This window comes from Amycolatopsis sp. NPDC006125, from assembly GCF_040614195.1.
In the GTDB taxonomy this organism is placed as follows: Bacteria; Actinomycetota; Actinomycetes; order Mycobacteriales; family Pseudonocardiaceae; genus Amycolatopsis_E; species Amycolatopsis_E tucumanensis.
In genome coordinates this window covers 1-105125 of sequence record NZ_JBEXTZ010000016.1, presented here as the reverse complement: position 1 = coordinate 105125, position 105125 = coordinate 1, and the positions used below count along the sequence as shown (strand labels likewise).

Here is a 105125-nt window from a genome sequence, read left to right as displayed (position 1 = left end):
GCCCGCCCCCCCCCCCCCACCCCCCCGGCGCCCCGCGGGGCTCACCAAACACAGACCCCGCGGGGGGGCCGGCTGCTGGCCCACAGCAACCGGCACCGCCGCTCAAAACCTCTGTTCACTTCTCCAGGATCGCCGTGATGCCCTGGCCGCCCGCGGCGCAGATCGAGATCAGGCCCCGCCCGGAGCCCTTCTCGTGCAGCAGCTTCGCCAGCGTCGCCACGATGCGGCCGCCCGTCGCCGCGAAGGGGTGGCCCGCGGCCAGCGACGAGCCGTTCACGTTCAGCTTCGACCGGTCGATCGGCCCGAGCGGCGCGTCCAGCCCCAGCTTCTCCTTGGCGAACGCCGGGCTCTCCCACGCCTTCAACGTCGCGAGCACCTGGGAGGCGAACGCCTCGTGGATCTCGTAGAAGTCGAAGTCCTGCAGCGTCAGCCCGGCCTTCGCCAGCATCCGCGGCACCGCATACGCCGGGGCCATCAGCAGGCCCTCGCCGCCGTGCACGTAGTCCACAGCCGCGGTCTCCGAGAACGTCAGGTACGCCAGGACCGGCAGCTTCCGCGCGGCGGCCCACTCCTCGGTGGCCAGCAGGACCGTCGACGCGCCGTCGGTCAGCGGGGTCGAGTTGCCCGCGGTCATCGTGCCGTCCGGGCCGCCGAACACCGGCTTGAGCTTGGCCAGCTTCTCCGCGGTCGAGTCCGGCCGCAGGTTCTGGTCGCGGGACAGGCCGAGGTACGGCGTCACCAGGTCGTCGAAGAACCCGCGCTCGTAGGCCGCGGCGAGGCGCTGGTGGCTGGTCGCGGCGAGGACGTCCTGCTCCTCGCGCGAGATCTCCCACTCCTTGGCCGTCAGCGACGCGTGCTCGCCCATCGACAGCCCGGTGCGCGGCTCGGCGTTGCGCGGAATCTCCGGCACGATCTGGCCGGGCCGCAGCTTGGTCAGCAGCTTGAGCCGCTGGCCCACGGTCTTCGCGGAGTTGAGCTGCACCAGGATGCGGCGCAGGTCGTCGTTCACCGCCAGCGGGGCGTCGGAGGTGGTGTCCACGCCGCCGGCGATCGCCGAGTCGATCTGGCCGAGCGCGATCTTGTTCGCGACGTTGACGATCGCCTGCAACCCGGTGCCGCACGCCATCTGGACGTCCGCGGCCGGGGTCTCCGGCGAGAGCTTGCTGCCCAGCACGCTCTCCCTGGCCAGGTTGAAGTCCCGGGCGTGCTTGAGCACGGCGCCCGCGGCGACCTCACCGATGCGCTCGCCCTGCAGCGCGAAGCGGCTCACCAGGCCGTCCAGCGCGGCGGTGAGCATGTCCTGGTTGGACGCGTTGGCGTAGCGGCCGTTCGACCGCGCGAACGGGATGCGGTTGCCGCCGACGATGGCGACGCGACGAACGTCCATCAATTCCTCCCACTGCGGTGGTGAGCCTCGGATGACAGTGTAACCTACTCACGAGTAGGTAAGCTCGGTAAGGAGGCACGTGATGGCCGACCGGTATCAGCAGTTCACCAAGACGCCGATCGGGAAGTTCCTGGTGCCCAAGCTCGGGCTGCCCAACCCGCCGGTGCTGCGCCGCTACCGCCCCGGACAGCCCGCCCTCGATGGTCCCGCACTTTTCGGCGCCGCGCCCGGTGGGCGGCTCGAAAAGACCGTGCAGAACCAGCTCGCGGCGGCCGGCATCACGGTGCTGACCGAGCCCGCGGGCGGCGACCAGCGCTACGGCGGCCTGGTGTTCGACGCCACCGGCATCACCGACCCCGCACAGCTGCGCGAGGTGTACCTGTTCTTCCACCCGGTGATCCGCAAGATCGGCTACTGCGGCCGGGTCGTCGTGCTCGGCACCCCGCCGGAGCTGGCCGATGGCCGGGAGCGGATCGCCCAGCGTGCGCTCGAAGGGTTCGTCCGCTCGGTCGGCAAGGAGCTCAAGCGTGGCGCGACCGCCCAGCTCGTCTACGTCGCGCCCGGCGCCGAGGAGGCCGCCGAGTCGACGCTGCGGTTCGTGCTGTCGGCCAAGTCGGCGTTCGTGGACGCCCAGGTGATCCGCGTCGGCGCCACCGGCACACCGTCGGTGCCCGCGATCGAGAACTGGGAGAAGCCGCTCGACGGCAAGGTCGCCCTGGTCACCGGCGCCTCCCGGGGCATCGGCGCGGCGATCGCCGAGGTGCTCGCCCGCGACGGCGCGCACGTGATCGGCCTGGACATCCCGGCGCAGGGCGGCGAGCTGTCCGAGGTCGCCAACGAGGTCGGCGGCTCCGCGCTGCAGATGGACATCACCGCGGCGGACGCGCCGGACAAGCTGGCCGCCTACCTCAAGGAGCGGCACGGCGGGGTCGACATCGTCGTGCACAACGCCGGCATCACGCGCGACAAGACCCTCGGCAACCTCACCGAGGGCGCCTGGGACGCGGTGATCACCGTGAACCTGGCCGCGCAGCTGGCGGTCAACGACAAGCTGCTGAGCGAGAAGGTGCTCCGCGAGAACGGCCGCATCATCGGCGTTTCGTCGATCGCCGGCATCGCGGGCAACGTGGGCCAGACCAACTACGGCACCAGCAAGGCCGGCGTGATCGGCATGGTCCAGGACGGCGCGCCGAAGCTCGCCGAGTACGGCGCCACCATCAACGCCGTCGCGCCCGGCTTCATCGAGACGAAGATGACCGCGGCGGTCCCGCTGTTCATCCGCGAGGCCGGGCGGCGCCTGTCCAGCCTCGGTCAGGGCGGGCTGCCGGTGGACGTCGCCGAGACGATCGCCTGGTACGCCAACCCCGCGTCGGCCGCGGTGAACGGCAACGTGGTCCGCGTGTGCGGCCAGGCTCTGCTGGGGGCGTGATGGGCACGAAGGAACTCCGCGAGGCGCCGAAGCTGGCGCCGTTGTACGCCAAGGCGTTGCTGCCACACAGCGGTGGCGGCGGCCTGCCGGACACCGAGTACGTGCGCGCGGGTGTCGACTTCGACCCCGCGCACGTGGCGGCCTACAACCAGGTCTGCGGGTTCCGGCTGGGCGACGAACTGCCGGTGACCTACCCGCACATGCTCGCGTTTCCGCTGCAGATGGCGCTGATGACGCAGCCGGACTTCCCGTTCCCGCTGCTGGGCATGGTGCACGTCGCCAACCGCATCACGCAGCGCCGCCCGGTGCGGCTGACCGACACCGGCACGGTGCGGGTGCGAGCGGAGAACCTGCGGCCACACGAAAAGGGCCGCCAGTTCGACGTGATCAGCGAGTTCACCACCGCCGACGGTCCGATTTGGACAGAGGTGAGCACGTACCTGCGGCGCGGCGGCGGTGAGGGCGGCGGGAAGCGCGAGCAGCTCGCGGCGCCCGCGCCGAAGGCGATCTGGCGCGTGCCCGCCGACATCGGCCGGCGCTACGCCGAGGTCTCCGGCGACCGCAACCCGATCCACCTGCACCCGCTGACCGCGAAGCTGTTCGGGTTCCCGTCGGCGATCGCGCACGGCATGTGGACGAAGGCGCGTGTGCTGGCCGCGTTCGAGGGCAGACTGCCGGACGCCTACACGGTCGACGTGAAGTTCAAGCTGCCCGTGTTGCTGCCGGCGAAGGTGGCGTTCACGTCGTGGCAGACGGGTGAAGGGTGGGCTTTCGAGCTGTGGGCGGCGAAGAAGCCGAAGCCGCACCTGGAGGGGACGATCACTCCTCCGGACGCCACACCGAACCCTCGATGAGGTCGTTGAACCCCAGCCACACCAGGTTCATCAGCCACGACGCGAGCACGCCGTCCGACACCTCGGAGTGATCGAGCCACCAGTCGGCCAGTGATTCGGCGGCTCCGACGAGCGCCACGGCGAGGGCCGGGCCGGAGAACTCGGCCCGGTCCCCCAGGCCCTTCTTCATGCCCGCGGTGACCACGAGCGCGGTGACCACCTCGATGGCGCGCGAGCGCAGCATGGTGATCTCGTCGGCGAACCGGCCGCCGACGGTCAGCGCCTGGCGGTGCAGCACCGTCCAGGAGTCCCGGTACTCGGCGACGAAGCGGTAGAACGACCGCAGCCCGTGCCACAACTGCATGTCCGGCGGCAGTTCCGAGCGCAGTCCGTCGCGGACCGCCTCCAGCAGGCGGCCTGCCTCGCGGCGGATGCACTTGGCGAACAGGTCTTCCTTGGCGCCGAGGTAGGAGTAGATCATCGGCTTGGAGACGCCGGCGACCTCGGAGATCTCGTCCATCGACGCGGAGTGGTAGCCGTGCCGGGAGAACACCTCCACGGCGGCGTCCAGGATCTGCCGTTCTCGCACGGCTCTGGGCAACCGCCGCGAGCGCGGGGTCTTCACGTCTTCCGTCACGCCGACCTCCTTCACGCCGAAACGCTACCTCCTCACCCCTTCGCCGGTAGAATCTCCGCCTGTGTCCGGCACAGTGGTCGACGCGTTCGCCCGCCAGATCGATCTGAGCAGGCTGTCCGCGGAGCAGTTCATCCAGCTGCTCGAAACTCTGCACATGCTGGGGTCGGCCGGGACCGGCGTGCACCTGAGCGGGATGTCCACGGAAACGCTCGCCGACGTCGTGCGGCGCGCGTCGAAGGAGCAGCTCAGGGCGATCGGTGAGCACCCCGAGCTGCGGATGGTGTTCCTGGAGGAGATCTTCCGCCGGATGTCGGACCACTTCCTGGCGGAGAAGGCGCGGTATTCGAGCGTCGTGGTGTGCTGGCGGTTCCCGGGCGGCTCCGGCATCGGCGGGTACGACCGGTTCCAGACGGTCATCGAGGACGGCCGGTGCCACTCGGGGAAGGACCTGGGGCGCGAGCCGGACACGACGATCACGATCGCGCCGGACGACTTCTTCCGCGTCGCGACGGGCAACGCCGCGGTGGCGGCGATGTTCGTGACCGGCAAGGTCAAGGTGAAGGGCGAGTACGCGCCCGCGGTGCGGCTGTCGGGTTATTTCGATATACCGAAGCCGGCTTAGCCTTCGATGATCGGGCGGTTGGTGGTCTCCTTGTCGACCACCTCGCTGTCGACGACGATGAGCCGGTTCGGCATGCGGCGTTCGGCGCGTTTGAGCCAGGCCCGGCGGACGATGCCGCGGGTGGGCGGCAGCAGCAGCGCCAGCCCGGCGAGGTCGGAGAGGAAGCCCGGGATCATGATGAGCAACCCGCCGAACGCGACGAGCATGCCGTCGGTGATCTCTGCGTGCGGCGAGCGGCCGGCGCGAGCGGTGGCGAGGAACGCCTGAGCGGCGCGCGCCCCTTCCCGCCGGGCCAGCCAGGAGCCCAGGAACGCCCCGACGACGAGCAGCCCGAGCGTGCCCAGGAAGCCGATGAGCGAGCTGACCGCCCAAACGGCAGCCACCTCGGCGACGATGTACAGCAGCAACACGACAGCCATACCGGTTCAACGTCCGGAACCGGCGGATTTCTCCCGGGCCAGGCCGGAGAGGAACAGCCCGGCCTCGCGCGGGGTGGTCAGCAGGTACTGCCGGGCGCCGCAGCCGTGCTCGGCGATCGCGCGCAGGGCCCGGGGCCGCGAGCGGCGGCGGAAGGCCCAGATCCAGGCCAGGAACTCGAGGGACAGACGTTCCGGGCAGCCCGGCGCCTGCCCGTCCCGCCCCCAGCCCCGCAGGACACGCAGGACGGCCCGGCGCAGGCAGACCCTCCGCGGCGGGTCGAGAAGGATCACGGTGTCGGCGGCGGCGAGCCGGATCTCCAGCGTGCCGCCGTAGTTCCCGTCGAGGAGCCACCGCTCGCCGGCGACCAGGGCCCGCTGCCGCGCGGCGAACTCCCCGGCGGGCAGCGGCACCCAGCCCGGCTGCCAGTAGACGTGGTCGAGGTGGGTGACCGGGAGGTCGAGCAGCGCGCCCAGCCGCCGGGAGAAGGTCGACTTCCCCGCCCCACCGCAGCCGAGCACCATGACGCGCCGCACGGCCGCCGACCCTAGCCCACCTGTCTCAGCACGGCCGCGAGTTCCGCCGGCCGCGTCAGGAACGGGTGGTGCCCGCACGTCATCTCGACCACCGAGCCAGCCCGTTTCGCCTGCTCGCGTTGCACGTCCGGCGGTGTCGCCGGATCGTCGGCGCACACCACGTACGTCGAGGGCAGCGAGCGCCACGCGGCGGCCCGCACCCGCTGGGTGAACGCCGCCGCGGTCTGCGGGACCAGCCGCGTCATGGCGCCGGCCGCAACGTCCGGGTCGCAGTCGTGCACGTAGCGCGGCGCGAGCGAGGGGCGCAGCGACACCAGCCCCTCCCCGGCGGGCTCCACCGGCGCCACGCCGCCGGTCACGTCGGACAGGGACTCGCCAACGTCGGGCAGGTACGAGTCGACGTAGACCAGGTGCCGCGCCGCCGGGTGATCCGCCGCGGCCTCGGTCATCACCACTCCGCCGTAGGAGTGCCCGCACAGCACCGCGGGGCCGTCGTCCAGCGCCGCCCGCACCGCCGCGACGTCCGCGTACAGGTCACCCCCGCCACCGCAGCTGGGCAGCTCCACCGCCACGCTCTCCGGCAGCAGCGGCGCCATCCGGCTCCACCACCAGGCGCCGTCGCGGACCAGGGCACCGTGCACGAACACCACCCGCATGTCCCCAACCTGGCACCGCCCGGCGGCCGCCGGAAGCGTGTTCGCTCAGGGCTTGCGGGCCACGCCGCCGAGGACGCGGGACTCCGAGGGCGTCCGGCGGAACAGGGTGCGCCGGTCCGGGTGCCACGACGGCGCGTACACCAGCCCGGGCTCGAGCAGCTCCCAGTCGCCGAAGAAGCGGGCGAACTCGGCGCTCGTGCGCAGCTGCCCGGGGTTCGTGGTGCCCTCGTAGTACTCCACCAGGTCGGCCAGCGCCTGCCGCTCCTCGTCGCTGCGCGGGTTTTCGTTCGTCATCTGCGACAGGACCAGCAGCGAGCCCGGCGCGAGCCGGTTCCGGAAGTAGGCCACGCGGCTGTCCGGGTCGTCGGCGTCCTTGATGAAGTGCAGCACCGCGTTGATCACGAGCGCGACCGGCTGCCGCGCGTCGACCATGCCGGTGTCCAGCACCCGTTCCCACAGGTCCTCGGCGTGCATGAAGTCGGCGGCGATCGCCACGTGCCGCGCCGGGTCGGCGCTGTCGGCCAGCAGCAGCTGCGAGTGCGCCAGCGCGACCGGCTCGTTGTCCACGTACACGACCCGGCTGTCGCGCTGGGGCCGCGCCTCGTCGGCGACGTCGTGCACGTTGCCCGCCGTCGGCAGCCCCGACCCGATGTCCACGAACTGCCGCACCCCCAGCCGCGCGCACTCCCGCACCGCGCGGCCGAGGAACTGCCTGCTGGTCTTCATGTACTCGCCGATGAGCGGCAGCCTGCGCCGGATCTTCTGCGCGAACTCCCGGTCGATGGCGTAGTTCGTCGTGCCGCCGATGAAGTAGTCGTAGACCCGCGCCGCGGACGGGCGGTCCAGACTGTTCTCCACAGCGCGCAACGCCTCGTCCATGTGCCCCATGGTAGTGATCAACGAAGTCCGGATGTGATCCGAAATGAATTGCCCGATTGGAGCGTGATGGCCGAATTCGTCCTGGTCCACAGCCCGCTCGTGGGTCCGCAGACCTGGCAGCGGGTCGCCGACGAACTCCGTTCGCGTGGCCACCGCGTGGCCACCCCGTCCCTGGTCGCCGCGCTCGACGGGCCCGGCCCCTACTACCCGCGGCTCTTCGACGCGGTCCGCGAACCCGGCACCTTGGTGGTGCACAGCGGCGCGGGTGCGCTGGCCGCCGGGATCGCCGCCCGCACCGGCGCTCCGCGGGCCGTCTTCGTCGACGCCCTCCTGCCGCACCCGGGTCGCAGCTGGTTCGACACCGCGCCGCCCGAGCTGGCCCAGCGCCTGCGCGACCTGGCCGCCGACGGCAGGCTCCCGCCGTGGCACGAGTGGTTCCCGCCCGGCACGGTCGAGGACCTGCTGCCCGACCAGCGGATCCGCGACGAGTTCCTGGCCGGGTTGCCCCGCGTCCCGCTCGCCTACTTCACCGAACCCGCGCCCGCCGAGACCGAACCGCCGAGCGCCTACCTCCAGCTCAGCGGCGCCTACGACGAGGAAGCCCGCGAAGCCGCCGGACGCGGCTGGCCCGTGCAGCGCCTGGACACCCACCACCTCGCGCCGCTCACCGACCCCGCCATCATCGCGGACGCGCTGGAACGGCTGTGAGATTCCACATCGTGAGCTGCGGGAACAAGCGGATTCCCGCGTCTCGTTGAACCGTTCCGTGGCATCAGAGCAACGGCAGGCGCGCGTGCGCGCGCCCGAACTCGCCGGCGACGTGTGGCTGAACACCGGCGGTGAGACCGTCACGCTGGCCCAGCTGCGCGGCAAGATCGTGCTGCTCGACTTCTGGACGTCGGGCTGCATCAACTGCCTGCACGTCCTGGACGAGCTGCGCCCGCTGGAGGAGGAGTTCGCCGACGTGCTCGTCACGATCGGTGTGCACTCGCCGAAGTTCCTGCACGAGGGCGAGGCCGCGGCCATCGAGGCGGCCGTGCGCCGCTACGAAGTGCACCACCCGGTCCTCAACGACCCCGACATGACGACCTGGTCGCAGTACGCCGTGAAGGCCTGGCCGACGCTGGTGATCGTCGACCCGCAGGGCTACGTCGTGCACACCGCCGCCGGCGAGGGGCACGCCGAGGCGCTGCGCCGGGTCATCGCCGAGCTCGTCGAGACCCACGACGCGGAGGGCACCCTGCGCCGCGGCGGCAACCCGTACGTGCCGGTCGACGAGCAGCCCGCCGACCTGCGCTTCCCCAGCAAGGCGGTGGTCACCGCCGAGGGCCGCATCCTGGTCGCCGACACCGGCAACCACTCGATCGCCGAGTTCGCCTCCGACGGCGAGACCCTGATCCGCCGCTTCGGCAGCGGCGCCCGCGGCCGCGCCGACGGCGCGTTCGACGTCGCGAGCTTGGCCGAGCCGTCCGGTCTCGCGCTGCTGCCCGCCGAGGTCGCCGACCAGGCCGGCTACCACCTGCTCGTCGCCGACACGGCCAACCACCTGCTGCGTGGCGTGGACCTCGTCACCGGCGAGGTGACCACGGTCGCCGGCACCGGCAACCAGTGGCGTGACGGCGAGACCGACGGCGACGCGCTGTCCATCGACCTCACCAGCCCGTGGGACGTGATCTGGTGGGAGCCCGCGGGCGGCGCGGTCGTCGCGATGGCGGGCAACCACACGCTGGGCCTGTTCGATCCGCGCACCGGCCGGATCTCCCGGTTCGCCGGCACGACCGTCGAGGGCCTGCGTGACGGCGCGGCCGCCGAGGCGTTCTTCGCGCAGACCTCCGGCCTCGCCGTCCAGGGCGACCGGTTGTGGCTCGCCGACGCCGAGACCTCCGCGCTGCGCTACCTGGAGGACGGCGCCGTGCACACCGCGATCGGCACCGACCTGTTCTCCTTCGGCCACCGCGACGGCGACGCCGCGGACGCGCTGCTGCAGCACCCGCTGGGCGTCGCGGTGCTGGCCGACGGCACCATCGCGATCGCGGACACCTACAACGGCGCCGTCCGCCACTACGACCCTGCGAGCGGCAAGGTGTCCACGCTGGCGAAGGACCTCGCCGAGCCGTCGGGCCTGCTGGTCACCGGGGACGCGCTGCTGGTCGTCGAGTCGGCCGCGCACCGCCTCACCGCGCTGCCGCTGAGCGCGGACGGGCAGCAGGTCGCCGGGGACGCGCTCGCCGTGCGCCGCCCGCCGACCGAGCTGGCCGCGGGCACGGTCGAGTTCTCCGTCGTCTTCACCCCGCCGCCGGGCGAGAAGCTCGACGACCGGTTCGGCCCGTCGACCCGCCTGCAGGTGACCGCCGCGCCGCCGGAGCTGCTGGCCGAGGGCGAGGGCACCGGCACCGAGCTGACCCGGACGCTCAAGATCGCCGAGGGCCACACCGAGGGCGTGCTGCAGGTCGTGGCGCAGGCCGCGAGCTGCGACGCCGACGCCGAGCACCCGGTCTGCCGGGTGACCCGCCAGGACTGGGGCGTGCCGATCCGGATCACGCCGGACGGGCCGGACCGCCTCCAGCTGATCCTCGCGGGGGCGTGAAGGCGCTCTCCAGCACGTCCATGGCCTGGTGGAACAACGTGACCAGGTCCGGATCCGAACCGGGCTGCCACCGTCCGATGGCGGCCCGGTTCGCGCCGATCGCGGCCGCGGCCGTGGTCCGCACGTAGAGGTCGTCCGCCGGTAGTCCGGTGCGCGCGGCCAGGGCTTCGGCCACCGCCTCTTCGAGCGCGCGGTTGGCCTGTGCCACTCGCGGCATCAGCTCCGGGTGTTCCCGCAGCAGCAGCGTCCGCTCGGTCCACACGTCCGTGGCGGCCAGTTCGGCGAAGCGCCCGGCGAACACCTCCCGCAACGCCGTCAGCGGCGGCTCGTCCGCGGGCCGGTCCGCGATGCGCTGCCCCAGCGTGGCGGCCGCGATGTCCAGCGACAGCACAGCCTCGTCCTTGGTCGCGAAGTAGTTGAAGAACGTCCGCGGCGAGACCCCGGCGGCCGCGCAGATGTCCTCGACCGTCACCGCGTCCGGCCCGTGCCGGCGGTACAGCGTGACGGCCGCGTGGCGCAGTGCTTCGCGGGTGGCTTCCTTCTTGCGCTCGCGCAGACCGGTGGGCGGGCTCACGATTCTTACAGTACTGCATTTTTGCAGCGCCTGCAAAAAGTGATAAGCTGACAGCATGGCGGAACATGTCGAAACCCAGGAACAAGAACCCGGAAAGCTCCGCACCCTGGCCGAAAGCCTGTGGTTCCCGGTCTTCTTCGCCCTCGGCTTCGTCTTCTGCTACCTGCTCGCGTTCCACGCGCCGTCGCCGCACCACATCGAGGTCGCGGTCGCCGACGAGACCGCCGCGGCGCGCATCGAGGCGGCCCTGGGCCAGGCGAGCCCCGACGCGTTCGACATCCAGCCGGTCGCCACCGCCGACCAGGCCCGCCAGGCGGTGCTCGACCGCGACGCCACCGCCGCCTACTCGGCCGATCCGGCGCGCCCGACGCTCTTCGTCGCCAAGGCCGACGGCTACCTGCTCGAATCGGTCCTCAACCAGGCCTTCGCCCCGGTGGCCGCCCAGACCGGGCACGCGCTCACCGTCGTCGACCTCGCGCCGACCGAACCCGGCGACGCGATGGGCACCGGTCTGTTCTACCTCGTGCTGATCTGGAACATCCCCAGCTACATCGTCGTGATGATGTTGCTGCGGGCGGTCACGCTGAGCCGCCGCGCCAAGGTCGCCACGCTGGTCGGCTTCGGCGCCCTGCTCACCCTCATCGGCTACGCCGGCGGCGTCGCGATGGACGTCATCCCGAACGACCCGGTCGCGATCCCCGTCGCATTCCTGCTCACGCAGGCCGTCTCGCTGACCTCGTTCGGCCTGGTGCCGCTGGTCAAGCAGTGGTTCCCCGGGGTGGCGATGGGTCTGTTCGTGCTGCTGTCGATGCCGTCCAGCGGCGGCGCGGTGCCGGTCCAGATGGTCCCCGGGTTCTTCCGCGCGCTGCACCCGTTCTTCCCGATGGGCAACCTGATCGAGGCCCTGCGCGGCATCTTCTACTTCGACGGCCGGGGCGTGCTGCGGCCGGTGCTGGTGCTGTGCGGGTGGGTCCTGCTCGGCGTCGTGCTGATCGCCGGTCACGCCCTCGTGCAGCGCCGCAAGGGCGGCGCGGTCGAGGAGCCGCCGGTCGAGGACCCTGCCTTCGAGATGCCGCAGCCGACCGCGGTGCCGGCGGACCGCCGCCACTTCGGTGAGCCGGTGCCGACGCTGACCGGCGCGGTCCACGCGGCCGACGGCTCACCGGTGCCGGGCGCCGCGGTGACGGTGATGGACGGCCGCGGGCACCAGCTCGTCCGCACGACGGCCGACGACGAGGGCCGCTACGCGGTCGCCGGGCTGCCCGGTCAGTTCGTCGACCTGGTCGTGTCCGCGCCCGGGTTCGAGGCGACCGCGAGCCGCGCGCTGGTGCGCGAGGGCGGGACCACGCACCGGGACTTCACCCTGCGCGGACGGCAACCGCTGGTCTCCGCGGCACGCTGAGGACACGTAGCATTACCGGCGTGTCGGAAGCCAAGAACCTGCCGGACGCCGCGGCGAAGCTGGAAATCCAGATGCTGCACGACCGCGTCCTCGTCCGGGTCTCCGCGGAGGAGGGAGAGCGCCGCAGCAGCGGCGGCATCGTGATTCCGGCGACCGCTCAGGTGGCGCGCCGTCTCGCGTGGGGCGACGTACTGGGGGTAGGCAGTAATGTACGCAACGTGAAGGTCGGCGACCGCGTGCTGTTCAACCCCGAGGACCAGCTCGAGGTCGAGGTCCAGGGCGAGGCGTACCTGGTGATGCGGGAGCGCGACATCCACGCGGTGGCCACCGAGCGCACGGAGCACGGGACGGGCCTGTACTTGTAACGCGTCCGGGAGGAAGCGTGGGGCGGGAGGACCAGTACTGGCCGGAGCGGGACCCTGATTCCCTCCGGAACGCCGAGACCGCGGTCGGACCGCGTCCGCCCGCCGAGTTCCTGCTGGACGAACCGCTCGACGCGACCGAGGACGCCCTGGTCGGGGAACTCCTTGAGGTCGGCGACGCGCCCGCGGCGCCACCGTCGCCCGGCAAGCGCTTCCTGGCCCGCGCGTTCATGGTCGCCGGCTGCCTGCTGGGCGTCGGGGTCATCCTCTACGGCGCGGACCTGATCGTCAGCGCCGGTGACGTGCCGCGCGGCGTCACGGTCGCCGGTGTCGAGGTCGGCGGGCTCAGCCGGGAGGACGCCGAGGCGAAGCTGCGCCGCGAGCTGGGCCCGCGCCTGAACGCGCCGGTCCCGGTCGAGGCCGGGGACGTGCGCACCACGCTCGACCCGGCGCGGTCCGGCCTGACCGTCGACTGGTCGTCGACCGTCGCGCAGGCCGGGCGCCAGCCGCTGGACCCGCTCGACCGGATCACGTCGTTCTTTCGCACCCGCGAGGTCGGGGTCGTCACGTCCACCGATCCGGACAAGCTGCACCAGTCCATCGCGCGGCTGGCGGCCGAGCGCATCAACCACCCACCCACCGAGGGCAGCATCGGGTTCGTGACGGTCCCGGGCACCGACGGCGGGGTGAACCCGTACCCGATCGAGCCGAGAAACGGGCAGGACCTGGTCGACGTCAAGGGCGCCGGGGACATCCTGCGGGCCACCTGGCTGGACAAGAGCGGCGTGCGGCTGCCGGTCGTGCTGACGCCGGTCAAGGTCACCTCGGCCGGGGTGCACTCGGCGCTGGAGCGGCTGGTCGCGCCCGCGGTCGCCAAGCCGGTCACGCTGCACGGCGACGGCGCCGACGCGGTGCTCAAGCCCAGCGCGATCGCCGCCGCCCTGAAGTTCAGCCCGGCCGACGGCGGCGCGCTGCGGGTCGAGGCCGATCCGGGGAAGCTGCAGCAGGCGGTGCGGGACCCGCTGGTGTCCACCGAGAAGCGCGGCAAGGACGCGCAGATCGTGTTCGCCGGTGGCGCGCCCGCCGTCCAGCCGTCCGAGGACGCGCGCAAGATCGACTGGAACCGGACGTTCCAGCCGCTGATGGACGTCCTCGCCAAGCCGGACGGCCGCGACCTGGCGGTGCGCTACCAGACGACCCGCCCGCAGACCACCACCGAGGAGGCGAACGCGCTGGGCATCAAGGAGGTCGTCGGCGAGTTCACCACCAGCGGGCTGTCCGGCCCGGCCGCGACGAACGCGCGGATCATGGCGGACAAGGTGAACGGCACGATCCTGCGGCCCGGTGAGACGTTCAGCCTCAACGCGCGGGTGGGCGCCCGCAGCCAGTCGCAGGGGTACGTCCCGGCGCCGGTCAACGAGGACGGGTTCGGCCCGGAGGTCATCGGCGGCGGCTCGTCGCAGCTGGCGACGACCCTCTACAACGCGGCGTACTTCGCGGGCCTGACCGACGCGGGCCACACCGAGCACAGCTACCACCTGGACCGCTACCCGGCGGGCCGGGACGCCGTCGCGATCACCGCCGACGGGGCGGCGGTGGACCTGAAGTTCACCGACAGCCTCAAGAGCGGGGTGGCGATCCAGGCGTCGGTGTCCGGCGGCAGCGTCACGGTGAAGATCTGGGGCACCAAGCAGTACCGCGTGGAGTCCTCGACCGGTTCGTTCTCGGACTTCCGGCCGCCACCGCTGCAGCCCGGCGGCCCCGGTCCGGACTGCCGCCCGTCCGGCGGCCGCCCCGGCTTCACCACCACCGACACCCGGGTGCTCTACGACGTGACCACCGGAGCGGAGGTCCGCCGCGACACCAGGACCGTCACCTACGCCCCGAAGCCGGCCGTGCTGTGTGGTTTCGGGGTGAGCTCCGACCCGGGGCACGGCACGGAAATCCGGTAGCGGAGCCGCCGGGGCCGCTGTCAGCATCCGGTGGTGGAGATCTTCGGACCGGTGCTGGACGTGCGGCCGCTGTTCGGCCGGGAGCGTCGCGAACTGCTGCGGTTGCTGGGCTCGCTGAGCGCGGCGGAGTGGTCGGCGCCGACGGTGTGCCCTGGCTGGACGGTGCACGACCTCGCCGGGCACATCCTGAACGACTACATGCGCCGGTTGTCCGGCGGCCGGGACGGCTTCGCCGGGGCGAAGTTCGCCAACGACGAGACCCTGCCCGCCTACCTGACCCGGGTCAACGACGAGTTCGTCCGTGCGATGCGGCAGGTCAGCCCCGAGCTGATCGTCCAGTTGCTCACCGTTCTCGGCCCCGAGCTCGACCGGCTGTGGGAGTCCTTCGACCTGACCGCGCCGGCGATGCTGGACGTGTCGTGGGCCGGTCCCGGCACCAGCCCGGCGTGGTTGGACATCGCGCGCGAGTACACCGAGTTCTGGGTGCACCAGCAACAGATCCGGGACGCGGTGGGGCGGCCCGGCGCGGACGAGCCCGAGCTGGTGCGCCCGGTGCTGGACGCGTTCATGCGCGCGCTGCCCCACACGCTGCGAGACGTGGTTCGCCCGGAGGGCACCGTGGTGCGGGTGGTCGTCCCCGACGGCGGGACGTGGCACGCCCGGTCGGACGGGCAGCGCTGGCGGATGGCCGCCGGGGGCGAACCCGCCGCCACCGTCACCATGCGGCCCGGCGACTTCTGGCGCCTGGCCACGCGGGGCATCTCCGTCGACGAGGCCCGCCGCCGCGCGGACCTCGACGGCGACCGCGAACTCGCCGGGGCGGTGACCACCCTGCTGGCCGTGGTCGCCTGATCTCAGCGCAGCACGAGGCAGTCGTCGAGGTCGTCGAGCCAGTCCGGGGTCTCCAGCCACCGGTTCCAGCGCAGGTCGAGTTTCACCAGCGGCAGCTCGGCGAGCCCGTCCGGCAGCGTGCGCAGCTCGTTCTCCCGCAGGTCCAGGTACCGCAGGTCGCGCAGCTTCCCGACGGACGCGGGCAGCTCGGTGAGGTGGTTGCCGCGCAGGTGCAGCTCCCGCAGCTTGCTCAGCTCGCCGATGCTGTCCGGCAGCTCGTGCAGGTCGTTGCGGTACAGGCGCAGTTCGCGCAGCTCACGCAGGCCGGAGAGGTCCGAGGGCAGCGACTTCAGCCCGTTGTCCGTCGCGCTCAGGTAGCGCAGACGGCCGAGGCGGGTCAGCGAGTCCGGCAGCGTCGTCAGGCGGTTGTCCGAGAGGTACAGGTACTCGGTCAGGTTCGGCAGGTCGCCCAGCTCGCTGGGTAGTTCGGTGAGCTGGTTGTGGCCGAGGTCGAGGGTGTGCAGCGAGGTCAGCCGCGCGATGCCGGCAGGGATCGAGGTCAGCCGGTTCGCGGCCAGGTTCAGCACGGCCAGCCGGTCGAGGTCCCACAACTCGTCCGGCAGCTCGGTCAGCTCGTTGTCGTAGGCGCTCAGGTACTCCAGGCCGGCGGGCAGTTCGGGCAGCCGGGTGAGCCCCTGGTGGTCGAGGTCCATCGGGCGAACATACCGGCGCGATCACTCCGCGTACGTTCCGATACCCTCCGTCACCGTTCTCGAGAGAGGGAGGATCCACGTGAAGAAGTCCCTTGCCCTGCTGGCGGCGGCCGCGGCGGTGGTGGTGCTGCCCGGGACGGCCACGGCCGCGGAGGGCGAGCCGGCCCTGGTGCACGCTTCGCCGCAGAACGGCTGCAAGCTGAACATCCGGGCGGCCGCGGACGTCGGCTCGGCGCTGCTGCACACGCTGACCTGCACCAACTACACGACCTGCGTGCACGCGCCGGAGCGGGACCTGCCGTGCGGGCAGGTCGTCACGGGCGGGCAGTACACCTGTGTCGGAGCCGAGGGCAAGCAGCTGACCGACAACCGGTGGGCCGAGGTGCTGTGGCGCTCGCCGCAGCAGTCGTTCGTGGCCGTCGGCTGCGCCGCGTTCCGGTCCTGAACGCGAACGTGCCCGGGAAGGCGGACCTTCCCGGGCACCACGTCCGAATGCGTTACCTGGTCAGTTTTCGCCGGCCGTACATGCCGCTGACCAGCGAGACCCCGATCGCCGCGATGACCACCTGGGTGATCAGCTCCAGCCAGTCGAAGCCCTTGGTGTCCGCGTAGCCGATGCCCCGCGCGATCGCGGTGCCGATGAACGCCGCGACGATACCGACGATGATCGTGAGCCAGATCGGAATCCCCTGCTTGCCGGGTGCGATCAGCCGACCGAGCGCGCCGATGATCAAACCAACGACGATCGCGCTGATGATTCCACCGATTGTCATCGCAACTCCTTCAGCTTCGGTGTGCTTCCGGGGTACCTTCCCGCGCCGCTTTCAAACCCGCATATTTGCTGGCGCTTATATACGTCTTGTGTGATACTTCGCGGGTGGACGTCTTCGAAGCGGTGGCCGAGCCCAGCCGGCGCACCCTGCTGGACCTTCTGGCCCAGGGCGAGCTGCCCGCGGGCGATCTGGTCGCGGCGCTGCCCGGTCTCACCCAGCCGGCCGTGTCCCGCCACCTGCGGATCCTGCGGGAGGTCGGGCTGGTCGAAGTTCGCCCGGACGGGCAACGCCGGATCTACGCGTTGCGCCCGGACGGCCTGGCCGAGATCGACAAGTGGCTGGGCCGGTACCGCCGCTACTGGGCGCGCCACCTCGATTCCCTCGAGCGCCACCTGGCGCGCAACCAGGAAGGACACCAGGAGTGAGCTCCGAGAACGGCACGATCGAAACCGACGGCGAGGCGGCGGTCATCCGCTTCGAGCGCCACCTGCCCTTCCCGATCGAGACGGTGTGGGCCGCGATCACCGATCCCGCGCGGCGGCGGGCGTGGTTCGGCGAAACGGTCCTGGACACCGAGGCGGGCACCATCGAGATGCTGCCCGAGGACCCGCCCGCGCCCGACGACGCCAAGCGCATGACCGGGCGGATCCTCGTGTGGCAGCCGCCGCACGTGTTCGAGCACGAGTGGCGCCAGCGCATCGTCGAGGACGGGGTGGTGCGCTACGAGCTGTCCGAGACGCCGGACGGCACCCTGCTGAAGTTCACCCACCGGGGACTGTCAGTGCGCAACGCGCGGGGCTTCATCCCGGGCACGCACGCCTTCTTCGACCGGCTGGCCGCCCACCTGGCCGGCGCGGAGCCGCCCGCGTGGCCGGAGCGCTACGCGGCCGTCGCCGAGCGCTACCCGGCCTGGTCCTGACGCCCTGTCAGCGATCATCCGTGGCAGTGGGCCACGTCGGGCGGCTCGGCGAGGAAGGGGCGCAGCTCGAGCCATTCGTGGATCGGCTTCCCACCCGCCCCGGGCGCGGCCGACAACTCCCCGGCCAGCTCCACCGCACGCTCGTGGCTGTCCACGTCGATCACCATCCACCCGGCGATCAGGTCCTTGGTCTCCGGGAACGGGCCATCGGTCACCGGCGGACGCCCCTCCCCGTCGTAGCGCACCCACGTGCCCTCCGGCGCCAGCGCCTGACCGTCGACGAACTCGCCGGTCTCCTCCAACCGGGCCGCGAAATCCCGCATGTACTGCACGTGCGCCGTGATCTCCTCCGGCGCCCACTGGTCCATCGGCACGTCGTTGACCGCCGCCGGAGCGCCCCGGTAGTGCTTGAGCAGCAGGTACTTGGCCATGATTGTCTCCTCGGTGTGGTGCGCCCATTGTGGCCGCGTTCGCACCGGGGACGGAGCCGATCGCGGGTTCTCGACACCGACGCCGATTTTTTCGGCGAACACGCGAAAGGCCCCCTCGCGCTGGGCGAGGAGGCCTTCCACAGGGGATCTACGGGGAGATCAGAACGCCGACTCCGGGACCTCCATGAGGTCGTTGTCGGCGGCCTCGACGACCGCGCGGCGCGCGGTCAGCTCGGGCAGCACCTGCTTGGCGAAGAACGACGCCACCGCGATCTTGCCCTGGTAGAACGCCTGGTCCTTGGCCGAGGCGCCGTCCAGCTTGGTCAGCGCGATCTCGGCCTGGCGCAGCAGCTGCCAGCCCACCAGCAGGTCGCCGGCCGACATCAGGAACCGGACGGTGTGCTGGCCGACCTTGTACAGGTTCTTGACGTCCTCCTGCGACGAGGTCAGGTAGCCGATCATCGAGCCGAGCATGCCCTGCACGTCCTCCAGGGCGCGCTTGAGCAGCTCACGCTCGTTCTTCAGCCTGCCGTTGCCCGCCTCGGACTCGATGAACTTGGTGATCTCGTTCGCGATGTAGCCCAGCGCCTGGCCCTTGTCGCGGACGATCTTCCGGAAGAAGAAGTCCTGCGACTGGATGGCCGTGGTGCCCTCGTACAGCGAGTCGATCTTCGCGTCGCGGATGTACTGCTCGATGGGGTAGTCCTGCAGGAAGCCGGAGCCGCCCAGGGTCTGCAGCGACTGCACGAGCTGCTCGGTGGCGCGCTCGGAGCCGACGCCCTTGACGATCGGCAGCAGCAGGTCGTTGACCCGCTCGGCCAGCTTCTGCGACTGCTCGTCGCCTTCGCCGGTCCACACCTGGTCCTGGAAGGACGCGGTGTAGAGGTACACGGCGCGCAGGCCCTCGGCGTAGGCCTTCTGCAGCATCAGCGACCGGCGCACGTCCGGGTGGTGCGTGATGGTGACCCGCGGCGCCGTCTTGTCGGTCATCTGGGTCAGGTCGGCGCCCTGGACGCGCTCCTTGGCGTACTCCAGCGCGTTCAGGTAACCGGTGGACAGCGTGGCGATGGCCTTGGTGCCGACCATCATCCGGGCGTACTCGATGACCTGGAACATCTGCGCGATGCCGTCGTGCACCTCGCCGAGCAGCCAGCCCTTGGCCGGGATGCCGTGCTGGCCGAAGGTCAGCTCGCAGGTGGTGGAGACCTTCAGGCCCATCTTGTGCTCGACGTTGGTGACGAAGGCGCCGTTGCGCTCGCCCAGCTCACCGGTGTTGGTGTCGAAGTGGAACTTCGGCACGAGGAACAGCGACAGGCCCTTGGTGCCCGGCTTGGCCTCGATGCCCGGACCCTCGGGACGGGCCAGCACCAGGTGCATGATGTTCTCGGTCATGTCCTGGTCGGCGGAGGTGATGAACCGCTTCACGCCGTCCAGGTGCCAGCTGCCGTCCTCCTGCAGCACGGCCTTGGTGCGGCCGGCGCCGACGTCGGAACCGGCGTCCGGCTCGGTGAGGACCATCGTGGCGCCCCACGCGCGGTCGATCATGATCCGCGCCCAGCGCTTCTGCTCCTCGGTGCCGTTGCGGTCGAGGATCATCGCGAAGTTCGGGCCCGCCATGTACATGAACAGGGCCGGGTTGGCGCCGAGGATCAGCTCGGCCGCCGCCCACTGCACGGTCGGGGGCAGGCCGAGGCCGCCGAGGTCGTTGGTGAGGCCCAGCCGCCACCACTCGCCGTCCCAGAGCTGCTGGTAGCTCTTCTTGAACGACTCCGGCAGGGTGGCCGAGAACGTCTTGGGGTCGTACACCGGCGGGTTGCGGTCGGCGTCGGCGAAGGACTCGGCCAGCGGGCCGACCGCGAGGTTGTTGAGTTCCTGCAGCGCGCCGCGCGCGGTCTCCTCGTCGGAGTCCGCGAGGACCCCCTTGCCGAGGCGCTCCTGGACGTTCAGGACCTCGAACAGGTTGAACTCGAGGTCTCGCACGTTGGACTTGTAGTGGCCCATGTCGTCGCTCCGTTGTCGATCGGGTTTCCGGCTGGGCGCATGCTGGTCCCCTACTGGCCGGTAACATCAGGATATTACCTGTGGGTAACCGCGGCAAGCGAAACCAGCCTGTTGTGACGCACGGATCGGCTAGCGGGAGCGGTACTCGACCACCCCGGGAGCCGTCGAACCGGGCGAAACCCGCTGCTCCGGGCCGTCGTCGGGCTGGGCCACCAGTATCCCGGCGCGGAAGGCGATCGTGACGGCGTGCGTCCGGTCACGGGCGGAGAGCTTGCGCAGGATGCTCTTCACGTGCGTGCGCACGGTCTCCACGGACAGGTAGAGGACCTTCGCGATGCCCGCGTTCTCCAGTCCCTCCGCGACGAGCTGCAGGACCTGGTACTCGCGGCGGGACAACGGCATCTGGGCGCGGCGCACCGCGGCGGCGCTGGCGGACTGGCGCGCCGCGGACACGAGGGTCGCCAGCGACGGGTCGACGTAGCGGCGGTCGAGGTAGGCGCGGCGGATGCCCTCGACCAGCCGGCGCGACTCGGCCGAGCGCGGGATGGCGGCGTGCACGCCGGCCGCGATGGCGTCGTGCAGGAACGCCGGGGTGCGGTTGGCCTCCCGGACCAGCGCGATCACGATCAGCGCCGGGTCGCCTGCGATCAGCAGCTTGCTGAGGTGCCCGTGGGGGTCGAGTCCGGAGTCCACGAGGATGACGTCGGGGTGGATCTGCTCGGCGAGCTGCAGCGCGCCGTGCGGGTTGATGGCCTGTCCCGCCCAGTGCATCCCCTGCGTGCGCTGCACGAGCCCGGACAGGCCCTCGCGGTAGATGGGCACCGGGTCCACAGCGGCGACACCCACGCTGCGGCCGGCCGGCGGTCCCTGCGGCACCCTGCTGGGGTCGTTACTGCGCGTCATCACGAAAAGAACCTCGTCTCGGCAAGGCCGGCCGTGGGAGCAGCACCGCCAGGACGGTCCGCCCCCCTCGACGTCCGCCCGGGCTTCCGTGGCGCCTTGACCCGATCCTCCCTGCTGGAACCGGCCACGACCGACACCCGTCAATTGTCTGACCCGTCAGGGCCGTCCGCGTGACGCGGGTTCACCCGCTTGTGTCGCGCACTACTCTGAGTAAACCGAGTTCCGCAGGTCGGCGAATGCTTCGGCGAGTGTCGTCGGGGTCCAGTGTGCGTTGAGACCACTCGGATTGGGCAGCACCCACACGCGTGTTTCACCGAGCAAGTCCGGCTGGCGGCCCACGGTCGCCTTCGGACGGTCGAACGCCGTCCGGAACGCGGTGATGCCGACGACCGCGAGCCAGCGCGGCCGGTACTCCGCGACCTTCGCGGCGAGCCGGACGCCGCCGGCGCGGAGCTCGTCGCCGGTCAGCTCGTCGGCGCGGGCGGTGGCGCGGTTGACGACGTTGGTGATGCCGAGACCGAGGTCGAGCAGTTCGTCCTGCTCACTGGGGTCGAACCGGCGCGGGGTGAAGCCGGAGGCGTGCAGCGCCGGCCAGAAGCGGTTACCGGGGCGGGCGAAGTGGTAACCGGTGGCGCCGGAGTAGAGGCCGGGATTGATCCCGCAGAACAGCACGTCCAGGCCGGGCCGGAGGACGTCCGGGATGGTCGTCCCCGCCGCTGCGGCGAGCTGTTCTCTGGTGGGTCGGGAGGAAGCCATGCGAAGCCGGATACTAGCCGTCGCCGTCGACTGCCACGACGCCGAAGCGCTCGCGCGGTTCTGGTCGCGCGCGCTCGGCTACGAGGAGATCCGGCGCTGGCGGGACGACAAGGGCGTCGAGTACGTGAACGTCGGCTCGGACGACCAGGAGATGCTGGTGTTCCAGCCGGTCGGCGAGGACAAGGTCGTCAAGAACCGCCTGCACCTGGACCTGGCGCCGGAGGGCGGCAGCCAGGCCGACGAGGTCGCGCGGCTGGTGGAGCTGGGCGCGCGGGTGCTGTCGGACGACGACGGCCTGCCGTGGGTGGTGCTGGCGGACCCGGAGGGCAACGAATTCTGCGTGCTCCCGCCGCGCGAGGCGGGCTAGGCTGTCCGGGTGTTCTGCGTGTGCGTGGCCTTGGACTGGTGGGCGCCGTCCGTGTGACGGCCGTTGTGACACCCACTTCGAGCCGTCTTCGGACGGCCGTGCCCCCGAAGGCGGCTCCCTGCCCTGGAGCCTTCCGTGGAACCCCCGATCGAAGTCGGCGCCGACCTGCGCCCTGACGTAGCCGTCCGGCTGGCGTCCCAAGGCGTCCGCCTGCTGTGGCGCGACGATTTCCCGGCCGCCCGCCGCCTGCTCGCCGCCATGGGCAAGCGCTTGCCCGCGCGCTCGGCGGATTTCTACCGCTACCGCCAGTCCAGGCGGAACCGGGCGCGGGTGCTCGGCATGCTGCTGGTCGAACTCGGCCCCGACCTGCGGATCGACCTGCCGCGCGCGCCGGACGTGCGGGACGCGGTCCGGGCGGCCGGTGGCGCGCCGGGACTGGTGCCGCTGACCGAGCTGCTCGGCATGCTGAGCGCGCACGAGTGGCGGGTGAAGGGCGTGCCCGTGCCGGAGCTGGGCGCGCGGATCCACCCGCACTACGGCGTGTTCTCGCCGACCCGCCAGGACTACGTCTCGCTGGTGGCCCGCGCGCCGCTGCCCGCGGTCCGCACAGTGTTCGACATCGGCACGGGCACCGGGGTGCTCGCGGCGGTCCTGGCGCGCCGCGGGGTGCCGGAGGTGGTGGCGACGGACATCTCCCCGGTTGCCGTGGCGTGCGCCGAGGAGAACGTGCGGCGGCTCGGGCTGCCCCAGGTCCGCGTGGTGGAGGCGGACCTGTTCCCGGCGGGCCGCGCGGACCTCGTGGTCTGCAACCCGCCCTGGCTGCCCGGCGCGGCGCACTCCCCGCTGGACGCCGCCGTGTTCGACCCCGGATCGCGGATGCTGACGGGCTTCCTCGGCGGTGCGGCCGCGCACCTGGAGCCCGGTGGCGAGGCGTGGCTGGTCCTGTCCGACCTGGCGGAGCTGGTCGGCCTGCGCACCCGCGCCGAGCTGCTGACCCGGTTCGCCGCCGCGGGCCTCACCGTGGTGGACCGGCTGGACGCGCCGCGCCGGCGGTTCCCTGGCGAGGACCCGCTCGCGAAGGCGCGGTCCCGGGAGGTGGTGTCGCTCTGGCGCCTGCGGCCCTGACCGGCCGACACTGGCCGCATGGACGCCACCACCGCCGACGGCTCCCCGGTCGAGGTCTACCGCCTGCTGCCCCCGGCAGGCGAAGCGGAGATCGTGCACCGGGCGGCCCCGCCGGGCGCCGCGGTGCTCGACCTGGGCTGCGGCACCGGCCGCATCGCCCACCGGCTGGCCGAGCTGGGCCACCCGGTCACCGCGGTCGACGACTCGCCGGAGATGCTGGCGCACGTCCGCGGCGCCGAGACGGTCCAGGCGAGCATCGAGGACCTCGACCTCGGGCGGCGCTTCCCGGTCGTCCTGCTGGCCAGCCACCTCGTGAACCAGCCGGACAGCGCCGCCCTGCTCGCGACGGTGGCGCGGCACCTGGCCGGTGACGGCGTCGCGCTCGTCGAGTGGCACCCGCCCTCCTGGTTCGACACGGTCACCGAGGGCGGCGGCCGGCTCGGCGAGGTGCTGGTCAGCCTCTCCGGCATCAGCCGCGACGGGCCGCTCCTGAGCGCGACTGTCCGCTACCAAGCGCGCGGGCGGTCGTGGGAGCAGCCGTTCACCGCTCGCCGGCTGACCGAGTCCGAGCTGCGGGTCCGCCTCGCCGAAGCCGGTCTTCGCTTCTCCCACTGGTGCACCCCGGACCACCGCTGGTTCGCCGCGAAACGGACGGAGGTGGCGGATTCACCACGACCCGAGTACGGTATGTGATCTGCCACACAAGCACGACGCCAAAGGAGGCGGCGTGGAATTCGCGATCGTCCTCGGGCTCGTAGTCCTGGTCTTCCTGGCGGCCGGCGTGGTCGTCACCTGGGAGGACCGCCGGGCGGCCAGGCGCAAGGCCCACCAGCGGGCCGCGGCCCTAGCGCGCCTCGGTGAGGTGGACCCGCTCGCGCCGCGCAGGCTCGCGGACCGGCTGGACGGCTGACCGCAGCACCAGGAACAGCGTGGCGGCGATCCAGCCGAGCGCGGCGCCGGTGGTGTTGGTGATCAGGTCGTCGACGTCGAAGATCCGGTACTGGAACGGCGCGGTCCCGAAGTTCGCGGTCAGCTGCGTGATCTCCACGGCAAGCGAGATCGCGAAGCCGAGCAGCACGCCCCCGGTGAACCCCCGCTTCCACAGCAGCCGCGCGAACAACCCCAGCGGCACGAACAGCAGCACGTTGAGGGTCATCTGCTCGAAGGCCGTCGTGGACAGCGCGTTGATCCCGTCCTCGACGGCCTCCCGCCGCGCGTCCGCGATCCACTGGAACGGCACCAGCTGGATGGTCTGGGCCAGCCGCCGCCCGCCTGCGCTCGGCAGCGGAAGGAACGTCACGGCGAGCGCGAACGACGCGTAGGCGATCAGCGTGGCGGTCGTCACGACGCGGCCCGGCACGATCCGCCCGAACCGGACGTGGTGCAGCACCAGTTGCGGGACCAGCACGGTCCCCCAGATGGCGAGGAACCCGATCAGTCCGAAGTGGAGTGCGTTGACCTGCGCTGTCGTCATGCTTCGACGTTATGGCGACCACCTGGCCCGCCGAATCGGCCGAGAAGCCCGGCGACGATCACCGGCATCGGCCGAACGGCCGACATTTCACCGGCCTTCCACCTTTCGGGCCTGGTGGTCGTTGCGCCGCGGAGGTTAGATCGCGCCGGTACGCCCCTGACCGGAGGAAAGATGTCCCCTTCACCTCGCGTGCTGCGACGCTGCGTAGCGGCCACCGCCGCGGCGCTGGCCGCCGTCGCGGTTTCGGCCGCGCCCGCATCCGCGGCCCAGCCGTCCGGCACCACCGACGTCCGGCTGATCACCTTCAACGACTTCCACGGCAACCTCGAACCGCCGTCCGGCTCGTCCGGCCGGGTCACCCTGCCCGACGGCTCCACGGTCAACGCCGGCGGCGCGGCCTACCTGGCCACGCACGTCAAGCAGCTGGAGAGCGAGGTCAAGAACTCGATCCTGCTGTCCGCGGGCGACAACGTCGGCGCCTCGCCGGTGGCCTCCGCGCTGTTCCACGACGAGCCGACCATCGAGTTCCTCAACGAGATGGGCGTGCGGGCCTCCGTCGTCGGCAACCACGAGTTCGACGAGGGCTACCAGGAACTGCAGCGCATGCAGTTCGGCGGCTGCCACCCGGCCGACGGCTGCCAGTTCCGCGACAGCTACGGCGGCGCGGACTTCCCGTTCCTCGGCTCCAACGTGTACTTCGACAACGGCGCGCCCGCGCTGCTGCCGTTCACCGTCGAGTTCTCCGGCGGCCAGCCGATCGGCGTCATCGGCGCCACGCTGAAGGACCTGCCGACGGTCGTCTCGGCCGAGGCCATCAAGGGCCTGGAGTTCGGCGACGAGGTCGAGGCCATCAACCGGACCTCCGGCTGGCTCGACCGGCTCGGCATCAAGGCCCAGGTCGTGCTGCTGCACCAGGGCGACAACACGCAGGGCGGCGGACCGGACTCCTGCACCGTGAGTCCCGGCCCGGCCAGCCAGATCGCGAAGGGCGTCTCGGCGAGCGTCGACGCGATCTTCACCGGCCACAGCCACCAGCAGTACAACTGCTCGATCGCGGACCCGGCCGGCAACCCGCGCCCGGTGATCCAGGGCCTGTCGTTCGGCCGCCTGCTGTCGGTCGTCGACCTCAAGATCGACAAGCGGACCCGGGACGTCGTGCGCGGCGCGACCGTGGCGCACAACGAGATCGTCACCCGCGACGTCACGCCCGACCCGGCCGTGGCCAAGCTGGTCGACGAGGCCGTGACCAAGGCGGCGCCGATCGCGAACGAGCAGATCGGCGCCATCACCGGCGACCTGAAGGCGGCCGGCGCCGCCTCCGGCGAGTCGGCACTCGGCGACGTGATCGCCGACGCGCAGCTCGAGGCCACCGCCGCCAACGGCGCGCAGATCGCCATCACGAACCCGGGTGGCATCCGCGCCGACCTCAACTACGCGTCCTCGCCCGCGGGCGAGGGCGACGGCGTGGTGACCTACGGCGAGGCGTTCACCGTGCAGCCGTTCGGGAACATCATGCAGACCATCACGCTGACCGGCGCGAACCTGAAGAACGTGCTCGAGCAGCAGTGGACCGCCACCACCACGCGGATCCTGCAGATCTCGTCGTCGCTGCACTACACCTACTCGGCGTCCGCGCCGGTCGGGTCGAAGGTGCGGGACATCACGGTGAACGGCACGCCGGTCGACCCGGCGGCCACCTACCGGGTGTCGGTGAACAACTTCCTCGCCGGCGGCGGGGACGGCTTCACCGAGTTCACCAAGGGCACCGACCTCGCCGGCGGCCCGGTGGACCTGGACGCGCTGATCGCGTACTTCGGCGCGCACTCGCCGGTCACGCCGCCCCCGGCCGACCGGATCACCGTCGTCGCGTAGTCCCGTTGCCGGTGTGCGGCTCGGGTTGCCCGGGCCGCACACCGGTTTTCGCCCGGTCGACATCCGGGCTGCGGTACAGGACCTCCGGGATCTGGGCCAGTTCCGAGCGGCGCAGTTTCCCGCCGAGCCCGTAGAACTCCTGGAAGCTCATGATCAGCGGCCGCCACCGGTCCGGGTCGATCCGGTCGGTCGTGCCGGGCAAGCGGATCTCGTCGTGCACGTGGACCTTCTGCACCCGCAGTTCGAAGCACAGGATGCTGCCGAGTTGCGCTTCGTCGTCCGCCGCGACCGGGTGGATCGCCTCCACGACCGCCTCCATGGCCACCGGGCACTCCGCGACGCGCGGCGGCGCCACGGTCGACGACGGCACCGCGGTCAGCCCGGCCACTCCGAACTTGTCCGCCTCGTAGCGGTATCCCCGGCGCAGCTTGGATTCCGGGACCTCGGCGGTGCCGGTGGTGCGGGCGAGCCGGTCGACCGCGTCGACTTCGCGCACGGACGGCAGGTTCAGCACGCACTCCCTGGTGCGCCGCAGGTTCCGGGCGGTCTGCGACCGGGCGCCGATGCCGATGATCGCGCGCCAGCCCAGCCAGAACGCCGACGAGATCGGGGCGAGGTTGGGGGTGTCGCCGGCCGTGCTGACGAGCACCACCGGCGTGCCGAAGTACAGGATGTTCGGCTCGATCTCCACGTGTGTCACGGTTTCAGCTTCACGATCCACCGATGGCGCCGCTGGCGGGAAACGGACGCGTCGTTCGCCACGGAGAGCGATGCCCGGTCGTCCCATTGAGCGATATTCGTGTTGGCCCGTATCGATTGCTCAAGCCGCGCGTCTAACCAGACGACATGACTTGAATGACGGAGGTGGAACGGGTGACCTCGGAGCGGGCACGGCCGGACGAGACCGACCTGCTGAGCCTGCACGAGGCTATCGCGGAACTGCACGCCTCGCAGGGCGACTTCCGCACGGCCTACGAGCACCTGAGGACCGCGCTGGGCATCGCGCGCACCGCCCGTCCGCAGATCCCGGAGCAGTTGCGCCGTGAGTTCGACCGCCTCCGCCGCGAGCGCGCCCAGGCCCGTGAGGAAAGCCTGCGGGACGCGCTGACCGCGGTCTACAACCGCCGTTACCTGGACAACCGGCTCGCCGACCTGCTCGGGGACGCGCGGACTCCGTTGGCGGTCGCGTTGATCGACATCGATCTGTTCAAGAGCGTCAATGACACGTTCGGTCACTTGATCGGTGACCAGGTGTTGCGACGGGTGGCCGAGTTGTTGCGCGAAGGCGTGCCCGCGCCGGGGTTTTGCGCGCGTTACGGCGGCGAGGAGTTCATGCTCGTGCTGCCGGAGGTCCAGCCGGGGACGGCGCTGCGGATAGCCGAGCACGCCCGGCGCCGGGTGGCGCAACACGCCTGGTCAGAGATTTGCCCCGGGCTCGGCGTGACGATCAGCGTGGGTGTTTCGCACGAGCCGGTGAGCGGCCCGGAGCAGCTGCGGATGGCCGACGACCTCCTTTACGCCGCGAAGCACGCCGGGCGCAACCGGGTCGCGTACCGCGAACGCGGCGGAGTCCGCGTGCTTGAGCACTGTCAGTAATTGACGGCGGTCGTTTCCCCGTTTTGCCGGTGTGCGGCATCACCCCGTTTGTCGCACTCGGCCCGCTTTGGCGCACGCTATGTAAAAAAATCAGCAGGAGGGTGTCGTCAGGACCCGCGAGTATCTCTACGATAACGATGCTCGCCGTCCCGGCGATGATCACTGAGACGGTCCCCTCCCGGCGGGCCGGCGCGACCGAGGGAGAGGAGACCGGGTGCCAGACGACCACGCCGCAGGCCCCGGTCACAGAGCCGACGACGACGCCCCCAACGGCCGGCGACGCAGGCGTTCCCTGGACACGCACGGCGGCATCAACGTTTCGGATTTGGTAGCCCAGCACACCGGATACCGCCCGAGGTTCGATGGTGCCCGGTCGAACGCGCACATGGCGCCCGCGGACCAGGCGCCGGCGGTGGCGCGGCGAAGCGCACCCCCGGCCCGCCCGGAGCCGCGCGCGCCGGAGCCCCCACCACAACGCCGCTCCCCGGCAACCGGCCGCACGGCAGGCGCGCCCCTGCCGCCCGCCCAGCAGCCCCGCCGTGCCGTACCCCCACGCCGTGGCGCGGCACCGGCTGGCGAGCCGTCACCCGAGACCCCGAACGGCTTCACCCCGAAGCCGCTACCCGGTGCCGCGGACGTGCCGGAGCCCTCGGGCCGGGCTGCTGCGCCGGGCCGCCACGCGGGTGGTTTCACGGAGGCGCCGGAGCCATCGAGCCGGGCTGGGGCGCCGGGCCGCCACACCGGGGGCTTCGCCGAAGCGCCGGAGTCCTCGAACGGTGCCGCGCACCCGAGCGGCTTCACGAAGACCCCGCCGCGCTCCGACGCACGGCACGCGAGTGGTTTCGCGGAGGCGCCGGAGCCGTCGAACGGTGCCGCGCACCCGAGCGGCTTCACGAAAACCCCACCCCGCGCCGACGCACGGCACACGAGTGGTTTCGCCGACGCGCCGGAGCCGTCGAGCAGGGCTGCTGCACCGGGCCGCCACGCGAACGGTTTCGCGGAGCCACCGAAGCCGAACGGCGTCGCGGCACCTGCCCGCCGCGCGCCCCAGCCCGAGCGCGCCGAGGTGCGGCATCCGAGTGGTTTCGCTGAAGCGCCGCAGCCTTCCGTTCGTGCGGAGGCCCCGCGCCGCCCGAGCGTGCCGAAGCCTTCCGGCGGTGCCGCTGCCCCGGTGCATCCGAGCGGCTTCGTCGAGGCCCCGAACGGCGCGGCGGCCCCTGCCCGCCGCGCACCCCAGCCCGACCGCGCCGACGCCCGGCACCCGAGTGGCTTCGCCGAAGCACCCCAGCCCTCCGGCCGCGCCGATGCCCCGGCCCACCCGAGTGGCTTCGTGGAGGCCGCGAACGGCGCGGCGGCCCCCGCCCGCCGCGCAAGCGCGCCCCAGCCCGACCGCGCCGACACCCGGCACCCCAGCGGCTTCGCGGAAGCACCCCAGCCCTCCGGCCGCGCGGACGCCCCGCCCCGGCCGAGCTCTCCGCAGCCCTCGGCGCGTGCCGACGCTCCGCCGCGGCCGAGCGCGCCGCAGGGCGGCAACGCCGAGGCGCCCCGCCCCAGCCCCACCCCTCCGCCCGCCAACTGGCGAGCCACCCCGGCTGACGAAGCGGAATCCGACGCCACCCAGCTCCGCGAGCCGGTCGAGCGGCCCGGTGGTCCGCGGCGCCCGGGGCGGGGGCGGTCGGTGAGCCCGGCGGACCGCCTGACGATGACCGACGAGCTGGAGCCCGTCGGCGATCACACCAAGGTCCGCCGCAAGATCGACAACACCCTGGCGCGCTTCGCGGCCGCCCACGAGGAGCTCGCCGCCGAGGAGGCCAAGCGCCAGGAGCGCCGCGAGCGCTTCATCGCGCGCCCGGTCGCGCTCATCGAGCAGACCCGCACCCGGCTGCAGCGCGTCGTCGCGCCGGTGAAGTCCGACGGGGACGACGAGAAGGCCGCGCCGCAGACCCGCCTGCAGGAAAAGAAACAACGCCGCAGCGACCGGTCGATCCGCATCACCCGCATCGCCTGCGCGGTGCTGGCCGGGCTGATCTTCCTCGCCACCGGCGCGCTGTGGGGCACCAAGACCTGGTTCAACAGCAAGTTCACCGAGATCGCCGCCCTCGACGAGAACTCCTCGGACATCCAGAACGCGGCAGGCCAGACCGGTGACGAGAACTTCCTCATCGTCGGCTCCGACACCCGCGCCGGCGCCACCGCCGAGGAGAACGTCGGCGACGCGGACACCGTCGGCGGCGCCCGCTCGGACACGATCATGCTGGCGCACGTCCCGGCCGACCGGAAGCGCGCGGTGATCGTGTCCTTCCCCCGCGACCTGGAGATCTCCCGGCCCGCCTGCGAACGCTACGACGCGGCCGCGGGCACCTACTCCAGCGAGATCGTCGCCGCGGCCACCAAGGTCAAGCTGAACACCGCGTACGCGGTCGGCGGCCCCAAGTGCCTCACCAAGTGGGTCCAGCAGCTCACCGGGCTGCGCGTCAACCACTTCGTCGGCATCGACTTCGGCGGCTTCAAGGAGATGGTCGACGCGGTGCACGGCGTGACCGTCCACGTCGACAGCCCGATCCGGGACACCACCCTCGGGATGGTGATCGCCGAGACCGGCGACGTGACGATCTCCGGCGACCAGGCGCTCAGCTTCGTCCGCGCCCGCCACGTGGTCGGCGACCCCACCTCGGACTACGGCCGCATCAAGCGGCAGCAGCAGTTCCTCACCGCGCTGCTGCAGAAGGCGATGTCGCAGGGCGTCATCACCGACCCGACGCAGCTCACGAACTTCGTGACCGCGTTCGCCCGCGCGACCTTCGGCGACAACATCGGCGTCGACCAGATGCTCACGCTGGCCCAGTCGATGAAGGGCCTGGACACCAGCAAGCTGAAGTTCCTCACCGTCCCGACCGTCGGCGAGCCGAACACCCGCGGCAACGAGGTGCTCCTGGAGACCAAGTCCAAGGAGCTGTTCCAGGCCATGATCGACAACACCCCGCTGCCCGGCACCCCCGAGTACGAGGCGGCGAAGGCGGCCGCGAGCGCGACGCAGACCCCGCCGCCCAGCTCGTCGAAGTCGTCGAAGTCGTCGAGTTCGACCTCGTCGGACTCGTGACAACTCGTTAGCGCCGGTTCATTCCGGGTTCACTTCGCGATGCGGCGATTGCCCCGAACGGGTCGTAGAGTGTGGCCATGCGCGAGGCTTACCACGTCGAACTCGAAGACCTGGCCGCGAACCTGGCGGACATGTCGCTCCAGGCCGCCGCGGCCATGAAGAAGGCGACCCAGGCACTGCTCGAAGCGGACCTGTCCCTGGCCGAGCAGGTGATCGGCGACGACCAGAAGATCGACGACGCTCGTGCCGAGAACGAGGAGAAGGCGTACGCCCTCCTGGCGCTGCAGGCGCCGGTCGCGACCGACCTGCGCACCGTGCTGGCCGTGATCCACGCCGCGGAGAGCCTGGAGCGGATGGGCGACCTCGCCCTGCACGTCGCGAAGGCGGCCCGCCGCCGCCACCCGCAGGCCACCCTGCCCGAGCCGGTCCGGAACTACTTCGCCGAGATGGGCGAGCTGGACGTCCGGCTGGCGGAGAAGGTCGCCGACGTCATCAAGAGCCGGGACGTCGAGGCGGCCCGCGCCCTCGAGGAAGAGGACGACCGCGTCGACGAGATCCACCGCCACCTGTTCACGGTGATCATGGACAAGGGCTGGGAGCACGGGGTCGCGGCCGCCGTCGACATCACGCTGCTCGGCCGGTTCTACGAGCGGTTCGCCGACCACGCGGTGTCCGTCGGCAAGCGGATGGTGTTCGTGGCGACCGGCAAGATGCCCGGCTACGCCCACGACGAGGACCTCTGACGAACTAGGACGGGCCGCCCTGCAGCCGCTGGTGCAGGGCGGTCATCCGCGCGTCCAGGTCGGCCGCGGTTTCCGCGGCGGCGCGCAGCTCGTCGGCGAAGTCGGCCGGCGCGGTGCCGGCGTACTTGTAGAACAGCTTGTGCTCGACCGCGGCCCAGAAGTCCATGCCGACCGTGCGCATCTGGATCTCCACCTTGACCCGTTCGACCCGGTCGGACAGGAACACCGGGATCCGCACGATCAGGTGCAGGCTGCGGTACCCGTTCGGCTTCGGCTCGGCGATGTAGTCCTTGGTCCGCACGACCTCGACGTCGTCCTGGCGGCCCAGCATCTCGGCGACCAGGTAGACGTCCGGCACGAACGGGCACACCACGCGGATCCCGGCGATGTCCTCGATGTGCTCGCGGATCGCCTCGATGCTCGGCTCCAGGCCCTTGCGGGCCAGCTTGTCGAGGATCGCCTCCGGCGACTTGACGCGGCTCGCCAGGTGCTCGATCGGGTCGTGCTGGTTGGCGAAGTCGAACTCCTCGGACAGGATCCGCAGCTTGGTCATCAGCTCGTCGATGCCGAACTTGTAGACCATGAGTTCCCGCTGGAGCGCTCGAAGCAGCGCAGCTGAGTGGCCGACTTCGTCGAGCACGGTCATGCGACCAGCCTACCGAGGTCGATCAGGGCGCATCCCGCACCGAGCGGGTCGCCCCGATCGAGGCCGCGACGACGCAGCAGATCGCCAGCCACTGCAGCGGGTGCAGCGCCTCCCCGAGCACCAGCAGCCCGGACAGCGCCGCGACGGCCGGTTCGAGGCTCATCAGGATGCCGAACACGCGCGGCGGGATCTTGCGCAGCGCCTCCAGTTCGAGCGAGTACGGGACGACCGACGACAGCAGCGCCACCGCGAGCCCGATCAGCAGCACCCACGGCGACAGCAGGTTCGTGCCGCTCTCGACCACACCGGCCGGCATCGCCGCGACCGCGGCCACGGCCATGCCCAGCGCGAGGCCCTTGCCCTCCTCGGTGCGCTTGCCCAGTGACGCGCTGAGCAGGATGTAGAGCCCCCAGCACGCGCCCGCGATGAGCGCGAACACGATGCCGAGCATCGACAGGTCGCCCCGCGTCTCGGCGAGCAGCACGACGCCGCCCGCCGCCAGCAGCGCCCACAGCACGTCGAGCCAGCGCCGGGACCCGGCCAGCGCCACCGCGAGCGGCCCGAGGAACTCGATGGTGACCGCGATGCCCTGCGGGATGCGCGCCAGCGCCTGGTAGAAGGTCAGGTTCATGGTGCCCAGCACCACGCCGTAGGCGAGGACCACCGGCAGCGCCCGCCGGCCCATGCGCAGCACCGGGCGCCACACGAGCAGCAGCACCACCGCGGCGAAGAACAACCGCAGCGCGACCGTCCCGGCAGGCCCGGCGACCGCGAACAGCTGCTTGGCGAGCGACGCGCCCACCTGCACGCTGACGATCCCGATCAGCACCTGCAGCGGCGGCGGGATGGCGCCGAGCGCCCGCCCGGCCGCCGCGACCGCCCGGGGCTTCGGCAGCCGCCCGCCGACACCGTCCACGTAAACCTGAACCACGTCCCCGACGCTAGCGGCACCCACCGACAGTTCCCACCGGATTTGCCTCACTGCCCGCTTGACCTCCACCAACGTGGAGGTTGCAGGCTCGTGATCACCGAGTCGGTGAGCGAAAAGGGAGCCAGCGGTGCGCGTGGTCCAGGTGGTCGGTTTCGGTGGTCCCGAGGTGCTGGTTCCCGGGGAGGCTGCGGACCCGGTGCCGGGAACGGGCCAGGTCGTGGTCGAGGTGGCGGTCGCGGGCCTGTCGTTCGTCGAGACCCAGATCCGCCGCGGCACCGACCGCTGGCACGAGCGGCCGCGGTTGCCGTACGTGCCCGGCAGCCTGGTCGCCGGTCGGGTGGACGCGGTCGGCGACCAGGTCGACCCGGCCTGGCTGGGCCGCCGGGTCGTGGCCGGCACCGGCGAGGCCGGCGGCTTCGCCGAGCGGGCCGTCGCGGCGGTGGCCGACCTGTTCCCGGTGCCCGACGCCCTGGGGCTGCCGGAGGCCACCGCGCTCCACAGCGACGGCAGCACGGCGCTGGGCCTGGTCGAGAACGCCGGGATCGCCGCGGGCGAGTGGGTGCTGGTCGAAGCGGCGGCCGGCGGGGTGGGCAGCCTGCTGGTGCAACTCGCCCGCGCCGCGGGCGCCAGGGTCGTCGGCGCCGCCGGTGGCTCCCGGAAGCTCGAACTGGTCCGGGAGCTCGGCGCGGACGTCGTGGTCGACTACACGCAACCGGGCTGGGCCAAGGAGGTGCTCGACGCGACCGGCGGCGCGGGTGCCGACCTGGTGTTCGACGGCGTCGGCGGTGCGATCGGGCAGGCCGCGTTCGAGGTCACGCGCCGCGGCGGCCGGTTCTCCGTGCACGGTGCCGCGAGCGGCGAGCCCACGTCCGTCGATCCGGACGACGCGCGGGAGCGGGGCGTGACCGTGATCGGCATCGAGCAGCTCTTCGAGTTCCCGCCGAACGTGGCGCGGTGGGCCGGGCAGATGATGTCCCGCGCGGCCGCGGGGCTCGTCCGGCCGGTCATCGGGCAGACGTTCCCGCTGGAACGGGCCGCCGACGCGCACGCCGCGGTCGAGAACCGCACCACCGTGGGCAAGACCCTGGTGGTGCTCTGAAACGAAGCGACCCCCTCGGCGCGGGGCCGAGGGGGTCGCCGGGGAACGACGATCAGCCGAACCGGCCCGAGATGTAGTCCTCGGTCGCCTTCTCGTTCGGGTTGGAGAAGATCTTCTCCGTGTCGTTGATCTCGACGAGCCGTCCCGGCTGGCCGACACCGGCCAGGTTGAAGAACGCCGTCTGGTCCGACACCCGCGCCGCCTGCTGCATGTTGTGCGTGACGATCACGATGGTGTAGTCCTTCTTCAGCTCGGCGATCAGGTCCTCGATCGCGAGCGTCGAGATCGGGTCCAGCGCCGAGCACGGCTCGTCCATCAGCAGGACGTCCGGCCGCACGGCGATGGCCCGCGCGATGCAGAGCCGCTGCTGCTGACCACCGGAGAGGCTGCCGCCCGGCTTGTTGAGCCGGTCCTTGACCTCGTTCCACAGGTTCGCGCCACGCAGCGCCCGCTCGGCGATCTCGTCGAGCTTCTTCTTGTTCTTCGTACCCGCCAGCTTCAGCCCGGCCACCACGTTGTCCCGGATGGACATCGTCGGGAACGGGTTGGGTCGCTGGAACACCATGCCGATCGTGCGGCGGACCTGCACCGGGTCGACCGAGGACGCGTAGATGTCCTCGCCGTCGAGCAGGACCTCACCGTCGACCCGCGCGCCCGGGATGACCTCGTGCATCCGGTTCAGCGTGCGCAGCACGGTCGACTTGCCGCAGCCCGACGGGCCGATGAAGGCCGTGACGTTCCGCGGCGGCACGGACAGCGTGACGCTGTCGACGGCGTGGAACTTGCCGTAGTAGATGTCGAGGTCCTTGACGTCGATTCGCTTGGCCATAGCGGAACGCTCACTTCTTCTTCGGGGCGACCAGGCGGGAGACCACCGTGGCGATCAGGTTGATGAGGGCGATGATGATGACGAGGGTCAGCGCGGCGCCCCAGATCCGGTCGAATCCGACGCTACCCGGTTCCATGGAGTTCGTGGCCCGCTCGGTGTTCATCAGCAGCGGCAACGACGCCTGGTTGTCAGCGAACAGGTCCCAGTTGACGTAGGCGGAGTAACCGACGAGCACCAGCAGCGGCGCGGTCTCGCCCATGACGCGGGCCAGCGCCATCATGACACCGCTGATGATGCCGGACAGGGCCGTCGGCAGGACGATCTTCATGATCGTCTTCCACTTCGGCACACCCAGCGCGTAGGAGGCCTCGCGCAGGTCGTCCGGCACGATCCGCAGCATCTCCTCGGCGGAGCGCACGACGACCGGGATCATCAGCAGCACCAGGGCCAGCGACACGGCGAACCCGCTGCGCGGCAGGCCGAAGGTGGTGATCCACAGCGCGTAGATGAACAGCGCCGCCACGATCGAGGGGACACCGGAGAGGATGTCCACCATGAACGTGGTGACCTTGGCCAGCCTGCTGTCCCGCCCGTACTCCACCAGGTAGATGGAGACCAGCAGGCCGAGCGGCACCGAGATGACCGCGCACATCAGGCCCTGTTCGAGCGTGCCGATGATGGCGTGCAGGACACCACCGCCGACCTCGTCGGACAGCACCGAGCCGAAGTCCTGGGCCCACCAGTTGCTGTACGGGATGCGCTTGATGCCGTTCGCGATCACCGTGTAGAGCACCCACACCAGCGGGGCGACGGCGATCAGGAACGACAGCCACACCAGCACCGTGGCGAGCGCGTTCTTGGCCTTGCGGGCCGTGCTGACCTGCTGGAACGCCGGCGGCGACGCCAGCCGCTCGGTCTCGGACAGTGTCGAGGTCATCAGTCCGCCTTCCGCTCGCCGATGATCGTCCGGGCCGCGAAGTTCACCGCGAAGGTCAGGACGAACAGCACCAGACCGGCCGCGATGTAGGCGCCGGCCGACGTGGGGTTGTTGAACTCCGCGTAGTTCGCGGCGATCTGCGACGCGAACGTCGCGCCACCGTCGAACACGCTCCAGTCGAAGAAGTGCCCGCGGGGGATGTACAGGATGACGGCCAGCGCGATCGTCTCACCGAGGGCGCGGCCGAGGCCGAGCATCGACGCGCCGACGTAGCCGGCCTTCCCGAACGGCAGCACCGTCGTCCGGATGACCTCCCAGCGGGTGGCGCCGAGCGCGAGCGCGCCCTCGATGTGGGCGGTCGGCGTGCGCTCGAACACCTCGCGGGACAGCGAGGTGATGATCGGCAGCAGCATCACCGCGAGCACCACACCCGCCGTGAAGATCGTGCCCGAGTAGTTCGGGAACACGTTGCCGGTGCCGAAGATCGGGATGAAGCCCAGGGTCTCGTTCAGCCACTGCGAAACCGGCGCCATCTTCGGCGCGAGCACGAGGATGCCCCACAGACCGAAGATGATCGAGGGCACCGCGGCGAGCAGGTCGACGACGTAGGCGAACGGACGCGCCAGCCGGCGCGGGGCGTACTGGGTCAGGAACAACGCGATGCCCAGCGAGATCGGCATCGCGATGATCAGGGCCACCAGCGAGGTGTAGATCGTGACCAGCAGCAGGTCCAGGATGCCGAACCGCAGGTGGGTGGGGTCGCCGGTCTCCCAGATGCGGGAGGTGAGAAAGTTGATCTCGTTCGCGCTCAGTGCCGGAATCGCCTGCACCAGCAGGAAGATCCCGATCAGCGCGATGAGTGCGACGACGAAGATGCCCGCGCCGGTGCTCAGGTTCTTGAAGATGCGGTCACCCGGCCGCACCTTCGCGGTCTTGTTCGGTGAGGCCAGTGAGGGAGTTCGCTCAGTGGCCGGTGGTTGCGCCGTAATCGGGGGCCTCCGGGAGTGGTCTAGACGCAAGCGGACGCCCACCGGTGTCGCCGGTGGGCGTCCGCCTCGCGAGTGACTCGCTCATCAGTTACTCAGTGCAACCCGTTCTGGGGTGGCAGTCGATCGTCAGGAGATCGCGTTGATCGAGGTCAGCACCTTGTCCTGCAGGGACTGCGGGAGCGGCACGAAACCCTTCTCGGCGATCGGCTGCTGGGCGGTGGTGGCAGCCACGGTCAGGAACGCCTTCATCGCCTTGGCGGTGTCGGCGTCGTAGCCCTTCGAGCAGACGATCTCGTAGGTGGTCAGCAGCAGCGGGTACGCGCCCGGGGTGTTGCTGGCGTAGATGGCCTTGAGGTCCATGGCCAGGTCGTTGCTGCCCGGGGTGCGGAAGGTCGCGGCGTCGAGCGCCTTGGCCACGTTCTCCGGGGTCAGCTCGACGGCGCCGGAGCCGCTGTCCAGCTTGGCGGCGCTCAGGCCGTCCTTGACGTAGGACGACTCGATGTAGCCGATGGCGCCGTCGGCGGCGCGGATGCCGGAGGCGACACCGTTGGAGCCCTGGGCGCCGTTGCCGACGCCGCCCTTGAAGGCCTTGCCGGTGCCCTGCGTCCAGGCGCCCTTCGAGGCGGCCTCGAGGTAGGTCTGGAAGTTGTCGGTGGTGCCCGACTCGTCCGACCGCGAGAACACCTGGATCGGCTTGTCCGGCAGGTTGACGCCCGCGTTGAGGGCGGCGATGGCCGGGTCGTTCCACTTGGTGATCTGGCCGTTGAAGATCTTGGCCGTGACCTCGCCGTTCAGCGTGAGCGAGGAGACGCCGTCCAGCTTGTAGGCGATGGCCACCGGGCCGACGACCAGCGGCAGGTTCCAGGCCTCGCCGCCGGCGCAGCGCTCGTTGGCCTTGGTCTGCTCGTCGCCGGTCTTCAGCGGCGAGTCCGAGCCGCCGAAGTCGACCTGCTTCGCGGTGAACTGCTTGACGCCCGAGCCGGAGCCGGTCGCGTTGTAGTTCACGATCTGGCCGGCGCAAGCCTTGGTGTACTGCTGGGCGAAGATGTCCACCGCGGTCTTCTGGGCCGTCGAACCCTCGCCGGTGAGCGGAGACTTGCCACCGCACTCGACGTTCGCGGTCGCGGTCGGCGCGGTCGCCGCACCCGAGAGCTGGGTGTTGCCCGTCGACGCCGGGTCGGTGCCACAGGCCGCGAGCACGAGGGCAGCGCTCGCCGCGATGCCGAGAGCACCCATCGGCCGCATGATCTTCACTTCATGTCCTCCAGCTAGTGATAGCCATTCGTCGCAACCGGACATTAGGCAGCACGGGTGGACGCGCCCCTCTGTACAGGTGAACGCAAAGTGAACAAGGCCGCCAATGTGAGCGGGACTACTTCACCCGACCGGGTGCCGTGTCCGGGCCGTGACCTGCAGGTTCGCGATCCGTGATGAACCATTGGCGGAGGGTTAACGTAACGGAACGGTGATCACCGTTCGTACTGGACGTCGACCTCGTGGCGGGCGAAGCCGAGTCGCGAATAAACGGCGATCGCGGGCGCGTTGTCGCCTTCCACGTACAAGATCACCTGGGGCAGGCCGCGGTCCCGGAGGTACCGCAGGCCGGCCAGCGTCAGGGCCTTGCCCAGCCCGCCGCCCTGCGCGCCCGGGTCGACGCCGACGACGTACACCTCGCCGGTCTCCCGGCCGCCGAACCGGCGCGGGTTGGCCGGGTGCACCTTCGTCCAGTGGAAGCCGAGCAGCTTGCCCGTGCTGTCCTCGGCGAGGAAGAACCCGTCCGCGTCGAACCAGTCCGCCGACTCCTCGGCGCGCAGGTCGTCGACCGTGAGCCTGCCCTGCTCGGGGTGCCAGTCGAAGGCGCGGGCGTTGACCTCGATGACGGCCTGCTCGTCCCGGCTGGGCACGAAGGTGCGCAGCGAGACGCCCTCGGGCAGCCGGGGCTCGGGCCAGTCCGGGTCGACCGGGGTGTGCATGACCAGCAGCTCGCGGGCGCGCGAGAAGCCCGCTCGTTCGGCAAGGGCGGCGGCGCCGGGGTGGTCGCCGTGCGCCCAGATGCGCAGCGGAGCGTCGCCGGCGCGGTCGACGAGCGCGGACAGCACCTCGGTGCCCACACCCTGGCGCCGGTGGTCCGGCCGCACGATCAGCTCGGCCACCTGGCGGCCGAACGCGTCACCGGAGGTGTCCAGGTGCGCGTAGCCGGCGAGCACGCCGTCGGCGCGGGCCAGCAGGTGCGGCCCGGACGCGAACTCGCCCGGCAACGGCTCGCCGGGCGAGATGTCCGGTCGCCCGTCCACCTCGCGGGCGGTGAGCAGCAGCTCACGCACCTCGCGGGTGGTCGTCTCGTCCAGTTCGTCGACCCACACCACAGTCAGCACGGATTCACGCTATCCCTGATCAGGGGGTGGAGAACTCCGTGGACAGCTCGCCGGGCTCGAAGTTGAGCGAAGTCACGCCGGGCTTGGCGCCCGCCTTGGCGGGGCGCTCGAACTTGTAGCCGACGTTGCGCACGGTGCCGATCATCTGCTCGTGCTCGGGGCCGAGCTTGGCGCGCAGGCGCCGGACGTGCACGTCGACGGTGCGGGTGCCACCGAAGAAGTCGTAGCCCCAGACCTCCTGCAGCAGCTGGGCGCGGGTGAACACCCGGCCCGCGTGCTGCGCGAGGTACTTGAGCAGCTCGAACTCCTTGTAGGTGAGTTCGAGGGTGCGGCGGCGCAGCCGTGCGGTGTACGTCGCCTCGTCGATCACGAGGTCGCCGACCCGCAGCTCGGTGTCCACCTGGGTGGCGCCGCCGTCGCGGGTGGTCGCCAGCCGCAGCCGGGCGTCGACCTCGGCCGGGCCCGCGGTGGGGAGCAGGATGTCGTCGGTGCGCCACTCGGCGCTCACCGCGACGAGGCCGCCCTCGCCGATGACCGCGATGATCGGCGTGCTGCCCTCGTCCTCGCCGGTGCCCTTCAGCAGGCGGCAGAGGCTCTTGGCCGACGCGAGATCGGTGCGCGCGTCCAGCAGGATGACGTCCCGGTGGCCGGCGTCGAGCAGCGCGGTGACCTCCGGCGCCCGGACGCGTACCGTGTGCGGCAGCAGGTCGAGAGCTGGGAGGACTGCGGTGGCTTCCGCCTCGGAAGTGAGTACGAGCAGGTCCAGGCTCATCGCCACACCGCCTTCTTGCTAGTCCGTAGCCTTGAGCGCCCCTGGTCTTAGCGGACAAGACTAGCGGGTGAACAGGCGGAAACCACCTGCTCTGCAGCCACCGTCACACTGACGTCACACTGGTGACCCATAGCCTCGGGCTGTCCAGAAGCCGGACACGAGACAGATCGGACACGAAGAGTGAGCAGACCTGCGACCCAGGACCGAGCCGTGCCACCAGCGGGATCGCGCCGCCGTGGACGCCGAGCCCGCCGCATCGTCATCAGTCTCGTCGTGCTGCTCGCGCTCCTGGTCGGGGCCGATTTCGGGCTCGCCGCGTACGCCGAGCACACGGTGTCGCAGAAGGCCCGCGAGCAGCTGAAGCTGAGCGACGACCCGTCCGTGACGATCCACGGTTTCCCGTTCACCACGCAGGCGATCGGCGGCGACTACGGGCACATCTCACTGTCCGCGTCCGGGGTGCCGATCAAGGACCTGCAGGACGTCGGTGTGACGGCCGACCTCTACGACGTCACCGCGCCGCTGTCGGACCTGGTGAACGGCAACACCGACGCGATCGACATCGGACGCCTGGAGGCCCAGGTCACGATCAAGGCCAGCGACATCAACAAGGTGGACCCGCTGACCAAGGTCGACGACCTGCGGATCGAGCCGTCGAGCATCGAGTACGTGGAGACCGGCCAGGACGCCGAGAGCGGCACGGACAGCGGCTCCGGCGGCGACCAGCAGGGCCAGGACGGCACGACGGAGGAGGAGCAGGACAAGTCCAGGGCCGGCATCCGCATCTCCGGGTACGTGCAGATCGCGGGCCAGCAGCTGGAGATCTTCTGCTTCGCGATGATCGAACTGCACGGCACGGCGATCGACATCGTGCCCAAGCGGCTGCAGTACGGGAATGACAAGGAGACGACCGTTGTTCCCGAAGCTGTGCAGCAGGCCCTGCTGCCGAACTTCAAGGCCACGATCGACACCGGCAACCTCCCGTTCGAGGTCACCCCGACGGCGGTACAGGTGAACAGCGGTTCGGTCACCATCAAGGGCGAGGCCAAGAACGTGACGTTCAGCGGGGCGACCAGCTCTACCGGAGGGTGAGGCGCGGATGACGGGCGTGTGGGTCGTGCTCGGCACGCTGGTGGTCGCGGCGGTCGCCGGCGGGCTGCTCAAGGCGCGCAACGGTCGCGTCCGGGCGGCTCGCCGGGCGCCCGCGGCCGGGCTGCCCGAGCCGGTCGCGGCGGTGCTCGACACCGGCGCCCGCGTCACCCTGGTGCAGATCTCCACCACGTTCTGCACCCCGTGCCGGCACACCCGCGCCCTGCTCGGCCCGCTGGCCGAGCGCACCGACGGCCTGAACCACGTCGAGCTGGACGTGACGAACCAGCCGGAGGTCGCGCAGGCGCTGGGTGTGCTGCGCACGCCGACCACGATCGCCTACGACTCCGACGGCACCGAGCTGCTGCGAGTCGGCGGCGTGCCGAAGGCGCCCGCGCTGCTGGAGGCCCTCGCGCCGCACCTCCCGGCGCGGGTGACGGACTGACACGCCGCTGAGCTGGGCTGAGTGGGCCCTCGCGCCTTCCGGCGGGTGTGATCGGCTGACACGCCGCCGGCTGCGCTGAGAACGCCCACATGCCGCGCCGTCCGGCGCGGTTGGTGGAGAGACATGCCGCTGGGTGCGCTGAGGGTGCCCTCGCGCCGCATCTCCCGGCGAGGGTGGCGAGAGACATATCGCTGGCTGCGTTGAGGGTGTCCTCGCGCCGCACCTCCCGGCGGGTGTGGCGGATTGACTTGCCGCTGGCCGCGCTGCCGGTGGCCCTGGTACTGCACCTTCCGGCCCGCGTCGCGGAGCCACCTGCCGCTGGTCGGGCTGTTGGTGACCCTCGCGCCGCACCTCCCAGCGCGGTAACGGACTGCCACGCCACTGGCCTGCGCTGAGAACGCCCACGTGCCGCGCCGTCCGGCGCGGGTGGCGGAGTGACCTACCGCTGGCTGCGCTGAGGGGCCCTCGCGCCGCGCCTTCCGGCGGGTGTGACTGGATTGACACGCCCGCTGGCCGCGCTGTTGGAGGCCCTCGCGTCGCGCCGCATCTCCCGGCGCGGGTGGCTGAGAGACATGCCGCTGGCTGCGCTGAGGGTGCCCTCGCGCCGCGCCTTCCGGCGGGTGTGACGGATTGACACGCCCGCTGGCCGCGCTGTTGGAGGCCCTCGCGCCGCACCTCCCATCGCGGTAACGGACTGACACGCCACTGGCCTGCGCTGAGAACGCCCACGTGCCGCGCCGCCCGGCGCGGGTGGCGGAGTGACCTACCGCTGGCTGCGTTGAGGGTGCCCTCGCGCCGCGCCTTCCGGCGGGTGTGGCGGATTGACTTGCCGCTGGCCGCGCTGCTGGTGGCCCTGGTGCTGCACCTTCCGGCCCGCGTCGCGGAGCCACACGCCGCTGGCCGGGCTGTTGGTGACCCTCGCGCCGCACCTTCCGGCCCGCGCGACGGAGCGACAAGCCCCTGACCGCGCTGCTCCCGGCCCCCACACCGCCCCTCCCGGCGCGCGTGACCCAGTCACACACCGCTGACCTGGGCCGAATTTCTTTCTTGGATCGTGGGAATGCTCTCACTGGGTGGACGCCACTCCCACTTTCAGGGACGTCCGGGTAGCCTGACGCTCGTGTGCAGGCTGCCCCTCACTCTGCTGACGCAACGTCGCGCGGTCGACTTCTGCCGCGTGCGCAGCAGCCTGTGTCTGCCCTAGCGGGTCCGCCTCAGCCGTACCCGCTTCTCCCCCCGCCGGAAAAACCCATTCCGACGCGCGCTCACGCGCGCCCCGCCAGGGAGGTGACATGTCAGCAGGCCCAGCCGTAGACCCCCGTGGACCGCGCTTCGCGGCCGTCATCACGACCGTCGTGCTCGCGGTGGTCCTGATCACGGGCTGGTGGCCGTTGCTGGCCGTCCAGACGGTCGTGTTCGCGATCGGCGCGTTCATCGGGCTCAAGCCGGCCCCGTACTCGCTGCTCTACCGCTACCTCGTGGCGCCCCGGCTCGCGCCGACGTCCGAGCGGGAGGACGCGGCGCCGCTGCGGTTCGCCCAGGCGGTCGGGTTCGTGTTCGCGCTGGTCGGCACCGTCGGCTACGCCACCGGGGTCACCGCGCTCGGCATCGTCGCGACGGCGTTCGCACTGTTCGCGGCGTTCCTCAACGCGGCCTTCAACTTCTGCCTCGGCTGCGAGATGTACCTCCTGATCCGGCGCGTGGCGCCGAGCCAGGCTTCCTGACAGTCCACCCACGAGAAGAAGAAAGCGAGTAGTGCTCTCATGAGCCGTGAAGACGTCCTGGTCACCACGCAGTGGGCCGAGGAGAACCTGAACACCCCCGGCGTGGTCTTCGCCGAGGTGGACGAGGACACCACCGCCTACGACGGCGGCCACATCCGCGGCGCGGTCAAGATCGACTGGAAGACCGAGCTGCAGGACCCGGTCCGCCGCGACTTCGTCGACAAGGCGGGCTTCGAGGCCCTCCTGTCGGAGAAGGGCATCTCCAACGACGACCTGGTCGTCCTGTACGGCGGCAACAACAACTGGTTCGCCGCCTACGCGTACTGGTACTTCAAGCTGTACGGCCACGACAAGGTCAAGCTGCTCGACGGCGGCCGCAAGAAGTGGGAGCTGGACGGCCGCGAGCTGACCTCCGACGAGGTCAAGCGCGAGCGCACCAACTACGTCGCCAAGGAGCCGGACACCTCGATCCGCGCCTTCCGCGACGAGGTCGTCGACGCGATCGGCACCAAGAACCTGGTCGACGTCCGCTCGCCCGACGAGTTCTCCGGCAAGCTGCTGGCCCCGGCGCACCTGCCGCAGGAGTCGGCGCAGCGCGGCGGCCACATCCCGACGGCGCTGAACGTGCCGTGGGCCAAGACCGCGAACGAGGACGGCACCTTCAAGACCGCCGAGGAGCTCAAGGAGCTCTACAACGAGGCGGGGCTGGACACGTCCAAGGCGACCATCGCCTACTGCCGCATCGGTGAGCGCTCCAGCCACACCTGGTTCGCGCTGCACGAGCTGATCGGGCTCGAGGACGTGAAGAACTACGACGGTTCGTGGACCGAGTACGGCTCGCTGGTCGGCGTGCCGATCGAAACCGGAACGGGGAAGTGACGATGAGTGCTGACGGTTGCGGCGCGCCGGTCCAGACGGCGACGCCCGCGGACATCGACACCAACGGTCAGGTCGTGGTGGCCGGCAAGGTCGTCGGCGGCGACGGCCCGGTCGGCGGCGCCTACGTGCGCCTGCTGAACGGTGACGGCGACTTCGCCGGCGAGGTCCAGGCCTCCCCGGAGGGCGACTTCCGGTTCTACGCCGCGCCCGGCGCCTGGACGGTGCGTGCCCTGCACCGCTCGGGCAACGGCGAAGCCTCGGTGACCGCCGAAGGCCCCGGCCTGCACCAGGTCGCGATCTCGGTCGGCTGATTCCACCCTCGACGGCCACCCCCGCGCACGCCGCGGGGGTGGCCGTCGTCGTACCCGGACGAACCCGGCGCCGGGCGTGGTGCTCACCACGCGGGTGCGGGGCGAATGAACCCCCTGCCGGCGGCTATCCTGCTGGACGTGGAGATCCTGTTTACGACGCTGCTGGTGCTCGCCGGCATCGCGATCCTCTGGTTCACCGTGTACGTCGTCTACCGGCTGTACGCCGACCAGCGCTGACCGATGACATCCGGCGATGACGCCGTCGCAGCCGCCGCCGAACGGGCCGAGTCGACGCGCGGGCGCAACCTGCCGCAGTTCGACGACCTGCCGATCCCGGTGGACACCGCGAACCTGCGCGAGGGCGCGAACCTGAACGACGCCTGCCTGGCGCTGCTGCCGCTCGTCGGCGTGTGGCGCGGGGAGGGCGAGGTCAACTACCCGACCATCGAGGGTCCGCGGCGGATCGCGCAGCAGCTCACCATCGCGCACGACGGCCGCCCGTTCCTCTACCACGAGGCCCGGTCCTGGCTGCTCGACGACGACGGCAACGTGGTCCGCGCCGCCGCCCGCGAGGTCGGCTGGTGGCGCCCGCAGGCCGACGACACGATCGAACTGCTGCTGGCCCACAACACCGGCATCATCGAGGTCTTCTACGGCAAGCCGCGCACCCAGACGTCCTGGGAGCTGGGCACCGACGCGGTCGTGCGCACTTCCACGGCCAAGGAGGTCACCGGCGCGCAGCGGCTCTACGGCCTGGTGAACAACGGCGACCTCGGTTACGTCGAGGAGCGCGCGATGGTCGGCGAGCCCATGCAGCCGCACGTGTCCCTCTACCTGAAGCGCGTGGTCGGCTGACCTCGTGCGCTGGCTGCGCTACGGCCCGGACGCCGCGCTCGTCGAGTGCGAGTCGCTCGCCGAGATGAGCGCCGTCCGCGCCGCCGTGGTCGCCGCGGGACTGCCCGATCTGGTCGAGGTCGTGCCGGGTGCGCGCACCGTGCTGATCGCCGCCCGGCCGGGCGCACGCGCGCTGGAGCAGGCCCGCAGGCTCGTGGAATCGGCCGACCTGGACGGCGGGGACGGCGGCGAGCCGCGGGAGATCACCATCGACGTCCGCTACGACGGCGAGGACCTCGACCTGGTCGCGCGCACCGCGGGCATCACCGCCGCGGAGGTCGTCGAACTGCACACCGGCGCCACCTACACCGTCGCGTTCACCGGGTTCGCCCCCGGCTTCGGCTACCTCACCGGCCTGCCCGAACCGCTCCGCCAGTCGCGTTTGGACACTCCACGCACGCGCGTCCCGGCCGGGTCGGTCGCCATCGCGGGCGAGTTCACCGGCGTCTACCCGCGCTCGTCGCCCGGCGGGTGGCGCCTGCTCGGGCACACCGACGCCGTCCTGTTCGACAGCCGCGCCGAGCGGCCCGCCCTGCTCGCGCCCGGCGACCGCGTGCGGTTCCGGAGGATCGGGTGAGCCGCGCGCTGGAGGTCGTCGCGACCGGTCCGCTCGCGCTCGTGCAGGACCTCGGCCGCCCCGGGCACGCGCACCTCGGTGTGCCGCCGTCCGGCGCCCTCGACGTCCCGGCGCTGCGGCTGGCGAACCGGCTCGTCGGCAACCCGGAGGGCGCGGCCGGGATCGAGGCGCTGCTCGGCGGGCTAACCGTCACGGCCCGCGCGTCCTGCACGGTCGCGGTCACCGGCCCGCCGGTCGCGGTCGCCGTCGACGGCCGCCCGGCGGGCTCGCACGTGCCGGTCCACCTCGCCGCCGGGCAGACCTTGACCATCGGGCGGCCGGACACCGGCCTGCGCTGCTACCTCGCCGTCTCCGGCGGCATCGACGTCGAACCCGAGCTGGGCAGCCGCTCGCGCGACGTGCTGTCCGAGATCGGGCCGCCGCCGCTGGAGCCGGGTGACGTGCTGCCGCTGGGCGCGCCGTCTGGGATCCCGGACGGCGCGGACACCGTCACCGCCCCGCCGAACCCGCCCGCCCTGGTCGTCCCGGTCGTGCTCGGCCCGCGTGACGACTGGTTCGGCGACGCCGCCCACCAGCTGTCCGTGCCGTGGACCGTGACCAGCGAGTCCAACCGCGTCGGCCTGCGCCTGGACGGTCCCGCGCTCCGGCGCACCGGCGCGCGCGAGGGCGAGGAGCTGCCCAGCGAGGGTGTGATCACCGGCGCGATCCAGGTGCCGCCGAACGGCCTGCCGGTGGTGTTCCTCGCCGACCACCCGACCACCGGCGGCTACCCGGTGATCGCCGTCGTCGTGCCGCGGGCGCTGCCCGCGCTCGCGCAGGCCCGGCCGGGCACTACGATCCGCTTCCGCCCCTACGCGTAGAGGGCTTCGTAGGCCTGCGCCAGCTCGGCGTGGATCGCCGAGGAGTCGCGCAGCGGCTGGTGGTCCAGGGTGTGCACGCGGGTCAGCTTCCGCACCGACGACGCGAGGAACACCCCGTCGGCGGTGTGCAGGTCGGGCGTCCGGATCATCTCGATCTTGGTCGACCAGCCCGCCCGCTCGGCGGCGCGGAACACCGCCGCCTGCGTGGTGCCGGGCAGGATGCCGATGCCGGCCGGCGGCGTGTAGAGCGTCCCGCCGCGCGCCACGATCACGTTCGACGTCGGGCCCTCCAGGACGGAGTTCAAGTCGCTGGCGGTGAAGATCACGTCGTCCGCGCCGCGGCGGGCGGCCTCCCGCACGGCGGCCATGTTGACCGCGTAGGACAGCGACTTCGCGCCCAGCAGCAGCCACGGCGCGCGCTCGGCCAGCCCCGCGTCGATGCCGCGTTCCAGGGTCACCACGGCGACCCCCTCGTCGCGGGCGCGCAACACCTTCGGGTCGATTTCGATCCCGAGCGCGAAGGCCGTCGGCTCCCCCTCGGGGTCGGTGCCGCGGGTGTAGACGAGCTTCAGCGCGAACTCACGGCCGCCGGCCCAGTTGTCGATCACCGCCTGCGCGGCCCGCTGCCACGCCGCGTCGTCCGGCTCCGGCAGATCCAGCATGGACGCCGACCGCGCCATCCGGTCCAGGTGCGGGCGCAGCTCGCGTGCCTTGCCGTCGGCTACCAGGACCGTTTCGAAGACGCCGTCGCCGCGCATCAGGCCGAGGTCTTCGACCCGGATGTGCGGTTCGTCCGGATCGGCCAGGTTCCCGTTCAGGAAAGCGAGTACGCGCATGCGGTCACCGTACTCACCTAACATCGGGGTATGCCGCTCGTTTCTCCGCTCCTCGCCGCGCCGGGCGCCATCGCGCCGCCGGACGACCACCCCGAGCAGGGCGTGCCCTGGCACTGGGGCGACCCGTTCGCCGAGCAGCGCACCGCCGCGCGCAGCGTCGCCGTCGTCGACCGCTCGCACCGCGAGGTGCTGGAGGTGACCGGCCCGGAGCGGTTGTCCTGGCTGCACCTGGTGATCTCGCAGCACGTCACCGAGCTGGCCGAGGGCACCGGCACCGAGGCGCTGGTGCTGGACAGCCAGGGGCACGTCGACACCCACATGGTCCTCGCGCACGTCGGGGAGGCCGTGTACCTGGACACCGACCCGGGGCCGGAGGCGACCAGCGCGCTGCCCAAGGGCGGCAAGCAGACCCTGCGCGAGTACCTCGAAGCGATGAAGTTCTGGTCCCAGGTGGAGATCAAGGACGTCAGCGACGAGCTGGCGATCCTAACCGTGCTCGGCCCGGAGGCGGGCCGGGTGCTGTCCGCTTTGGACATCGAGCTGGGCGCCGAGCCGTACTCCGTCGTGCCGGTCGGCCGCGGCTTCGCCCGGCGCATGCCCTGGCCCGGACGGTCCAGCGTGGACCTGGCCGTGCCGCGCGACGAGCTGGCCGACTGGTGGCGCCGCATCACCGACGCGGGCGCGCGCCCGGCGGGCACGTGGGCGTTCGACGCGTTGCGGGTCGAGTCGCTGCGGCCGCGGCTGGGTGTGGACACCGACGCGAAGACGATCCCGCACGAGGTGAACTGGATCGGCAGCGCCGCGCACGTCGCCAAGGGCTGCTACCGCGGGCAGGAGACCGTGGCGAAGGTGTTCAACGTCGGCCGCCCGCCGCGCCGGATGGTGCTGCTGCACCTGGACGGCTCGCCGGAGATCTACCCGGAGACCGGGGACCCGGTGAAACTCGGCGACCGGGTCGTCGGGCGGGTCGGCAGCGTCGCGCAGCACCACGAGCTGGGCCCGATCGCGCTGGCCCTGGTCAAGCGGTCCGCGCCGGTGGACGCCGAGCTGCTCGCCGGGGACGAGGACCGGGTCGTGCAGGCCGCGGTCGACCCCGATTCGGTGCCCGCCGAGGGCGCCGCGCCGGGCCGGGAGGCCGCCGCTCGCCTGCGCGGGTGATAACGCACCCGCCCTGGCGCCGGGGCCCGGCATGGAGCACTATGTCCCGGTGATCGAAGTCCGGCCGGGCGGACGCCGTCGCATCGACCGTGTCCTGGACCCCGCCTACGTGCGGGGTCTCGCCGACCTGTCGCTCGGGCAGCTGCGTGAGCGCCGGGACGAGGCTGCCCAGGAGGAGACCGATCTCTCCTACCTGCGGCGGCTGCTGCACGCGCGGATCGACATCGTGCGGGCCGAGCAGGAGCGGCGGCGCTCCGGCGGCGAGAGCATCGTGGACCAGCTCGCCACGATCCTGTCCGACAACGCGCTGCGCCCGGCGCGCGGCTCGGGGCGGTACCAGCAGCTGGAGCCCTCCCGCGCCGGCGAGTACCGGCGCCAGGCCGAGGCGCTGGTGGGCAACGCCGACCTGACCGACGTGGGCGCGCTCTCGGACGAGAAGCTGGCCGCGACCCTCGACGACTACCGGGGCGAGGAGGCGTCGGTGTCGCAGCGCCGTCGCGAGGTGCAGGCCGTGGTGGACCAGCTGAACGCCGAGATCGCCGCCCGCTACGCGAAGGGCTCGGCCAACGTGGACGACCTGCTGGCCGCCGAACGCGCCGACGACGCCTGACGATCGCCCCGGTTCACCGGGGCGTCCCGCGGCCCGCAGCGACCACGACGGCGCCGGCAAGGTGGTCGCCGAGATCACCCGGGCCGGTGGCCGCACCGCCGCCGACGTGACCGACCCCGCCGGGGCCGACCGGCGGCAGATCACCGTGCACACCGTGGGCGACGTCGCCTACCGGGCCGGGGTGCCGCTGGGGCGGCCCGGCGAGCCCGACGACGTGGCCGCCTGGTTTCCGGCGACGTCCGGTTCGTCACCGCGGTGCGGTCGTCCTAGTTGAAGTGCTCCCGGGCCGCCAGCTCGCTCCAGTAGTCACGCAGGTCGGTGAACAGCTCGGCGATCTGCTCGACGTCGCCGGAGCGCAGGGCGTCCATGATGCTGTGCACCTCCTCCGCGCTGGTGTCCGACTCCAGCACCGGGTCGGCGATCAGCTGCACCAGCCCGCCGTAGTCCAGCTCGACCGCCGACGCCGGGTCGAAGTTCGTCAGCCACCGGGCGGTCTCCGCCAGGATCCGCGCCGGGCCGGAGTCGCCGAGGGTCTCCTCCACCAGCTCCCGCGCCTCGGCCACCCGCTGGGTCGCGTCGCCCATCGCCACGCGCCAGGAGACCTCGCGCTCCGGGTCGTCCGGGCCCGAGCCCAGGTTCAGCCTGCGGTGCTTGGGGTCGACCAGCGCGAACCACGGCAGCGGCACGGTCCAGGTGGTGGACAGGACGTGCACGGCGGCCTGCGGCAGATCACCGAGCGCCGAGCTGGCCCTGGCCTTCAGCTTCTCCTCGCTCACCCCGGTCGAGTCGATCACCGCGGCGTGCAGCGACGGGTGCGCGTCGCCGAGGAAGCTCACCAGCGCCGCGGCGGAGCGGGCCCGCACCTCCAGCGGGCACACGAGCGGGCCGGGCCCGACCTTCGCGCCGGTGTCGGTGGGCACCTCGGCCGGGTCGAGCACCAGCACGTCGGAACTCGGCAGCGCGCGCCCGCCGGGCAACTCGCCCGGCAGCAAACGGACGGGACTCGTGGTCTGTGACTTCAGCCACATGAGCTGTTCCCGCTCGGCGGCGGCCGCGCGGCTCAGCTGGGCCTGTTCGACGGCTTTGCGCAGCCCCGCGGGGGGAGGGTCGCCGAACGCGGACAGGGGCTCGTACACCCGGAGGTAGGCCACGAACGGTCGGAGCACCGTTGAATCGTGGCACGTCGCCGCCCGGTCGCGACCACCGACCGGCGCAATCCCCGACACTGTCGTGACAAGCACACGAAGCCACGTCGCATTGGACCCCTCGGACAGGGTACGGTGTCACCAGGAACCAATTGTCGAGACGATGCGGGGCCGCCGATTCCCCCGGCCGCCCCGTTCCCTGTGCGAGGGGGTCGAGCCATGGGGCGCGGCCGGGCCAAGGCCAAGCAGACGAAGGTGGCGCGAGAGCTCAAGTACAGCACTCCCGACACAGATTTCGCTGCGCTTCAGCGCGAGCTGTCAGGACAGTCCTCCAATTCTCATCCTCGTGAAGAGGACGAGAAGTACGAGGACCCGTACGACCCGTACGCCGACGAGTACGACGACTACCGTCGTTGACGTCTGACCAGCACACGAGGGTGGGTCCGGTCGTGACCGGAACCCGCCCTCGTGTGCTGTGTCATGCGTCGTCGGGCGCCGGAACTGGAGAGGTGCGATGGCGGACATCCAGCGAGTAGGCGTGGTCGGAGCCGGTTTGATGGGCTCCGGGATCGCCGAGGTGCACGCGCGTGCGGGTGCGGACGTGACGATCACCGAGGTGAACCAGCCGGCGCTCGACGCCGGTCGCGCGCGCATCGAGAAGTCGCTGCAACGCGCGGTAAAGGCGGGCAAGCTGAGCGCCGAGGACGCCGACGCGGCGCTCGGGCGGCTCACCTTCACCACCGACATCGCCTCCTTCGCCGACCGCGACCTCGTGATCGAGGCCGTGATCGAGCAGGAGCAGGCGAAGGTCGAGGTGTTCCGCTCGCTCGACAAGATCGTCGAGCGGCCGGACGCGGTGTTCGCCTCCAACACCTCATCCATCCCGATCATGAAGCTGGGCATGGCGACGAGCCGTCCGCAGCAGGTGATCGGCATCCACTTCTTCAACCCGGTCCCGGTGCTGCCGCTGGTCGAGCTGGTGCCGTCGCTGCTGACCGGTGAGGACACCGTGAAGCGCGCGGACGAGCACGTCACCGGCTCGCTCGGCAAGACCGTGATCCGGTCGCAGGACCGCGCCGGGTTCATCGTGAACGCGCTGCTCGTGCCGTACCTGCTGTCGGCGATCCGGATGATCGAGTCGGGCTTCGCCTCGGCCGAGGACATCGACCGCGGCATGGAGCTGGGCACCGCGCACCCGATGGGGCCGCTGCGCCTGTCCGACCTGATCGGTCTGGACACGATCAAGGCGATCGCGGAGTCGATGTACGAGGAGTTCAAGGAGCCCCTCTACTCGCCGCCGCCGCTGCTGCTGCGCATGGTCGACGCCGGGCTGCTGGGCAAGAAGAGCGGCCGCGGCTTCTACTCCTACTCCTGATCGTGGACGAACCGCTGCGCGTCGGGCTGGTCGGCGCGGGTCCATGGGCCCGCACCGTGCACGCGCCCGGCCTGGCCGACCACCCGTCGACGCGGTTGAGCGCGGTGTTCACGCGCCGCGAGGAGGCCGCGCGGGAGCTGGCGCAGCCGTACGACGCCGAGGTGTGCACCAGCCTGGACGACCTGCTCGGCCAGGTCGACGCCGTCGCCTTCGCGGTGCCGCCGTCGACGCAGGCCGAGCTGGCGGTCGAGGCGGCCAAGGCGGGCAAGCACGTCATCCTGGAGAAGCCGATCGCCGCGGACGTCGCGGGCGCCGAACGGCTGGCCGACGCCGTGGACGGCGCGGGCGTGGCGAGCCTGGTGATGCTGACCCTGCGCTACGCCACCGCGACGCGGGACTGGCTGGCCGGTCTCGCCGCGGCTGGCGGTTGGAGCGGCGGTGGCGTGCGGTGGTTGTCCGGCGGTCTGCTTGGCGGCGCGTACGCGGCTTCGCCGTGGCGGCAGGCGGACGGCGGCACGCTGGCCGACGTCGGGCCGCACGCCTTCGACCTGCTCGACGCCGCGCTCGGCACGATCGAGCGGGTGCGCTCGGCGCATCGCGGGCCGAGCGACCTGTGGCACGTGGTGTTCGAGCACGCGGGTGGCGCGCTGAGCTCGGCGACGTTGTCGTTGCGGTTGCCGATGCGGCCGACGGTCGTCGAGTTCGCGGTCTACGGCGAGCACGGCTACCGCACGCTGGGCCGCAAGGAGGGCGGCGCCGCCCAGTCCTACACCGCGATGCTGGACGACTTCGCGGCGATGGTCGACACCGGCACCACCTCCCACCCGTGCGACGTGCACCGCGGCCTGCACATCCAGCGGCTGCTGGAAAGCGCCCTGTCACTCGCGCGCTGACACACGATCCGGACCTGCCGTTTTCCCGTCACGATCATCGGCGGTCCGTCCGCCCTGTTCGCGTGGCGGTTCCCGGCCTGCCGGCGGAGCCCGCCGCGTCAGTCCGCGCCCGGCAAGCGCCCGGTGGGGGTCTGAGGCTCCCCGGCCATCGCGGCGACGCGTTCGGCGAGCCGGGCCGCGGCCTCGCGCAGCTGCGGCGGTTCGAGGATCTCCGCCTCGTAGCCCAGCCGGGCCACGTGCACGGCCAGCCAGTCCAGCTGGTCACCGCCCGCGACGAGCAGGCACCACCCGTCCCGGTCCTCCTCGACGCGCCCGACCTGCGGCGGCACCAGGTCCCGCACCTCCTCGGCGCTGGCCCGCAGCCGCACCTTGGCGAGGTAGCGGTACGGCGCGGCGCTGACCGACCGCTGCACGTACGCCACCGGGTCGGGGTGCTCCCGCGGTCGGAAGCGCCAGGTCGTCGCCGTCACCTCGCGCATCCGGTCCAGCCGGAAGGTGCGCCAGTCGTCGCGGTCGAGGTCCCAGGCCATCAGGTACCAGCGGCGGTTTGTGGCGACCATGCGCACCGGCTCGACCGTGCGCTCCAGGTCCTCGCTGCCCCGGCTGGAGTACCGGAACCGCACCCGCACCGCGTCCCGGCACGCGCGGGCGAGCGTGACCAGCAGTTCCGCGTCGATCTCGATGCCGGCCACCAGCGTTTCGGTGGCGCCGTGCACCGCCCGCACCTCGGCACGCAGCCGGGGTGGCATGACCTGGTCGAGCTTCGCGAGCGCCCGCAGTGCCGCGTCACCTGCCCCGGCGACCGTGCCGCCGGAGGCCAGCCGGAGCGACACGGCGGTCGCGATGGCCTCTTCGTCGTCGAGGAGCAGCGGCGGCAGCCGGGTGCCCGCGCCGAGCTGGTAACCGCCGCCGACACCCGCGGTGGCGTGCACCGGGTAGCCGACCGCGCGCAGCCGTTCGACGTCACGCCGCACCGAGCGATCGGTGACGCCCAGCTCGGCCGCGAGTTCGGCGGCGGTCCAGGACGGCCGCCGCTGCAGCAGCGCCAGCAGCCGCAACACCCGCTCGACGGTGGCTTCCACGCTCATGCCGGAATGGTTCCACAGATCGCGGAAGGAACCTGTCCGCTATTGGTTGCATGCTGTCGCCATGAACCTCAACCGACTGCTCCGCGACCAGATCGACTGGCACTGGACCCACCAGCTGCGTGACCGCCTCGCCGGCCTCACCGACGACGAGTACTTCTGGGAGCCCGCGCCGGACAGCTGGAACGTGCGCCCGCGTGGCACCGGCACCGCGCCGCTGCAGGCCGGGTCCGGGTCGGTGACCATCGACTTCGCGTTCCCGGAACCCGACCCGGCCCCGATCACGACGATCGCCTGGCGCCTCGGGCACGTGATCGTCGGCGTGCTCGCGATGCGCAACGCCGCCCACTTCGGCCGCACCCCCACCGATTACCAGTCGTTCAAGTACGCGCCGACCGCCGCCGAGGCGCTCGCCCAGCTCGACGCCGAGTACGCGATGTGGATGAAGGGTGTGGAGTCGCTCGGCGAAGAGGGCCTCGCGCGCCCGTGCGGCGAGGCCGAGGGGCCGTACGCCGAGTGGCCGATGGCCGCGCTGGTCCTGCACATCAACCGCGAGCTGATCCACCACCTGTCCGAAGTGTCGCTGCTGCGCGACCTGTACCTGCACACCCGGATCCGCCAGGAGGCGAACTGACATGGCCCGCGAAATCCAGGTCACCTTCGACTGCGCCGACCCGGCCGCGGTCTCCGCGTTCTGGGCCGAGGCGCTCGGCTACGAGCTGCAGGCCCCGCCCGCCGGGTTCGACTCGTGGGAACAGGCGCTGGAGGCGATGGGCGTGCCACCGGAGCGGCGCAACGACGCGTCCGCTGTGGTTGACCCGGACGGCAAGGGCCCGCGGCTGTTCTTCCAGAAGGTGCCGGAGGGCAAGACGGTGAAGAACCGGGTGCACCTCGACGTGCGCGCGGCCCCCGGCCTCCAGGGCGACGAGCGGATGGCAGCGCTGGAAGCGGAAGCCGAACGACTGACCACCCACGGCGCGAAGCGGATCCACCGCCACGAGCCCGCGCCGCCGATTGCGTTCGGGCACATCGTCATGGCCGACATCGAGGGCAACGAGTTCTGCCTGGACTGAGTGCTGGACGAGTTCGCCCGGGCAGCGGGTGCTCGCGGTCGCCGGGCGCCGGCCGTGACGCGGGACGGGCGAGCCGGACCCTAATACTCGAACCTTCCGCGACGGCCGCGCTTGACGTCGCCCCGGCGCTTCTTCTCCGCCAGCCGTCGCTCCTTGGCACCACGCGACGGCTTGGTGGGGCGGCGCGGCGGCGGGGGTGGCGCGGCCGCCGCGCGCAGGACCGCCACCAGCCGCTCACGCGCGGCTTCGCGGTTGGCCAGCTGCGCGCGGTGCTCGCTGGCCGCGATCGTCAGCACCCCGTCGACCAGGCGCGACCGCAACCGCTCCAGCAGCCGCGGCCGCAGATCGTCCGGGATGGACGGCGACCGGGCCACGTCAAACGACAGCTCGACCCGCGAGTCCGTGGTGTTCACGCCCTGACCGCCGGGCCCGGACGAGCGGGAGAACCGTTCGCGCAGCTCGGCGGCCGGGATCACCAGCCGCCGGGAAACCTGCAGGTCAGAACCGGGGGTGGTCACCGGTCAGCACCGCGCGCGGGGCCTCGGTGTCCTCGGTCGTGCGGATCTCGCCCAGCACCCACGCCGGCACGTGCCGCGCGGTCAGCACGGCCAGCGCCCGGTCGACGTCCTCGGACCCGACCACCGCGACCATGCCGACGCCCATGTTGAACGTCTTCTCCATCTCGGCCCGCTCGACCTTGCCGCGCTGCTGGATCAGGGCGAACACCGGCGCCGGCGTCCAGGTGCTGCGTTCCAGCTCGGCGCGCAGCCCGGCCGGGATGACCCGCGCCAGGTTGGCCTCCAGCCCGCCGCCGGTGATGTGCGCGAACGTGCGCACGTCGGCCTCGGCGGCCAGCGCCAGGCAGTCCTTCGCGTAGATCCGGGTGGGCTCGAGCATCTCCTCGCCGAGGGTGCGGCCGAACTCCTCGACGTGCCCCTCCAGCGGCATCCGCGCGATCTCCAGCAGCACGTGCCTGGCCAGCGAGTAACCGTTGGAGTGCAGCCCGGACGCGCCCATGCCGATGACCACGTCACCGGGGCGCACCCGCTCCGGCCCGAGCACCTCGGACGCCTCGACCACGCCGACCCCAGTGGCCGAGATGTCGTAGTCGTGCTCGCCCATCAGGCCGGGGTGCTCGGCGGTCTCGCCGCCCAGCAGCGCGCAGCCCGCCTGGACGCAGCCCTCGGCGATGCCCGCGACCAGCGCGGCGATCTTCTCCGGCACGACCCGGCCGACGGCGATGTAGTCCTGCAGGAACAGCGGCTCGGCGCCGGTGACGACCAGGTCGTCCACGACCATCGCGACGAGGTCGATGCCGACCGTGTCGTGCTTGTCGAGCGCCTGCGCGACCGCGATCTTCGTGCCGACGCCGTCGGTGGACGACGCGAGCACCGGCTCCTTCCACCGGTCCAGCTTGAGGGAGAACAACCCGGCGAACCCGCCGACCCCGCCAAGCACCTCGGGCCTGCTCGCGCGCTCCGCGTGCGGTTTCAGCAGCTCGACCGCCTGGTCACCGGCTTCGATGTCGACGCCGGCTGCGGCATAGGTTGCGCTCGTGGACTCGCTCACGGCAAGCGGACTCCTGAACTCGACTGGACTCACGGACGCCGGACGGCATCCTCAGCACCGTACCCGGCCTGGGTGACGGTCCTGGCATCCGCCGGGTCGAGCCCTTCCAGCACGTACTTGCCGATCAGCGCGTCGTCGGGCAGCGGGATCGGGTACTGGCCGTCGAAGCAGGCCGTGCACAGCCGGGTCTTCGGCTGCTCGGACGCGGCGACCAGGCTGTCCAGCGAGACGTAGCCCAGCGAGTCCGCCCCGATGAGGCGGCGGATGCCCTCCAGGTCGGCGCCGTTGGCCACCAGCTCGGCCCGGGAGGCGAAGTCGATGCCGTAGAAGCACGGCCAGCGCACCGGCGGCGACGCGATCCGGACGTGCACCTCGAGCGCGCCGGCCTCGCGCAGCATCCGCACCAGGGCGCGCTGGGTGTTGCCGCGGACGATCGAGTCGTCCACGACGACCAGCCGCTTGCCGCGGATCACGTCGCGCAGCGGGTTGAGCTTGAGGCGGATGCCCAGCTGGCGGATGGTCTGCGAGGGCTGGATGAACGTGCGGCCGACATAGCCGTTCTTGACCAGGCCCTGGCCGTACGGGATGCCGCTGGCCTGCGCGTACCCGATCGCCGCGGGCGTGCCGGACTCCGGCACCGGGATGACCAGGTCGGCCTCGACCGGGTTCTCCGCGGCCAGCCGCTTCCCGATGTCCACGCGCGTGGCGTGCACGCTGCGGCCGGCGATGGAGGTGTCCGGGCGGGCCAGGTAGACGTACTCGAACACGCAGCCCTTGGGCTCCGGGCTCGCGAAGCGCGAGGACCGCAGGCCCTCGGCGTCGATGGCGATCAGCTCGCCCGGCTCGACCTCGCGCACGAACGACGCGCCGACGATGTCCAGCGCCGCGGTCTCGCTCGCGACGACCCAGCCGCGCTCCAGCCTGCCGAGCACCAGCGGGCGCACGCCGTGCGGGTCGCGGGCGGCGTACAGCGTCGACTCGTCGGCGAAGACCAGGCAGAACGCGCCGCGCAGGGTGGGCAGCAGGTCCAGCGCGGCGGCCTCGGTGCCCTTGTCCGCGGCGGCGTCCGCGAGCAGGCCGACGACCAGGTCGGAGTCGCTGGAGGAGCCGGTCAGCTCGCGGTGCGGCTTGAGGCCCGCGGCGCGGGTGCGGTCCCGCAGCTCGGCGGTGTTGACCAGGTTGCCGTTGTGGGCGAAGGAGATGCCGCTGCCGGTCGCCGTGTGGCGGAACATCGGCTGGGCGTTCTCCCAGGTCGAGGACCCGGTGGTGGAGTAGCGGCAGTGGCCGACCGCGATGTGCCCCTGCAGCGAGGAGAGCACCTGCTCGTCGAACACCTGGCTGACCAGTCCGAGGTCCTTGAAGACCACGATCTGCTTGCCGTCCGAGACCGAGATGCCGGCGGCTTCTTGCCCACGGTGCTGGAGCGCGTACAGGCCGTAATAGGCCATCTTCGCGACTTCTTCACCGGGGGCCCAGACACCGAAGACACCGCACTCTTCTCGCGGTTCGCGCTCGGGCTGGTCGTCGATGTGGTGGGAAACCACGAAAGTGCTCCCTGGAGACGAGGGCAGGCCTACTCAAGTGTAGGTCGTGGACGATCGAAGTGACGCCCAGTGGTCAGTGGCGCTGGCCACTGACCACCGGGCGCCGACTCCCCCTCACGGGAGCGGTTCGCGGGTCAGCTCGCGGCGAGCCAGGTGGAGCGGCCGGTGCCGGTGGGCACCCAGCAGCCGCCGCGACCGGCCGAATCGTCCGGCGGCGCCGCGGCGTCGTCCGGCAGGGCGAGCAGTTCGTCCAGCACCGGAGCGGCCTCGCCCGTGGTGCGCCACAGCACCGTCCGCGGGGCGAGTACGTCGTCCTCGTCGCCGGGGATGCGGGTGGCGACCACGTCGTCCTCGGCGTTGAGGCGGACGACGTCGATCACCGCGTCGTGCGCGCGGACACCGACCACCGCGATCACGGCGCCCTTCGCGTCGCGCGGGTGCACGAACTGGTAACCGCGGGCGATCAGGTCCTGCAGCAGGTCGTCGACGGACTTGGCCGTGTCAGTTGAGGACATCGTCGAACTCGCCGTCCTTCGCCCCCGCGACGAACGCGGCCCATTCGTCGCGGGTGTAGATGAGCGCGGGGCCTTCGGGGTAGCGGGAGTTTCTGACCGCGTACCGGTCCGTGGACAGCTGGGCGAACTCGACGCAGTTGCCGTTGGCTCCGCTGCGTGCGCTCTTGCGCCAGGACGCGCCGGTGAGGGCGCCGGCGGGCATGCCGTTCACGAACTGCTCAGCCATACTTCCCCAACCTTCCGGGTCAGTGCATCTGCGCGGTGCAAATGCACGTGCACTGGCCTTGTGGCGATCACGCTACCACTGGTTACTGCACGGGTAAATGCACGTGCACGGCCGAGAGTAATCCCAGATCGGAGGGTGAGGAATGGTGCGGGGCGTGTAATTCGATCGGGTGACAAAAACTGGCCTGGATGGCCTCGTTGCGACTACTCGTCGTCACCCATTTCGCCTAAAGCTCTTCCCGCTTCTTCAACAGCATCTGCCGCGTCCGATCGGGTGTTTCCGCGTCGACGGCGAGCCGGTCGAAGGCGCGGCCGTAGACCTCCAGGTCCTCCGGCTTCTCCAGGTACTGCGCGCCGTTGAGGTGCTCGACGTAGGCGATGTTCGGCAGGTCCGGCTCGGCGAACTGCAGCAGCGAGAAGGCGCTTTCCGCGGCGAACCCGCTCATGTCGAACGGGATGACCTGGATGGTCACGTTGGGCAGCTCGATGAGCTCCAGCAGGTGGCTGATCTGCTGCTTCAGGACGCCGGCGCCGCCGAACGGGCGCTCCAGCACGGCCTCGTCGAGCACCGCCCACAGCCGCGGCGGCTTCGGCCCGGTGAGCAGCTTCTGGCGGCGCATCCGCAGGCCCACCTTGCGCTCGACGCCCTCGTCCCTGCTGTCCGGGTCGCCGTGGCTGATCACCGCACGCGCGTAGCGCTCCGTCTGCAGCAGGCCGGGCACGAACATCAGCTCGTACGTGCGGATCCGGGAGGCCGCCTCCTCCAGGCCGATGTAGTTGTCGAACCAGCCGGGCACGAGGTCGTTGTAGGGGTGCCACCAGCCGGGCTGGTTGGACTCCTTGACCATCTTGACGGCCCACTCCCGCTCGGTGGGGTCGTGGACGCCGTACATGGTCAGCAGGTCGGTGACGTCGCGTTCCTTGAAGCCGACGCGGCCCAGCTCCATCCGGCTGATCTTCGACTCGGACGCGCGGATCTCCCACGCCGCCTTGGCGCGCGTGATGCCGGCTTTTTCGCGCAGGCGGCGGAGCTGGGTGCCGAGGATCATCCGCCGAGCCGTCGGGCCGGTGGCCTGTTCGGAGCCGGGGAGGTCGATGGGAGCCATCAAAGACCCTTCCTCGCAGAAATCACCAGTCATCCAACTTACAGCGCGGTGGGCCGCAGTCAAGCGCGGTGTGGATTTACCGGGCGCGGCACGCCCCTTACCCTACGTGGGTCCGACAATTCCATTCACATTCGATACGCCCGGGAGACCGCGATGTCCGGTGCCACCGCTCCCTATCCGAGTGCAGTTCCCGTAGGTGTGGACCCGACCAGGGCGAGCATCGCGCGCGTGTACGACGCCGCGCTCAACGGCAAGGACAACTACGAGATCGACCGGCAGGTGCTGGCGCAGGTCCGCACCGTCGCCCCGCAGGTCAACGACCTGGCCTGGGCCAACCGGGACTTCCTGATCCGCTCCTGCCGGTTCCTGGCCATGCAGGCGGGCATCGACCAGTTCCTCGACCTCGGCTCCGGGCTGCCGACGGCCGAGAACACCCACCAGGTCGTGCAGCGGGTGCACCCGGAGGCGAAGGTCCTCTACGTCGACAACGACCCGGTGGTGCTCGCGCACGGCCGCGCGCTGCTCGAAGAGAACGACCGCACCCACTTCGTCGCCGCGGACATCTTCCAGCCGGAGCAGATCCTGGAGCACCCGGAGATCCGCGAGTTCCTCGACTTCTCCCGGCCGATCGCGCTGCTGCAGATCGGCACCTGGCACCACTACCTCGGCGACGACGGCGGCGAGAAGATGGCCACCTACATCGACGCGCTGGCCCCCGGCTCGTACGTCTCCATCGCCCACTTCTACAACCCGGGCACGCCGGAGCACGCCGAGCTGGCCGCGAAGATGGAGGAGAAGTTCGTCCACAGCCCGATGGGCAGCGGCCGTTTCCGGACCAGGGAGGAGATCCAGGCCCTGTTCCCCGGCCTGGAGATGGTGGAGCCGGGCCTCGTCCTGTGCGACGACTGGTGGCCGGACGGCCCGCGGTTGCAGCCCCTGAACCTCGTCCGCCAGTGCATCGCGGGCGGTGTCGGCCGCAAGCCGTAAGCGAGAGTGGCGGCTTGCTTGGCGGTGCGGGTGGCGGTGCGAGCTGCGTCGGTGGTCCTACAGACGCACGAGCGGCAGCCAGTGCGAGAGGTCGGCCCGGGTCCCGGACGCGGTGACCCGGCCCTCCCGCACCGCGTCCGTCCATTCGAGACGGCCCGTGGCCAGTTCCAGCCACGTCCGCGGGTCCGTCTCGACCACGTTCGGCGGCGTGCCGCGGGTGTGCCGCAGCCCCTCGACGCACTGCACCGCCGCGAAGGGCGGCACCCGCACCTCGACGCTCCTGCCGGGGGCGTCCCGGGCGAGCGTGCGCAGGCTCAGCCGGACGGCCGCGGCGAGCTCCGGGCGCGCCGGCCGGTCGGCTTCTCCGCTCAACCAAGCCGAAACGACCTGCAGCGCGGCTCTCAACTCAGCGGGGTCAACCGGACGCGGTGCGGGCATGGTCAAACAGTAGAGTGCACAGCAGCAGACGTGAGCAAGGTGACGCGGAAACACGGGGTTCGCACATGGCGCAGCGGGACGAGGCGGATCGCCTTCTACCCAATCCTCAGCCTGAGCACAAGACGGGCAAGCCCAAGATCACCGAGGAGATGCGCGCCAACGCCAGGGCGAACCCGAACAGCTGGCTCTACGTGATCGACGAGGCGTTCGACCCCAACGGGCCGGTGCCGTCGTGGGCCGTCGTCGGCGCGTACCCGGTCAACGGCAGCGGCAACATCGTGGAGGACTTCCACCCCAACGACCGCTACCGGCCGTCGCCCAAGGCGCTCGGGTTCCCGGAGCCGCGCAACGACCTGGAGCGGCTGCTGCAGCTGGTCCGGACCAACCACCGGCCGGCGAGCGACCTGCCGCCGGTGATCCTCGACTCGACGCTGTTCGTCTACGCGCTCGCGCCCATGCAGCGCACCGTCATCGGGTTCCACAACACCGACGGGCGCGTCCTGGTGCCGGCCTACACGTCGAAGTCGCTGGTGCCGCCGGAGTGGCCGCACGCGCGGGCGGTTCTCGGCCGCGACATGGTGCCGCTGCTCGCGGGTCACGCGGTGGCGATCAACCCGCACGACGTGGTGACCGCGGTGGTGCCGGCCGAGCACCTGGTGGCCGCGCTCGAGCAGGAGCAAAAAGACTAAACATTCCGCACGGTTAAGCCAGTCGCATCACGCTTTCGAGCTAAGCCGACTCGCAAAAAGGGCTCCATCGAGGCATGGTGACGACCATCGGAGGATGGGAGTCGCCGTGCAATTCTGGAGTTCGAAACTGCGCCTGGGCACGCTGCTCGTGTCCGTGGCGCTGGGGACGACCGCCGTCTGCGGAGCGGGGTCGTCCGCCGCGTCCACACCGGACTACTCGAAGGCGGAAAGCACTTTCGCCGGTTCGCAGATCGCCGCCGTCGAGGGCAAGGGCGATCCGCCCCGGTACAACGCGGATTCCGGCGCGCTGGGGCACGACGTCAGCGGGCACCAGGGTGACGTGAACTGGCCGAGCGCCTGGGGCGCCGGCGGCCGGTTCGTCTACGTCAAGGCCACCGAGGGCACCGGGTTCATCAACAAGCGTTTCACCCAGCAGTACAACGGTTCCTACAACATCGGGATGATCCGCGGCGCCTACCACTTCGCGCGCCCGGACGTCTCCGGCGGCCGCGAGCAGGCCGAGTACTTCCTCGCACACGGCGGCGGCTGGACCCCGGACGGGCGGACGCTGCCCGGGGCGCTCGACGTGGAGTACAACCCGTACGGCGAGGCCTGCTACGGCCTCGACCCGAAGCGCATGGGCGAGTGGATCCGGGACTTCTCGGACGCCTACCACGCCCGCACCGGCCGCTTCCCGGTCATCTACACCTCGACGAACTGGTGGAACAAGTGCACCGGGAACAACGCGGGGTTCGGGCAGAACAATCCGTTGTGGATAGCCCGCTACCAGCCGACCGTCGGCCCGCTGCCCGCCGGGTGGTCGCGCCAGTTCATCTGGCAGTTCGCCGACTCGGGGGTGCTGCCGGGCGACCAGAACCTGTTCAACGGGCCGCTGGACCAGGTCAAGGGTTTCGCCACCAACAACTGACGTCGTAATCCGGTCGAGTTACTACGAAAGTCGGTCCGTCGCCGACGACATGCGGGAATCACCCACCTGTCATCCGAAATTCACGGGATTTGGTGACAAAGCGGCAAGTCGTCATCAAGAATCACGGCCTGGACGGTCTCCCTGCAACCAAGACCGTCCTCCGCGAGGGCAATGGAAAGGACTCGGGTATGTCTGCTCCACGCAAGAGATGGTGGCGGTTCGCCACGTCCGCCGCCGCCGCGTCGGTCGCCGTGCTCGTGCTCGGCGCCCTGGCCCCGGCCGGCGCGGCTCCGGCCACCGTCGACGGGATGCCGGTCGACGACTACGTCGCTCGTTACGATCACCCGATGGGTTCGCAGATCGCGCGCGTCGAGGGCGATCACTCGACTGCGGAGACGCAGGCCGCCGCCGCCGGCGACACCGCCGCGGCGGCGACGGTGGAGGGCATCGACGTCAGCGGCCACCAGGGCAACGTCGACTGGGCGAACTACTGGGGCCAGGGCAAGCGGTTCGCCTACGTCAAGGCGACCGAGGGCACGTACTACACCAACCCGTACTTCGCGCAGCAGTACAACGGCTCCTACAACATCGGCATGATCCGCGGCGCCTACCACTTCGCCACCCCGGACACGGCGTCCGGCGCCGCGCAGGCCAACTACTTCGTCGACCACGGCGGGGGCTGGTCGGCGGACGGCAAGACGCTGCCGGGCGCGCTGGACATGGAGTACAACCCGTACGGCTCGACCTGTTACGGGTTGTCGAAGAGCGCGATGACCGCGTGGATCAAGGACTTCAGTGACACCTACCACGCCCGCACCGGGCGGTACCCGGTGATCTACACCAGCACGAACTGGTGGAGCCAGTGCGTCGACGGGGCGTTCGCGGCGACGAACCCGCTGTGGATCGCGCGCTACGCCTCGACGGTGGGAACCCTGCCGCACAACTGGAGTTTCCACACGTTCTGGCAGTACTCGTCGAGCCCGATCGACCAGAACACCTTCAACGGCGCGTACGACCGGCTGCAGGTGCTCGCCACCTCGAAGGGCTGACCGCGAGGGGGCTCCCGCCCGTCCGTGGTGGGAGTCTCCTTCGCTTTTGTCGGAGTCGCCAGGCACAATGCCCGTGATCAGTGCGATGTCCGGGCGTGGGGGAACCAGGTTCGGCGCCGATACGTCCGAGCAGGGCGTAGCGATCCAGGAAGGGCGACGTCGATGACCTACCCACCGCAGCCGGGACAGCCGGATTACGGTCAGCAACCAGATCCGTACGGCCAGCAGCAGGGCGGCTACCCGCAGTCCGGGGGCTTTCCGCAGCAGGGTGGGCAGTACGGCGGCCAGCAGTACCCGGGCCAGCAGCCCTACGGCCAGCCCGAGTACGGCCAGCAGCCCGGTTACGGGCAGCAGCCGGGCTACGGCCAGCAGTACCCGGGCTACGACCCGAACTACCCGCAGACCGCGCAGTTCGGCTACGGCGGCCCGCCGCCCGGTGGTGGCGGCAGCAAGAAGGGCCTGTGGATCGGCCTGTCGGTCGGTCTCGTCGTCGTGCTGGCGGCGCTGGGCATCACCGGGTTCTGGGTGCCGGGCTTCTTCCTCGGCGACAAGGAGGAGGGTCCCCAGGCGGTCGCCCAGCAGGTGATCGACGGGATCAAGAACCACGACAAGAACGCGCTCAACGCGTTGAAGTGCGCGGACGCGGACCGGTCGGTCACGGCGGCGATCGAGGACGTCAACGACGTCGACAGCATCACGATGGGCAAGGTCACCGAGAACGGCGACACCGCGACCGTCGAGTTCACCGCGACCGCGGGCGGCGAGGACGGCACCGGCACCGGCACGCTGGCCAAGGTCAACGGCAAGTGGTGCTGGAAGGACCTGGAGACCAGGGCGTCCGGCAGCGGCGGTTCGACCCGCACGTCCACCTCGCGCTCGTCGAGCAGCCGCACCCCGACGTCGTCCAGCAGCTCGTCGTCGACCGGGGGCACCGGCGGCAGCAACGGCAAGGCGATGGTCGAGGACTTCCTGGCCAAGATGGCCGCCGGTGACGTCAACGGCGTGACCTCGCTGGTCTGCTCCGACGCGACGCAGGACAACAAGGACGACGCGCGGGAGGCCGCCGAGAAGCGCGCCAACGTGACGCCGACCTACGACAGCGCCACGGACACCATGGTGTCCGGCGACCTGACCGGCACGCAGCAGGGCGAGCAGGTCACCGGCCTGTTCTTCGCGGAGAACTTCGACGGCGAGGGCTTCTGCGTCTCGGTGTTCGGCGTGTTCTAGCCGGATCGGCGGCCGAGGCCGGGGCGCCTCGGCCGCATGATCAGCGCCGCGACGTAGTACGTGCAGGGCGTCGCGGCGTGGTTGGCGTAGGAGAGGGTGACGTCTGCCGGCAGGTAGAGGCTGTCACCCTCTTCCAGTTCCAGGGTGTCCTGGTCGATCGTCAGCGTGAGGACGCCGGACTGCACGTAGATGAACTCGTGCGAGCCCGCCGCGTAGGGCGGGTAGGTGCCGGCCTCGCAGCCGGCGGGCAGCGTCGAGCGGATCCACTCGAAGTTCACCCCCGGCACGACGGGGGTGAGGATGGTCCGCTGCCACCCGCCCGGCTCGTCGACCACGTCCTGGTCCGCGGCCCGGCGCACGATCATCCGCGGCGGCTCGGTGAGCAGGTCCGGCAGCGGCAGCCCGAGCCCCTGCGCGATCCGGTCCAGCACCACGACGGTCGGCGCCTTCGAGCCGCGTTCGACCGCGGACAACATGCTGACGCTGACCCCCGACCGGTCGGCGAGCCCCTGCAGGGTCATCCCGCGGCCGGTGCGGGCGGTCTGGATGCGCGTGCCCAGCGCGCCGAGATCCATGTACCCTATAGTAGTGCTCGATTCTCCTATAGTGAAAGCGGCGGGGGTGGCCGACCTGCCGGCGATCGCCGCGATCTACGAGGGTTACGTGCGCACCAGCACCGCGACGTTCGAGCTGGAGCCGCCGGACCTGGCCGAGTGGACCCGCCGCTTCACCGCGATCGCCGACGCGGGCCTGCCGTTCCTGGTGGCCGAAGTGGACGGCCGCGTCGCCGGTTACGCGTACTGCTCGCCGTGGAAGACCCGCCCGGCCTACCGCCGCACGGCGGAGAACTCGATCTACCTCGCCCCGTGGTCGACGGGCCGCGGCGTGGGCGGCACACTGTTGGACGCGCTCCTGTCCCGCTGCCGGGAGAACGGAATCCGCGAGGTGATCGCGGTGATCGCCGACCCGGAGCGCAACCCGGCCTCACCCGCGCTGCACCGCCGCCGCGGCTTCGCCCACGTCGGGGTGCTGCGCAACGTCGGCTACAAGCACGACCGCTGGCTCGACACGCTCCTGCTGCAGAAGAGCCTGATCTAGAGTTCCGATGCTGGGGGCCGCTGCGCTGGCGTGGTTCTGCCGCCCGTGGCGAACGCGGTGCGGCTGAACGACACGCGGGTCGGGGAACGGTCTGGGGGGCCGACGCGGCGCCGGTTGGAGCTGCGCCGAACGCCGTCATGGTTTCGTCGAGTCGGTGAAACTCCGCGGCGACGAAACCGACGAGGCCGAGGCCCGACGGGAGGAGGTGGTCCGGGTCGCCGCGCAGCGGCTCATCCGGGACCTGCTCCCGAAGCGCGCCGACGCGGCGCCGACGTTCGACCTGGACCTGTCCGGGGCCAGGACGAACCGCCTCGACCTGTCCGGTCGGGTCATCGGGCGGCTGCTGATGCAGCGCGCACAACTACTGCACCGCACGGACTTCAGCGGCACCGAGTTCCGCGGCCGCGTCTACTTCACCGGCGCGGAACCGCGCGGCCCGGTCACCTTCGCCAGCGCGGTCTTCCGTGAACGCGCCGGGTTCGACGGCATGCGCTCGGCGAACGAGGTGGACTTCACGCACGCCGAGTTCCGGCGCGGCGCGACCGTCGACCGTGCCGAGTTCGCGGGCGCCACCGCCTTGCGGCAGTAGCGCCCGCTGAACCGTCAGTCGAACAGCTTCGGGAGCGTGCTCTCGAACGCGTCGCGCAGTTCTTCCATCCCGAAGGTCGCCACGCCCTGGATCTCCAGGCCGCCCGCCTCCGGGTCCACGACGCCCGCCTTGCGCCAGGGGAGCCCGCGGGCCGTGCACATCTCCGTGAACCGCAGCTCCTCGGTCCGCGGCACCGCCACCAGGACCCGCCCGGTGGACTCCGAGAACAGCTGCACGAACGGGTCAGCGTCTTCGTCGAGCAGGGCCCGCGCGCCGCACTGGCCGATCAGCACCATCTCCACCAGGGCCTGCGCCAGGCCGCCGTCGGAGAGGTCGTGTGCGGCCGAGATCATCCCGTCCCGCGAACCGGCGACCAGGATCTCCGCCAGCAGCCGCTCGCGCTCCAGGTCCACCTTCGGCGGCAGCCCGCCCAGGTGCCCGTGGATCACGTGCGCCCACGCCGAACCGCCGAACTCGTCGTGCGTCTCGCCGAGCAGCAGCAGCGTCTCACCCGCCTCGGCGCCGATCCCGGTCGGGATGCGCCGCCGCACGTCGTCGATCACGCCGAGCACGCCGACCACCGGCGTCGGCAGGATCGCCGTCTCACCGGTCTGGTTGTAGAAGCTCACGTTGCCGCCGGTGACCGGGATGCCGAGCTGCGCGCAACCGTCGGCGATGCCGTGCACGGCCTGCTCGAACTGCCACATCACACCCGGGTCCGTGGGCGCGCCGAAGTTCAGGCAGTCCGTCACCGCCAGCGGGGTGGCGCCCGTCGTCGCCACGTTGCGGTACGCCTCGGCCAGCGCGATCTGCGCCCCCGCGTACGGGTCGAGGTACACGAACCGGCTGTTGCAGTCCGTCGACACCGCGACGCCGCGCCCGGTCTCCTCGTCGATGCGGATCATGCCGCCGTCCGACGGCTGCGACAGCACCGTGTTGCCGCGCACGTACCGGTCGTACTGGTCGGTCACCCACTCCTTCGACGCCTGGTTCGGCGACGAGACCACCTTCAGCAGCGTCTCCCGCAGCTCGTCCGGAGTGGACGGACGGTGCAGCTTCTCCGGCGTGTCCGCCTGCAGCTCGTCCTGAGTGGACGGACGTGCGACCGGCCGGTCGTACACCGGGCCCTGGTGCGCCACGGTGCGCGGCGGCACGTCCACCACGGTCTCGCCGTGCCAGGTCACCACGAGGTGGTCACCGTCGGTGACCTCGCCGATGACGGTGGCGATGACGTCCCACTTCGCGCACACCGCGAGGAAGGCGTCCACCTTGGACGGTTCGACGACCGCGCACATCCGCTCCTGCGACTCGCTGGAGAGGATCTCCGCCGGGGTCATGCCCTCGGCGCGCAGCGGCACCTTGTCCAGCTCGACGTGCATGCCGCCGTCGCCGGCCGCGGCCAGCTCCGACGTCGCGCAGGACAGGCCCGCGCCGCCGAGGTCCTGAATACCCACCACGAGCTTCTGCTGGAACAGCTCCAGGCAGCACTCGATGAGCACCTTCTCGGTGAACGGGTCGCCGACCTGGACGCTCGGCAGCTTCTTGCGGCCGCCGGAGTTCTCGTCGCCGGAGAAGGTGTCGCTGGCCAGCACCGACACGCCGCCGATGCCGTCCAGACCGGTCCGCGCGCCGAACAGGATGATCTTGTTGCCGGCGCCCGAAGCGAACGCCAGGTGCAGGTCCTCGGTGCGCATCGCGCCCACGCACAGCGCGTTCACCAGCGGGTTGCCCGCGTAGCTGGCGTCGAAGGCGACCTCGCCGCCGATGTTGGGCAGGCCGAGGCAGTTGCCGTACCCGGCGACGCCGGCCACGACACCCGGCAGCACGCGGCGGGTGTCCGGCGCGTCGGCCGGGCCGAAGCGCAGCGAGTCGGCCACCGCGAGCGGCCGCGCGCCCATCGCCAGGATGTCGCGCACGATGCCGCCGACACCCGTCGCGGCGCCCTGGTAGGGCTCCACATAGGACGGATGGTTGTGGCTCTCGACCTTGAAGGTGACCGCCCAGCCGTCACCGATGTCGACGACACCGGCGTTCTCGCCGATCCCGGCGAGCATCTTCGAGCGCATCTCCTCGGTGGTGGTCTCGCCGAAGTAGCGCAGGTGCTTCTTCGACGACTTGTACGAGCAGTGCTCGCTCCACATCACCGAGTACATGGCCAGTTCGGCGTCCGTCGGCCGCCTGCCCAGGATCTCGCGGATGCGCGCGTACTCGTCGTCGGCGAGCCCGAGCTCGCGGTAGGGCTGCGGGAGGTCCGGCGTTTCCGCGGCCCGCTCGGTCGTGTCGATGGCCAGGGTGTCGGTCACGGCCTCCAGGGTACTTGCAGCGCTCTGACCGGCAGAAAATCGGTCGCGTGAGGTGAGCTGGGGCACTTACCGTCTGTTGTCATGCGCCTCCCGTCCCGGCTCACGCCACTGCGATTCCTGGGCGCGCTCCTGCGGGCGCGGCCGTGGCTCGCCGTGTCCGCGTGCGTCCTGGGCGCGCTGTGGCTGCTGCCCGGCGCGCTGCTGCCGCTCGTGATCGGCGGGGTGGTCGAGGACATCCGCGCGGGCGAGGAGCTGCTCGGCGGGGTCGGTCTGGTCGTGTTGCTCGGCGTGGCGCAGGCGGTGTGCGCAGGCGCGCTGATCTTCGCCGTGCACACCATGTGGATCCACGGCGCGGCGATGACGCAGCGTGCGGTCGTCGAGCACACCGCGCGGCTCGGCGCGTCGCTGCGCCCGCAGGCCGGGACCGGTGACGTGATGGCGGTGTCCTCCTCGGACATCAACCACATCGGCAACGTGTTCGAGGTGACCGGCCGGCTGTTCGGCTCGGTGGTGGCCTTCCTCACCGTGAGCCTGGTGCTGATCGGCATGTCGCCGCTGCTGGGCGTGATCGCGTTGGTCGGGGTCCCGCTCGCGACGCTGAGCATGGGCAAGCTGGTCGCGCCGCTGCAGCGCCGCAAGGGCGTGCAGCGCGAGGAGCTGTCCAGCGTGAACGCGCTGGCCGCGGACATCGTGTCGGGCCTGCGGATCCTCCGCGGCGTCGGCGGCGAGCAGCAGTTCCTCGGCCGGTTCCGCGGTGCCAGCCAGCGCGTCCGGCGAGCCGGGGTCGAGGTGGCGCGCAGCGAGTCGTGGCTGGTGGGCGCCGAGGTGCTGCTGCCCGGCCTGGTCACCGTGGCGATCACCTGGGTCGGCGCGCGGTTCGTCGCGGCGGGCACGATCAGCGTCGGCGAGCTGGTGGCGTTCTACTCCTCGTCGGTGTTCCTGGTGGTGCCGGTGAGCACGGCGACCGAGTTCACCGCCGCGTTCTCCTCGGCGATGGTGTCGGCGAAGAAGGTCTGCGGCGTGCTGAGCCTGCGGCCGCTGCTGTCCGAGCCGGACGCGCCGGTCGCGCTGCCGGACGGGCCGCTGGAGCTGCACGACACGACCTCCGGTTTCACCGCGGTGGCCGGGAAGCTGACCGTCGTCGACGCCGGGCCGGAGGCGGAGGCGCTGGCCGCGCGGCTGGCCCGGTTCGCCGACCCGGAGCCCGGCGAGCGGGTGCTCGTGTCCGGCGTGCCCGCCGGCCACGTGGCGCTGGCCGAACTCCGGTCGCGCGTGGTCTACGCGCACAACCAGGACCTGTGGTTCTCCGGCATCCTGCGGGACCAGCTGGTCCCGGCCGAGCGGGCGGAGGTCGCGTTGTGGGCCGCCGACGCCGAGGACATCGTCGAAGGCCTGCCGAACGGGCTCGACGAGCTGATCGGCGAGCGGGGCCGCGAGGTGTCCGGCGGCCAGCGGCAGCGGCTGAACCTGGCCCGCGCGCTGGCACTGGACGCCGACACCCTGCTGCTCGACGAACCGACCTCGGCCGTCGACGCGCACACCGAGGCCCGCATCACCGAGCGGGTCACCGAGCTGCGCCGCGGCCGCACGACCGTCGTCTTCACGGAAAGTCCACTGTGGAAAGCGGTGGCGGACGAGGTGATCACATGCGTTTCAAGCTAGTGCTCGCGACGGGCGCCGAGGCCCGGCGCTGGGCGCGGGACCTGCTGCGCGTGAACCGCCGCGAGTTCGGCGTCGTGATCGGGCTGTTCGGCCTGGCCACGATCGCCGGGCTGGCCGGCCCGCAGATCCTCGGGCGCCTGGTGGACCTCGCGGTGGCCGGGGACAGCCGGATCGACCTGCTCGCGCTCGCGTTCGTGGTGATCCTGGTGGTGCAGGCGGTGCTGAAGCGGCTGGCCCGCTTCCGCGCCGGGATGCTCGGCGAGCGCGTGCTGGCCGAGACCCGCGAGGGGTTCGTCGAGCGCGCGCTGCGGCTGCCGCTGGGCACGGTCGAGGCGGCAGGCACCGGTGACCTGATCAGCCGCGCGACCACGGACGCCGACCGGATCGACTTCTCGGTCCGCAACGCGATCCCGGAGATCTCGATCGCGCTGATCACGATCGTGCTGACCGTCGCGGGGATGATCGTCACCTCGCCGCTGCTGTCGCTCGGGCTGCTGGTCGCGGTGCCGATCGTGGTGTTCACGATGCGCTGGTACGTCCGGCGCGCGCCGCGGATCGTCGAGGAGATGCTCGACCAGTGGTCGGAGGTGCAGTCGAGCCTGCACGAGACCACCGAGGGCGCGCGCACGGCGGAGGCGCTCGGGCTGACCGGGCGGCGGATCGCGCTCGGGAACCGCACGCTGGCCGGGGCGATCCGCGGCGAGCAGCGGCTGCGCGGGGTGACCGTCGGTTGGCTGCCATGGATGCAGATCGCGCAGGTCACGCCGGTGGCGGCGGTGCTGCTGCTCGGCGGCTGGGCGTACGGCGAGGGCTTGGTCGGGCTGGGCACGATCACCACGATGGTGGTGTACGTGCAGGCGCTGGCCGGGCCGCTCGAAGAGGCGATGTGGTGGGTCGAGGACCTGCAGGTCTCGGGTACCGCACTGCGCCGGGTCCTGGGTGTGGACGCAGCGCGAAGCGCTTCCGTTGAGGGTGGTGGTGGGCGACGGGTGGGAGTTCGCGGTGAGGCTGAGCGGGCCGGCGGACCGGAGCCGCGTGGTCAGGAGATCGTGGTGCGCGACGTGCACTACGGCTACTCGGCAGGCCGCGAGGTGCTGCACGGCATCGACCTGCGGGTGCCGCCGGGGCAGCGGCTGGCGATCGTCGGCCCGTCCGGTGCGGGCAAGTCGACGCTCGGCAGGCTGCTGGCCGGCGTCGCCGCGCCCGGTTCGGGTTCGGTGACGATCGGCGGCGCGGAGGTGTCCGAGCTGGCCGAGGACGTGCTGCGCGGCGAGGTGCTGCTGCTGACCCAGGAACACCACGTGTTCTCCGGGACGCTGCGGGAGAACCTGACGCTGCCTGCGGGGTCGTGGCCGGACGAGGAGCTGGTGCGCGCGCTGGCCGCGGTCGGGCTGCGCGACTGGTTCGGCGGGCTGCCGGACGGCCTGGAGACGAAGCTCGGCTCGGGCGCGCTGGCCGTGCCCGCCGCGACCGCGCAGCAGCTCGCGCTCGCGCGGGTCGTGCTGGCCGACCCGCACACGGTGGTGCTCGACGAGGCGACGTCGTTGCTGGACACCTCGTCGGCGCGTCACCTGGAGCGGTCGCTGAGCGGGGTGCTGGACGGCCGGACCGTGATCGCGATCGCGCACCGGCTGCACACCGCGGCGGCGGCCGACCGGGTCGCGGTGCTGGAGGCCGGGCGGATCACCGAGCTGGGCACGCACGCCGAACTGCTCGCCGCGAACGGCCCGTACTCGCGCCTGGTCACGGCCGCGCACGTGGGCTGAGGTTTCCCCGGAGGCGGGCGCCTCCGGGGACCATCAGGCCTTGACGAGGCTGTCGACCAAGCTGAGGAACATCCCCAGCCCGTCGTCGCTGGGGCCGGTGAGCGCGTCGATCGCGTGCTCGGGGTGCGGCATCAGGCCGACGACGCGGCCGTTGGCGCTGCAGATGCCCGCGATGTCGTCACGCGAGCCGTTCGGGTTCTCGCCGACGTAGCGGAACACCACGCGGCCCTCGCCCTCCAGCTCGTCCAGCGTGGACTGGTCGGCGACGTAGCCGCCCTCGCCCGACTTGAGCGGCACCAGGATCTCGGCGCCCGCCTCGTACCGGGTCGTCCACGCCGTGGTGTTGTTCTCCACGCGCAGCCACTGGTCGCGGCACACGAAGTGCAGCTTCTTGTTGCGCACCAGCGCGCCCGGCAGCAGCCCGGCCTCGCACAGGATCTGGAACCCGTTGCAGATGCCGAGCACCGGCATGCCGCCCTTGGCCGCGTCGACGACCGACGACATCACCGGGGCGAACCGGGCGATCGCGCCGCAGCGCAGGTAGTCGCCGTAGGAGAAGCCGCCCGGCACGATCACCGCGTCGACGCCGCGCAGGTCCTCGTCGGCGTGCCACAGGTTGACGGCCTCCGCGTCGGCGTAGCGGGCGGCGCGGACCGCGTCCACGTCGTCCAGCGTGCCGGGGAAGGTGATGACCCCGATCTTCACGAGAGCCTCCGCACGGTCCACTCCTCGATCACCGGGTTGGCGAGGAAGCCCTCGGCGATCTTGGCGAGCGTCTCGTCGTCGACCGAGTCGTCGACCTCGAGCTCGAAGTGCTTGCCCTGGCGCACCGAGGTGACCCCGGTGAAGCCCAGCCGCGGCAGCGCCCCGGCGACGGCTTGACCTTGCGGGTCGAGGATCTCGGGCTTGGGCATGACGTCAACCACCACACGGGCCACGGCGGGTCGCTCCAGTAATCGCAGGTAGGCGGTACTCCCCGAGTCTAGCCGCGGTCGGCGCCACCCCCGCCCAGGGTGGTGGCGGGTGTGACCTGGATACCTTCTGCGGATGGGAATGACACTGGGGTACGTCGAGGTCGCGCCGGAGCGGCTGGACGGCGTGATGGGTGACAGCGAGCAGGCCGAAGAGCTGTACGACGAGCTCAGCGACGACGAGACCGTCCGCGACGCCTTCATCGAGAAGGCCTGGGACGGCATCCAGTACCTCCTCGACGAGGCGGGCGTCGGGGTGGAGCTGCGCATGGACGGCGACCCGATCGAACACGACGGCGACGAGTTCAACGGGTTCCCGCCGGAGGTGGTCAAGAGCATCGCCGAGTCGCTGAACGCCGCGCCGTTCGAGCGGCTCGCCGAGCACTACGACCCCGCCGACATGATGGCCCGCGGGATCTACCCGCGGATCTGGGACACCCACCCCGCCGAGGAGCTGGAGTACCTCTCGGAGAACTACGCGAAGTTGCGGGAGTTCTTCGACGCGGTCGCCCGCGACGGCAACGCCGCCATCGGCTGCTTCTCCTTCTAACCGGTCAGCACCTTCGCGGTGTCCGCGCGGCGGCGCAGCACCCGGCGCAGCCCGTACGTGCCGATCAAGCCGAGCACGGACACCGCGATCAGGAAGTACAGGCCGGTCGCGGCGGAACCGGTGGCGTCCACGATGGCCGCGATGCCCATCGGCCCGAAGCCGCCGCCGAGGTTGCCGATGCCGTTGATCGCGGCGATGCCCGCGGCCGCGGTCGCCCCGGCGAGGAACTTCGGCACCAGGCCCCACATCACCGGCTGGGCCGCGTAACCGCCGATCGACGCGACGCACAGCCCGATCATCTGCAGCCACGGGGCGCTCGCGGTCGCGGCGACGACGAACCCGGCGATCGAGAAGCCGAGCATCAACGCGAGCCAGCCGAAGGGCGCCTCGCGCCGGTTGGCCAGTCGCGGCACCACGAGAAGACCAGCCATGACGCACACGTACGGGATCGCCGACACCGCGCCGACTCCGAACCCGGACAGGTCGCCGAAGCCCTTGACGATCGTCGGCAGCCAGAACGCGAGCCCGTAGGTGGCCAGCGGGAAGCACAGGAAGAACAGGGCCATCGCCAGCACGCGCGAGTCCTTGAGCACCGCCCACGGGCTGTGCGGCTGGGCGCCGGCCGCCTCGGCCTCGCGGCGCAGTTCGCCGGTCAGCCAGGTGCGCTCGTCGTCGGTCAGCCACTTGGCGGTCTCGGGCGACTTCGGCAGGACCCAGAGCACGATCGGCGTCAGCAGCACGGCGGGGATGCCGGTGGCGACGAAGATCCACTGCCAGCCCTCCAGGCCGAGGACGCCGTGCAGGTCGTTCAGCGCGCCCATCGCCGGGTTGCCGATGATGAACGACACCGGGCCGGCCAGCATGAACAGTCCGATCGCCTTGCTGCGGTGGCTCTCCGGGAACCAGCGGGTCAGGTAGTAGATGACGCCGGGGAAGAACCCGGCCTCGGCCGCCCCGAGCGCGAACCGCGCCAGGTAGAACTGCCAGGTCGTGGACACCAGCGCGGTCGCGACGGTGACCAAGCCCCAGGTGAGCATGATCCGGGCGATCCACCGGTTCGCGCCGTAGCGGTGCAGGGCGAGGTTGCTCGGCACCTCCAGCAGCGCGTAGGCGACGAAGAAGAACACCTGGCCGAGCGTGTAGACGGTCGCCGACAGGCCGAGCTCGGACTGCAGGGTCAGCTTCGCGAACCCGACGTTGGACCGGTCGATGTAGGCGATCACGTACAGCAGCCCGAGGAAGGGCAGCAGGCGCAGGGTGATCTTGCGCAGGATGGCTGGGGGCACGGGTGACTCCGTTGTCTGCTCGTCCGATATCTCGGATGACGTTCGGCCCTCCGAACCTAAAGTCGGGATTCGGGCGATGTCAACCGTCTTGACCGCGGTTCGGCCAGCGCCTAACGTCGTCCGGGACTACGAACCGCATCCGAAATTTCGAACAACGGTGGTGAACCGTGGACAGAACCCGCGACTTCCTGCGCACCCTGGGGCTGCCGCCCGGCGACCCGGGTGAGCTGCCGACGAGCCCCAAGCGGTTCCCGGACGGCGCCCAGTACCGGGTGGAGATCCCGAGCGTCGAGGGACCGGAGGCGCTGGAAGCCGTCTACGCCGAGGCCGACGCGCGCGGGGTCGTGGTGCACCGCGTCTCGCAGGGCAGCGGCGGCATGCTGCTGACGCGGCCGGAACTGGCCGCGATGGCCGACCTCGCGCGGGCGCGCGAGGTCGAGGTGAGCCTGTTCGCCCGCCCGGTCGCCGGGTGGGACACCGGCGCCGCGTCCGTGGCGCCCGGCGGTGGGCCGTTCGCCGCGCAGGCGCGGGGCGCCGAGCAGCTGGTCCACGTGCTGGAGGACATCCGCCGCACCGCCGAGGCCGGAATCCGCAGCGTGCTGGTGACCGACCTCGGCGTGCTGAGCGTCGCCGACCGCATGCGCGCGGCCGGGGAGCTGCCCGTCGACATGCGGTTCAAGGTCAGCGTGCAGATGGGCCTGGCCAACCCGGCGTCGATCCGGCTCGCCGAACAGGCCGGGGCCACCACCTACAACGTGCCGACCGACCTGAGCCTGGCCCAGCTCGCCGCGATCCGCGCGGCCGTCGACCTGCCGCTGGACGTCTACATCGAGGCGCCCGACGACCTCGGCGGGTTCGTCCGGCACTTCGAGATCGTGGAGATCGTGCGGGTCGCCGCGCCGGTCTACCTCAAGTTCGGGCTGCGCAACGCGCCGAACATCTACCCCAGCGGCACGCACCTGACGCCGACCGCGGTCGCGCTGGTGCGCGAGCGGGTGCGTCGTGCTGAGATCGGTCTCGAACTGCTCCACCGGCACGCGCCGGAGGCCGTCGGCTCGGCCCTGCCTGCCGCCGACCTCGCCGTGCCCGCCACCGTCGCGGAGGTGACCCGATGAGCTTGGACGACATCCTCGAAGCGGCCGCCGACGCCGCCCGGTCGTGGGCGCGCGCCGATCGCGCCGCGGCGTTGCGGAAGGTCGCGGACGGCATCGACGCCGCCGCGGACGAGCTCGTGCCGATCGCGCAGGAAGAGACCCACATCCCGGAGGCGCGGCTGCGTGGCGAGGTCGTGCGCACCAGCTTCCAGCTCCGGTTGCTGGCCGACGAGGTCCAGCCGCGCACGGTCGTCGACGAGGCGGACCCCTCGTGGCCGCCCGCGCCGCGGCCGAAGCTGGTGCTGACCCACCGTCCGATCGGGCCGGTGCTGGTGTTCGCGGCGTCCAACTTCCCGTTCGCGTTCTCGGTCGCGGGCGGGGACACCGCGTCGGCGCTCGCGGCGGGCTGCCCCGTGGTGCTCAAGGCGCACCCCGGTCACCCGCGGCTGTCCGACGCGACCGGCGAGATCGTGCGGTCCGCGCTGCCGGAGGGCGTGTTCGCGTTGATCCACAGCGAGGAGGACGGCCGGGCCGCGCTGACCGATCCCCGCGTCCGGGCGGCGGCGTTCACCGGTTCGCCGACCGCTGGGCGGGCGCTGTACGACCTGGCGGTGTCGCGGCCGGATCCGATCCCGTTCTACGGCGAGCTCGGCAGCGTGAACCCGGTGTTCGTCACCGAGGCGGCGGCGCGGGCGCGTGGCGCGGAGATCGCGGCCGGGTACGTGGACTCGTTCACGATGGGCGCCGGTCAGTTGTGCACGAAGCCCGGGCTGTTCGTGGTCCCGGCCGGGGCCGGGATCGGTGAGGCGGCGGCCGAGCGGGTGCGCCAGGTGGCTGCCGCGCCGCTGCTCAACGAGCGCATCGCGAGCGGTTACGCGGCCGTGCTGGGCCGGCTGGTCGGGCACGCCGAGGTGCGCACGCTGGTCGACGGCGGCGAGGCGCCCACGCTGCTGGCCACGACCGCGAAGGCGCTGCTGGAGCACGGCGAGGCGCTTCGGACCGAGTGCTTCGGGCCGGCCTCGCTGGTGGTGGAGTACTCGACCGAATCCGAAATGCTGGACGTCGTCCGGTCCCTCGACGGGCAGCTCACCGGAACCGTGCAGGCGGAGGACGACGACCCGGTGGCGGCCGAACTGGTCGACGAGCTGGCCGAGCACGTGGGGCGCGTGGTGTGGAACGGCTGGCCGACCGGGGTGGCCGTGACGCGCGCGATGCACCACGGCGGCCCGTACCCGGCGACCACGGCGCCGCTGCACACCTCGGTCGGCACAGCGGCGGTGGACCGGTTCCGGCGCCCGGTCGCGTTCCAGAACGTGCCGGATCGGGTGCTGGGCCTATAGCTCCGGAGGGCGGCCGCCGAGGCGCTGGGAGAGCTCGGCGGCGCCCTCCCGGACGAGTTTTTCCCAGCGGCGCCAGGATTCCTGGTCGTGGCGCGAGGTCGGGATGGAGATGCTCATCGCGGCAACCCATTCGCCGCGCGAGTCCACCACCGGGGCGGCCACGCAGCCGGCGTCCGGATTGGACTCGCTGCGCTCGTGCGCGACGCCGGTCACGCGGACCGCGTCCAGCTGGGCGAGCAGTTCCGGGCGGGACGTGATGCTGTGCTCGGTGAGCGCGGTCAGCCGGTGCCCCTTGAGGCGGCGGCTGACCTCCTCCCTGGACAGCCCGGCGAGCAGGACCTTGCCCACGGCGGTGCAGTTGGCCGGCAACCTGCGGCCGACCGCGGAGATCAGCCGCACCGAGTGAGTCGAGTCTATTTTGGACACGTAGACGACCTCGAGCCCGTCCAGCACGGCGACGTGCACGGTCTCGTCGCACTGCGCCGCGACCCGCCGGGCCACCGCGTCCGCCTCGACGCCGAACTCCAGGCGCTGCTGGTAACGCGCCCCCAGTTCGAGCAGCTTCGGCCCGAGGCGGTACATGGTCTCCTCGCCGGCCTGGCGGTCCAGGTACTTCCGGGCGACGAGGGTGGTCAGCAGCTCGTGCGTGGTGGAGCGGGGCAGGCCCAGGCGCTCGACGATCTCGGTCGCGGACAGGCGGACGTGTTCGTCGAGGAACAGTTCCAGGATGTCCGCGGCCCGGAGCACGGCCGGTACGAGACGGGGCATGACCGCACGATACCCCGCCTCGTCCGAAATACCGGACTCAGTTCACGACCTCGACCACGTCACCCGTGCGCAGGGTCTGGTAGAAGGCCTTCGCGTCGGCGCGCGAGAGGTGCACGCACCCGTGCGACTGCTCACGCAGGCTGCCCTCGTGGAACGCCACGCCGGTGGTCGTGAAGAACACCGAGTACGGCATCGGGGCGTCGTAGGCCTTGCTGTAGTGGTCGATGTCGCGGTACTGGACCTTGAACGTGCCCACCGGCGTCTCGTAGCCGGGTTTGCCCACGGTGACCGGAACGGGCCCGCGGGTCACCTGACCGTTGTTCGTCAGCCAGGCCTGGTTCGTGTGCAGCTGCAGGCACGCCTTCGCCCGCGGGCTGCACGGTGTTTCCGCTGCGTGCGCGGCGGGAGCGGCGATCCCGATCGAGCCGAGGAGCGCCGCTCCGGCCGCGATACCGATGATCTTTCGCATACGGATGGTTACCCGCTGACGAGAAGTTCACTCATCCTGTTGACAGCTGCCGGTGCGGGTGTTGCGATCGCGGGTTGTTGCGGTGCGTTCAGGCGGCCGGGGTCGCGCAACAGTTCTCCAGCCGCAACACGCCGAGTTCGGAAATGAAGATGGACGTTAGAGGTTTCTTCGTTCCCAGAGGGTGGGGCGGATATCCACATGCCCGCCCTCGCTGGACCTGCTCAAAGCAGGCAGTACTGCTGGACGAGCTCCAACTCGTCCTGATGAAGGGCCAGCAGGGCTACGAGGAGAACGATTCATCGGATCTCGCCTCTGGTCCTGCTGTTCCACCGCCGCGCAGCCTGCACACCGCGCACATGCACGGCGGAGGTGCGTTCCCGCGCCGATCTCTCGGCATAGAAAGTTCCTTTCAAGTGCCACTGGCAGCCGCTGTGCGGCTGCCAGTGGCCCCGCGAGCAACTCACATGCGTAGCGGCAAGAGAAAAGCCGCGACGCGCGGATAAAACACGACGCGCCTTGGAGTTCGACTCCGAGGCGCGTCACGAACAGGTGAAATGTCGGCGAGGCCGTCAGCGCTTCCGGCCGTACAAGCCCGTGACGAGCTTGCTCACCAGCTTGTCCGTCTTCTCGGTGCGCGCGAAGGTCGTGAGCTTGATCGGAACCGCGAAGCGCTGGCGGGCGACCGCCTTCGGGCGGGCGAACTCGCGCAGGCCCTCCGGGCCGTGGATCCGCCCGAAGCCGGAGTCGCCGACCCCGCCGAACGGCAGCGACGCGGCCCCGGCGAACGAGAACGGCGCGTTGATCGAGATCATCCCGGCCTTGAGCCGCTGGGCCAGTCGTGTGGCGTTGGCGCGGGAGAACACCGTCGAGCCGAGCCCGTAGACCGTCGCGTTGGCCTTTTCGACCGCCTCGTCCATGTCGCGCACCTTGGCGATCGTCATGGTCGGGCCGAACGTCTCCTCCCGCACCGCGGCGGAGTCCTCCGGCACGTCGACCAGGACGGTCGGCTCGACGAACCGGTCGCCGACCGCGTCCGCGCCGCCGGTCAGCGCCCGGCCGCCGCGGGCCAGCGCGTCCGCGATGTGCCTGCGCACCACGTCCAGCTGCGACGGCATGGTCATCGGCCCGTACTGCTGGCCCGGCTTCACCCCGCGGGTCAGCGCGACGACCTTGTCCACGAACTGGTCGTAGACCCGCTCGTGCACGTACACCCGCTCCACGCCGATGCAGGTCTGCCCGGAGTTGGAGAACGCCCCCCACACGGCGGCGTCGGCGGCCGCGTCCAGGTCGGCGTCCGAGTCGACGATCAGCGGGTCCTTGCCGCCGGCCTCGATGACCACCGGCGTGAGGGTCTCGGCGGCCGCGGCCATGATCTTCTTGCCGGTCGCGGTCGAGCCGGTGAACGCGATCTTGTCGACGCCCGAGCCGACGAGCGCCGCGCCGGTCGCGCCGAAGCCGGTGACCAGCTGCAGCACCGGGTACTCGGGCACCACCTCGGCGAAGGTGTCGACCAGCCACTTCCCGACGCCGGGGGTGTACTCGCTCGGCTTGAACACCACGGCGTTGCCGGCCGCGAGGGCGTAGGTGATCGAGCCGAGCGGCGTGTAGACCGGGTAGTTCCACGGCCCGATCACGCCGACCACGCCCAGCGGCTGGTACTCGACGGTCGCGGTGTGGTTGGACAGCAGCAGTCCGGCCGAGCGGCGTTTCCGGCCCAGCACCTTGCGCGCGTTGCGGGCGGCCCAATGGATGTGCTCGATCGCGAGCACGGCCTCCAGTTGCGCGTCGCCGGCGGGCTTGCCGGTCTCCTTGCTGACGACGTCGCACAGCTCGGCGAGGCGGTGGGTGATGATCCCGTTCCAGCGGCGCAGGCGGTCGGCGCGGCCCTCGAACCCGAGGCCGGCCCACCAGCCGGCGGCGGTCCGCGCGGCGGCGACCGCGGCCTGGACGTCCTCCGCGGTGTGCACCGGGTGGGTCCCGACGACCTCGTCGGTGGCCGGGTTCAGCGAGTCGAACGTGTCCTGGACGGCCGGCTTCGGCTCCACGGCGGTCATCGTTGGCCTCCTAACTACTGTTCAGTAACGCCAGCATGGCACATGCGGTGGCCGAGCTCACTACCCCGAGCGTGGGCGCCAGCGACAACGGCAGCACGCCGACGCTCAGCGACCCGAGCCCGAACCCGGTCGCCTGTACGACGAACGCGGCCGAGAACCCCTCCGCGCTGCGGCCTTCCGGCAGCAACCGCTGAAGCCGCACGGACGCGATGGTCAGCAGCGGTCCCGTGCCCGCGCCGATCAGTGCCGCGCCGGTGAGCAGCCCGGCCCACCCGAGGTCCGCGGCCAGCACCGCGCCGCCCGCCATGAACCCGCCCAGCCCCATCGCGGCCTGCCGCCGCCCGGCCGGTGGCCGTCGCCACGCGAAGACCGCGCTACCCGCGATGCTGGCCCCGCTCAGCACGACGATCACCACCGCGGCCAGCGCCGGGTCCGCGCCGAGCCGTTGGACCAGCGGTAACGGCGCGACCTCGACGGTCGCGAGCAGATGGCCCAGCGCGAACAGGCACGCGAGCCAGGGCAGCGCGTTCCGGACGGGCAGTTTCGCCGGCCTCGGCGGGGCGGGCGCGACGGCCCGCGGCACGGCCAGCGCCGCGGTGAAGTAGGCCGCGGCCATGGCGGCGAGCGGGGCGAGCGCGGCGGCCGGACTCAGGGCGGCGACCAGCAGCGGCCCGGCGATGAGGACGCCCTCGAAGAGCATCGAGTCGATCGCGACGGCGCGCGGCAACTGGTCGTCCGGCACGACGGAGCCGAGCAGCGTGCGGAAGCCGCCGGACAGCCCGCCCACGACGAGCCCAGGCACCACGACCAGCGCGACCAGCAGCCCGTGTGATCCGGTCCCGGCGGCGACGACGAGCGCCGCCATGGCGGTGCCGGCGGCGAGCAGGAGGAGCACCAGACCGCGGGCCACGCCGATCCGGTCGAGCAGCCGCCCACACGGCACCGCGCCGACGATCTCGGCCCCCACGAGCACGGCGACCATCACCCCGCCGAGCCGGTACGACCCGGTGACGACCGTGGCGACGGAGGTGAAGGCGAGCGGCCCCATGGCGATCGGCAGGCGGTACAGCTGAGCGCCTACTGACCAGCGCCAATACGCGCGATTCACCGGCGGACCTCCTCGGCACCCGGTTGACCCGGCATCGGCGCGACGACCAACCCGGCTCGCTGCCCACTCGACGAAGTGCGTCGTCGCCAGCACCCGGGAGGCGCCCGCCGCCACCCCACCCGTCCGCCTCGATTCGCACCCTTCCGACTGTTCCGCCGCCCCTCCCGCGCCCATACTGATTCGGAAATCCCCGAAAGTCGGCCCGCCATGATCGAGTTGGTCCTCACCGCCGCGAGCCCGGTCCGCTTCGGCATCTCCCCGCTGGAGGAGGCGCTCGGCGCGGTCCAGGTCGGGCTCGGCCTCCGCGCGCACCCCGTGCACCCGCCGTGGCTGACCGGCGCCGACCTGCCGATCGCCGAGCTGCGCAGCGTCCTGTCCGGCCGCCGCTACATCACCGACTTCCTCAGCCCGCCACCCGACGGCCCGCACACCACCGCCGAGGCGCAGCTGGACCGCATTCGCCGCACGCCGCCGCGGCAGGTCGCCGCCGAGCTGGCCATGGTCGACGCCGACCTCAGCGGCCTGCCCTCAAACCCGGCGAAGGCGCGCGATCTGCTCGCCGACCAGATGGCGCTCGTCTGGTCGGAGCTGGTCGCGCCGCACTGGCCGCGGATGCGGGACGTTCTCGCCGCCGACATCGCCCACCGCTCCCGCCGGCTCGCCGACGGAGGTCTGCCGCTCGTCTTCGCGGACCTGCACCGGCGCGTCCGGCTCGTCGACGGCACGGTCCTGGTCGAATCCCGGTCCCGGGAACGGGTCCGCCTCGGCCGGCGCGGGCTGCTCCTGCTCCCCGCCGTCTTCGCCTGGCCCGGCGTCGGCGTGGTCACCGTCCCGCCCTGGCAGCCCGCGCTGCTCTACCCAGCCCGCGGCGTCGCCGGGCTGTGGGGCGGCCGTCCGGACCACGACGCCCGCCTCGCCGCGGTGTTCGGCCGCACCAAGGCCGCCGTCCTGCTCGCCCTCGGTGAACCGCTGTCCACGTCGGCGCTCGCCGGCCGGCTGGGCCTCGCGCCGAGCACCGTGTCCGCGCACGTCACCGCGCTGCGGGACGTGGGGATCCTCACGTCGGCGCGATCCGGACACGAGGTCCGGTACCGCCGAAGCGATCTTGGCGACGCCATTCTGGCGGGCCTAGGCTGGTCCTGAACCCACGCGGAGGAGCACCTGATGCGAATCGTCCATTTCGGACACGCCTGTGTCCTGCTGGAGACGGAAAACGCGCGGATCCTGCTCGACCCCGGCGCGTTCTCGGAGGGCTTCGAGGGCGAGCGCGAGCTGGACGCGGTCCTGATCACCCACCAGCACTTCGACCACATCGACAGCGAACGGCTGCCGGTGCTGCTCGAAGCCAACCCGGACGCGAAGCTGGTCGTCGACCCGGGCTCGGCGGAGACCGTGCAGAAGCTGGGCCTGGAGTTCCAGGTCGTCAACCCGGGCGACGCTTTTGAGGCGGGCGGCGCCGCGGTGAACGTGGTCGGCGGGCAGCACGCCGTGATCCACTCCGACATCCCGGTCATCCCGAACGTCGGCTACATCGTCGACCACGGCGCCTTCTACCACCCCGGCGACTCGTTCTTCGTGCCCGAGCAGAAGATCGACGTGCTCGGCCTGCCGACCGGCGCGCCGTGGCTCAAGGCCGGCGAGGCCGTCGACTACCTGCGGGCGGTCGCGCCGCGCGTCGCCGTGCCGATCCACGAGGCGGTGCTCGCGAACCCGGCGATGCACTACGGCTTGTTCACCAACCTCGCCCCGGAGGGCACCGAGGTGCGCGCACCGACGCGCGGCGAGGACGTCAAGCTCCCGTAGGTCGTGCCGAAGGCCCGGTTCTCCAGCGCGACGTCGACCGCGTCGAGGAAGGCGTGCCGGAGACCGGGCCGGGCGAGGTCGGCCGCGTCGATCCCCAGGCGCACGAGACCACCACGTCGTGCGGCCCGCGCCGAGGCGAGCACGAGCGCGAACGCGCGCACGGTCTCGGTGCGGTGGTTGTGCGCCGCGAACGACTGGACCCGCGAGCGGTGCACGGTGCGGGTGCGCAGGTCGTGCACGGCGGCGAGGTCGGCGCACAGCGCGAAGTGCTCGCCCGCCGCGGCGAGCGTGCCGGGCGAGGCGAGCCACCGCGGCGGCGCGAACCCGTCCGCGCCGAGGCCGAGCTTCTCCAGCGCGGCCTTCGCGGCGATCATCCGCAGCCGGGCCTCGTGCGCGGGCAGGCCGGCGAACTCGGCCTTGCGGTGCAGGCTGACCGCCCGGTGGCTGGGCGGGATGCGGTGGTCGTAGCCGTGCAGCAGGAGACCGTCGCCGCGGCTGGTGCGCTCGCGGACCCAGGCGGTGACGGCCTGCGACCCCTCGGTGCGCGGCGCGAAGAGGAGGGACAGGGGGACGTTTCGGCGGTCCAGCTCGGCCGCGAGTTCGGCGCAGCGGTGCAGCGTCCGCGGACCGATGCCGGACAGCGAGACCAGCAGACGGGCGTCCATGTCACCCACCGCACCAGATCGTCATGACGAACCCCTTACCCGCGGGTGACGGCAACCATGACGGGATCTGACAGGGTTCACCGACACGGTGGACGTATGAGCAACGAACTGAGTGGGAAGGTCGCCCTCGTCGCCGGTGGCACGCGCGGGGCGAGCCGGGCGATCGCGATCGAGCTGGGGCGCCGGGGCGCGTTCGTGTACGTCACCGGGCGGACCTCCGGTGAGCACCGCTCCGAGGTGGGCAGGCCGGAGACGATCGAGGGCACGCTGGAGCGGATCACCGACGCGGGCGGCAAGGGCGCGGCGATCCGCGTCGACCACCTCGACCCGGAGCAGGTGCGGGCGCTGGCCGAGCGGGTCGACCGCGAGCAGGGGCGGCTGGACATCCTGGTCGACGGCATCTGGGGCGGCGACGAGTACATCGGGTGGGGCCAGGCGGTGTGGGACCTGCCGCTGGAGCACGCGCTGCGGTCGATCCGGCTGGGCATCGACGCGCACATCATCACCAGCCACTTCCTGCTGCCGCTGGTGATCCGCAACCAGGGCGGGCTGGTGGTGGAGATGACCGACGGGACTGAGGAGTACAACTCGCGGTTCCGGGAGGGCACGTCGATCGGGTTCTACGTGGCGAAGGCGGCGTCGCACAGCATTGTCAAGGCGGAAGCGCACGACCTGGCCCCGCACGGCGCGACGGCGGTGGCGATGACGCCGGGCTGGCTGCGGTCGGAGGCGATGCTGGAGCACTACGGCGTGACCGAGGAGAACTGGCGGGACGCGCTCGCGAAGGAGCCGCACTTCTGCATTTCCGAGTCGCCGGTGTTCGTGGGCAGGGCGGTCGCGTCGCTGGCGGCGGACCCCGAGCGGCACCGGTTCCACGGGCAGACGCTGAACAGCGGGCAGCTGGCGAAGATCTACGAGTTCGACGACGTGGACGGCAGCAGGCCGGACGGCTGGCGGTACGTCATGGAGGTCCAGGACGCGGGCAAGCCCGCGGACCCGACCGGCTACCGGTGACGGTCGGCCATCCGCCGTGCGGCGTCGGCGAACGCGGCGCGCACGGCGGGTGGCTCGACGACCTCGACGTCGGGGCCGAGGCCGAGCAGCATGCTCGCCGCGATGGCCGGTTCTTCCAGGTCGATGGTGACCTCGACCCAGCCCTCGGGGTCCGGTGGCCCGGCCGCGTCGAGGGCGGCGATGGCCAGGTCGGGGTCGAGGACCTGCGGGAGTTGTTGCACGCCCCAGCGGGACAGGCGCAGGCGGACGGGGTGGCGTTGCAGGGAGCGCTCGAACTGGGTGGAGGAGCGCTGCCACCAGCCGGCGAGGTCGAAGTCCGCGGGCCGCTCGAAGCGCTCGTCGGTGAGCTCGACCGCGGTGACCTTGCTGACGCGGTAGGTGCGGATGCTGTGCTCGATGCGGGCGACGAGGTACCAGACGCCGGCCTTGAGGACGAGGCCGAGCGGTTCGAGGAGGCGTTCGACGGTGTGGTCGCCGCGCCGGTAGGTGATCGCGGCGCGGCGCTGCTCCCACACGGACTGGGCGATGGTCGCGAGGTGCTCGGCGTCCTCTTCGGACTTGAACCAGCCGGGCGCGTCGAGGTGGAACCGCTGGGCGAGGTGCTGGGCCTGCTCGCGCAGCGGGGCGGGGAGGGTGGCGCTGACCTTGGCGTGGGCGGCGGAGACGGCGGTGCCGAGACCCAGCTCGGCCAGCGCGCGGGGCACGCCCATCGCGAAGATGGCGACGGCTTCGCGGGAGGTGAGCCCGTCCAGCCGGGTGCGCCACCCCTCCACGAGCCGAACGCCGCCGTACCGCCCGGTCTCCGTCCACAGTGGAACCCCGGCGGCCTGCAGGGCGGCGATGTCGCGGTGCATGGTGCGCTCCGAAACGCCGAGCGCGTCGGCCAGCTCGGGGACGGTCGCGCTGCGCCTGCTCTGCAGGGTGAAGAGCAGGGCCACCAGACGTTCCGCGCGCATGCCCTCGATGATGCCGGAGATGCCGGCGTGGGGTGGGCCGTGGTGGCGGCGGGCGGCACCTGGGTGGGCTGGGGGTGCTTGGGGTGCGCCGATGAATGGACCATTCATCGGGGCGTGAGTGGGCATCTCGCGAGTGCATGAAGGGGCATGTCGTGGAGTCGCGTGTGCACCTCGGCACCGTGTGAGCTGCCCATTTGCGCCGATGTGAACGGGCCGTTCATCGAGGCCGGCGTCGTTGGCCCTCTCGCGCAGCGACGACAGGTGCCTCTCGCGCGAGGATGAATGGACCGTTCACGCCATCCCATCCGACCGACCGCCACCGCCGCGAGAGATGCCCGCCCGCAGGCACGAACGGGCCTTTCATCGACACGAACGGTCCTTCATCGAGCAGCAACGTCACCGCAACCGCTCGCCCAACGGGGCGAGGCCGCGTCACCGCCAACCAGCGCCACCTTCCAGCGCCCGCCCAGCGTCACCAACCGGCGCCCGCGAGCCGGCGCGACGCGCCGCCCGCTTCGCGGGCAACCGCGCGGCCCCGCGAGCCACCGCCCAGCTTCCCGGGGCCACCGCCGAACCAGCGGTCAGAGGATCGGCTGCGGCACGTACTTCGCGGCCTCCGGGAACCGCGCCAGTACGTCCTCCACCCGCGCCACCACGGCGGCCACCTGCGCGGGCGCCACGCCGGTGAACGAGATCCGGTCGGCGAGCAACTGCTCCAGCCCGGCGCGGTCCAGCGGCAGCCGCGAATCGGCGGCGAGCCGGTCCAGCAAGTCGTTGTCGGCGCCCTTCTCGCGCATCGCCAGCGCCACCCCGACCGCGTGCTCCTTGATCGCCTCGTGCGCGGTCTCCCGGCCCACCCCGGCCCGCACCGACGCCATCAGCACCTTCGTCGTCGCCAGGAACGGGAGGTACCGCTCCAGCTCGCGGGCCACCACGGCCGGGAACGCGCCGAACTCGTCGAGCACCGTGAGGAACGTCTCCAGCAGCCCGTCCAGCGCGAAGAACGCGTCCGGCAACGCGACCCGGCGCACCACCGAATCCGACACGTCCCCCTCGTTCCACTGGTCGCCCGCCAGCTCGCCGATCATCGACAGGTAGCCGCGCAGCACGACCGCCAGGCCGTTGACCCGCTCGCACGACCGCGTGTTCATCTTGTGCGGCATCGCCGACGAGCCGACCTGCCCCGGCTTGAACCCCTCGGTCACCAGCTCGTGCCCGGCCATCAACCGAATCGTCTTCGCCAGGCTCGACGGCGCCGCCGCCAGCTGCACCAGCGCGGACAGCACGTCGAAGTCCAGCGACCGCGGATACACCTGCCCCACGCTGGTGAACGTCCGCGCGAACCCCAGGTGCGCGGCGATCCGGTTCTCCAGCTCGGCCAGCGTCTCCGCCGAACCCAGCAGGTCCAGCATGTCCTGCGCCGTCCCCACCGGACCCTTGATCCCCCGCAGCGGGTACCGCCCGATCAGGTCGTCCAGCCGGTCGAACGCCACCAGCAGCTCGTCCGCCGCCGTCGCGAAGCGCTTGCCCAGCGTCGTCGCCTGCGCGGCCACGTTGTGCGACCGGCCGGCCATCACCAGCTCCGCGTGCTCGGCGGCCAGCGCCGCCAGCCGGGCCAGCACCGCGGCCACCCGCGAGCGCATCAGCTCCAGCGACCGCCGGACCTGCAGCTGCTCGACGTTCTCCGTCAGGTCCCGCGACGTCATGCCCTTGTGCACGTGCTCGTGCCCGGCCAGCGCGTTGAACTCCTCGATCCGCGCCTTCACGTCATGCCGGGTGACGCGCTCCCGCTCCGCGATGCTGCCCAGGTCGACCTGGTCCAGCACCCGCTCGTAGTCCTCGACGACCCCGTCCGGCACCTCGACGCCCAGGTCGCGCTGGGCGCGCAGCACCGCGATCCACAGCTCGCGCTCGAGCTTCACCTTGTTCTCCGGCGACCACAGCGAGACCAGCTCGGGAGAGGCGTATCGGCCGGCGAGGACGTTCGGGATCTGCGGTTTCGTCACGACCCAAGCTTAGATAGCGCGCGAGCGAGCCTCGCCCGCGCCACCGCCCGCGGATCCGGGTCCACCTCGATCAAGGCGTTGACCACGGCGCCGTCGACGAGCGCGATCAGCTCCTCCAGCCGGTCCCGCTCGATCACCAGCCCGGACCGGGCGAAGATCTCCGTCAGCAGCTCCCGCAGCTCCGCGCCGAGCGCCCGCATCAACGGCCGCAGGTAGGGCCGCCGCCCGGTCGCCACCAGCCGCTCGTACCGCAGCAGCACCGCCTCGTAGCCGGGGTCCTCGCCGAGCAGCTGGTCCAGCACCAGTTCCACGACGCTGTCGATGCGGCGGTGCTCGGTCGGCAGCTCGTCCAGCTGCGCGTGTCCCTTCGCCAGCTCGGCGCGGCCGTGGTGCTCGGCGGCGGCGCTGATGAGGTCGTCGAGCGAGTCGAAGTAGTACGTCGTCGACGCCAGCGGCAGCCCGGCCCGCTCGGCGACCGCGCGGTGCCGGATCGCGTCGAAACCGCCTTCGACCAGCAGCTCGGCCGCGGCCTCGACGAGGGCCGCCCGCCTGCGCTCACCCTTCGGCGTGCTCGCTCCGGACGTCATGGCCGCCCATCTAACCAGCTAGAACCTCTGCGCGAGCGCGGTGGCGATCTTCGGGACGTCGTCCGCCAGCGGCGCCGCGCTGCCCGGGGCGGGCACGCTCAGCACGATCACCGTCCCGCCGCCCGCGGTCAGCCGCTGGTCGACGACGGCGCCGTCGGCGAGCTTCGCGAGCTGGACGCTGGCCCCCGGCGGCAGCACGGTCGCCGACACCGAACCGGTGCGGCCGTTCTCCGCGACGCCGTACCTCGCCGAGCGGGAACCCGGCGTGCACACGTCGCCCGCGTCCGGCCCGGTGATCCCGGTGGCCGGGAGCTCGCCAGCGAGGGCGGTGGCGAGCTCCCGGTCCACCTTGTCGCACCCGGAGGTGCTGTCGGCCCGCGGGCCGTTCTCCCCGGCGCCCTCTCCTCCCTGCATGGCGGAGGGACCGGAAAGCTGGGGCACGGCGGACGGGAGACGCTCCGGCGCGTTCGCCGGTTGCTCCTGCCCCTGGACTTGAGTCGATTGGGTGGTCCGGGACTGGACGAATCCGGCGATTCCGGCGCCGAACAGGGCGAAGACCACGCAGAGTGACGCCACCGCGAGCGTCGTGCGCCGCCGCGCCGTGACCCGCGCCGAGGCCGTCCGCACGTCCCGCACGTCGAACCCGGCCGGAGGCGGCTCACCGGGCGCGGACCGGAACAACTCCGTCAGCTCGTGCTCATCCACCGGCTTCCACCTCCTCGCCCAGCGCGTCGCGCAGGTTCGCCAGTCCCCGCGCGGTCTGGCTCTTCACGTTCCCCTCGCTGCAGCCGAGGACCTTCGCCACGCCGGCCACGTCCAGCCCCTCGAAGTACCGCAGGACCAGCACGGCCCGCTGCTTCGGCGGCACCGCGCGCAGCCCGGCCAGCAGGTCCGCGCGCGTGGCGACCTGGTCGTCCAGCCGGGTGCCCGCGGGCTCGGGCTCGGGCAGCTGCTCCACGTGCCGCTCCCTCCGCCAGGGCCGTCTCGACTCGTCGATCGACGCCCGGACCAGCGTCTTCCGCACGTAGGCGTCGGTCGCGGCGCGATCCCGGATGCGGTTCCACTTCCGGTGCAGCGCCACGAACGCCGTCTGCGCGAGATCGTCCGCGCGGTGCCAGTCGCCGCAGAGCAGGTACGCGGTCCGGCGCACGGAGTCGCGTTTGGCCGCGAAGTACTCCGCGAAGTCCCGCTCGTCACCCTCGTCCACGCGCTAAGGCTCTCCGCTCCGACGTCTCGGCGTAAAGACGGAACTGCGCCGACGGTGGGTTGCACCTTCTTGAAGATCATCTGAACGGTGTGATGTGATCTGACTGTGACCTCAGCAGCCACCCAGTTGATCGACTTCCGCTCTGACACCGTCACCCGTCCGGATGAGCAGATGCGCAGAGCGATGGCGTCCGCTGAGGTCGGCGACAACGTCATCGACGTCGACCCCACGGTCCGCGAGCTCGAGGAGCGCGCGGCCGCGGTCCTCGGCATGCCGGCGGCGCTGTGGACGCCCAGCGGCACGATGGCCAACCTCATCGCCCTGTCCGTCCACCTCAAGCGCGGCGACCGGTTCCTCGCCCCGAACAACGCGCACGTCCTGAACAACGAGCTGGGCTCCGCGGCCTGGCTCGCCGGTGGCATGCCCGAAGCGCTGCCGCACGACGGCGGCCCCGGCCGTCCCAAGCCGGAGACGGTCGCGGCGGCCATCGGCACCCGCAGCGGGCCGTACTACGCGCTGCGCACCACCCTGCTGTGCCTGGAGAACACCCACAACGCGGCGGGTGGCGCGGTCATCCCGCCGCACGAGCACGCCCAGCTGCTGTCCACCGCGCGGCAGGCCGGGCTGCAGGTCCACCTCGACGGCGCCCGCGTCTGGCACGCGGCCGTCGCGCTCGGCCTGCCGCCCGCCGCGCTGACCGTGGGCGTGGACAGCGTGTCCGCGTGCTTCAGCAAGGGGCTGGGCGCGCCGGCCGGGTCGGTCGTCGCGGGCAGCCGGGAGTTCGTGGAGCGGGCGCGCCGGATGCGGCAGATGCTCGGCGGCGGCATGCGGCAGATCGGGGTGCTCGCCGCGGCCTGCCTGGTCGCGCTGGACCGGGTCCCGGACCTCGCCGCGGAGCACGAGAAGGCCCGGCGGCTGGCCGACGGGCTGCGTGAGCTGGGCTGGCAGGCCGACACCCCGGAGACCAACATCGTGCTCGCGCCGGTCGCCGACATCGCGGTGACGCTGGAGTCGCTGCAGGCCCAGGGTGTGCTGGCGCTGCCGATGGCGGGCAAGGTGCGGTTCGTGCTGCACCGGGACGTCTCCCCGGCCGACGTGGACGAGGCGCTGCGCCGCATCAAGGCCGGTGGTCACCCGTGACCGGCTGGGTGGTGTTCGACTACGGCGAGGTGATCTGCGGCCGGACGACCGCGCTGCCGGACCTCGCGGCCACGCTGGGGGTGTCGCCGGCGGAGTTCGAGCCGCACTACTGGCGGCTGCGGGACGCCTACGACCGCGGCAGCTCCGACCTGGAGTACTGGGGCGGGGTCGGCGAGGCGCTCGGCGTGCCCGTCGACGAGTCCACATCGGACCGGCTGACCGAGATCGACATCCGCGGCTGGTCGGACGTGCGGGAGTCGTCGCTGGAACTGCTGGCCGGGCTGAGCGAGGCCGGGGTGCCGCTGGCGCTGCTGTCCAACGCGCCGTCCTCGTTCGCCCGGTTCGCCGAGCGGCAGGACTGGATGCGGCACTTCCGCGTCCGGGTGTTCTCCGGCGACGTGGGTGTGGCCAAGCCGGACGCGGAGATCTTCGAACTGCTCGTCGCCCGCCTTGGCGTGCCGGCGGGCGACTGCGTCTTCTTCGACGACCGCCAGTCCAATGTGGATGGAGCGCGGGCGGCAGGGCTGCGCGCGCACGTGTGGGACGGGGCCGACGCGGCGCGCGCTCTGCTCTAGGGGCGGATCTGCTTGCGCTCCTTGTTGTTCTTGATCGCGTTGTAGGCAGCGGCACCGAGGAAGCCGACGCCGCCGATCACGGCGATCCACAGGATCGCCTTGAAGACGAACCCGATCACCGAGCCGATCACCATGAACGCGAGCCAGGCGACGAGCAGCGCACCGACGATCTTCCAGAACATGGCATTCCCCTCCGGTTGTGCCACGCGGGCTCGTTCGGCCCGCTACGTGCAGCCTGGCACGGTTTCGTGCCGGGACGCCCGCGTTCTGGTCAACGTTCAGGGAAAACTGGGGGTTCCCCCGGAGAGCCACCGGCCAAGGCGCGCGACCCCCTCGGTGACGTCGGACTCGGAGCCGGCGAACGAGAACCGGACGAACTTCCCGCCGTCCACGGGGTCGAAGTCGATGCCCGGGGTGATCGCGACGCCGGTGTCGGCGAGCAGCCGCTGGCACCAGCTCAGGCTGTCCGTGGTGTGCTCGGAGACGTCGACGTAGGCGTAGAACGCGCCGTCGACCGGGGCGACGCGGGTCAGCCCGATGCCCGCGAGGCCGTCCAGCAGCAGGTCGCGGTTGCGCCGGTAGTGCGCGACGTGCCCGTCCAGCTCGGCGTAGGAGTCGGGCTCGAACGCGGCGACGGCCGCGTGCTGGGCGAGGGCCGGTGCGCAGATGTTGAGGTTGCCGGTGAGCACGTCGACCGCGCGGTGCAGGCGCTTCGGGGCGAGCATCCAGCCCAGCCGCCATCCGGTCATGGCGAAGTACTTGGAGAACGAGCCGAGGACGATCGATTCGGTGGTGGACTGCCAGGCGCAGCCGAGTTCGGTGCCGTAGGAGATTCCGTGGTAGATCTCGTCGCTGATCAGCTGCACCCCGCGGGACGAACACCAGCCCGCGATGGCGGCGAGCTCGCCCGGCGGCAGCGCGGTCCCGGCCGGGTTGGTCGGGCTGGCCACGATGAGCCCGTCGAGCGGGCCGAGCTCGTCGAGCAGGTCGACGGTCGGCTGGAAGCGGGTGCTCTCGTCGGTGGCGAACTCGACGACCTCGCAGCCGAGGGCGGACAGCAGGTTGCGGTAGGCCGGGTAGCCGGGCCGGGCCATTGCGACGCGGGCGCCGGCGTCGAAGGCGGACAGGAACGACAACATGAAGCCGCCCGAGGACCCGGTGGTGACGATGACGTCCTCCGGGCTGACGGTCATCCCGTAGCGGCGGTCGTAGTGCCCGGCGATGGCTTCGCGCAGCTCGGGGATGCCGAGCTGGACGGTGTACCCGAGGTTCTGGTCCCGTAGGGCGCGCGCGGCCGCCTCCAGGACCGGCTTGGGCGCGCCCGCGCTGGGCTGCCCCGCGGCGAGACTGACGACGTCCCCATGGGTCCGCTGCCGGGCGGCGGCTGCGGAGAGCACCTCCATGACGTGAAAGGGCGCGACGTCCGCCCGCTTGGCCGGACCGGGGAACGAGGCTGAGGCGACCATGGGTTTCAGGGTAAGTCGGGCATCGTGGAAGCGGATCTCGTGGTGGCCCACCGCGCGCCAACCGCCGCCCGGCAACGCAACAGCACCGACCAACCGCAAGCCGGCAACGCAAAGCAGGCGACTACCCCAACCAGACCTTTCGGCGCCGTGAAGCGCATTTTCCGCGCGAAGGCGCGGCTTTAAAGATCAAAAGAGTCCTCGCCGGACGGGCAGGCTCCGGGATGACAGAAAAGCACTCCACCTCACCTTGAGTGGGTGGCTGGGTGGTCATCCCGTCGCCTTCCGTTTTGTGCATATCACCTTGAGCCAGGACCGCAAGGTTGGCATGTTCGGCCGCCGGAAAGCACGCAGGTTGCGGCCCTGGCTCAAGGTGATCGTCCAGTGTCAGGCGACGGGATGACCACCCAGCATGGGTTTTGTTCGCGGGCTAGTAGCCCTGGTAGCCGCCGCCTGCGGCCATTGCCTTCAGGCCTGGGTGCCCCTCAAAGCCGCCGTACCGGCTGAACGTGTACCGCACTCCGGCGATGATGTTGTCGACCGGGTTGTAGATGTCGTCGTGGCCGGGTAGTTTGTGCGCGTTGAACGTCGAGTCGATGCACTGCATCAACCCCTTGGACGGGTGCCCCGCCGCGGCATTGCTGTCCCAGAGGTTTATTGCGTTGGGATTGCCGCTCGACTCCTTTTCGATGATCGTCCAGATCTTGTCGATGTCGGCTTCCGTGACCGGCACTCCGGCGGCCTGCAGGATGCGGATCGCCTCTTCGATCCACTGCCGCACGTTGCCAGGGGGCTGGCTGCTCGGCGGGCCGCCGCTCGGGCCCAGACCGCCGCCGCCACCACCCGAGCCGCCACCGCCGCCCGAGCCACCGCCACCGCCGCCGGAGCCGGAGCGCAGTCCGCCCGTGCTCTTCATCGTCTTCGGCTTGCCGCCCAGCGGGGGCACCGACGCGTACCCGCCCTGGACCTCCTTGCGCACCAGGCCCATCACCCGGTTGATCTGCTCGTTCGCGCTGCTCAACAACCCCTGGATCTGGTCCCGGGCGCCGGCCGCGATGCCGCTCGTCTTCTGCGCGTTCGCGGCCATGATTTCGGCCGACGTGGGCGAGGGCATCGTGGCGCCCGGTTTGCCCTCGCGCACCTCGCGCTCCATCGCCTCGGCCGCGTTCGCGTTCGTCACCGCGTCGCTGTTGGCCTTCTCGATGTCCGTCTGCGCCTGCTGCCTGATCGTGTCGATCCGGCCCTTGACGCCGGCCAGCGACGTCTGCAGACCGGACAGCTCCCGCGCGACCTCGTCGAGGTGGTCGTTGACCTTCTTGCCCGCGTCGCCGATCTGCTTGACGTAGGCGAAGAACGCGTCGGCCGCGGGGCCGGTCCACGTGCCGCCGCCCAGCGCCGCGGTCGCGTTCCGCAGCGCCACCGAGTGGTCCGTGGAGTCCTTCGACGCCTGCGTGAACTGGTCCGCGACGGCCTGGATCCCCGCCGGGTTCAGCTTCTCGACCTGCTGCGCGCGGGCCACCACGTCGTTCCATTCGGGCGGCATCCCCGGTGCGGCGACCATGTCAGACCTGCAGGCTTCCGTCCTTGACGGTCACGCTGTCGCGCGCCGCGTCGTCGGTCTCGCGCAACGCCCGCGCCGCGTCGCGCAGGGCGCTGCCGGTCGACCTCATCAGCTCGGCAGCCGCGTCGAACTGCTTGTGCACGCCGTCGCGCAACGACCCCAGCGCGTCCACCATGCCGTCCGACGGGTGCTCGCCCGGCTCCAGCTCGTCCGGGCGCTTGATGGCGCCGAACGGGTTCTCCCCGGTCACGCCCGTGACCTTGTCCTTGGCTTTCTTGAACTGCTCGTGGATGGCCTCGACCTGCCCGGCCACATGCTCCAGCGAATCCGGATCACTCTCAGGCACGTCGCTCACTGTAGGACGGTTGTCGCAGCCTGTACGCGGAATCCGCCAAGTTCCACCATCCGGTGGTTCACGCTTCGTCGAGCAGCTCCGCGACCCGGCTGACCAGCAGCTGGTTGTCCGCGGGCGCGACCGTCGCCCAGTCCTGCCCGCCCACCTGCAGCAGGTACCGGCCCGCGTCGGTGTCGTAGAACGCGACCACCCGGCCCGCGCGCCGCCCCTCCCGCTCGACGCCGAACTGCCCGCGCGTGGTCATCCCGACCAGCATCCCGGCCAGCTCCTGCGCCTCCCACAGCTCGACGCCCCGGTCCTCCAGTGCTGTGACCAGCGACTTCGGGTCGCCCTTCGCGTCCGCGTCGGCCGCCCGCAGCGTGCTGTGCGGCAGGCTCACCGAGTGCCCGACGCCGGCCGGCTGCTCACCGGCCACCGACACCGCCGACTCGGCCAGCGCGTTCGGCCGCGCCGGGATCAGCCACACCTCGCCCGAGTCCACCACCGCGAGCAGCGCCTGGCTGCCGTTGGACACCGCGAGGCCGTGGATCTCCCGGTCCGTCCACACCCACACGTCGATCGCGACCTGCGGGTTCGCCAGCAACGTCGCCATGTCGACGATCTCGCCGACGGCCCGCTGCCCGCGCGCGAGCCCGCGGTCGGCGAGCATCTCCCAGGCGCGGCCCGCGAGCTGCCGCCGCTCGGTGTGGGTGCGGCCCGGGCTCGGCACCCGCAGCGCCGGGTGGGCGCGGGGCAGCCGCAGGCTCTCCCACAGGACGTCGAACTCGAGCGTCGTCAGGACGAGGCTCATCGGTCGCCGATCGTGTCCGGTGAGACGTCCCGCCGGTCGGTGAACAGGTCGTTGTCGTCGACACCGAAGCGGCGGACGTGCCCGGCGTCCTCCTCGCCGTCCTGCGGCGCGGCGGGTTCCAGGATCGACCGGGTGGTCGCCGAGTCGGGGGTGTGGCCGCCGCGCCGGGCGAGGCGGGCTTCCTCCTCCTCGGGCAGGTCGTCGGAGGGGATCTGGTGGATGCGGTTGCCCGCGGTGTTCCGCCCGACGCGGCTCTGCCGTTCGCCCTCGCCCGCCAGCGCCCCGCTCGCCCCGGCCGCGCCGAGCGCGGGGGCGGCCTCGGCGAGCCCGCTGAGCCCGGAGGGCGTCCGCACGGCGGCGAACCCGGGGCCGACCGCGTTGGGGGAGGTGGTGGAGGGCGGCATCGCGCCCGCGGAACGGCCCCTGCCGAGCGCTTCTTCGGCAGGTGTTGCCGCGCTTCCGCCGCCCGCGCCGCTTCCGCCCGCCGCGCCCGCGCCGCTTCCGGTGCCTGCGCCGAGCCCGACACCCGGGCCGAGCCCGGTGCCGGGTGCGCCGGCCGCGGAGCGGCCACCGGCACCGTGGACCTGCCCGGCGCCCGGCTGCCCGGCGGAGCCGGGCCGGGCGCCTACGGCGGAACCACTGCTGGGAATCGCCCGGCCGCCGGTCGCGGCGCCGGACTGGCCACCAGTGTTCTTCGATTCAGGCGAAGCCGACGCCCGGCGTTCGCCGGCGAAGCCGGCTCCGCCGGGGGAACCAGAGCCGCCGGCAACCGATCCGGTGGGCGCGGGCGCAGCGGGGCGTCCAGCGGTCGTCCCACCACCGGCGCCCGCCGGGGTGACCCCGGCCACCGAAGCACCCGCAGCCGGAGCGGCCGGCACGCCCATCGGCGGTGTCGGGGTGTCCACCCGCGCCGGCGTCACGTCCTTCGTGCCCTGGGCCTGGGTCGGCGCGGTGTCCGGCAGCGACGGCACCGGCGCCGACGCCCCGCCGATCCCCGCCACCACACCGGTTCCCGGCGCGGACAGCAGCGAGACCGGCGCCGGTGCGTCCACAGTGGACGTCGAGCCGAGGTAGTTGCCGCTGTCGTGGGCGTAGGCGTTGAGCGCGTCCACCGCCTGGGCCTTGGCCTCCTCGGCGGTGCGCACGTCGGCCGCATGATCGGTCTCGAACCCGAACAGGCTGAACACCGTGTCGCCGAAGGTGTAGCCGCCGGCCTTGCGCAGGCCCTCCGGCGCGGGCAGCTTGTTCCTGGTCCGGGTGAAGGCCTCGGCCTGCTCGTACATCATCTGCGCGGCCTGCTCGACCTTCGCCGTGGCCTCACCGGAGAACCCGGCCTCTCGCGCGACCACCGACGACGCCTGCCCCGCGGCGCGGCTCTGCCACTCCACGCCGAGCGCCTTGAGCTGGGTCCGCAGCGCCTCTTCGGTGTCGGCGAGCGCGCCGGAGATCGACTTCAGCGCCTCGACGGCCCCGGTGATCCCCGACGGGCCCGCGCCGTCCCGGAACTTCTCCACTACCTGCGCGAGCTGCTCCGGCTGGTAGCCGTCGAACCGCTGGTCGCGCAGCTTCGCCACGAGCGTCGGGATGTCGTACTTGCTGCTGTCGAACGTGGCCACGCCACACCTCACTTCAGCGTTTCGAGCGTCTGGACGGCCAGCTTCGCGACGTTCGTCGCCATGTCGCACAGCTGCTGCTGGGTGAACGAGCGGTCGTCGGGCGCCATCTGCGCGCGCAGCGTCTGGCCCTGGGCGACGCCGACGAGCACCTCGCAGTCCTGAATCCCCTCGCTGGGCGCGTAGTTCACCAGCGCGGGGAACCCGGGCACCGCGACCGGCTGCTGGACCATGCTGGTCCGCCGGTGCGCGCCGGTGCGCCAGTCCTCGATGTCGGCGTCGCCGATGACCTCGAGGTAGTACGTGTACGTCGGTGGCCTGGCGTCGACGTCGAATGCGCAGGTCGGGCCGTCGCGCTGGGTGTCTTCGGGCAGCCTGCGTGGCGCGCCGTTCTCGCCGAGCTGGTCCAGCTGGGCGGACGTGAGCAGGGTGCACGGGTCGGCGTCCCGCAGCGGCAGCTCGCGTTGCCGGGCGGGCAGTTCGGGCGGCTGACTGCTCGGCCGCGTGGCGGGTCCGGCGACCCTGGACACGGTCGACGTGCAGCCGGTCACCACGAGCGCGGCCGCGACGACCGTCCTAGGCAGGGCCGGCACCGCGGTCCCCCAGCGCGATGACCTTCTCCTCCTCACCGGCCTGGTAGGCCTTCGCGGCCTGCCGGAGCTGCGCGGCGAGGTCACGCAGGTTGCGGACGTAGGCCTGCACCCGCGCCGCGTACGAGTCTTCGCCGCGGGCCACCAGCCGGTTCCACGCGTCGGTGGCGGTGGTGCTGATGACGTCCTCGGCCGGCGCGGTGATGTTGAGGTCGATCAGCTTCTGCCGGATGCGGTCGTCGAGCGCGTCGGCCTGCTCGTTGACGACCTGCGCGACCAGCAGCACCTTGTCCGGGTCGACCCGCAGGTCGTGGGGCACCGACGGCACGGTCGCGCCGAGGGCGCCGAGCGCGGGTGCGAGACCCTGGCCGGCGCCGCGCAGGTCGTCCTCTGCCACAACTCACTCCCCGGGTACGGACGGTAACCGACCAGTTCCGGTAGGAAGGCTACCAATCCCGGGATCAGCTCGGGCCGGAATTCGCCGAAGCACCCGGCACGGTGATCTCGCCGCGAGCGGCCTTGAGCCCGATGTCGGTGCGGTGATGCGAACCGGACAGGTGCACCTTCGCGACCCGCTCGTAGGCCTGGGCGCGGGCCGCGTCGAGGTCCTCGCCGACGCCGACCACGGACAGCACCCGGCCACCGTGGGAGACCACGGCGCCGTCGTCGCGGCGGCGGGTGCCCGCGTGCAGCACGCCCTCGGACTCGGCGCCGGTGATCACGTCGCCAGCGCGCGGCACACCCGGATAGCCGTCGGCGGCGATCACGACGGTGACCGCGGAGCCCGGGTGCCACTCCAGCGGCGGGTGCTCGGCGAGGGTGCCGGTCGCGGTCGCGTGCAGCAGCCCGGCCAGCGGGGTGGCCAGCAGCGCGAGCACGACCTGCGTCTCCGGGTCGCCGAACCGGCAGTTGAACTCGATGACCTGGGGGCCGTCGGAGGTGATCGCGAGGCCCGCGTAGAGCAGGCCGGAGAACTCGGCGCCGCGGGCGGCCATCTCGTCGACGACCGGCTGGACGATGTCGCGCACGATGTCGTCGACGAGGCCGGCGGGCGCCCACGGCAGCGGCGCGTACGCGCCCATGCCGCCGGTGTTGGGGCCGGTGTCGCCGTCGCCGACGCGCTTGAAGTCCTGCGCGGGCAGCAGCGGCACCACGGTGCGGCCGTCGACCAGGCAGAACAGCGACACCTCCGGCCCGTCGAGGAACGACTCGAGCAGCACCGGGTGGCCGCCGTCGAGCAGCTTCATGGCGTGCGCTCGCGCCGCGTCGCGGTCCGGGGTGACGACGACGCCCTTGCCGGCGGCCAGCCCGTCGTCCTTGACCACCCAGGTCGGGCCGAAGCGGGACAGCGCCTCGTCGAGCTTGGCCGGGTTGTCCACGATCTCGCTGCGCGCGGTCGGCACCTTCGCGGTGGCCATCACGTCCTTGGCGAACGCCTTCGAGCCCTCGATGCGGGCCGCGGCGGCGGACGGGCCGAAGACCGGGATGCCGGCCTTGCGGATGGCGTCGGCCGCGCCGGCGACCAGCGGCACCTCGGGGCCGATCACCACGAGGTCGGCCTGCCAGCGTTTCGCCAGCTCGGCGACCGCGGCCGGGTCGGCCACGTCGACGCCGAGCTGCTCGGCCAGCGCCGCGGTGCCGGCGTTGCCTGGCGCGCAGGCGAGCGCGGTGACGGCCGGGTCGTGGGACGCGGCGAGGAGCAGGGCATGTTCGCGGGCACCGGACCCGATGACTAGAACGCGCACAAGCCCTGAGCGTAGACGCTGACCTGCGCCACGCCCCGTTCACCCGCCCGCCAGCCCACCGTCCCCCGCCCGTGTGGCGGCCGTAGTCCGGGACGGTGAGAGTGGCGCGGAGATCCCTTTCGTCCCCACAGGAGGTTCCCGTGCGGAGAAGACTCGCCGCCCTGGCGTTGTCCGGCCTGTTCCTGGTCGGCGCCGCCGGCGTCACCAGCGCGAGCCAAGCCGCCCCGGCTGACAAGGAGCGTGCCGAACCAGTGGTCGTCGGACACCGGGGCGCGCCCGGCTACCGGCCGGAGCACACGCTGGCCTCCTACGAGCTGGCCTACCGCCAGGGCGCCGACTGGGTCGACGTCGACCTGGTGCCCACCAAGGACGGCCACCTCGTCGCCCGGCACGAGAACGAGATCGGCGGCACGACCGACGTCGCCGCCCACCCCGAGTTCGCCAACCGGAAGACCACCAAGGTCATCGACGGCGTCGCGCTGACCGGCTGGTTCACCGAGGACTTCACGCTCGCCGAGCTGAAGACCCTGCGCGCCACCGAGCGCATCCCGGACATCCGCCCGGACAACAAGATCTACAACGGCCGCTGGCAGATCGCGACCTACCAGGAGGTGCTGGACCTCACCAGGCGCCTCGGCCGCGAACTGCACCGCACGCTGGGCACCTACCCGGAGATCAAGCACTCCACCTACTTCGCCTCGATCGGCAACCCCACCGAGCCGAAGCTGGTCGGCCTCCTCAACCGCAACGGCCTGAACAAGCGCAACGCGCCGGTGATCATCCAGTCGTTCGAGGTGGCCAACCTCAAGGCGCTGAGCAGGCAGGTGAAGGTGCCGCTGGTGCAGCTCACCTCGGCCAGCGGCGCGCCGGCCGACTTCGTCGCGAGCGGCGACAAGCGCACCTACGCCGACCTGGTCACCCCGGCCGGGCTCAAGGAGATCTCCACCTACGCCGACTACCTCGGCCCGGAGAAGGCGCAGATCATCCCGCGGACCACGGCGGGCGCGCTCGGCACGCCGACCTCGCTGGTGAAGGACGCGCACGACGCGGGGCTGAAGGTCGTGCCCTACACCTTCCGCAACGAGAACAGCTTCCTGCCGGTCAACCTGCGCTCGTCGGCCGACCCGTCGGCGTGGGGCAACGCCTTCGCCGAGCTGGACGCGTTCCTCGCCACCGGCATCGACGGCCTGTTCGCCGACCAGCCGGACACCGCGCTGGTCGCCGTCGGGTCCTGAGTGGACGACGCGGGCACGGCCACGGGCCGTGCCCGCGTTTTCGCTTTCCGCTGAAGTGATCCCGACCACTCGAAAAGTCTTCGCGTCATAGCCTGTCGCCCGGCTAGTCTCAGAGTGGACTGAGGGGGATTTGCGCTTTTTCTTCGGGGTTTCCTCCTGCGGTCGGCCCTGCCCGCTCGTAGACCTGGACGGACCACTTCATGACCACTGCTTCGGAACCAAGACCCGCGGACGCCGACAAACTCGACAGCGCGGTGCTGAAGGTCGCTGCCGTCGTCGTGCTCGGCAGCGTGATGGCCATCCTCGACACCACCGTCGTCAACGTCGCGCTCCAGGCGCTGACGCTGGAGTTCGAGACCTCGTTCGACACGATCCAGTGGATCGCGACCGGGTACATGCTGGCGCTGGCCACGGTCATCCCGGTCACCGGCTGGGCGTGCGACCGGTTCGGCACCAAGCGCCTCTACATGCTGGCGATCACGTTCTTCCTGGTCGGCTCCGCGCTGGCCGGTGCGGCGTGGGACATCGAGTCGCTGATCGTGTTCCGGGTCCTGCAGGGCCTCGGCGGCGGCATGCTGATGCCGGCGGGCATGACGATCCTGACCAAGACCGCGGGCCCGCACCGCGTCGGCCGCGTGATGGCCGTGCTCGGCGTGCCGATGCTGCTCGGCCCGATCGGCGGCCCGATCCTGGGCGGCTGGCTGGTCGACTCGGTGAGCTGGCGGTGGATCTTCTACATCAACGTGCCGATCGGCATCGTCGCGATCCTGCTCGCGTGGCGGCTGCTGCCGAAGGACGAGCCGCGCCCGGCCGAGAAGTTCGACTTCGCCGGCATGGTGATGCTCTCGCCCGGTCTCGCGGCGCTGATCTACGGCGTGTCGAACATCCCGCACCACGGCGGCGTCGGCGCGACCAACGTGTGGCTGCCGGGGATCGTCGGGATCGTGCTGATCGTGGCGTTCATCGTGCGGGCGCTGAAGGTCGCCAACCCGCTGGTCGACCTGACCCTGTTCCGCAACCGCACGTTCAGCATCGCGATGGTGACCATGACCCTGTTCATGATCGCCTTCCTCGGGTCGATGCTGATCCTGCCGACCTACTTCGTGCTGGTGCGCGGCGAAAGCGCGCTGCAGGCCGGTCTGCTGCTGGCGCCGCAGGGCATCGGCGCGATGATCACCATGCCGATCGCGGGCAAGCTGGTCGACAAGATCGGCGCGGGCAAGGTCGTGCTGCCCGGGATCGTGCTGATCATCGCCAGCGTCGCGGTGTTCACGCAGGTGGGTGCGGACACGTCCTACCTGCTGCTGATGGGCGCGCTGTTCGTGATGGGGCTCGGCATGGGCATGAGCATGATGCCGATCAGCACCGCGGCGCTGCAGACGCTGACGCAGCGCACGGTGGCGCGGGCCTCGACGGCGATGAACATCGTGCAGCAGACCGCCGGTGCGGTGGGGTCGGCCATCGTGTCGATCATCCTGGCCAGCCTGCTCGCCGGGAAGTTCGGCGTGGCGACCAGCGAGGGCCAGCTCGCCGCGACGGCCGCGCTGATGAACCCGGCCACGCACGACGTCGCGGCGGTGGCCAGCGCGGACGCCTTCGCCTCGACGTTCACCTGGACGCTGGTGCTGGTGGCGCTGTGCCTGATCCCGGCGCTGTTCCTGCCGAAGAAGCCGGCGCTGCCGCCGGAGGAGGACGCCGCCGAGTGCGCCCCGCCCGCGGTGATGATGCACTGAGGTTGTTCTGAGGAAGGGCCCGGGCAGCGCTGGACTGCTGCCCGGGCCTTTTTCGTGGGCGCGGCCGCGGGTTGCGCACCCGGGTGAGCGGGTTGTGCGCCCGGGTTGGGTTTCGCGCCTGGGTGGGTGGGTTGCGCGCTCGGGCTGGCGAGTCCCGCACCGGGGGCGGCGAGTCGTGCACCCGGGCTGGTGAGTCGCGTACCGGGGCTGGCGGTTGTGCACTGGGGGCGGTGGTTTCGCGTGGGGCGGCGAGTCGTGCACCCCGGCTGGCGAGTCGCGCACCGGGGGCGGCGAGTTGTGCACCGGGGGCGGTGGTTTCGCGCGGGGCGGCGAGTCGTGCACCCGGTTTGGTGAGTCGCGTACCGGGGCCGCCGGTTCTGCACCGGGGCCGGCGGTTCCGCACGGGGCGGCGAGTCGTGCACCCGGGCTGGCGAGTCGCGTACCGGCGCCGCCGGTTCCGCACCGGGGCCGGTGGTTTCGCGTGGGGGCGCGTCGTGCACCTGGTTTGGTGAGTCGCGTACCGGGGGCGGTGGTTCTGCATCGGGGGCGGTGGTTTCGGGTGGGGCGGCGTGTCGTGCACCTGGTTTGGTGAGTCGCGTACCGGGGGCTGGCGGTTCCGCATCGGGGGCGGTGGTTTCGCGTGGGGCGGCGAGTCGTGCACCCGGGCTGGCGAGTCGCGCACCGGCGCCGGCGATTCCGCACCGGGGCCGGCGGCTCCGCACGGGGGCGGCGCGTCGTGCACCCGGGGTCGCGCGTTCCACGTTCGTGCCCGCGAGTTCCCCGCCCGGCCCGGCGATTCAGCGCTCACTCGCGCGAGTCCCGCGCTCGCGGCAGCGAGTTCCCGCTCACCCCGCGAGTTCCTCACCCTGGCGAGCCCTGCGCTCGCCGCCGCGGGGCTCGTCACTCACCGGGTGGAGCGCGGCTCGCTGGGTAAGCATCTACCCATGGAGCTCCTGACCTTGATGGGCGTGCTCGCCGGCGCGCTCGGTCTCACCGCGATCGCCCGGCGGTTCAACCTCTCGGCGCCCCTGCTGGTCGTCGTGGCGGCGCTGGCCGTGTCGTTCATCCCGGGCGTGCCGCGGGTGCAGATGGAGCCGGAGCTGATCCTCACCCTGGTCCTGCCGCCGCTGCTCTACTCCACCGCACGGGAGAGCTCGTTCGCCCAGTTCAAGGCCGCCGCCCGGCCGATCATCGGGCTCGGCGTGGTCCTCGTCGTCGTCACGGCGCTCGTCGTCGGGTTCGTCGTGCACCTGCTGCTGCCGGACCTGCCGCTCGCCTCGGCGTTCGTGCTGGGCGCGGTCGTCGCGCCGCCGGACGCCGTCACCGCCGCCGCGATCGGCCGC

At 71.6% G+C, this 105125-nt stretch carries 114 protein-coding genes; 57 read left to right on the top strand and 57 right to left on the bottom strand.

The genetic code is table 11. The features are described 5' to 3' along the window. Positions 1-115: 115 nt before the first annotated feature. On the bottom strand, positions 116-1387 hold the full coding sequence (locus ABZ193_RS11210) for an acetyl-CoA C-acetyltransferase (RefSeq protein ID WP_020422248.1): 1272 nt from the start codon (positions 1385-1387) through the stop codon (positions 116-118). 82 nt (positions 1388-1469) lie between these two features. On the opposite strand from ABZ193_RS11210, the gene ABZ193_RS11205 reads away from it, so the two are divergent. Next, on the top strand, positions 1470-2816 hold the full coding sequence (locus ABZ193_RS11205) for a 3-oxoacyl-ACP reductase (RefSeq protein WP_354709723.1): 1347 nt from the start codon (positions 1470-1472) through the stop codon (positions 2814-2816). Next, complete coding sequence (locus ABZ193_RS11200) at positions 2816-3670, top strand: MaoC/PaaZ C-terminal domain-containing protein (RefSeq protein ID WP_354709727.1); 855 nt, start codon at positions 2816-2818, stop codon at positions 3668-3670. The genes ABZ193_RS11205 and ABZ193_RS11200 overlap by 1 nt, the downstream gene beginning before the upstream one ends. Here the strand turns inward: ABZ193_RS11200 and ABZ193_RS11195 are convergent. After that, positions 3636-4286: a TetR/AcrR family transcriptional regulator gene (locus ABZ193_RS11195; RefSeq protein ID WP_026153636.1), complete on the bottom strand. Its 651-nt coding sequence runs from the start codon at positions 4284-4286 to the stop codon at positions 3636-3638. The genes ABZ193_RS11200 and ABZ193_RS11195 overlap by 35 nt on opposite strands. Before the next feature lie 61 nt (positions 4287-4347). Between ABZ193_RS11195 and ABZ193_RS11190 the strand changes: the two genes are divergently transcribed. Continuing rightward, complete coding sequence (locus tag ABZ193_RS11190) at positions 4348-4908, top strand: SCP2 sterol-binding domain-containing protein (protein ID WP_027936488.1); 561 nt, start codon at positions 4348-4350, stop codon at positions 4906-4908. On the opposite strand, the gene ABZ193_RS11185 is transcribed toward ABZ193_RS11190, so the two are convergent. From ABZ193_RS11185 to ABZ193_RS11170, 4 genes are read right to left on the bottom strand one after another with little or no spacing between them, the layout of a single operon-like run. After that, positions 4905-5327, bottom strand: a complete 423-nt coding sequence (locus ABZ193_RS11185; RefSeq protein WP_017985824.1) for an FxsA family protein — start codon at positions 5325-5327, stop codon at positions 4905-4907. The two genes, ABZ193_RS11190 and ABZ193_RS11185, sit on opposite strands and share 4 nt — an antisense overlap. Before the next feature lie 6 nt (positions 5328-5333). Then, the gene (locus ABZ193_RS11180) at positions 5334-5861 is read right to left on the bottom strand and encodes a DNA topology modulation protein FlaR (RefSeq protein ID WP_354709721.1); all 528 of its coding nucleotides are present in this window, start codon (positions 5859-5861) and stop codon (positions 5334-5336) included. Positions 5862-5872: 11 nt separating this feature from the next. After that, on the bottom strand, positions 5873-6517 hold the full coding sequence (locus ABZ193_RS11175; protein WP_354709720.1) for an alpha/beta hydrolase: 645 nt from the start codon (positions 6515-6517) through the stop codon (positions 5873-5875). 45 nt (positions 6518-6562) lie between these two features. Beyond that, a complete protein-coding gene (locus ABZ193_RS11170; protein WP_354709719.1) occupies positions 6563-7405 on the bottom strand; it encodes an SAM-dependent methyltransferase in 843 nt (280 codons plus the stop codon). A gap of 57 nt (positions 7406-7462) precedes the next feature. Here ABZ193_RS11170 and ABZ193_RS11165 point away from each other — a divergent pair, with 57 nt between their 5' ends. Both ABZ193_RS11165 and ABZ193_RS11160 read left to right on the top strand, forming a co-directional pair. Then, positions 7463-8104 carry an alpha/beta hydrolase gene (locus ABZ193_RS11165; protein ID WP_354709717.1) on the top strand — a complete coding sequence of 214 codons (642 nt, stop codon included), beginning with the start codon at positions 7463-7465 and terminating at the stop codon, positions 8102-8104. Between the two features lie 85 nt (positions 8105-8189). After that, a complete protein-coding gene (locus ABZ193_RS11160; protein WP_354709716.1) occupies positions 8190-9983 on the top strand; it encodes an NHL domain-containing thioredoxin family protein in 1794 nt (597 codons plus the stop codon). Here ABZ193_RS11160 and ABZ193_RS11155 read toward each other — a convergent pair. Beyond that, entirely contained in the window at positions 9934-10557 is a 624-nt protein-coding gene (locus ABZ193_RS11155; RefSeq protein WP_354709715.1) for a TetR/AcrR family transcriptional regulator, read from the bottom strand. The genes ABZ193_RS11160 and ABZ193_RS11155 overlap by 50 nt on opposite strands. Positions 10558-10612: 55 nt before the next feature. Between ABZ193_RS11155 and ABZ193_RS11150 the strand changes: the two genes are divergently transcribed. The 4 genes from ABZ193_RS11150 to ABZ193_RS11135 all read left to right on the top strand — a co-directional run bounded on the left by ABZ193_RS11150 (position 10613) and on the right by ABZ193_RS11135 (position 15125). Continuing rightward, entirely contained in the window at positions 10613-11959 is a 1347-nt protein-coding gene (locus ABZ193_RS11150) for a carboxypeptidase regulatory-like domain-containing protein (protein ID WP_354709714.1), read from the top strand. A 71-nt stretch (positions 11960-12030) separates the two neighbouring features. Then, positions 12031-12324, top strand: coding sequence for a co-chaperone GroES (locus ABZ193_RS11145; protein WP_051079572.1), 294 nt, complete (start codon positions 12031-12033; stop codon positions 12322-12324). A 17-nt stretch (positions 12325-12341) separates the two neighbouring features. Further along, positions 12342-14273 (top strand): VanW family protein, encoded by a 1932-nt coding sequence (locus tag ABZ193_RS11140; protein WP_354709713.1) that lies wholly within the window; start codon positions 12342-12344, stop codon positions 14271-14273. A gap of 33 nt (positions 14274-14306) precedes the next feature. Then, positions 14307-15125 (top strand): maleylpyruvate isomerase family mycothiol-dependent enzyme, encoded by an 819-nt coding sequence (locus ABZ193_RS11135; protein WP_354709712.1) that lies wholly within the window; start codon positions 14307-14309, stop codon positions 15123-15125. 2 nt (positions 15126-15127) lie between these two features. Here ABZ193_RS11135 and ABZ193_RS11130 read toward each other — a convergent pair whose 3' ends face one another. Further along, a complete protein-coding gene (locus tag ABZ193_RS11130; RefSeq protein ID WP_354709710.1) occupies positions 15128-15817 on the bottom strand; it encodes a leucine-rich repeat domain-containing protein in 690 nt (229 codons plus the stop codon). Between the two features lie 79 nt (positions 15818-15896). Here ABZ193_RS11130 and ABZ193_RS11125 point away from each other — a divergent pair, with 79 nt between their 5' ends. Then, positions 15897-16262 (top strand): hypothetical protein, encoded by a 366-nt coding sequence (locus ABZ193_RS11125; RefSeq protein ID WP_020422233.1) that lies wholly within the window; start codon positions 15897-15899, stop codon positions 16260-16262. 52 nt (positions 16263-16314) lie between these two features. On the opposite strand, the gene ABZ193_RS11120 is transcribed toward ABZ193_RS11125, so the two are convergent. After that, complete coding sequence (locus tag ABZ193_RS11120) at positions 16315-16590, bottom strand: transglycosylase (RefSeq protein ID WP_020422232.1); 276 nt, start codon at positions 16588-16590, stop codon at positions 16315-16317. A 104-nt stretch (positions 16591-16694) separates the two neighbouring features. Here ABZ193_RS11120 and ABZ193_RS11115 point away from each other — a divergent pair, with 104 nt between their 5' ends. Together ABZ193_RS11115 and ABZ193_RS11110 are read left to right on the top strand one after the other, a co-directional pair. Continuing rightward, positions 16695-17015, top strand: a complete 321-nt coding sequence (locus ABZ193_RS11115; RefSeq protein WP_020422231.1) for a metalloregulator ArsR/SmtB family transcription factor — start codon at positions 16695-16697, stop codon at positions 17013-17015. Beyond that, positions 17012-17509 (top strand): SRPBCC family protein, encoded by a 498-nt coding sequence (locus ABZ193_RS11110; protein WP_354709708.1) that lies wholly within the window; start codon positions 17012-17014, stop codon positions 17507-17509. Before ABZ193_RS11115 ends, ABZ193_RS11110 begins: the two co-directional genes overlap by 4 nt. Positions 17510-17523: 14 nt before the next feature. On the opposite strand, the gene ABZ193_RS11105 is transcribed toward ABZ193_RS11110, so the two are convergent. The 4 genes from ABZ193_RS11105 to mug form a co-directional block, all read right to left on the bottom strand. Then, complete coding sequence (locus tag ABZ193_RS11105; RefSeq protein WP_345069980.1) at positions 17524-17940, bottom strand: YciI family protein; 417 nt, start codon at positions 17938-17940, stop codon at positions 17524-17526. A gap of 159 nt (positions 17941-18099) precedes the next feature. Continuing rightward, positions 18100-19941 (bottom strand): acyl-CoA dehydrogenase, encoded by a 1842-nt coding sequence (locus tag ABZ193_RS11100; RefSeq protein WP_020422228.1) that lies wholly within the window; start codon positions 19939-19941, stop codon positions 18100-18102. 129 nt (positions 19942-20070) lie between these two features. After that, positions 20071-20844: a response regulator transcription factor gene (locus tag ABZ193_RS11095; RefSeq protein WP_237338854.1), complete on the bottom strand. Its 774-nt coding sequence runs from the start codon at positions 20842-20844 to the stop codon at positions 20071-20073. Between the two features lie 201 nt (positions 20845-21045). Next, positions 21046-21600 (bottom strand): G/U mismatch-specific DNA glycosylase, encoded by a 555-nt coding sequence (gene mug, locus ABZ193_RS11090; protein ID WP_354709705.1) that lies wholly within the window; start codon positions 21598-21600, stop codon positions 21046-21048. Between mug and ABZ193_RS11085 the strand changes: the two genes are divergently transcribed. The 4 genes from ABZ193_RS11085 (at position 21599) to ABZ193_RS11070 (ending at position 24002) form a co-directional block, all read left to right on the top strand. Beyond that, a complete protein-coding gene (locus tag ABZ193_RS11085) occupies positions 21599-21967 on the top strand; it encodes a VOC family protein (RefSeq protein ID WP_020422225.1) in 369 nt (122 codons plus the stop codon). The two genes, mug and ABZ193_RS11085, sit on opposite strands and share 2 nt — an antisense overlap. 135 nt (positions 21968-22102) lie before the next feature. After that, positions 22103-23092, top strand: a complete 990-nt coding sequence (locus tag ABZ193_RS11080; RefSeq protein ID WP_354709703.1) for a class I SAM-dependent methyltransferase — start codon at positions 22103-22105, stop codon at positions 23090-23092. A gap of 18 nt (positions 23093-23110) precedes the next feature. Then, entirely contained in the window at positions 23111-23785 is a 675-nt protein-coding gene (locus ABZ193_RS11075; protein ID WP_020422223.1) for a class I SAM-dependent methyltransferase, read from the top strand. Positions 23786-23819: 34 nt separating this feature from the next. Beyond that, on the top strand, positions 23820-24002 hold the full coding sequence (locus ABZ193_RS11070; RefSeq protein WP_020422222.1) for a hypothetical protein: 183 nt from the start codon (positions 23820-23822) through the stop codon (positions 24000-24002). Here the strand turns inward: ABZ193_RS11070 and ABZ193_RS11065 are convergent. Then, positions 23937-24566, bottom strand: a complete 630-nt coding sequence (locus ABZ193_RS11065; protein WP_354709702.1) for a VanZ family protein — start codon at positions 24564-24566, stop codon at positions 23937-23939. The genes ABZ193_RS11070 and ABZ193_RS11065 overlap by 66 nt on opposite strands. Positions 24567-24737: 171 nt before the next feature. On the opposite strand from ABZ193_RS11065, the gene ABZ193_RS11060 reads away from it, so the two are divergent. Then, positions 24738-26438, top strand: coding sequence for a 5'-nucleotidase C-terminal domain-containing protein (locus ABZ193_RS11060; RefSeq protein ID WP_354709701.1), 1701 nt, complete (start codon positions 24738-24740; stop codon positions 26436-26438). Here ABZ193_RS11060 and ABZ193_RS11055 read toward each other — a convergent pair. Further along, on the bottom strand, positions 26422-27129 hold the full coding sequence (locus tag ABZ193_RS11055; RefSeq protein WP_354709725.1) for a flavin reductase family protein: 708 nt from the start codon (positions 27127-27129) through the stop codon (positions 26422-26424). The two genes, ABZ193_RS11060 and ABZ193_RS11055, sit on opposite strands and share 17 nt — an antisense overlap. A gap of 164 nt (positions 27130-27293) precedes the next feature. Here ABZ193_RS11055 and ABZ193_RS11050 point away from each other — a divergent pair, with 164 nt between their 5' ends. The 3 genes from ABZ193_RS11050 (at position 27294) to phoU (ending at position 31877) form a co-directional block, all read left to right on the top strand. Next, positions 27294-28034, top strand: coding sequence for a GGDEF domain-containing protein (locus tag ABZ193_RS11050; protein ID WP_020422218.1), 741 nt, complete (start codon positions 27294-27296; stop codon positions 28032-28034). Between the two features lie 1171 nt (positions 28035-29205). After that, positions 29206-31134 carry an LCP family protein gene (locus ABZ193_RS11045; RefSeq protein WP_354709699.1) on the top strand — a complete coding sequence of 643 codons (1929 nt, stop codon included), beginning with the start codon at positions 29206-29208 and terminating at the stop codon, positions 31132-31134. A 77-nt stretch (positions 31135-31211) separates the two neighbouring features. After that, a complete protein-coding gene (phoU, locus tag ABZ193_RS11040; protein ID WP_354709698.1) occupies positions 31212-31877 on the top strand; it encodes a phosphate signaling complex protein PhoU in 666 nt (221 codons plus the stop codon). A 4-nt stretch (positions 31878-31881) separates the two neighbouring features. On the opposite strand, the gene ABZ193_RS11035 is transcribed toward phoU, so the two are convergent. Together ABZ193_RS11035 and ABZ193_RS11030 are read right to left on the bottom strand one after the other, a co-directional pair. Further along, positions 31882-32523, bottom strand: a complete 642-nt coding sequence (locus tag ABZ193_RS11035) for a GTP pyrophosphokinase family protein (protein WP_020421446.1) — start codon at positions 32521-32523, stop codon at positions 31882-31884. A 22-nt stretch (positions 32524-32545) separates the two neighbouring features. Beyond that, on the bottom strand, positions 32546-33439 hold the full coding sequence (locus tag ABZ193_RS11030; protein ID WP_020421445.1) for an EamA family transporter: 894 nt from the start codon (positions 33437-33439) through the stop codon (positions 32546-32548). 142 nt (positions 33440-33581) lie between these two features. Between ABZ193_RS11030 and ABZ193_RS11025 the strand changes: the two genes are divergently transcribed. Beyond that, a complete protein-coding gene (locus ABZ193_RS11025) occupies positions 33582-34553 on the top strand; it encodes a zinc-binding dehydrogenase (protein ID WP_354709696.1) in 972 nt (323 codons plus the stop codon). A 52-nt stretch (positions 34554-34605) separates the two neighbouring features. On the opposite strand, the gene pstB is transcribed toward ABZ193_RS11025, so the two are convergent. The 6 genes from pstB to ABZ193_RS10995 form a co-directional block, all read right to left on the bottom strand. Further along, on the bottom strand, positions 34606-35382 hold the full coding sequence (gene pstB / locus ABZ193_RS11020; RefSeq protein WP_020421443.1) for a phosphate ABC transporter ATP-binding protein PstB: 777 nt from the start codon (positions 35380-35382) through the stop codon (positions 34606-34608). Positions 35383-35392: 10 nt separating this feature from the next. Further along, positions 35393-36319 (bottom strand): phosphate ABC transporter permease PstA, encoded by a 927-nt coding sequence (pstA, locus tag ABZ193_RS11015; RefSeq protein WP_237338861.1) that lies wholly within the window; start codon positions 36317-36319, stop codon positions 35393-35395. Beyond that, positions 36319-37242 carry a phosphate ABC transporter permease subunit PstC gene (gene pstC / locus ABZ193_RS11010; protein WP_020421441.1) on the bottom strand — a complete coding sequence of 308 codons (924 nt, stop codon included), beginning with the start codon at positions 37240-37242 and terminating at the stop codon, positions 36319-36321. The genes pstA and pstC overlap by 1 nt, the downstream gene beginning before the upstream one ends. A gap of 192 nt (positions 37243-37434) precedes the next feature. Further along, a complete protein-coding gene (pstS, locus tag ABZ193_RS11005; protein ID WP_020421440.1) occupies positions 37435-38562 on the bottom strand; it encodes a phosphate ABC transporter substrate-binding protein PstS in 1128 nt (375 codons plus the stop codon). A gap of 215 nt (positions 38563-38777) precedes the next feature. Continuing rightward, the gene (mshD, locus tag ABZ193_RS11000) at positions 38778-39683 is read right to left on the bottom strand and encodes a mycothiol synthase (RefSeq protein WP_354709694.1); all 906 of its coding nucleotides are present in this window, start codon (positions 39681-39683) and stop codon (positions 38778-38780) included. A gap of 19 nt (positions 39684-39702) precedes the next feature. After that, on the bottom strand, positions 39703-40455 hold the full coding sequence (locus ABZ193_RS10995; protein ID WP_020421438.1) for a response regulator transcription factor: 753 nt from the start codon (positions 40453-40455) through the stop codon (positions 39703-39705). Positions 40456-40665: 210 nt separating this feature from the next. On the opposite strand from ABZ193_RS10995, the gene ABZ193_RS10990 reads away from it, so the two are divergent. The 8 genes from ABZ193_RS10990 (at position 40666) to ABZ193_RS10955 (ending at position 47234) form a co-directional block, all read left to right on the top strand. Further along, positions 40666-41547: a DUF2993 domain-containing protein gene (locus ABZ193_RS10990; protein ID WP_237338863.1), complete on the top strand. Its 882-nt coding sequence runs from the start codon at positions 40666-40668 to the stop codon at positions 41545-41547. A gap of 7 nt (positions 41548-41554) precedes the next feature. Then, complete coding sequence (locus ABZ193_RS10985; RefSeq protein ID WP_020421436.1) at positions 41555-41989, top strand: thioredoxin family protein; 435 nt, start codon at positions 41555-41557, stop codon at positions 41987-41989. A 1292-nt stretch (positions 41990-43281) separates the two neighbouring features. Continuing rightward, a complete protein-coding gene (locus ABZ193_RS10980; protein WP_026153632.1) occupies positions 43282-43713 on the top strand; it encodes a DUF4395 domain-containing protein in 432 nt (143 codons plus the stop codon). Positions 43714-43752: 39 nt separating this feature from the next. After that, positions 43753-44592, top strand: a complete 840-nt coding sequence (locus ABZ193_RS10975; protein WP_020421435.1) for a sulfurtransferase — start codon at positions 43753-43755, stop codon at positions 44590-44592. A 2-nt stretch (positions 44593-44594) separates the two neighbouring features. Next, positions 44595-44903 (top strand): DUF1416 domain-containing protein, encoded by a 309-nt coding sequence (locus ABZ193_RS10970; protein ID WP_026153631.1) that lies wholly within the window; start codon positions 44595-44597, stop codon positions 44901-44903. A 240-nt stretch (positions 44904-45143) separates the two neighbouring features. Then, positions 45144-45758 (top strand): FABP family protein, encoded by a 615-nt coding sequence (locus ABZ193_RS10965; RefSeq protein ID WP_020421433.1) that lies wholly within the window; start codon positions 45144-45146, stop codon positions 45756-45758. A 4-nt stretch (positions 45759-45762) separates the two neighbouring features. Further along, the gene (pxpB, locus tag ABZ193_RS10960) at positions 45763-46374 is read left to right on the top strand and encodes a 5-oxoprolinase subunit PxpB (RefSeq protein WP_354709691.1); all 612 of its coding nucleotides are present in this window, start codon (positions 45763-45765) and stop codon (positions 46372-46374) included. Then, positions 46371-47234, top strand: coding sequence for a biotin-dependent carboxyltransferase family protein (locus ABZ193_RS10955; protein WP_354709690.1), 864 nt, complete (start codon positions 46371-46373; stop codon positions 47232-47234). The genes pxpB and ABZ193_RS10955 overlap by 4 nt, the downstream gene beginning before the upstream one ends. On the opposite strand, the gene ABZ193_RS10950 is transcribed toward ABZ193_RS10955, so the two are convergent. After that, a complete protein-coding gene (locus ABZ193_RS10950; protein WP_237338867.1) occupies positions 47225-48070 on the bottom strand; it encodes an aminodeoxychorismate lyase in 846 nt (281 codons plus the stop codon). The genes ABZ193_RS10955 and ABZ193_RS10950 overlap by 10 nt on opposite strands. Before the next feature lie 30 nt (positions 48071-48100). Between ABZ193_RS10950 and ABZ193_RS10945 the strand changes: the two genes are divergently transcribed. From ABZ193_RS10945 to ABZ193_RS10935, 3 genes are all read left to right on the top strand, one after another. Then, positions 48101-49228, top strand: coding sequence for a folate-binding protein (locus ABZ193_RS10945; protein ID WP_354709689.1), 1128 nt, complete (start codon positions 48101-48103; stop codon positions 49226-49228). Positions 49229-49277: 49 nt separating this feature from the next. After that, entirely contained in the window at positions 49278-49838 is a 561-nt protein-coding gene (locus ABZ193_RS10940) for a hypothetical protein (protein WP_027936357.1), read from the top strand. A 61-nt stretch (positions 49839-49899) separates the two neighbouring features. Next, complete coding sequence (locus ABZ193_RS10935; protein ID WP_237338869.1) at positions 49900-50112, top strand: hypothetical protein; 213 nt, start codon at positions 49900-49902, stop codon at positions 50110-50112. Here the strand turns inward: ABZ193_RS10935 and ABZ193_RS10930 are convergent. Then, complete coding sequence (locus tag ABZ193_RS10930) at positions 50105-51004, bottom strand: hypothetical protein (protein ID WP_020421426.1); 900 nt, start codon at positions 51002-51004, stop codon at positions 50105-50107. The two genes, ABZ193_RS10935 and ABZ193_RS10930, sit on opposite strands and share 8 nt — an antisense overlap. Before the next feature lie 198 nt (positions 51005-51202). On the opposite strand from ABZ193_RS10930, the gene ABZ193_RS10925 reads away from it, so the two are divergent. The 3 genes from ABZ193_RS10925 to ABZ193_RS10915 all read left to right on the top strand — a co-directional run bounded on the left by ABZ193_RS10925 (position 51203) and on the right by ABZ193_RS10915 (position 53251). Continuing rightward, positions 51203-51400, top strand: a complete 198-nt coding sequence (locus ABZ193_RS10925) for a DUF3073 domain-containing protein (RefSeq protein WP_017985773.1) — start codon at positions 51203-51205, stop codon at positions 51398-51400. Positions 51401-51497: 97 nt separating this feature from the next. Beyond that, on the top strand, positions 51498-52358 hold the full coding sequence (locus ABZ193_RS10920) for a 3-hydroxybutyryl-CoA dehydrogenase (protein ID WP_084022707.1): 861 nt from the start codon (positions 51498-51500) through the stop codon (positions 52356-52358). A gap of 2 nt (positions 52359-52360) precedes the next feature. Beyond that, the gene (locus ABZ193_RS10915) at positions 52361-53251 is read left to right on the top strand and encodes a Gfo/Idh/MocA family oxidoreductase (RefSeq protein ID WP_237338870.1); all 891 of its coding nucleotides are present in this window, start codon (positions 52361-52363) and stop codon (positions 53249-53251) included. Positions 53252-53349: 98 nt separating this feature from the next. Here ABZ193_RS10915 and ABZ193_RS10910 read toward each other — a convergent pair whose 3' ends face one another. Continuing rightward, complete coding sequence (locus tag ABZ193_RS10910) at positions 53350-54339, bottom strand: YafY family protein (RefSeq protein WP_237338871.1); 990 nt, start codon at positions 54337-54339, stop codon at positions 53350-53352. A 61-nt stretch (positions 54340-54400) separates the two neighbouring features. On the opposite strand from ABZ193_RS10910, the gene ABZ193_RS10905 reads away from it, so the two are divergent. Continuing rightward, positions 54401-54970, top strand: coding sequence for a DinB family protein (locus ABZ193_RS10905; protein ID WP_237338872.1), 570 nt, complete (start codon positions 54401-54403; stop codon positions 54968-54970). Position 54971: 1 nt separating this feature from the next. Continuing rightward, complete coding sequence (locus tag ABZ193_RS10900) at positions 54972-55409, top strand: VOC family protein (RefSeq protein ID WP_354709688.1); 438 nt, start codon at positions 54972-54974, stop codon at positions 55407-55409. Between the two features lie 80 nt (positions 55410-55489). Here the strand turns inward: ABZ193_RS10900 and arfB are convergent, their stop codons facing one another. The 6 genes from arfB to ABZ193_RS10870 all read right to left on the bottom strand — a co-directional run bounded on the left by arfB (position 55490) and on the right by ABZ193_RS10870 (position 60368). Further along, positions 55490-55927: an alternative ribosome rescue aminoacyl-tRNA hydrolase ArfB gene (gene arfB, locus ABZ193_RS10895; protein WP_354709687.1), complete on the bottom strand. Its 438-nt coding sequence runs from the start codon at positions 55925-55927 to the stop codon at positions 55490-55492. Then, positions 55908-56978 (bottom strand): phosphoribosylformylglycinamidine cyclo-ligase, encoded by a 1071-nt coding sequence (gene purM, locus ABZ193_RS10890; protein ID WP_017985765.1) that lies wholly within the window; start codon positions 56976-56978, stop codon positions 55908-55910. The genes arfB and purM overlap by 20 nt, the downstream gene beginning before the upstream one ends. A gap of 29 nt (positions 56979-57007) precedes the next feature. Further along, a complete protein-coding gene (gene purF / locus ABZ193_RS10885) occupies positions 57008-58522 on the bottom strand; it encodes an amidophosphoribosyltransferase (RefSeq protein WP_020421419.1) in 1515 nt (504 codons plus the stop codon). A 134-nt stretch (positions 58523-58656) separates the two neighbouring features. Next, positions 58657-59037: a hypothetical protein gene (locus tag ABZ193_RS10880; RefSeq protein WP_020421418.1), complete on the bottom strand. Its 381-nt coding sequence runs from the start codon at positions 59035-59037 to the stop codon at positions 58657-58659. After that, complete coding sequence (locus ABZ193_RS10875) at positions 59024-59263, bottom strand: DUF397 domain-containing protein (protein ID WP_020421417.1); 240 nt, start codon at positions 59261-59263, stop codon at positions 59024-59026. Before ABZ193_RS10875 ends, ABZ193_RS10880 begins: the two co-directional genes overlap by 14 nt. A 226-nt stretch (positions 59264-59489) precedes the next feature. Continuing rightward, a complete protein-coding gene (locus ABZ193_RS10870; RefSeq protein WP_020421416.1) occupies positions 59490-60368 on the bottom strand; it encodes a helix-turn-helix transcriptional regulator in 879 nt (292 codons plus the stop codon). Positions 60369-60521: 153 nt separating this feature from the next. Here ABZ193_RS10870 and ABZ193_RS10865 point away from each other — a divergent pair, with 153 nt between their 5' ends. Next, positions 60522-61355, top strand: coding sequence for an SAM-dependent methyltransferase (locus ABZ193_RS10865; protein WP_027936356.1), 834 nt, complete (start codon positions 60522-60524; stop codon positions 61353-61355). 57 nt (positions 61356-61412) lie between these two features. Here ABZ193_RS10865 and ABZ193_RS10860 read toward each other — a convergent pair whose 3' ends face one another. Next, on the bottom strand, positions 61413-61793 hold the full coding sequence (locus ABZ193_RS10860) for a sterol carrier family protein (RefSeq protein WP_354709686.1): 381 nt from the start codon (positions 61791-61793) through the stop codon (positions 61413-61415). Between the two features lie 65 nt (positions 61794-61858). Here ABZ193_RS10860 and ABZ193_RS10855 point away from each other — a divergent pair, with 65 nt between their 5' ends. The 4 genes from ABZ193_RS10855 to ABZ193_RS10840 all read left to right on the top strand — a co-directional run bounded on the left by ABZ193_RS10855 (position 61859) and on the right by ABZ193_RS10840 (position 65686). After that, positions 61859-62482 carry a type VII secretion system-associated protein gene (locus ABZ193_RS10855; protein ID WP_020421413.1) on the top strand — a complete coding sequence of 208 codons (624 nt, stop codon included), beginning with the start codon at positions 61859-61861 and terminating at the stop codon, positions 62480-62482. 94 nt (positions 62483-62576) lie between these two features. Further along, complete coding sequence (locus ABZ193_RS10850; protein ID WP_354709685.1) at positions 62577-63410, top strand: lysozyme; 834 nt, start codon at positions 62577-62579, stop codon at positions 63408-63410. Between the two features lie 188 nt (positions 63411-63598). After that, on the top strand, positions 63599-64459 hold the full coding sequence (locus tag ABZ193_RS10845) for a lysozyme (RefSeq protein WP_020421411.1): 861 nt from the start codon (positions 63599-63601) through the stop codon (positions 64457-64459). A 162-nt stretch (positions 64460-64621) separates the two neighbouring features. Further along, the gene (locus ABZ193_RS10840) at positions 64622-65686 is read left to right on the top strand and encodes a hypothetical protein (protein ID WP_020421410.1); all 1065 of its coding nucleotides are present in this window, start codon (positions 64622-64624) and stop codon (positions 65684-65686) included. On the opposite strand, the gene ABZ193_RS10835 is transcribed toward ABZ193_RS10840, so the two are convergent. Continuing rightward, positions 65683-66261, bottom strand: a complete 579-nt coding sequence (locus ABZ193_RS10835) for an XRE family transcriptional regulator (RefSeq protein ID WP_354709684.1) — start codon at positions 66259-66261, stop codon at positions 65683-65685. The two genes, ABZ193_RS10840 and ABZ193_RS10835, sit on opposite strands and share 4 nt — an antisense overlap. Before the next feature lie 46 nt (positions 66262-66307). On the opposite strand from ABZ193_RS10835, the gene ABZ193_RS10830 reads away from it, so the two are divergent. After that, entirely contained in the window at positions 66308-66784 is a 477-nt protein-coding gene (locus ABZ193_RS10830) for an N-acetyltransferase family protein (protein ID WP_354709683.1), read from the top strand. Positions 66785-66938: 154 nt separating this feature from the next. Further along, positions 66939-67373, top strand: coding sequence for a hypothetical protein (locus ABZ193_RS10825; RefSeq protein WP_354709682.1), 435 nt, complete (start codon positions 66939-66941; stop codon positions 67371-67373). A gap of 14 nt (positions 67374-67387) precedes the next feature. On the opposite strand, the gene purL is transcribed toward ABZ193_RS10825, so the two are convergent. Next, the gene (purL, locus tag ABZ193_RS10820; protein ID WP_354709681.1) at positions 67388-69676 is read right to left on the bottom strand and encodes a phosphoribosylformylglycinamidine synthase subunit PurL; all 2289 of its coding nucleotides are present in this window, start codon (positions 69674-69676) and stop codon (positions 67388-67390) included. An 81-nt stretch (positions 69677-69757) separates the two neighbouring features. Between purL and ABZ193_RS10815 the strand changes: the two genes are divergently transcribed. Further along, positions 69758-71338 carry an ABC transporter ATP-binding protein gene (locus ABZ193_RS10815; RefSeq protein ID WP_354709680.1) on the top strand — a complete coding sequence of 527 codons (1581 nt, stop codon included), beginning with the start codon at positions 69758-69760 and terminating at the stop codon, positions 71336-71338. Next, on the top strand, positions 71323-73104 hold the full coding sequence (locus ABZ193_RS10810) for an ABC transporter ATP-binding protein (RefSeq protein ID WP_354709679.1): 1782 nt from the start codon (positions 71323-71325) through the stop codon (positions 73102-73104). Before ABZ193_RS10815 ends, ABZ193_RS10810 begins: the two co-directional genes overlap by 16 nt. A 33-nt stretch (positions 73105-73137) precedes the next feature. Here ABZ193_RS10810 and purQ read toward each other — a convergent pair whose 3' ends face one another. Both purQ and purS read right to left on the bottom strand, forming a co-directional pair. Continuing rightward, the gene (gene purQ / locus ABZ193_RS10805; protein WP_020421403.1) at positions 73138-73809 is read right to left on the bottom strand and encodes a phosphoribosylformylglycinamidine synthase subunit PurQ; all 672 of its coding nucleotides are present in this window, start codon (positions 73807-73809) and stop codon (positions 73138-73140) included. Then, on the bottom strand, positions 73806-74042 hold the full coding sequence (gene purS, locus ABZ193_RS10800; protein WP_020421402.1) for a phosphoribosylformylglycinamidine synthase subunit PurS: 237 nt from the start codon (positions 74040-74042) through the stop codon (positions 73806-73808). Before purS ends, purQ begins: the two co-directional genes overlap by 4 nt. A gap of 109 nt (positions 74043-74151) precedes the next feature. On the opposite strand from purS, the gene ABZ193_RS10795 reads away from it, so the two are divergent. Beyond that, entirely contained in the window at positions 74152-74625 is a 474-nt protein-coding gene (locus ABZ193_RS10795; RefSeq protein WP_354709678.1) for a YfbM family protein, read from the top strand. Here ABZ193_RS10795 and ABZ193_RS10790 read toward each other — a convergent pair. Then, entirely contained in the window at positions 74622-75911 is a 1290-nt protein-coding gene (locus tag ABZ193_RS10790; protein ID WP_020421400.1) for an MFS transporter, read from the bottom strand. The genes ABZ193_RS10795 and ABZ193_RS10790 overlap by 4 nt on opposite strands. Positions 75912-76078: 167 nt before the next feature. Between ABZ193_RS10790 and ABZ193_RS10785 the strand changes: the two genes are divergently transcribed. Continuing rightward, the gene (locus ABZ193_RS10785) at positions 76079-77026 is read left to right on the top strand and encodes a U32 family peptidase (RefSeq protein ID WP_354709676.1); all 948 of its coding nucleotides are present in this window, start codon (positions 76079-76081) and stop codon (positions 77024-77026) included. Further along, complete coding sequence (locus ABZ193_RS10780; protein WP_354709675.1) at positions 77023-78345, top strand: aldehyde dehydrogenase (NADP(+)); 1323 nt, start codon at positions 77023-77025, stop codon at positions 78343-78345. The genes ABZ193_RS10785 and ABZ193_RS10780 overlap by 4 nt, the downstream gene beginning before the upstream one ends. Here the strand turns inward: ABZ193_RS10780 and ABZ193_RS10775 are convergent. From ABZ193_RS10775 to ABZ193_RS10760, 4 genes are all read right to left on the bottom strand, one after another. Continuing rightward, the gene (locus ABZ193_RS10775) at positions 78340-79113 is read right to left on the bottom strand and encodes an IclR family transcriptional regulator (RefSeq protein ID WP_027936352.1); all 774 of its coding nucleotides are present in this window, start codon (positions 79111-79113) and stop codon (positions 78340-78342) included. The two genes, ABZ193_RS10780 and ABZ193_RS10775, sit on opposite strands and share 6 nt — an antisense overlap. A 37-nt stretch (positions 79114-79150) precedes the next feature. Further along, a complete protein-coding gene (locus ABZ193_RS10770) occupies positions 79151-79582 on the bottom strand; it encodes a L,D-transpeptidase (RefSeq protein WP_020421396.1) in 432 nt (143 codons plus the stop codon). A gap of 569 nt (positions 79583-80151) precedes the next feature. Next, positions 80152-81636 (bottom strand): aldehyde dehydrogenase family protein, encoded by a 1485-nt coding sequence (locus ABZ193_RS10765; protein WP_354709674.1) that lies wholly within the window; start codon positions 81634-81636, stop codon positions 80152-80154. 10 nt (positions 81637-81646) lie between these two features. Next, positions 81647-82684, bottom strand: coding sequence for an MFS transporter (locus tag ABZ193_RS10760; protein ID WP_354709724.1), 1038 nt, complete (start codon positions 82682-82684; stop codon positions 81647-81649). Positions 82685-82951: 267 nt separating this feature from the next. On the opposite strand from ABZ193_RS10760, the gene ABZ193_RS10755 reads away from it, so the two are divergent. Both ABZ193_RS10755 and ABZ193_RS10750 read left to right on the top strand, forming a co-directional pair. Continuing rightward, positions 82952-83887 (top strand): DUF5937 family protein, encoded by a 936-nt coding sequence (locus ABZ193_RS10755; protein ID WP_354709673.1) that lies wholly within the window; start codon positions 82952-82954, stop codon positions 83885-83887. A gap of 21 nt (positions 83888-83908) precedes the next feature. Further along, on the top strand, positions 83909-84547 hold the full coding sequence (locus tag ABZ193_RS10750) for an MBL fold metallo-hydrolase (RefSeq protein ID WP_020421391.1): 639 nt from the start codon (positions 83909-83911) through the stop codon (positions 84545-84547). Here the strand turns inward: ABZ193_RS10750 and ABZ193_RS10745 are convergent. Then, positions 84466-85212 (bottom strand): DUF2334 domain-containing protein, encoded by a 747-nt coding sequence (locus tag ABZ193_RS10745; RefSeq protein WP_020421390.1) that lies wholly within the window; start codon positions 85210-85212, stop codon positions 84466-84468. The genes ABZ193_RS10750 and ABZ193_RS10745 overlap by 82 nt on opposite strands. 96 nt (positions 85213-85308) lie before the next feature. Between ABZ193_RS10745 and ABZ193_RS10740 the strand changes: the two genes are divergently transcribed. Continuing rightward, positions 85309-86226: an SDR family oxidoreductase gene (locus tag ABZ193_RS10740; RefSeq protein ID WP_179772858.1), complete on the top strand. Its 918-nt coding sequence runs from the start codon at positions 85309-85311 to the stop codon at positions 86224-86226. On the opposite strand, the gene ABZ193_RS10735 is transcribed toward ABZ193_RS10740, so the two are convergent. The 5 genes from ABZ193_RS10735 to ABZ193_RS10715 all read right to left on the bottom strand — a co-directional run bounded on the left by ABZ193_RS10735 (position 86217) and on the right by ABZ193_RS10715 (position 90982). Next, a complete protein-coding gene (locus ABZ193_RS10735; protein ID WP_354709672.1) occupies positions 86217-87182 on the bottom strand; it encodes a YafY family protein in 966 nt (321 codons plus the stop codon). The two genes, ABZ193_RS10740 and ABZ193_RS10735, sit on opposite strands and share 10 nt — an antisense overlap. Before the next feature lie 581 nt (positions 87183-87763). Then, positions 87764-89188 (bottom strand): adenylosuccinate lyase, encoded by a 1425-nt coding sequence (gene purB, locus ABZ193_RS10730; RefSeq protein WP_020421386.1) that lies wholly within the window; start codon positions 89186-89188, stop codon positions 87764-87766. Next, the gene (locus ABZ193_RS10725) at positions 89185-89775 is read right to left on the bottom strand and encodes a TetR family transcriptional regulator (protein ID WP_237338888.1); all 591 of its coding nucleotides are present in this window, start codon (positions 89773-89775) and stop codon (positions 89185-89187) included. The genes purB and ABZ193_RS10725 overlap by 4 nt, the downstream gene beginning before the upstream one ends. A gap of 18 nt (positions 89776-89793) precedes the next feature. Next, a complete protein-coding gene (locus ABZ193_RS10720) occupies positions 89794-90480 on the bottom strand; it encodes a hypothetical protein (protein WP_237338889.1) in 687 nt (228 codons plus the stop codon). Continuing rightward, on the bottom strand, positions 90473-90982 hold the full coding sequence (locus tag ABZ193_RS10715) for a SigE family RNA polymerase sigma factor (RefSeq protein ID WP_020421383.1): 510 nt from the start codon (positions 90980-90982) through the stop codon (positions 90473-90475). Before ABZ193_RS10715 ends, ABZ193_RS10720 begins: the two co-directional genes overlap by 8 nt. A 126-nt stretch (positions 90983-91108) precedes the next feature. On the opposite strand from ABZ193_RS10715, the gene ABZ193_RS10710 reads away from it, so the two are divergent. Beyond that, the gene (locus tag ABZ193_RS10710) at positions 91109-92122 is read left to right on the top strand and encodes a GntG family PLP-dependent aldolase (protein ID WP_123687169.1); all 1014 of its coding nucleotides are present in this window, start codon (positions 91109-91111) and stop codon (positions 92120-92122) included. Beyond that, entirely contained in the window at positions 92119-92697 is a 579-nt protein-coding gene (locus ABZ193_RS10705) for an HAD family phosphatase (RefSeq protein WP_354709671.1), read from the top strand. The genes ABZ193_RS10710 and ABZ193_RS10705 overlap by 4 nt, the downstream gene beginning before the upstream one ends. On the opposite strand, the gene ABZ193_RS10700 is transcribed toward ABZ193_RS10705, so the two are convergent. The 9 genes from ABZ193_RS10700 to purD form a co-directional block, all read right to left on the bottom strand. Then, complete coding sequence (locus ABZ193_RS10700; protein WP_017985728.1) at positions 92694-92879, bottom strand: hypothetical protein; 186 nt, start codon at positions 92877-92879, stop codon at positions 92694-92696. The genes ABZ193_RS10705 and ABZ193_RS10700 overlap by 4 nt on opposite strands. A 96-nt stretch (positions 92880-92975) precedes the next feature. Beyond that, positions 92976-94163 (bottom strand): pyridoxal phosphate-dependent aminotransferase, encoded by a 1188-nt coding sequence (locus ABZ193_RS10695; RefSeq protein WP_354709669.1) that lies wholly within the window; start codon positions 94161-94163, stop codon positions 92976-92978. Between the two features lie 427 nt (positions 94164-94590). Then, positions 94591-95721: a transglycosylase SLT domain-containing protein gene (locus ABZ193_RS10690; protein WP_354709668.1), complete on the bottom strand. Its 1131-nt coding sequence runs from the start codon at positions 95719-95721 to the stop codon at positions 94591-94593. 1 nt (position 95722) lies between these two features. Beyond that, positions 95723-96067: a hypothetical protein gene (locus ABZ193_RS10685; protein ID WP_235716251.1), complete on the bottom strand. Its 345-nt coding sequence runs from the start codon at positions 96065-96067 to the stop codon at positions 95723-95725. Between the two features lie 67 nt (positions 96068-96134). Next, on the bottom strand, positions 96135-96866 hold the full coding sequence (locus tag ABZ193_RS10680) for an ESX secretion-associated protein EspG (protein ID WP_354709667.1): 732 nt from the start codon (positions 96864-96866) through the stop codon (positions 96135-96137). Then, positions 96863-98482, bottom strand: coding sequence for a PPE domain-containing protein (locus ABZ193_RS10675; RefSeq protein WP_354709666.1), 1620 nt, complete (start codon positions 98480-98482; stop codon positions 96863-96865). Before ABZ193_RS10675 ends, ABZ193_RS10680 begins: the two co-directional genes overlap by 4 nt. Positions 98483-98490: 8 nt before the next feature. Then, the gene (locus ABZ193_RS10670) at positions 98491-99072 is read right to left on the bottom strand and encodes a DUF3558 domain-containing protein (protein ID WP_354709665.1); all 582 of its coding nucleotides are present in this window, start codon (positions 99070-99072) and stop codon (positions 98491-98493) included. Then, entirely contained in the window at positions 99056-99466 is a 411-nt protein-coding gene (locus ABZ193_RS10665) for a type VII secretion target (protein ID WP_354709664.1), read from the bottom strand. Before ABZ193_RS10665 ends, ABZ193_RS10670 begins: the two co-directional genes overlap by 17 nt. Positions 99467-99530: 64 nt before the next feature. After that, the gene (purD, locus tag ABZ193_RS10660; protein ID WP_354709662.1) at positions 99531-100814 is read right to left on the bottom strand and encodes a phosphoribosylamine--glycine ligase; all 1284 of its coding nucleotides are present in this window, start codon (positions 100812-100814) and stop codon (positions 99531-99533) included. 140 nt (positions 100815-100954) lie between these two features. Between purD and ABZ193_RS10655 the strand changes: the two genes are divergently transcribed. From ABZ193_RS10655 to ABZ193_RS10645, 3 genes are all read left to right on the top strand, one after another. Continuing rightward, entirely contained in the window at positions 100955-102049 is a 1095-nt protein-coding gene (locus tag ABZ193_RS10655; protein ID WP_354709661.1) for a glycerophosphodiester phosphodiesterase, read from the top strand. A 200-nt stretch (positions 102050-102249) separates the two neighbouring features. After that, complete coding sequence (locus tag ABZ193_RS10650) at positions 102250-103782, top strand: DHA2 family efflux MFS transporter permease subunit (protein ID WP_354709660.1); 1533 nt, start codon at positions 102250-102252, stop codon at positions 103780-103782. A 944-nt stretch (positions 103783-104726) separates the two neighbouring features. Further along, the coding region (locus tag ABZ193_RS10645) for a cation:proton antiporter (RefSeq protein WP_354709659.1) at positions 104727-105125 on the top strand (399 nt) is incomplete at its 3' end.

Excerpts from the sequence above, each read along its gene's own strand:
- ABZ193_RS10945 (WP_354709689.1), top strand. The coding sequence starts at position 48,101 with ATGCCGCTCGTTTCTCCGCTCCTCGCCGCGCCGGGCGCCATCGCGCCG.
- ABZ193_RS10920 (WP_084022707.1), top strand. The coding sequence starts at position 51,498 with ATGGCGGACATCCAGCGAGTAGGCGTGGTCGGAGCCGGTTTGATGGGC.
- ABZ193_RS10965 (WP_020421433.1), top strand. The coding sequence starts at position 45,144 with ATGACATCCGGCGATGACGCCGTCGCAGCCGCCGCCGAACGGGCCGAG.
- ABZ193_RS10910 (WP_237338871.1), bottom strand. The coding sequence starts at position 54,339 with ATGAGCGTGGAAGCCACCGTCGAGCGGGTGTTGCGGCTGCTGGCGCTG.
- ABZ193_RS11105 (WP_345069980.1), bottom strand. The coding sequence starts at position 17,940 with ATGGCCAAGTACCTGCTGCTCAAGCACTACCGGGGCGCTCCGGCGGCG.
- ABZ193_RS11075 (WP_020422223.1), top strand. The coding sequence starts at position 23,111 with ATGGACGCCACCACCGCCGACGGCTCCCCGGTCGAGGTCTACCGCCTG.
- ABZ193_RS10845 (WP_020421411.1), top strand. The coding sequence starts at position 63,599 with ATGTCTGCTCCACGCAAGAGATGGTGGCGGTTCGCCACGTCCGCCGCC.
- ABZ193_RS11095 (WP_237338854.1), bottom strand. The coding sequence starts at position 20,844 with ATGACGCGCAGTAACGACCCCAGCAGGGTGCCGCAGGGACCGCCGGCC.
- ABZ193_RS10740 (WP_179772858.1), top strand. The coding sequence starts at position 85,309 with ATGAGCAACGAACTGAGTGGGAAGGTCGCCCTCGTCGCCGGTGGCACG.
- ABZ193_RS10780 (WP_354709675.1), top strand. The coding sequence starts at position 77,023 with ATGAGCTTGGACGACATCCTCGAAGCGGCCGCCGACGCCGCCCGGTCG.
- ABZ193_RS10810 (WP_354709679.1), top strand. The coding sequence starts at position 71,323 with ATGCGTTTCAAGCTAGTGCTCGCGACGGGCGCCGAGGCCCGGCGCTGG.
- ABZ193_RS10900 (WP_354709688.1), top strand. The coding sequence starts at position 54,972 with ATGGCCCGCGAAATCCAGGTCACCTTCGACTGCGCCGACCCGGCCGCG.
- ABZ193_RS11145 (WP_051079572.1), top strand. The coding sequence starts at position 12,031 with ATGCTGCACGACCGCGTCCTCGTCCGGGTCTCCGCGGAGGAGGGAGAG.
- ABZ193_RS11150 (WP_354709714.1), top strand. The coding sequence starts at position 10,613 with ATGGCGGAACATGTCGAAACCCAGGAACAAGAACCCGGAAAGCTCCGC.
- ABZ193_RS10840 (WP_020421410.1), top strand. The coding sequence starts at position 64,622 with ATGACCTACCCACCGCAGCCGGGACAGCCGGATTACGGTCAGCAACCA.
- ABZ193_RS11050 (WP_020422218.1), top strand. The coding sequence starts at position 27,294 with ATGACGGAGGTGGAACGGGTGACCTCGGAGCGGGCACGGCCGGACGAG.
- ABZ193_RS10680 (WP_354709667.1), bottom strand. The coding sequence starts at position 96,866 with ATGAGCCTCGTCCTGACGACGCTCGAGTTCGACGTCCTGTGGGAGAGC.
- ABZ193_RS11175 (WP_354709720.1), bottom strand. The coding sequence starts at position 6,517 with ATGCGGGTGGTGTTCGTGCACGGTGCCCTGGTCCGCGACGGCGCCTGG.
- ABZ193_RS10950 (WP_237338867.1), bottom strand. The coding sequence starts at position 48,070 with ATGCGCGTACTCGCTTTCCTGAACGGGAACCTGGCCGATCCGGACGAA.
- ABZ193_RS10925 (WP_017985773.1), top strand. The coding sequence starts at position 51,203 with ATGGGGCGCGGCCGGGCCAAGGCCAAGCAGACGAAGGTGGCGCGAGAG.
- ABZ193_RS11120 (WP_020422232.1), bottom strand. The coding sequence starts at position 16,590 with ATGACAATCGGTGGAATCATCAGCGCGATCGTCGTTGGTTTGATCATC.
- ABZ193_RS10725 (WP_237338888.1), bottom strand. The coding sequence starts at position 89,775 with ATGACGTCCGGAGCGAGCACGCCGAAGGGTGAGCGCAGGCGGGCGGCC.
- ABZ193_RS10765 (WP_354709674.1), bottom strand. The coding sequence starts at position 81,636 with ATGACCGCCGTGGAGCCGAAGCCGGCCGTCCAGGACACGTTCGACTCG.
- ABZ193_RS10850 (WP_354709685.1), top strand. The coding sequence starts at position 62,577 with ATGGGAGTCGCCGTGCAATTCTGGAGTTCGAAACTGCGCCTGGGCACG.
- ABZ193_RS10980 (WP_026153632.1), top strand. The coding sequence starts at position 43,282 with ATGTCAGCAGGCCCAGCCGTAGACCCCCGTGGACCGCGCTTCGCGGCC.
- ABZ193_RS10760 (WP_354709724.1), bottom strand. The coding sequence starts at position 82,684 with ATGGGGCCGCTCGCCTTCACCTCCGTCGCCACGGTCGTCACCGGGTCG.
- ABZ193_RS10650 (WP_354709660.1), top strand. The coding sequence starts at position 102,250 with ATGACCACTGCTTCGGAACCAAGACCCGCGGACGCCGACAAACTCGAC.
- ABZ193_RS10750 (WP_020421391.1), top strand. The coding sequence starts at position 83,909 with ATGCGAATCGTCCATTTCGGACACGCCTGTGTCCTGCTGGAGACGGAA.
- ABZ193_RS10870 (WP_020421416.1), bottom strand. The coding sequence starts at position 60,368 with ATGGCTCCCATCGACCTCCCCGGCTCCGAACAGGCCACCGGCCCGACG.
- mug (WP_354709705.1), bottom strand. The coding sequence starts at position 21,600 with ATGGCTTCCTCCCGACCCACCAGAGAACAGCTCGCCGCAGCGGCGGGG.
- ABZ193_RS10865 (WP_027936356.1), top strand. The coding sequence starts at position 60,522 with ATGTCCGGTGCCACCGCTCCCTATCCGAGTGCAGTTCCCGTAGGTGTG.
- ABZ193_RS10700 (WP_017985728.1), bottom strand. The coding sequence starts at position 92,879 with ATGTTCTGGAAGATCGTCGGTGCGCTGCTCGTCGCCTGGCTCGCGTTC.
- ABZ193_RS11170 (WP_354709719.1), bottom strand. The coding sequence starts at position 7,405 with ATGGGGCACATGGACGAGGCGTTGCGCGCTGTGGAGAACAGTCTGGAC.
- pstA (WP_237338861.1), bottom strand. The coding sequence starts at position 36,319 with ATGACCTCGACACTGTCCGAGACCGAGCGGCTGGCGTCGCCGCCGGCG.
- pstB (WP_020421443.1), bottom strand. The coding sequence starts at position 35,382 with ATGGCCAAGCGAATCGACGTCAAGGACCTCGACATCTACTACGGCAAG.
- ABZ193_RS11185 (WP_017985824.1), bottom strand. The coding sequence starts at position 5,327 with ATGGCTGTCGTGTTGCTGCTGTACATCGTCGCCGAGGTGGCTGCCGTT.
- ABZ193_RS10970 (WP_026153631.1), top strand. The coding sequence starts at position 44,595 with ATGAGTGCTGACGGTTGCGGCGCGCCGGTCCAGACGGCGACGCCCGCG.
- ABZ193_RS10795 (WP_354709678.1), top strand. The coding sequence starts at position 74,152 with ATGGGAATGACACTGGGGTACGTCGAGGTCGCGCCGGAGCGGCTGGAC.
- ABZ193_RS10985 (WP_020421436.1), top strand. The coding sequence starts at position 41,555 with ATGACGGGCGTGTGGGTCGTGCTCGGCACGCTGGTGGTCGCGGCGGTC.
- ABZ193_RS11165 (WP_354709717.1), top strand. The coding sequence starts at position 7,463 with ATGGCCGAATTCGTCCTGGTCCACAGCCCGCTCGTGGGTCCGCAGACC.
- ABZ193_RS10860 (WP_354709686.1), bottom strand. The coding sequence starts at position 61,793 with ATGCCCGCACCGCGTCCGGTTGACCCCGCTGAGTTGAGAGCCGCGCTG.
- ABZ193_RS10745 (WP_020421390.1), bottom strand. The coding sequence starts at position 85,212 with ATGGACGCCCGTCTGCTGGTCTCGCTGTCCGGCATCGGTCCGCGGACG.
- ABZ193_RS11085 (WP_020422225.1), top strand. The coding sequence starts at position 21,599 with ATGCGAAGCCGGATACTAGCCGTCGCCGTCGACTGCCACGACGCCGAA.
- ABZ193_RS10855 (WP_020421413.1), top strand. The coding sequence starts at position 61,859 with ATGGCGCAGCGGGACGAGGCGGATCGCCTTCTACCCAATCCTCAGCCT.
- ABZ193_RS10905 (WP_237338872.1), top strand. The coding sequence starts at position 54,401 with ATGAACCTCAACCGACTGCTCCGCGACCAGATCGACTGGCACTGGACC.
- ABZ193_RS10735 (WP_354709672.1), bottom strand. The coding sequence starts at position 87,182 with ATGCGCGCGGAACGTCTGGTGGCCCTGCTCTTCACCCTGCAGAGCAGG.
- ABZ193_RS11065 (WP_354709702.1), bottom strand. The coding sequence starts at position 24,566 with ATGACGACAGCGCAGGTCAACGCACTCCACTTCGGACTGATCGGGTTC.
- ABZ193_RS10880 (WP_020421418.1), bottom strand. The coding sequence starts at position 59,037 with ATGTCCTCAACTGACACGGCCAAGTCCGTCGACGACCTGCTGCAGGAC.
- ABZ193_RS10775 (WP_027936352.1), bottom strand. The coding sequence starts at position 79,113 with ATGCCCCGTCTCGTACCGGCCGTGCTCCGGGCCGCGGACATCCTGGAA.
- ABZ193_RS10815 (WP_354709680.1), top strand. The coding sequence starts at position 69,758 with ATGCGCCTCCCGTCCCGGCTCACGCCACTGCGATTCCTGGGCGCGCTC.
- ABZ193_RS10695 (WP_354709669.1), bottom strand. The coding sequence starts at position 94,163 with ATGGTCGCCTCAGCCTCGTTCCCCGGTCCGGCCAAGCGGGCGGACGTC.
- ABZ193_RS10995 (WP_020421438.1), bottom strand. The coding sequence starts at position 40,455 with ATGAGCCTGGACCTGCTCGTACTCACTTCCGAGGCGGAAGCCACCGCA.
- ABZ193_RS10770 (WP_020421396.1), bottom strand. The coding sequence starts at position 79,582 with ATGCGAAAGATCATCGGTATCGCGGCCGGAGCGGCGCTCCTCGGCTCG.
- ABZ193_RS10690 (WP_354709668.1), bottom strand. The coding sequence starts at position 95,721 with ATGGTCGCCGCACCGGGGATGCCGCCCGAATGGAACGACGTGGTGGCC.
- ABZ193_RS10835 (WP_354709684.1), bottom strand. The coding sequence starts at position 66,261 with ATGGATCTCGGCGCGCTGGGCACGCGCATCCAGACCGCCCGCACCGGC.
- phoU (WP_354709698.1), top strand. The coding sequence starts at position 31,212 with ATGCGCGAGGCTTACCACGTCGAACTCGAAGACCTGGCCGCGAACCTG.
- ABZ193_RS11060 (WP_354709701.1), top strand. The coding sequence starts at position 24,738 with ATGTCCCCTTCACCTCGCGTGCTGCGACGCTGCGTAGCGGCCACCGCC.
- ABZ193_RS10975 (WP_020421435.1), top strand. The coding sequence starts at position 43,753 with ATGAGCCGTGAAGACGTCCTGGTCACCACGCAGTGGGCCGAGGAGAAC.
- ABZ193_RS10875 (WP_020421417.1), bottom strand. The coding sequence starts at position 59,263 with ATGGCTGAGCAGTTCGTGAACGGCATGCCCGCCGGCGCCCTCACCGGC.
- ABZ193_RS11210 (WP_020422248.1), bottom strand. The coding sequence starts at position 1,387 with ATGGACGTTCGTCGCGTCGCCATCGTCGGCGGCAACCGCATCCCGTTC.
- ABZ193_RS11200 (WP_354709727.1), top strand. The coding sequence starts at position 2,816 with ATGGGCACGAAGGAACTCCGCGAGGCGCCGAAGCTGGCGCCGTTGTAC.
- ABZ193_RS11205 (WP_354709723.1), top strand. The coding sequence starts at position 1,470 with ATGGCCGACCGGTATCAGCAGTTCACCAAGACGCCGATCGGGAAGTTC.
- ABZ193_RS11035 (WP_020421446.1), bottom strand. The coding sequence starts at position 32,523 with ATGACCGTGCTCGACGAAGTCGGCCACTCAGCTGCGCTGCTTCGAGCG.
- ABZ193_RS11130 (WP_354709710.1), bottom strand. The coding sequence starts at position 15,817 with ATGGACCTCGACCACCAGGGGCTCACCCGGCTGCCCGAACTGCCCGCC.
- ABZ193_RS11100 (WP_020422228.1), bottom strand. The coding sequence starts at position 19,941 with ATGGGCCACTACAAGTCCAACGTGCGAGACCTCGAGTTCAACCTGTTC.
- ABZ193_RS10755 (WP_354709673.1), top strand. The coding sequence starts at position 82,952 with ATGATCGAGTTGGTCCTCACCGCCGCGAGCCCGGTCCGCTTCGGCATC.